Annotated in this window: 97 protein-coding genes, 2 tRNA genes and 1 riboswitch (2 of these 100 running past the window's edge); of the genes, 61 read left to right on the forward strand and 38 right to left on the reverse strand. The window is 66.1% G+C overall.

Going from position 1 to position 115,343, the window contains the following annotated elements:
- From sigE to CXQ91_RS01655, 3 genes are all read left to right on the forward strand, one after another.
- A protein-coding gene (sigE, locus tag CXQ91_RS01645) for an RNA polymerase sigma factor SigE (RefSeq protein ID WP_104172171.1) crosses the window boundary here: on the forward strand, positions 1-144 show its 3' end. 486 nt of this gene lie to the left of the window's left edge; only the last 144 of its 630 coding nucleotides appear in the window; its start codon lies off the left edge, out of view; the stop codon is at positions 142-144.
- 161 nt (positions 145-305) lie between these two features.
- Entirely contained in the window at positions 306-1,286 is a 981-nt protein-coding gene (locus CXQ91_RS01650; RefSeq protein ID WP_258073789.1) for an anti-sigma factor, read from the forward strand.
- An 81-nt stretch (positions 1,287-1,367) separates the two neighbouring features.
- On the forward strand, positions 1,368-1,769 hold the full coding sequence (locus CXQ91_RS01655; RefSeq protein ID WP_104172173.1) for a Sec-independent protein translocase TatB: 402 nt from the start codon (positions 1,368-1,370) through the stop codon (positions 1,767-1,769).
- Positions 1,770-1,806: 37 nt separating this feature from the next.
- Here CXQ91_RS01655 and CXQ91_RS01660 read toward each other — a convergent pair whose 3' ends face one another.
- Genes CXQ91_RS01660 through CXQ91_RS01670 form a run of 3 tightly spaced genes read right to left on the reverse strand, consistent with a single transcriptional unit; the run spans position 1,807 to position 4,932 of the window.
- Entirely contained in the window at positions 1,807-2,934 is a 1,128-nt protein-coding gene (locus CXQ91_RS01660) for an Mrp/NBP35 family ATP-binding protein (RefSeq protein WP_104172174.1), read from the reverse strand.
- Between the two features lie 11 nt (positions 2,935-2,945).
- Entirely contained in the window at positions 2,946-3,668 is a 723-nt protein-coding gene (locus tag CXQ91_RS01665; protein ID WP_104172175.1) for a DUF1003 domain-containing protein, read from the reverse strand.
- Complete coding sequence (locus CXQ91_RS01670; protein ID WP_104172176.1) at positions 3,649-4,932, reverse strand: magnesium transporter MgtE N-terminal domain-containing protein; 1,284 nt, start codon at positions 4,930-4,932, stop codon at positions 3,649-3,651. The genes CXQ91_RS01665 and CXQ91_RS01670 overlap by 20 nt, the downstream gene beginning before the upstream one ends.
- A gap of 76 nt (positions 4,933-5,008) precedes the next feature.
- On the opposite strand from CXQ91_RS01670, the gene CXQ91_RS01675 reads away from it, so the two are divergent.
- The gene (locus CXQ91_RS01675; protein ID WP_181038736.1) at positions 5,009-5,893 is read left to right on the forward strand and encodes a general stress protein; all 885 of its coding nucleotides are present in this window, start codon (positions 5,009-5,011) and stop codon (positions 5,891-5,893) included.
- A 61-nt stretch (positions 5,894-5,954) separates the two neighbouring features.
- On the opposite strand, the gene CXQ91_RS01680 is transcribed toward CXQ91_RS01675, so the two are convergent.
- A complete protein-coding gene (locus CXQ91_RS01680) occupies positions 5,955-7,547 on the reverse strand; it encodes an aminopeptidase P family protein (RefSeq protein ID WP_104172178.1) in 1,593 nt (530 codons plus the stop codon).
- 85 nt (positions 7,548-7,632) lie between these two features.
- Here CXQ91_RS01680 and CXQ91_RS01685 point away from each other — a divergent pair, with 85 nt between their 5' ends.
- Positions 7,633-8,481, forward strand: coding sequence for a PHP domain-containing protein (locus tag CXQ91_RS01685; RefSeq protein ID WP_104172179.1), 849 nt, complete (start codon positions 7,633-7,635; stop codon positions 8,479-8,481).
- A gap of 84 nt (positions 8,482-8,565) precedes the next feature.
- Here CXQ91_RS01685 and CXQ91_RS01690 read toward each other — a convergent pair whose 3' ends face one another.
- The 3 genes from CXQ91_RS01690 to CXQ91_RS01700 form a co-directional block, all read right to left on the reverse strand.
- A complete protein-coding gene (locus CXQ91_RS01690) occupies positions 8,566-9,438 on the reverse strand; it encodes a site-specific DNA-methyltransferase (RefSeq protein WP_104172180.1) in 873 nt (290 codons plus the stop codon).
- Positions 9,439-9,446: 8 nt separating this feature from the next.
- On the reverse strand, positions 9,447-11,177 hold the full coding sequence (locus CXQ91_RS01695) for a DEAD/DEAH box helicase (protein WP_104172181.1): 1,731 nt from the start codon (positions 11,175-11,177) through the stop codon (positions 9,447-9,449).
- A gap of 289 nt (positions 11,178-11,466) precedes the next feature.
- Complete coding sequence (locus tag CXQ91_RS01700) at positions 11,467-12,936, reverse strand: RNB domain-containing ribonuclease (protein ID WP_104172182.1); 1,470 nt, start codon at positions 12,934-12,936, stop codon at positions 11,467-11,469.
- Between the two features lie 41 nt (positions 12,937-12,977).
- Here CXQ91_RS01700 and CXQ91_RS01705 point away from each other — a divergent pair, with 41 nt between their 5' ends.
- Positions 12,978-13,652, forward strand: a complete 675-nt coding sequence (locus CXQ91_RS01705; protein ID WP_104172183.1) for a ferritin-like domain-containing protein — start codon at positions 12,978-12,980, stop codon at positions 13,650-13,652.
- On the opposite strand, the gene thiE is transcribed toward CXQ91_RS01705, so the two are convergent.
- On the reverse strand, positions 13,649-14,368 hold the full coding sequence (gene thiE / locus CXQ91_RS01710) for a thiamine phosphate synthase (protein ID WP_104172184.1): 720 nt from the start codon (positions 14,366-14,368) through the stop codon (positions 13,649-13,651). The two genes, CXQ91_RS01705 and thiE, sit on opposite strands and share 4 nt — an antisense overlap.
- Before the next feature lie 26 nt (positions 14,369-14,394).
- A riboswitch (TPP riboswitch) is annotated at positions 14,395-14,514 on the forward strand.
- Between thiE and thiO the strand changes: the two genes are divergently transcribed.
- The 4 genes from thiO to CXQ91_RS01730 all read left to right on the forward strand — a co-directional run bounded on the left by thiO (position 14,501) and on the right by CXQ91_RS01730 (position 17,571).
- On the forward strand, positions 14,501-15,823 hold the full coding sequence (gene thiO / locus CXQ91_RS01715) for a glycine oxidase ThiO (protein WP_104172185.1): 1,323 nt from the start codon (positions 14,501-14,503) through the stop codon (positions 15,821-15,823). Its footprint overlaps the riboswitch before it by 14 nt.
- Entirely contained in the window at positions 15,820-16,056 is a 237-nt protein-coding gene (gene thiS, locus CXQ91_RS01720; RefSeq protein WP_104172186.1) for a sulfur carrier protein ThiS, read from the forward strand. Before thiO ends, thiS begins: the two co-directional genes overlap by 4 nt.
- Before the next feature lie 5 nt (positions 16,057-16,061).
- Positions 16,062-16,877 (forward strand): thiazole synthase, encoded by an 816-nt coding sequence (locus CXQ91_RS01725; RefSeq protein WP_104172187.1) that lies wholly within the window; start codon positions 16,062-16,064, stop codon positions 16,875-16,877.
- Positions 16,878-16,905: 28 nt separating this feature from the next.
- Entirely contained in the window at positions 16,906-17,571 is a 666-nt protein-coding gene (locus tag CXQ91_RS01730) for a 4a-hydroxytetrahydrobiopterin dehydratase (protein WP_104172188.1), read from the forward strand.
- 32 nt (positions 17,572-17,603) lie between these two features.
- Here CXQ91_RS01730 and CXQ91_RS01735 read toward each other — a convergent pair whose 3' ends face one another.
- From CXQ91_RS01735 to CXQ91_RS01745, 3 genes are read right to left on the reverse strand one after another with little or no spacing between them, the layout of a single operon-like run.
- The gene (locus CXQ91_RS01735) at positions 17,604-17,906 is read right to left on the reverse strand and encodes a hypothetical protein (protein WP_104172189.1); all 303 of its coding nucleotides are present in this window, start codon (positions 17,904-17,906) and stop codon (positions 17,604-17,606) included.
- A gap of 49 nt (positions 17,907-17,955) precedes the next feature.
- Positions 17,956-18,180: a DUF3107 domain-containing protein gene (locus CXQ91_RS01740; RefSeq protein WP_104172190.1), complete on the reverse strand. Its 225-nt coding sequence runs from the start codon at positions 18,178-18,180 to the stop codon at positions 17,956-17,958.
- Between the two features lie 51 nt (positions 18,181-18,231).
- Complete coding sequence (locus CXQ91_RS01745; RefSeq protein WP_251042776.1) at positions 18,232-18,918, reverse strand: TetR/AcrR family transcriptional regulator; 687 nt, start codon at positions 18,916-18,918, stop codon at positions 18,232-18,234.
- 66 nt (positions 18,919-18,984) lie between these two features.
- Here CXQ91_RS01745 and moeB point away from each other — a divergent pair, with 66 nt between their 5' ends.
- A complete protein-coding gene (gene moeB / locus CXQ91_RS01750; RefSeq protein WP_104172192.1) occupies positions 18,985-20,184 on the forward strand; it encodes a molybdopterin-synthase adenylyltransferase MoeB in 1,200 nt (399 codons plus the stop codon).
- Positions 20,185-20,345: 161 nt separating this feature from the next.
- Here the strand turns inward: moeB and CXQ91_RS01755 are convergent, their stop codons facing one another.
- A complete protein-coding gene (locus CXQ91_RS01755) occupies positions 20,346-21,686 on the reverse strand; it encodes a glutamyl-tRNA reductase (RefSeq protein ID WP_104172193.1) in 1,341 nt (446 codons plus the stop codon).
- A gap of 158 nt (positions 21,687-21,844) precedes the next feature.
- Here CXQ91_RS01755 and hemE point away from each other — a divergent pair, with 158 nt between their 5' ends.
- From hemE to hemL, 10 genes are all read left to right on the forward strand, one after another.
- A complete protein-coding gene (gene hemE / locus CXQ91_RS01760; RefSeq protein ID WP_104172194.1) occupies positions 21,845-22,966 on the forward strand; it encodes a uroporphyrinogen decarboxylase in 1,122 nt (373 codons plus the stop codon).
- A 4-nt stretch (positions 22,967-22,970) separates the two neighbouring features.
- Positions 22,971-24,482: a protoporphyrinogen oxidase gene (gene hemG / locus CXQ91_RS01765; RefSeq protein ID WP_104172195.1), complete on the forward strand. Its 1,512-nt coding sequence runs from the start codon at positions 22,971-22,973 to the stop codon at positions 24,480-24,482.
- Between the two features lie 72 nt (positions 24,483-24,554).
- Positions 24,555-25,463, forward strand: a complete 909-nt coding sequence (locus CXQ91_RS01770; RefSeq protein ID WP_146072290.1) for a hypothetical protein — start codon at positions 24,555-24,557, stop codon at positions 25,461-25,463.
- A 128-nt stretch (positions 25,464-25,591) separates the two neighbouring features.
- Positions 25,592-26,293 (forward strand): hydrogen peroxide-dependent heme synthase, encoded by a 702-nt coding sequence (gene hemQ, locus CXQ91_RS01775; protein WP_104172197.1) that lies wholly within the window; start codon positions 25,592-25,594, stop codon positions 26,291-26,293.
- Positions 26,290-27,561, forward strand: a complete 1,272-nt coding sequence (locus CXQ91_RS01780; protein WP_104172198.1) for a ferrochelatase — start codon at positions 26,290-26,292, stop codon at positions 27,559-27,561. Before hemQ ends, CXQ91_RS01780 begins: the two co-directional genes overlap by 4 nt.
- Positions 27,558-28,556: a hydroxymethylbilane synthase gene (gene hemC, locus CXQ91_RS01785; RefSeq protein WP_104172199.1), complete on the forward strand. Its 999-nt coding sequence runs from the start codon at positions 27,558-27,560 to the stop codon at positions 28,554-28,556. Before CXQ91_RS01780 ends, hemC begins: the two co-directional genes overlap by 4 nt.
- An 18-nt stretch (positions 28,557-28,574) precedes the next feature.
- On the forward strand, positions 28,575-29,504 hold the full coding sequence (locus tag CXQ91_RS01790; protein WP_104172200.1) for a uroporphyrinogen-III synthase: 930 nt from the start codon (positions 28,575-28,577) through the stop codon (positions 29,502-29,504).
- Complete coding sequence (hemB, locus tag CXQ91_RS01795) at positions 29,501-30,481, forward strand: porphobilinogen synthase (protein WP_104172201.1); 981 nt, start codon at positions 29,501-29,503, stop codon at positions 30,479-30,481. The genes CXQ91_RS01790 and hemB overlap by 4 nt, the downstream gene beginning before the upstream one ends.
- On the forward strand, positions 30,481-31,638 hold the full coding sequence (locus CXQ91_RS01800; protein ID WP_104172202.1) for an LLM class flavin-dependent oxidoreductase: 1,158 nt from the start codon (positions 30,481-30,483) through the stop codon (positions 31,636-31,638). Before hemB ends, CXQ91_RS01800 begins: the two co-directional genes overlap by 1 nt.
- Positions 31,639-31,651: 13 nt before the next feature.
- Positions 31,652-32,995, forward strand: coding sequence for a glutamate-1-semialdehyde 2,1-aminomutase (hemL, locus tag CXQ91_RS01805; protein ID WP_104172203.1), 1,344 nt, complete (start codon positions 31,652-31,654; stop codon positions 32,993-32,995).
- A 110-nt stretch (positions 32,996-33,105) separates the two neighbouring features.
- Here the strand turns inward: hemL and CXQ91_RS01810 are convergent, their stop codons facing one another.
- The 4 genes from CXQ91_RS01810 to CXQ91_RS01825 form a co-directional block, all read right to left on the reverse strand.
- Positions 33,106-33,948: a MetQ/NlpA family ABC transporter substrate-binding protein gene (locus CXQ91_RS01810; protein WP_104172204.1), complete on the reverse strand. Its 843-nt coding sequence runs from the start codon at positions 33,946-33,948 to the stop codon at positions 33,106-33,108.
- Positions 33,949-34,092: 144 nt separating this feature from the next.
- Entirely contained in the window at positions 34,093-34,764 is a 672-nt protein-coding gene (locus CXQ91_RS01815; RefSeq protein ID WP_104172205.1) for a methionine ABC transporter permease, read from the reverse strand.
- Complete coding sequence (locus CXQ91_RS01820) at positions 34,761-35,810, reverse strand: methionine ABC transporter ATP-binding protein (protein WP_104172206.1); 1,050 nt, start codon at positions 35,808-35,810, stop codon at positions 34,761-34,763. Before CXQ91_RS01820 ends, CXQ91_RS01815 begins: the two co-directional genes overlap by 4 nt.
- 297 nt (positions 35,811-36,107) lie before the next feature.
- Positions 36,108-36,869 (reverse strand): 3'-5' exonuclease, encoded by a 762-nt coding sequence (locus tag CXQ91_RS01825; protein ID WP_181038737.1) that lies wholly within the window; start codon positions 36,867-36,869, stop codon positions 36,108-36,110.
- Positions 36,870-37,014: 145 nt separating this feature from the next.
- On the opposite strand from CXQ91_RS01825, the gene CXQ91_RS01830 reads away from it, so the two are divergent.
- The 3 genes from CXQ91_RS01830 to CXQ91_RS01840 all read left to right on the forward strand — a co-directional run bounded on the left by CXQ91_RS01830 (position 37,015) and on the right by CXQ91_RS01840 (position 44,536).
- The gene (locus CXQ91_RS01830) at positions 37,015-37,431 is read left to right on the forward strand and encodes an MGMT family protein (protein ID WP_104172207.1); all 417 of its coding nucleotides are present in this window, start codon (positions 37,015-37,017) and stop codon (positions 37,429-37,431) included.
- Positions 37,432-37,517: 86 nt separating this feature from the next.
- Positions 37,518-40,868 (forward strand): ATP-dependent DNA helicase, encoded by a 3,351-nt coding sequence (locus CXQ91_RS01835; protein ID WP_104172415.1) that lies wholly within the window; start codon positions 37,518-37,520, stop codon positions 40,866-40,868.
- Positions 40,865-44,536, forward strand: coding sequence for an ATP-dependent DNA helicase (locus CXQ91_RS01840; RefSeq protein WP_104172208.1), 3,672 nt, complete (start codon positions 40,865-40,867; stop codon positions 44,534-44,536). The genes CXQ91_RS01835 and CXQ91_RS01840 overlap by 4 nt, the downstream gene beginning before the upstream one ends.
- On the opposite strand, the gene CXQ91_RS01845 is transcribed toward CXQ91_RS01840, so the two are convergent.
- Positions 44,508-45,842: a macrolide 2'-phosphotransferase gene (locus tag CXQ91_RS01845; protein ID WP_104172209.1), complete on the reverse strand. Its 1,335-nt coding sequence runs from the start codon at positions 45,840-45,842 to the stop codon at positions 44,508-44,510. The genes CXQ91_RS01840 and CXQ91_RS01845 overlap by 29 nt on opposite strands.
- A 176-nt stretch (positions 45,843-46,018) precedes the next feature.
- Between CXQ91_RS01845 and nudC the strand changes: the two genes are divergently transcribed.
- From nudC to CXQ91_RS01860, 3 genes are read left to right on the forward strand one after another with little or no spacing between them, the layout of a single operon-like run.
- Positions 46,019-47,110 carry an NAD(+) diphosphatase gene (gene nudC / locus CXQ91_RS01850; RefSeq protein ID WP_104172210.1) on the forward strand — a complete coding sequence of 364 codons (1,092 nt, stop codon included), beginning with the start codon at positions 46,019-46,021 and terminating at the stop codon, positions 47,108-47,110.
- Between the two features lie 57 nt (positions 47,111-47,167).
- Positions 47,168-49,348, forward strand: a complete 2,181-nt coding sequence (locus CXQ91_RS01855; RefSeq protein ID WP_374953607.1) for an ATP-dependent DNA helicase UvrD2 — start codon at positions 47,168-47,170, stop codon at positions 49,346-49,348.
- Positions 49,348-50,034 (forward strand): M48 family metallopeptidase, encoded by a 687-nt coding sequence (locus CXQ91_RS01860; protein ID WP_258073790.1) that lies wholly within the window; start codon positions 49,348-49,350, stop codon positions 50,032-50,034. The genes CXQ91_RS01855 and CXQ91_RS01860 overlap by 1 nt, the downstream gene beginning before the upstream one ends.
- Positions 50,035-50,054: 20 nt before the next feature.
- Here the strand turns inward: CXQ91_RS01860 and CXQ91_RS01865 are convergent, their stop codons facing one another.
- Positions 50,055-51,485: a zinc-dependent metalloprotease gene (locus CXQ91_RS01865; protein ID WP_104172211.1), complete on the reverse strand. Its 1,431-nt coding sequence runs from the start codon at positions 51,483-51,485 to the stop codon at positions 50,055-50,057.
- A gap of 219 nt (positions 51,486-51,704) precedes the next feature.
- On the opposite strand from CXQ91_RS01865, the gene CXQ91_RS01870 reads away from it, so the two are divergent.
- From CXQ91_RS01870 to CXQ91_RS01890, 5 genes are all read left to right on the forward strand, one after another.
- Positions 51,705-52,868, forward strand: a complete 1,164-nt coding sequence (locus tag CXQ91_RS01870) for a PDZ domain-containing protein (RefSeq protein WP_104172212.1) — start codon at positions 51,705-51,707, stop codon at positions 52,866-52,868.
- A gap of 156 nt (positions 52,869-53,024) precedes the next feature.
- Positions 53,025-56,042, forward strand: a complete 3,018-nt coding sequence (locus tag CXQ91_RS01875) for a UPF0182 family protein (protein WP_181038738.1) — start codon at positions 53,025-53,027, stop codon at positions 56,040-56,042.
- 226 nt (positions 56,043-56,268) lie between these two features.
- Positions 56,269-56,342: transfer RNA gene (locus CXQ91_RS01880), tRNA-Met, on the forward strand.
- Positions 56,343-56,593: 251 nt separating this feature from the next.
- Positions 56,594-56,670 (forward strand) — tRNA-Met (locus tag CXQ91_RS01885).
- 345 nt (positions 56,671-57,015) lie between these two features.
- Positions 57,016-57,954, forward strand: coding sequence for a cytochrome b/b6 domain-containing protein (locus tag CXQ91_RS01890; protein WP_104172214.1), 939 nt, complete (start codon positions 57,016-57,018; stop codon positions 57,952-57,954).
- 49 nt (positions 57,955-58,003) lie between these two features.
- Here the strand turns inward: CXQ91_RS01890 and CXQ91_RS01895 are convergent, their stop codons facing one another.
- On the reverse strand, positions 58,004-59,428 hold the full coding sequence (locus CXQ91_RS01895; RefSeq protein ID WP_104172215.1) for a deoxyribodipyrimidine photo-lyase: 1,425 nt from the start codon (positions 59,426-59,428) through the stop codon (positions 58,004-58,006).
- Between the two features lie 212 nt (positions 59,429-59,640).
- Between CXQ91_RS01895 and CXQ91_RS01900 the strand changes: the two genes are divergently transcribed.
- On the forward strand, positions 59,641-60,882 hold the full coding sequence (locus CXQ91_RS01900) for a hypothetical protein (protein WP_104172216.1): 1,242 nt from the start codon (positions 59,641-59,643) through the stop codon (positions 60,880-60,882).
- Between the two features lie 90 nt (positions 60,883-60,972).
- On the opposite strand, the gene CXQ91_RS01905 is transcribed toward CXQ91_RS01900, so the two are convergent.
- Both CXQ91_RS01905 and CXQ91_RS01910 read right to left on the reverse strand, forming a co-directional pair.
- Positions 60,973-61,761 (reverse strand): PspA/IM30 family protein, encoded by a 789-nt coding sequence (locus tag CXQ91_RS01905; RefSeq protein WP_104172217.1) that lies wholly within the window; start codon positions 61,759-61,761, stop codon positions 60,973-60,975.
- 111 nt (positions 61,762-61,872) lie between these two features.
- On the reverse strand, positions 61,873-63,918 hold the full coding sequence (locus CXQ91_RS01910; protein WP_104172218.1) for a TPM domain-containing protein: 2,046 nt from the start codon (positions 63,916-63,918) through the stop codon (positions 61,873-61,875).
- Positions 63,919-64,217: 299 nt separating this feature from the next.
- On the opposite strand from CXQ91_RS01910, the gene CXQ91_RS01915 reads away from it, so the two are divergent.
- The 5 genes from CXQ91_RS01915 (at position 64,218) to CXQ91_RS01935 (ending at position 69,283) form a co-directional block, all read left to right on the forward strand.
- Positions 64,218-65,864, forward strand: coding sequence for a S1C family serine protease (locus CXQ91_RS01915; RefSeq protein ID WP_104172219.1), 1,647 nt, complete (start codon positions 64,218-64,220; stop codon positions 65,862-65,864).
- A gap of 263 nt (positions 65,865-66,127) precedes the next feature.
- A complete protein-coding gene (locus tag CXQ91_RS01920) occupies positions 66,128-66,928 on the forward strand; it encodes an electron transfer flavoprotein subunit beta/FixA family protein (RefSeq protein ID WP_104172220.1) in 801 nt (266 codons plus the stop codon).
- 13 nt (positions 66,929-66,941) lie between these two features.
- Entirely contained in the window at positions 66,942-67,895 is a 954-nt protein-coding gene (locus CXQ91_RS01925) for an electron transfer flavoprotein subunit alpha/FixB family protein (protein ID WP_104172221.1), read from the forward strand.
- Between the two features lie 4 nt (positions 67,896-67,899).
- Positions 67,900-68,676, forward strand: a complete 777-nt coding sequence (locus CXQ91_RS01930; protein WP_104172222.1) for a PIG-L deacetylase family protein — start codon at positions 67,900-67,902, stop codon at positions 68,674-68,676.
- Between the two features lie 73 nt (positions 68,677-68,749).
- Positions 68,750-69,283 (forward strand): gluconokinase, encoded by a 534-nt coding sequence (locus tag CXQ91_RS01935; RefSeq protein WP_104172223.1) that lies wholly within the window; start codon positions 68,750-68,752, stop codon positions 69,281-69,283.
- Between the two features lie 34 nt (positions 69,284-69,317).
- Here CXQ91_RS01935 and CXQ91_RS01940 read toward each other — a convergent pair whose 3' ends face one another.
- The 4 genes from CXQ91_RS01940 to CXQ91_RS01955 form a co-directional block, all read right to left on the reverse strand.
- Positions 69,318-70,208, reverse strand: a complete 891-nt coding sequence (locus tag CXQ91_RS01940) for an anti-sigma factor domain-containing protein (RefSeq protein ID WP_104172224.1) — start codon at positions 70,206-70,208, stop codon at positions 69,318-69,320.
- Between the two features lies 1 nt (position 70,209).
- Complete coding sequence (sigK, locus tag CXQ91_RS01945) at positions 70,210-70,815, reverse strand: ECF RNA polymerase sigma factor SigK (RefSeq protein ID WP_104172225.1); 606 nt, start codon at positions 70,813-70,815, stop codon at positions 70,210-70,212.
- 255 nt (positions 70,816-71,070) lie between these two features.
- A complete protein-coding gene (locus CXQ91_RS01950) occupies positions 71,071-71,538 on the reverse strand; it encodes a tRNA (cytidine(34)-2'-O)-methyltransferase (protein WP_104172226.1) in 468 nt (155 codons plus the stop codon).
- Between the two features lie 48 nt (positions 71,539-71,586).
- The gene (locus tag CXQ91_RS01955) at positions 71,587-72,534 is read right to left on the reverse strand and encodes a J domain-containing protein (RefSeq protein WP_104172227.1); all 948 of its coding nucleotides are present in this window, start codon (positions 72,532-72,534) and stop codon (positions 71,587-71,589) included.
- Positions 72,535-72,656: 122 nt separating this feature from the next.
- On the opposite strand from CXQ91_RS01955, the gene CXQ91_RS01960 reads away from it, so the two are divergent.
- Both CXQ91_RS01960 and CXQ91_RS01965 read left to right on the forward strand, forming a co-directional pair.
- Positions 72,657-73,559 carry a diacylglycerol kinase family protein gene (locus CXQ91_RS01960; RefSeq protein ID WP_104172228.1) on the forward strand — a complete coding sequence of 301 codons (903 nt, stop codon included), beginning with the start codon at positions 72,657-72,659 and terminating at the stop codon, positions 73,557-73,559.
- 160 nt (positions 73,560-73,719) lie between these two features.
- Positions 73,720-74,373, forward strand: a complete 654-nt coding sequence (locus CXQ91_RS01965) for a hypothetical protein (RefSeq protein ID WP_104172229.1) — start codon at positions 73,720-73,722, stop codon at positions 74,371-74,373.
- A 10-nt stretch (positions 74,374-74,383) separates the two neighbouring features.
- Here the strand turns inward: CXQ91_RS01965 and CXQ91_RS01970 are convergent, their stop codons facing one another.
- Positions 74,384-74,806, reverse strand: coding sequence for a hypothetical protein (locus CXQ91_RS01970; RefSeq protein WP_104172230.1), 423 nt, complete (start codon positions 74,804-74,806; stop codon positions 74,384-74,386).
- 89 nt (positions 74,807-74,895) lie between these two features.
- Here CXQ91_RS01970 and CXQ91_RS01975 point away from each other — a divergent pair, with 89 nt between their 5' ends.
- On the forward strand, positions 74,896-75,558 hold the full coding sequence (locus CXQ91_RS01975; RefSeq protein ID WP_104172231.1) for a metalloregulator ArsR/SmtB family transcription factor: 663 nt from the start codon (positions 74,896-74,898) through the stop codon (positions 75,556-75,558).
- On the opposite strand, the gene CXQ91_RS01980 is transcribed toward CXQ91_RS01975, so the two are convergent.
- On the reverse strand, positions 75,545-76,423 hold the full coding sequence (locus CXQ91_RS01980; protein WP_104172232.1) for a DMT family transporter: 879 nt from the start codon (positions 76,421-76,423) through the stop codon (positions 75,545-75,547). The genes CXQ91_RS01975 and CXQ91_RS01980 overlap by 14 nt on opposite strands.
- A gap of 57 nt (positions 76,424-76,480) precedes the next feature.
- On the opposite strand from CXQ91_RS01980, the gene CXQ91_RS01985 reads away from it, so the two are divergent.
- Positions 76,481-77,710 carry a cysteine desulfurase family protein gene (locus CXQ91_RS01985; RefSeq protein ID WP_104172233.1) on the forward strand — a complete coding sequence of 410 codons (1,230 nt, stop codon included), beginning with the start codon at positions 76,481-76,483 and terminating at the stop codon, positions 77,708-77,710.
- Here CXQ91_RS01985 and CXQ91_RS01990 read toward each other — a convergent pair.
- On the reverse strand, positions 77,689-78,939 hold the full coding sequence (locus tag CXQ91_RS01990) for an NAD(P)/FAD-dependent oxidoreductase (RefSeq protein WP_104172234.1): 1,251 nt from the start codon (positions 78,937-78,939) through the stop codon (positions 77,689-77,691). The genes CXQ91_RS01985 and CXQ91_RS01990 overlap by 22 nt on opposite strands.
- A gap of 242 nt (positions 78,940-79,181) precedes the next feature.
- Between CXQ91_RS01990 and mnmA the strand changes: the two genes are divergently transcribed.
- Positions 79,182-80,303: a tRNA 2-thiouridine(34) synthase MnmA gene (mnmA, locus tag CXQ91_RS01995; RefSeq protein WP_258073801.1), complete on the forward strand. Its 1,122-nt coding sequence runs from the start codon at positions 79,182-79,184 to the stop codon at positions 80,301-80,303.
- A gap of 137 nt (positions 80,304-80,440) precedes the next feature.
- Positions 80,441-82,081 (forward strand): hypothetical protein, encoded by a 1,641-nt coding sequence (locus CXQ91_RS02000; protein WP_104172236.1) that lies wholly within the window; start codon positions 80,441-80,443, stop codon positions 82,079-82,081.
- 7 nt (positions 82,082-82,088) lie between these two features.
- Here CXQ91_RS02000 and CXQ91_RS02005 read toward each other — a convergent pair whose 3' ends face one another.
- Positions 82,089-82,916, reverse strand: a complete 828-nt coding sequence (locus tag CXQ91_RS02005; RefSeq protein WP_104172237.1) for a caspase family protein — start codon at positions 82,914-82,916, stop codon at positions 82,089-82,091.
- Between the two features lie 315 nt (positions 82,917-83,231).
- On the opposite strand from CXQ91_RS02005, the gene CXQ91_RS02010 reads away from it, so the two are divergent.
- The 6 genes from CXQ91_RS02010 to CXQ91_RS02035 all read left to right on the forward strand — a co-directional run bounded on the left by CXQ91_RS02010 (position 83,232) and on the right by CXQ91_RS02035 (position 90,498).
- Positions 83,232-84,866 (forward strand): ABC transporter substrate-binding protein, encoded by a 1,635-nt coding sequence (locus CXQ91_RS02010; RefSeq protein WP_104172238.1) that lies wholly within the window; start codon positions 83,232-83,234, stop codon positions 84,864-84,866.
- A 132-nt stretch (positions 84,867-84,998) separates the two neighbouring features.
- A complete protein-coding gene (locus CXQ91_RS02015) occupies positions 84,999-86,090 on the forward strand; it encodes an ABC transporter permease (RefSeq protein WP_104172239.1) in 1,092 nt (363 codons plus the stop codon).
- A 1-nt stretch (position 86,091) separates the two neighbouring features.
- Positions 86,092-87,117, forward strand: coding sequence for an ABC transporter permease (locus CXQ91_RS02020; RefSeq protein ID WP_104172240.1), 1,026 nt, complete (start codon positions 86,092-86,094; stop codon positions 87,115-87,117).
- On the forward strand, positions 87,114-88,808 hold the full coding sequence (locus tag CXQ91_RS02025; RefSeq protein ID WP_104172241.1) for an ABC transporter ATP-binding protein: 1,695 nt from the start codon (positions 87,114-87,116) through the stop codon (positions 88,806-88,808). The genes CXQ91_RS02020 and CXQ91_RS02025 overlap by 4 nt, the downstream gene beginning before the upstream one ends.
- A gap of 124 nt (positions 88,809-88,932) precedes the next feature.
- Positions 88,933-89,376: a chorismate mutase gene (locus CXQ91_RS02030; protein ID WP_104172242.1), complete on the forward strand. Its 444-nt coding sequence runs from the start codon at positions 88,933-88,935 to the stop codon at positions 89,374-89,376.
- Between the two features lie 3 nt (positions 89,377-89,379).
- A complete protein-coding gene (locus tag CXQ91_RS02035) occupies positions 89,380-90,498 on the forward strand; it encodes a hypothetical protein (protein WP_146072291.1) in 1,119 nt (372 codons plus the stop codon).
- Here the strand turns inward: CXQ91_RS02035 and CXQ91_RS02040 are convergent.
- From CXQ91_RS02040 to CXQ91_RS02065, 6 genes are all read right to left on the reverse strand, one after another.
- Positions 90,495-91,208, reverse strand: a complete 714-nt coding sequence (locus CXQ91_RS02040) for a DUF4166 domain-containing protein (RefSeq protein ID WP_104172243.1) — start codon at positions 91,206-91,208, stop codon at positions 90,495-90,497. The two genes, CXQ91_RS02035 and CXQ91_RS02040, sit on opposite strands and share 4 nt — an antisense overlap.
- A 43-nt stretch (positions 91,209-91,251) precedes the next feature.
- Entirely contained in the window at positions 91,252-92,544 is a 1,293-nt protein-coding gene (locus CXQ91_RS02045) for a DUF58 domain-containing protein (RefSeq protein ID WP_104172244.1), read from the reverse strand.
- The gene (locus CXQ91_RS02050) at positions 92,544-93,572 is read right to left on the reverse strand and encodes a MoxR family ATPase (protein WP_104172245.1); all 1,029 of its coding nucleotides are present in this window, start codon (positions 93,570-93,572) and stop codon (positions 92,544-92,546) included. The genes CXQ91_RS02045 and CXQ91_RS02050 overlap by 1 nt, the downstream gene beginning before the upstream one ends.
- Complete coding sequence (locus tag CXQ91_RS02055; protein ID WP_104172246.1) at positions 93,569-94,822, reverse strand: DUF4350 domain-containing protein; 1,254 nt, start codon at positions 94,820-94,822, stop codon at positions 93,569-93,571. Before CXQ91_RS02055 ends, CXQ91_RS02050 begins: the two co-directional genes overlap by 4 nt.
- Entirely contained in the window at positions 94,819-95,454 is a 636-nt protein-coding gene (locus tag CXQ91_RS02060; protein WP_258073791.1) for a DUF4129 domain-containing protein, read from the reverse strand. The genes CXQ91_RS02055 and CXQ91_RS02060 overlap by 4 nt, the downstream gene beginning before the upstream one ends.
- Positions 95,455-95,537: 83 nt before the next feature.
- Complete coding sequence (locus tag CXQ91_RS02065; protein ID WP_181038739.1) at positions 95,538-96,614, reverse strand: hypothetical protein; 1,077 nt, start codon at positions 96,612-96,614, stop codon at positions 95,538-95,540.
- 588 nt (positions 96,615-97,202) lie between these two features.
- Here CXQ91_RS02065 and mtrA point away from each other — a divergent pair.
- From mtrA to secA, 7 genes are all read left to right on the forward strand, one after another.
- The gene (mtrA, locus tag CXQ91_RS02070; protein ID WP_104172248.1) at positions 97,203-97,877 is read left to right on the forward strand and encodes an MtrAB system response regulator MtrA; all 675 of its coding nucleotides are present in this window, start codon (positions 97,203-97,205) and stop codon (positions 97,875-97,877) included.
- 97 nt (positions 97,878-97,974) lie between these two features.
- A complete protein-coding gene (gene mtrB / locus CXQ91_RS02075) occupies positions 97,975-99,810 on the forward strand; it encodes an MtrAB system histidine kinase MtrB (RefSeq protein ID WP_258073802.1) in 1,836 nt (611 codons plus the stop codon).
- Positions 99,807-101,528 (forward strand): LpqB family beta-propeller domain-containing protein, encoded by a 1,722-nt coding sequence (locus CXQ91_RS02080; protein ID WP_104172249.1) that lies wholly within the window; start codon positions 99,807-99,809, stop codon positions 101,526-101,528. The genes mtrB and CXQ91_RS02080 overlap by 4 nt, the downstream gene beginning before the upstream one ends.
- A gap of 110 nt (positions 101,529-101,638) precedes the next feature.
- Complete coding sequence (locus CXQ91_RS02085; protein WP_104172250.1) at positions 101,639-102,559, forward strand: ComF family protein; 921 nt, start codon at positions 101,639-101,641, stop codon at positions 102,557-102,559.
- 177 nt (positions 102,560-102,736) lie between these two features.
- Positions 102,737-103,462 (forward strand): ribosome hibernation-promoting factor, HPF/YfiA family, encoded by a 726-nt coding sequence (gene hpf, locus CXQ91_RS02090; RefSeq protein ID WP_104172251.1) that lies wholly within the window; start codon positions 102,737-102,739, stop codon positions 103,460-103,462.
- A gap of 49 nt (positions 103,463-103,511) precedes the next feature.
- Positions 103,512-104,759, forward strand: coding sequence for a winged helix-turn-helix domain-containing protein (locus CXQ91_RS02095; RefSeq protein WP_104172252.1), 1,248 nt, complete (start codon positions 103,512-103,514; stop codon positions 104,757-104,759).
- Positions 104,760-104,829: 70 nt separating this feature from the next.
- Entirely contained in the window at positions 104,830-107,571 is a 2,742-nt protein-coding gene (secA, locus tag CXQ91_RS02100; RefSeq protein WP_104172253.1) for a preprotein translocase subunit SecA, read from the forward strand.
- Between the two features lie 141 nt (positions 107,572-107,712).
- Here secA and CXQ91_RS25185 read toward each other — a convergent pair whose 3' ends face one another.
- Both CXQ91_RS25185 and CXQ91_RS02110 read right to left on the reverse strand, forming a co-directional pair.
- Positions 107,713-108,066: an Rv3235 family protein gene (locus CXQ91_RS25185; protein WP_104172254.1), complete on the reverse strand. Its 354-nt coding sequence runs from the start codon at positions 108,064-108,066 to the stop codon at positions 107,713-107,715.
- A 254-nt stretch (positions 108,067-108,320) separates the two neighbouring features.
- Complete coding sequence (locus tag CXQ91_RS02110) at positions 108,321-109,175, reverse strand: LysM peptidoglycan-binding domain-containing protein (protein WP_104172255.1); 855 nt, start codon at positions 109,173-109,175, stop codon at positions 108,321-108,323.
- A 159-nt stretch (positions 109,176-109,334) separates the two neighbouring features.
- Between CXQ91_RS02110 and CXQ91_RS02115 the strand changes: the two genes are divergently transcribed.
- Positions 109,335-109,907 carry a hypothetical protein gene (locus CXQ91_RS02115; RefSeq protein WP_104172256.1) on the forward strand — a complete coding sequence of 191 codons (573 nt, stop codon included), beginning with the start codon at positions 109,335-109,337 and terminating at the stop codon, positions 109,905-109,907.
- A gap of 89 nt (positions 109,908-109,996) precedes the next feature.
- On the opposite strand, the gene CXQ91_RS02120 is transcribed toward CXQ91_RS02115, so the two are convergent.
- Positions 109,997-110,212 carry a helix-turn-helix domain-containing protein gene (locus CXQ91_RS02120; RefSeq protein ID WP_104172257.1) on the reverse strand — a complete coding sequence of 72 codons (216 nt, stop codon included), beginning with the start codon at positions 110,210-110,212 and terminating at the stop codon, positions 109,997-109,999.
- Positions 110,213-110,368: 156 nt separating this feature from the next.
- Here CXQ91_RS02120 and CXQ91_RS02125 point away from each other — a divergent pair, with 156 nt between their 5' ends.
- The 3 genes in view from CXQ91_RS02125 to CXQ91_RS02135 are tightly spaced (at most 57 nt apart) and all read left to right on the forward strand, a layout consistent with a single transcriptional unit that may run on beyond the window.
- Positions 110,369-111,013: an SAF domain-containing protein gene (locus tag CXQ91_RS02125; RefSeq protein WP_104172258.1), complete on the forward strand. Its 645-nt coding sequence runs from the start codon at positions 110,369-110,371 to the stop codon at positions 111,011-111,013.
- A complete protein-coding gene (locus CXQ91_RS02130; RefSeq protein ID WP_104172259.1) occupies positions 111,010-112,320 on the forward strand; it encodes a tyrosine-protein kinase family protein in 1,311 nt (436 codons plus the stop codon). The genes CXQ91_RS02125 and CXQ91_RS02130 overlap by 4 nt, the downstream gene beginning before the upstream one ends.
- A gap of 57 nt (positions 112,321-112,377) precedes the next feature.
- A protein-coding gene (locus CXQ91_RS02135) for an NAD-glutamate dehydrogenase (RefSeq protein WP_104172260.1) crosses the window boundary here: on the forward strand, positions 112,378-115,343 show its 5' portion. 1,888 nt of this gene lie beyond the right edge of the window; 2,966 of the gene's 4,854 nt are visible here — the first part of the coding sequence; the start codon lies at positions 112,378-112,380; the stop codon falls past the right edge of the window.

Genomic DNA, 115,343 nt, shown 5'->3' on the forward strand with positions numbered 1-115,343 from the left:
CTGGGTGTCAAACTCGGAACCGTGAGGTCCCGCATCCACCGCGGCCGCACCATGCTCCGGGAGAAGCTGGCCCACCGTGATCCCCGGACCAGGCAGTCCCTCAAGCCGCGGCTCAAGATGCCGCGCATCGCCGGCATCCTCTGATCGGCTCCATGGGTCAGCTGAGAAACCTGCTGCGTGGCCTTGGAGGCAACTGTTCGCGCGGATTCCTGCCACGGGGCAAGAGCGGACGCAGCGCGAAACACATGGAATCGTGCCCCGAATGCGCGTCCCTTCTGTGGCGTGAACGCCAATACCTTGAGCGCATGCGGCGTGCCGCAATCCCTGCCGCCAGCGACGACCTGACGGCCAGGCTGCTGGCCCGGACGCAGCACCTCGCCATGGCGCCTGCTTCCTCGGCTGCCCGGCCGCCCGTTCCTGCCTCTCCTGCCGTAAAGGTGCTGGGCCTCGCAGCAGGCGGAGCCATGGCGGCGGCAGGCGTGGTTGCCGGGGCCGCCTACTTCCTGGCCGGTGACCCCAGACCCGTGGCAGCCGGTGTTTCCGCAGAAGCGTTCCAGCAGCAGGCGGCCACTTTCGGGCTTCAGTCGTCGGATGGCGTCCTCCCGCCCGGCGGTGCCGCTTCTCCCGGCTCTGTTTCCCCGGACGACGTTTCCCCCGACACCGGTTCAGGTAGTGCCGGTTCTGGGAGTGCCGCGCCGCTGGGGACGGCAGGCATGCTGACGTCCGCGGAACTCCAAAGCCTCCGAACGCAGGGATGGTCCTGCCCGGAGCTCCAGGCAATGGGGTTCCATGTGCTCTGGGCGCGGCGTGAAGCCGTCTCAGGGCAGGGTGTCCTGGAGCTGAGGCTAACCGACGGCAAGCACTTTGCCACTGTGTTGGAACAGCACCCGCAGGTCCGCCCGGCGGGTGGTTTGCCGTCTGCGGCAGCAGCCTCCTCGCCGACGAACATCCTGACGGGCCGTCCTGCCGCCGAAGACGGGTTCGTGCCTGCGCCGGAAGGCGGCGTGCCTGCTGGCGGGCTGCTGTGGATCAACGCATCCGCCCCGTGGAAGGCCATCTACCAGACCTCCGATGTGACGTTCACCTACATTTCGGATCTCCCCGCGGAGGCGGCCGACGACGGCGTGGCGGAGCTGATCGGTTCGGTCTCCGTGACGGCCGCGCCCAGCGTGGACGACGGACCGGCAGGTTCCGGAACGGACAAGGTTGCCGCGCCTGCGCCCGAGGCACTGCCTGCGAGGCTGCAGCGCGGACTGGGGCGCATCATGGAGCTTTTCACGCCGTGAGCCGTCCGTCCTTTGCGGCGTGCGCCGTGCGGTCCGCGTCAGAATCGTCACCAGCGTGCCGGAGAGGGTAATCTTCCTAAAGTGTTTGGAATCAACGGCCCGGAGTTTCTCCTTCTGCTGATCATCGGCGTCCTGGTGATCGGCCCCAGCCGGCTGCCCGAATACACCCAGAAATTGGCGAACCTGGTGAAGGAAGTCCGCCGGATGGCGTCCGGCGCGCGGGAACAGATCAAGGACGAAGTCGGCATCGACATCGACGATGTTGACTGGAAGAAATACGACCCGCGCCAGTACGATCCCCGCCGGATCATCAAGGAAGCGCTGCTCGACGACGACACCAAGCCCGTCAGCGCCGGTGCCCCTGCAGCTGTTGCGGCAGTAGCCGCAGCCTCCGCCGCGTCTTACGCCGAAGAACGTCCGGCACGCGTCATCGAGCGGCTGGCCGACGGCGAGCGGGCTCCCTTCGACTCCGAGGCCACCTAAGCCCGGATTTGGACTGCCTCAGTCACCCGCGCAACAGTCACCGCGGCTGGAGGCCCAGTTTCATCCCCGTCAAACCGCGGGGCCTCGCCGCTAGCTTCCCTGCAATCCCCGCCAGTGCCTTCGCCGCCGGAGTCTCCGGCCGGCCGAGCACGATCGGTTCGCCCGCGTCGCCGCCCTCGCGCAGCAGGATGTCCAGGGGAATCTGGCCCAGCAGCGGGACGTCCGCGCCCACGGTCGTGCTCAGCCGCTCGGCGAGGACAGCCCCGCCGCCGCTGCCGAACAGTTCCATCCTGCCGCCGTCGGGCATTTCAAGGTAGGACATGTTCTCCACGATGCCGGCAACGGACTGACCCGTCTGGGTGGCAATGGCGCCGGCACGTTCGGCGACGTCAGCGGCCGCCGTCTGCGGGGTGGTCACCACCAGGATCTCGGCCTTCGGAAGCAGCTGCGCCACGGAGATGGCGATGTCCCCGGTTCCCGGAGGCAGGTCAAGGAACAGGGCGTCCAGGTCGCCGAAGTAGACGTCGGTGAGGAACTGCTCCAGCGCACGGTGCAGCATGGGCCCGCGCCAGGCCACCGGCTGATTGCCCTTGACGAACATTCCGATGGAAATGACCTTCACCCCGTAAGCTACCGGCGGCAGGATCATGTCGTCCACGCGGGTGGGGGACTGGTCGATGCCCATCAGTGCCGGCACCGAGAATCCGTACACGTCAGCGTCGATAATGCCGACGCGCAGGCCCTGGGCGGCCATGGCGCAGGCGAGGTTCACGGTGACCGAGGACTTGCCCACCCCGCCTTTGCCGCTGGCCACCGCGAACACCTTCGTGAGGGAGCCGGGCTGGTTGAACGGGATGCCCCGCTGTCCTCCGGGTCCGCGAAGCTGCTCCTTCAGTGCATCGCGCTGCTCCTGCGACATGACTTTCAGCTCGACGTCGACGCCCGTGACGCCCGGCACGGCCGACAGCGCCGCCTCGGAGTCCGAGGTGATGGTGCCGCGCAGCGGACAGCCGGCGATGGTGAGCAGCACCACGAGCCGGACCAGGCCGTCGTCGGCGATGTCCACGGACTCCACCATGCCGAGTTCGGTGATGGGGCGCCGCAGTTCGGGGTCGATAACAGTGGCCAGTGCAGCGTCCACTGCCTGGGCCAGGGGGGTGCTCATGCAGTCAGTACTCAGCTTTCGGGGGAATTGAGGTGCGCGGGATAACCCGGCTTGTCCGGTTTGACCTTGGGGATCTGCTGGGTGCGCGGGTTGCGCTGCTTGTCGCGGCGTTCCTTCAGCTTCTCTTTGACTTTGTCCTTGGGCGACTCGTGGCTACCGGCGCCGGACGGATCGTGGGTGCGGAGTTCCTCCTGCGCCTCCAGCATGTCCTCGAGGAGGCTGCGGAGCTCGGCGCGGACGTAGTCGCGCGTGGCGACCTCGCGGAGCGCGATGCGCAGGGAGGCCAGCTCCCTGGTGAGGTACTCGGTGTCGGAGAGGTTGCGTTCGGCGCGCTGCCGGTCCTGCTGGAGGGACACACGGTCGCGGTCGTCCTGGCGGTTCTGGGCGAGCAGCAGCAGCGGGGCAGCATAGGAGGCCTGGAGGGACAGCATCAGGGTAAGCAGCGTGTAGCCCAGGGCCTGCGAGTCGAACTGCCATTCCTCGGGCGCGAAGGTATTCCAGACCAGCCAGAAGACGCAGAAGATCGTCATGTAGACCAGGAAGGTCGGCGTGCCCATAAAACGGGCAAAGCCTTCCGTGGCGTGGCCGAACGCATCGGGATTGGGCGAGAACTTGGGAAGAATGCGCTGGCGTCCGCTCAGGGGCGTATCGAGACTGCCTTTGCCCGCGGCCTTGCTGCCCGGCCTGGTGTTGGAGCTTCGTGCGGAGGTGTTCTCAGCCAATGCGGCCTCCAAGCTTCCTTATCGGGGCGTCGTCCTCGTGGGCGCGCCAGTCATCGGGCAACAAGTGATCCAGCACGTCATCAACGGTCACCGCCCCCACAAGGCGTCCGTCGGCGTTGACCACGGGAAGTGAGTTCAGGTTGTAGGTGGCCAGGGTCCGGGCCACCTCGCTGATGTGTGCCTGGTCGGAGACAGGTTCGAGAGTCTTGTCGACGAGGTTGCCCAGTGGTTCGGGCGGAGGGTAGCGCAGCAGCTGCTGGATGTGGACCACCCCCAGGAACCGTCCGGTGGGCGTCTCCAGCGGGGGCCGGGCAATGAAGATCGACGACGCCAGGGCCGGCGAGAGTTCCTCGCGGCGGACGTGGGCCAGGGCTTCGGCCACGGTGGCCTCGGGCGGGAGGATCACCGGAACAGGCGTCATGAGGCCGCCGGCGGTGTCCTCGTCGTACTCGAGGAGGCGCCGGACATCCTCGGCACCTTCGGGCTCCATCAGCTGCAGCAGTTCCTCCGCCTGGGCCGAGGGAAGTTCGGCGAGGAGGTCGGCGGCGTCGTCCGGGTCCATCTCTTCAAGGACGTCGGCGGCGCGGTTAACATCGAGGGCGGAGAGGATCTCCACCTGGTCGCCTTCCGGCATCTCCTGAAGGACGTCGGCGAGCCGTTCGTCCTGGAGTTCGCTGGCCACCTCGAAGCGGCGCTTGTCGCTCATCTCCTGGAGGGCTTCGGCGAAGTCGGCCGGCTTCAGGCCCTCGTGTGTTGCGACGAACTGGGTGGCGGCCTGGGGCTCCGTCCTGGCACCCTGCTGCGCGTCAGCCCAGTCGATGATCATGGTCTCGTTGCGGCGGAGCCGGCTCAGCGGCGAGAGGGAGTGGCCGCGGCGGACGAACAGCTTGCTGACGAACCAGTCACCGGAACGGTGCCGGTCCATCGCGATGTCCTCGATGGTGGCGTCGCCGCTGCCGTCCGCGAGGGTCACACGGCGGTCGAACATTTCGGCCACCACCAGGGTTTCCGCGCCGCGCTGTTCAAAGCGGCGCAGGTTCACCAGGCCGGTGCAGATCACCTGGGTCTGGTCGATCGAGGTGATCCGGGTCATCGGGACGAATACCCGCTTCTTGCCGGGCACTTCCACCACGATGCCCACCACATGCGGTGCGCCCCGGGTGCCGCGGGAGAGCACGACAACGTCGCGCAGCCTGCCGAGCCGGTCGCCCAGGGGGTCGAAGACATCCAGTCCGAGAAGGCGCGCAACAAACACCCGCGAAAGATTTGTGCTCACGTGTACAGGCTACCGAGTCTGCTCTCTTTTAGCTGAATTTCAGCCTGCGTACAGCCGGATGGGCAAGAATGGATGTATGTCAAACATTTTTGGTGCTCCCAAGGCCGGTGTCCCGAACGGGCCGGACGAATTCCGCACGGTTCCGTCCGGGGACACCGTCGGTTCGTATACCTCCTACCTGGACGCCCAAAAGGCGGTGGATTACCTTGCGGACCAGCAGTTTCCCGTTCAGCTGGTATCCATCGTGGGCAACGACCTGAAGATGGTGGAGCGCGTCACCGGTCGCCTGAGCTACCCCCGGGTCGCTTTGTCCGGCGCACTGAGCGGCATGTGGTTCGGCCTGTTTGTCGGCGTAATGCTGTCCTTTTTCTCGCCGACCGGCGGTTACTTCTCGATTGTGACCTCGGTGCTCATGGGTGCGGCGTTCTTTATGCTCTTCGGCATCGTCACTTACGCAACGCAACGCGGGAAGCGCGACTTCACCTCAACGAGCCAGGTGGTGGCAACGAACTACGACGTCGTCGTCGCCGTTGAAGCGTCCCATGAGGCGCGGCGCATGCTGCAGCAGCTGCCCATGACCACGTCGGACGCATCCGCCGGGGCCGCAGCGTACGGCCAGCGGGACTACCAGAACCAGCCGTTCCAGCAGCCCGGACAACAGCATGGGCCGCAGCAGGGAACAGGGCCCCAGCGGCCCGCCGGCTGGAACGATCCTTACGGCCAGAGGACGCCGGAAGCCGGGAACCAGCCGGCCGCCGGTGCCCACGCGGCCGGAGCCCCGGGTGCCGGACCGCAGGCTGCTGCCGAGGAACACCCACAGCACCGCGCGGCTCCCACGCCCCCCGTCCGCTACCCGGACCTGCCCGATGGCAGGCCGCAGTACGGTGTCCGCGTAACCGATGCGCCCAAACAGGAGGAAAGCCCCAAGCAGGGGCCGTCCGAGGGCGACACGCAGCAGTAGCCCGGGGACACATAAGGCCTCCGTCCGGACAAGATCCGGGCGGAGGCCTTATGCGTAGGCCTTAGGGCTGCTGCTGGTCGATTTCCTGGTAGATGCCCGCCATCCAGGACTCGACGTCGTCGGCCTTGCGGGGGAGAGCCGCGCTGAGGTTGACCGGACCGTCTGCAGTCATCAGGATGTCGTCCTCGATCCGCACGCCGATGCCGCGGTACTCCGCGGGAATCGCGAGGTCTTCGTTCTTGAAGTACAAACCGGGCTCGATCGTGAACACCATGCCGGGGGTGAGGACACCGTCCAAGTAGAGCTCGCGCTTGGCCTGGGCGCAGTCGTGCACGTCGAGGCCGAGGTGGTGGCTGGTGCCGTGGGGCATCCAGCGTCGGTGCTGTTGGCCCTCGGGGCTGATGGCCTCCTCGACGGACACAGGCAGCAGGCCCCACTCGGCCAGGCGCTCAGCCAGGACGGTGGTGGCGGCCGTGTGGATGTCCCGGAACTTGGTGCCCGGCAGGGCCGCGGCGAAGCCGGCGTCCGCAGCGTCCAGAACAGCTTCGTAGACCTTCCGCTGGACGTCGGTGAAGGTCCCGTTGGCTGGCAGCGTACGGGTGACGTCGGCGGTGTAGAGGGAATCAGCTTCAACGCCCGCGTCCAGCAGCAGCAGTTCGCCGGCGTTGACCGTACCCGTGTTCCGGGTCCAGTGCAGCACCGTGGCGTTGTTGCCCGAGGCCGCGATGGTGTCATACCCCAGCTCGTTGCCTTCTTCCCGGGCACGGGCGAAGAAGGCGCCTTCGACCACGCGTTCCCCGCGCTGGTGCGTCAGGGCGCGCGGAAGCGCCTTGACCACTTCGGTGAACCCTTCCACCGTGGCAGCCACCGCGATCTGCATCTGCTCGACCTCCCACTGGTCCTTGAGCAGGCGGAGCTCGGAGAGGGCTTCCGTGAGCTTCTCGTCGAGGGCGTCGAGCACGCCCAGGTCCAGGTTGTCCGGGTCCTTGGCCGTGTTGTACCGGGCAGTGTCCACGAGGGCGTCGATGTTCTCGTCCACCTTGCGCACCAGCCGGATGGAGATGCCGCCGATTTCGGGGGCGCCCACATTCTTGGTGATGGCGAGTTCAAGTTCGTCGATGTGCGCCGTGGCGAGGCCCAGCCTCCGCTCGAATTCCGCGAGCGTGGGCCGCGGACCGATCCAGAATTCGCCGGAGCGGGAGTCTGCGTAGAACTGTTCGGTGTCCCGGCCGGCCAGGGGACGGAAGTAGAGCGTGGCGCGGTGGTTCCCGCCGTCGTCGCCCTTTCCTTCTTCAACCGGTTCCAGGATGAGTACAGCGTCCGGCTCGTGGTCCAGGCCCAGGCCGGTCAGGTGCGCGAAGCCGGAGTGGGGGCGGAAGCGGTAGTCGCAGTCGTTGGAGCGGACCTTCAGCGGCCCCGCGGGGACCACCAGGCGTTCGCCTTTGAACAGGTCCGAAATGGTGCGACGTCGATTGGCGGCGTGGTCGGCGACGGCGTCCCGATCGGGGAGCTCTTGTGCCGACGGCGCCCAATTGCTGGCCATAAAGGCCTTGAAGGCGTCGGAACTGGGCCGCTGCGAGCGGTTGTTGACGCGCTCTTCGAGGGGCTGGTTTGAGGTAGTTTCGCCGTTGTAGGCGTTATCTGCATCGTTCACCGTCCCATAGTCTCACCAGCGGCGTGGCCGGGGCCACCGAACACTGCACCGGCCATCCACACCGGGCATCTACTAGGCTGGGCAAGTGAGGATTGATCTGCATGCCCACTCGAATGTTTCCGACGGCACGGAGGCGCCCGCAACGGTGATGGCAGCCGCGGCAGCGGCGGGCCTTGACGTGGTGGCACTGACCGACCATGATTCCACCGACGGCTGGGCCGAGGCCTCCCTGGCGGCCCGCGCGGAAGGCGTCGCCCTCGTGCCGGGCATGGAGATTTCCTGCCGGACCGATGAGGGCATCAGCGTCCACCTCCTCAGCTACCTCCATGACCCCACGCATCCAGGCCTGCTGGAGGAGATCACCAAGGCCAAGGACGCGCGACTCACCCGGGCTGAACGCATGGTCACGCTTCTTGCCGAGGACTACCCGCTGAGCTGGGACGACGTTATCCACCACGTGGCACCGGGCGCAACGCTGGGCCGGCCGCATATTGCCGACGCCCTGGTGGCGGCCGGCGTGGTTGCGGACCGGACCGAGGCCTTCGCGTCCATCCTGACGTCCCATTCCCGGTACTTCGTTCAGCACTATGCTCCGGATCCGGCCGTGGCCGTGGCACTTGTCCGGGCGGCGGGCGGCGTGCCGGTGTTCGCCCACCCGGTGGCGTCCGCGCGCGGCCGTGTGGTGGGCAGGAGGACCTACCTGGAAATGATCGACGCCGGCCTGGCCGGCCTGGAGATCGAACACCGCGACAACCCTGAAGACGGACGGGCCTACCTGCGTGCGCTCGCCGAGGAGCACGGCCTGCTGGTGACGGGATCCTCGGACTACCACGGGACGGGCAAGCCGAACCTGCTGGGCGAAAACCTGACCTCCCCGGAGGTCCTGGCGAGGATCGAAGAGCAGGCCACCGGCACCGCCGTCGTGCGTCCGTGAACTCTGCCGTTACCTCGTGAACCGCGCCCCAACTGGCTGGCAGTTAACGCTCTGAAAACCGCGAATGACGACGTTAAATGCGAGTCAGTTGGGTGGGAAAGACGTGAAAGTCGCGTGCGCGGCGAGGCGGCCCGCCATGACGTCGATGGCCGGCTGGTTCTGGTCCACGCAGACGAATTTCCGGCCGAGCTTGGCGGCCACGGCTCCGAGCGTGCCGGATCCGGCGAAGAAGTCCAGGCACCAGTCCCCCGGACGGCTTGAGGCGGCCACCACGCGGCGGATCAGGCCCTCGGGCTTCTGCGTCGGGTAGCCAGTCTTCTCCTTGCCGGTGGGGGAGACGATGGTGTGCCACCAGACGTCCGTGGGCAGCTTGCCCAGTTCCCTTTTTTCGGGAGTCACCAGGCCGGGTGCCATATACGGTTCGCGGTCCACTTCGGCGCTGTCGAAGTGGTACTTGGCCGGGTTCTTGACGTATACGAGGATGTTGTCGTGCTTGGTGGGCCAGCGGAACTTGGCGCGGGCGCCGTAATCGTAGGCCCAGATGATTTCGTTCAGGAAGCACTCGCGGCCAAAGATGGCATCCAGCATCACCTTGGCGTAGTGCACTTCCCGGTAGTCCAGGTGCAGGTACAGGGTGCCGTCGTCGGCCAGCAGCCGCCAGGCTTCCACGAGCCTTGGTTCCAGGAAGGACCAGTAGTCGCTGAACGCGTCGTCGTAGCTGTGCAGGGCGCCCTTGATCGTGTCGTAGGAGCGGCCCTTGAAGCCCACGCGGTCGCCGTCGCCGTCCGCGTTGCGCACCATGGTTGTCTGCTGGCGGCGCTGGGAGCGGCCCGTGTTAAAGGGCGGGTCGACGTAAATGAGTGTGAAGGCGCCGTCCGGCAGCGTTGGCAGGTACTCCGCGTTGTCCGCGTGTACCACCAGGTTGCTGCCGTCCGGCGCCCAGACGGTGTCAATCATTGAAGGGTTTAGGCCTCGGTGTTGCCACGTTGCGCGCCGTCCTGCGCTGCGTTTCCGCCGGCCACCACTTCGCCGTTGCGGCGGCGGGTGCGCGTGCGGCGGCGGGCGCGGGTGGCGCGGTCCACCTCGGCCGGTGCGGAAGCCGACGCGACCGCGGGTGCTGCCTCGGCTGCCGGAGCGGCTGCAGTGCTGCTGTCGGAAGTACGACGACGGCGGTCCCCTGAGCGTCCGCCGGCCTCGCTGCCGCTGCGGCGGGTATCGCGTCCGCCTGTGCGTCCGCTGTCCCGTCCGGCTCCGCGGGCACCGTCCTTTGCGTTGTCGCGGCCGCTGTCCCTTGCGCCACCGCGCCCGGGCTTCTTGCCGGTCTCGCCCAGATCCTCAAGGACCTCGGCATCGACGCCGGCCAGCACCCGCTTGTCGCGGGGCAGCCGGCCCTTGGTGCCTTCGGGGATGTCCAGCTCTTCGAACAGGTGCGGCGAGGAGGAGTAGGTTTCCACCGGCTCGGGCACGCTCAGGCCAAGGGCCTTGTTGATCAGGCCCCAGCGCGGCATGTCGTCCCAGTCAACGAACGTGACGGCTGTGCCCTTGTTGCCGGCGCGTCCGGTGCGCCCAACGCGGTGCAGGTAGATCTTCTCGTCTTCGACGCACTGGTAGTTGATCACGTGCGTCACGTCGTCCACGTCGATGCCGCGGGCAGCGACGTCCGTGGCCACCAGGACATCAACCTTGTTGTTGCGGAAGGCCCGGAGGGCCTGCTCGCGGGCACCCTGGCCGAGGTCGCCGTGGATGGCGGCCGCAGCGAAGCCGCGATCCACCAGTTCCTCGGACACCTTGGCGGCGGTGCGCTTGGTCTTGGTGAAGATGATGGTGCGTCCGCGGCCGCGGGCCTGCAGGATGCGCGACACGACCTCGATCTTGTCCATGCTGTGCGCGCGGTAGATGAGCTGGCGGATGTCCCGCTTCGTGAGGCCCTCGTCGTCCGGGTCTGCCGCACGGATGTGGGTGGGCTGGGTCATGTAGCGTCGGGCCATGGCGATGACCGGGCCGGGCATCGTTGCGGAGAACAGCAGGGTCTGGCGGACGGCAGGGGTTCCGGCGATCAGCGTCTCGACGTCGGGCAGGAAGCCGAGGTCCAGCATTTCGTCGGCCTCATCGAGGATGACGATCTTGACGTTCTTCAGGCTCAGGTGCTTCTGCTTGTACAGGTCGATCAGGCGGCCGGGTGTACCGACAACAACTTCGACGCCCTTCTGCAGGGCATCCACCTGGGGCTCATAGGCGCGGCCGCCGTAAATCGTGGCGATGCGGGCGTTGCGCTTCTTGGCGGCGTTTTCCAGGTCCTTGGCCACCTGAACGGCCAGTTCACGGGTCGGCACAATCACGAGTGCCTGCGGTGCGCCCGGGACTGCCAGCTTGTCGAAGCCGGGGTCGTCGCGGCCCACGACGCGCTGCAGCGCGGGGATGCCGAAGCCCAGGGTCTTGCCGGTGCCGGTCTTGGCCTGGCCGATGATGTCGTGGCCGGCAAGGGCCACCGGCAGGGTCATCGCCTGGATGGGAAACGGGTGGGTGATCCCGGCATCGGCCAGGGATTCCACGATGTCGGCGCGGACGTTGAAGTCGGCAAAGGACTTCTCCTCGATCTCGTGAGGTTTTTCGTCCGAGATGATGGTCTCTTCAGGCTCGATCGATTCCGTTCCGGAGTCGTCGGTCAGAAGTTGGTGCGTGTGCAATTCACTCACAGGGGAGTTTCCTTATTCATTTGGGCATTGGCGCCGCCTGCTCAACGGGGCCGGCCGCAAGGCCGTTCCGGAGCACGCTCGAGCGCGCAAGCAAATCCAGTGGAAGCCGATCGCGGGCTATCTAAATGCTGGCACTGGGGACCAGCGGGTGTATCTCAAGATCGCGTAGGGGCGGGCTTGTTGAATTCGTAAATCAAGGAAATCAACGACCGGGCATCCATTACTACTCATTCAGTCTAGCCGTTGAGCGCAACCATCCCTGACTGACGCCCCGTGCACGCCGCGCAAGTCAGTCCACCAGCTCCAGCTTGATCTCCCGGGTGGCGATGTCCGAAGAGAGAAGCCTCACCCGCACGGTGGTGCCGGATTCGAGCTCGCCGGGGCACCTGGCCGTCACCGCTGGGTCGGCGATCTGGATGATGCCGGACGGTCCGTTGCCGTTCCCGTTGCCGTTCCCGTTCGGCTTGCCCGGTTTCGACCCCGAGATGACTACCGCGTCGAACTCCTGCCCGACGTGGTTGATGAGCAGGGCCGCCTCCACCGTGTCGAGGGCAAGGCGTTCCATCCGCGCTGCCAGCTGGTCCGAGGCGGCCATGATCTCCGGCAGGGAAGGGAGTGCCTCCCGGGCCCAGCCGGGAACAGCCGTGCGGTTGCTCAGCGCTTCACAGATCACCAGGACAAAACGGTCGATCAGCCGGCGCAGCGGGGCCGTGGTGTGCGCGTAGGCCGCCCCGATGGCCGACTGGATGGCAACCTCCGGAACCGTGCCGTCAAAGGGTGTGTAGCCTGCGCCCCGGAACAGCATGCCCGCGGAGTGCAGGATAGCCAGCTGCCGCGGGTCGGTGGGATCAAGGGACCTAAGGTACTCGCCGTAGCTGGCCTGGCCGTCCCAGGGCTTTCCCAGTGCGTGCGTTTGCCGCTTGAAATGCAGGAGGGAACGTTCATCCGGCGCCGGCATGGTGCGCAGGATGCCCACCTTGCCCTCGAGCATCAGGTCCGCGGCGGCCATGCCGGTCATCAGGGAAATCTGGGCGTTCCAGTCCTCCACAGGGAGGGGCGGCGCCGCGACGATGCGGTAGCCGCCGTCGGGCAGTTGCTGGATTTCCTGGTCCGGCATGTTCAGGCTGGCGCCGCCGCGCAGCCTCTCCAGTTCCACGCGTTTGAGCCCCACCTCCTTGAGGAGCTGCAGGACCGGGCCGGCGCCGCCCGAATCGAGGTCCTCCTGGACGTTCTTATAGCTGAGTTTGGCCCGGCTCCGGATCCTGGCCCGGCGTACCAGCACCGACTGCACGTGCGCTGCCTCATCCAGCTCGAACTCCCAGACAAACGCGGAGCACAATTGGCCGGAAAGCAGGCTGCCGGCGCTTTCGCTGATGACTTCCGGATGGAGCGGGATCCGCCCGTCGGGGGCGTAGAAGGTCTGCCCGCGGCGGCGGGTTTCGGCGTCGAGTGCCCCGCCGGGCTGCACGAAGGATGGCACATCGGCGATGGCGTAGAGCACCCTGTAGCCCCCGCCGGACCGTTCAATGAACAGGGCCTGGTCCAGGTCCGTGGAGGAAGGGGGATCGATGGTCACGAATTCCACGTCGGTGAGGTCGAAGTCAGGCATCTTGTGCTCCGCAATGGCCGCCAGCGCATCTTGAAGGGCATCATCAGGGAAGGGGCCGGGAAGCGCCAACTCCGTCCGGAGCGCGTTCAGCGCCTCGGCCAGACGGTTGGTCTGCTCGTGGACACTTGGAGTCAGGCGATGATGTGACACGAAAGTCAGATTAGCTCGATTTGCGCCATTAGTCTTGACTGATGAGCTCATCCCCGGCTGACACCGCTCGTTACAACCGCTTCGTGGCAGACCTGTTCGGAATGATGGCCTACGGGGAGCTGTCGGCCTTCGAGAGGTTCTCCGCGGACGCGCGGTATTCGCCCAACCTCCACGACCGTGCCGTGCTTGGCAGGATTGCCGTGGTGGAGTTCCGGCACTACGAGCTGGTGAGCTCCCGGCTGGCCAGTATGAACATCGACGCCGAGGACGCCATGCTGCCGTTCCAGGCTGCCGTGGATTACTTCCACTCGCGGACGCGCCCGGGGGACTGGTTCGAATCTCTGATGAAGGCCTACGTCATCGACACGGTCTCAGCCGACTTCTATCGGGCCATCTCGCAGTATGTGGATGCCGCCACGCGCGAACTCATCGAACAGATCCAGGACTCCGAAGAAACCACCGAGGTCCTCCGCGAACGGCTCAAAAGCGCACTGGCCGATGACCCCAGGCTCGCGTCAAGACTTGCGCTCTGGGGTAGGCGGCTGCTGGGCGAAGCATTGACCCAGGCACAGCGCGTCAGCTACGAGCACACCTTCCTGGCAAGCCTGATCGGCGGCGAGGACAACGCCGCAACGAAAGAGCTGGTCAGCGGGCTGATCTCCGGCCTGGCGGGGAACCATTCACGGCGTATGACGCAGCTCGGCCTGACCGGCTAGCTGTACTGCTGGCCGGCGTCGAGCGCCGCCAACAGTGACTTGGCCGCTGCGGCCGGGTCGTCGGCCTCGGTAATGGCGCGGACCACTACGATGCGCTGCGCTCCGGCAGCCACCACTTGTTCAACGTTGCCCAGGTCAATGCCGCCGATGGCGAACCACGGCAGCGGCGAACCGCCAAAGGTTCCTTCAGCCGCGCTGTCAGCTGTTTTGCCTGTTGTTTTGCCGCTGGCCCCGGCCGCGTAGCGGACCAGGTCGAGGCCGACGGCGGCCCGGCCCGGCTTGGTGGGAGTGGCCCACACCGGCCCCACGCAGAAGTAGTCCAGTCCGCCGGGACCGGTAAACGCAGCGATGGCGGCGTCGATCTGCTCCGGGCTGTGGGTTGACAGGCCGATCACTGCGTCATCGCCGAGGAATTTCCGGGCCGAAGCCAGGGGAAGGTCCTTCTGCCCGATGTGGAGTACCGGGGCGCCGGCGAGCGAGGCGATGTCGGCGCGGTCGTTGACCGACCAGAGCCGGCCGTGGCGGCGGGCAGCAGCCTCCAGCACTTCAAGCAGCTCGAGCTCTTCGGCGGCCTCCAGGTTCTTGTCCCGGAGCTGGATGATGTCAACGCCGCCGGCGTAGGCGGCATCGACGAAGTCTTCGAAATCGCCCCGGTCGGTGCGGGCATCGGTGCAGAGGTACAGGCGGGCGCTGGTGAGGACGGCGTGCTCGGTCATGGCACCAGCCTAGTTCCTCTAAACTGGGGTGGTACCGCGGGAGCCCGCTGCAGCTGTCACAAAGCTGCAGGGCTGAGAGGGCGTCAGAGCCGACCGCTTGACCTGATCCGGTTAGTACCGGCGTAGGGAAGGATGACAATGAACCCCCAACCCGCAGCAGGCCGCCCCGCCGCGCGCGCCCGGGAAATCAGCGCCGACGTCGCCGTCATAGGCGGAGGAGTCATCGGCCACGGCATCGCGTGGGAAGCCCGGCAGTCCGGCAGGTCCGTGGTGCTCATCGACGACGCACCGGGGACGGGCGCAAGTTGGGCCGCCGCCGGCATGCTGGCGCCAGTGAGCGAACTCCACTACCAGGAGGAACAGCTCCTGGAACTCATGCTCCACTCCTCGGGTCTGTGGCCCGCCTTCGCCGCGGGCCTCGAGGCACGGGATACCGGCGCAGGAGATACCGGCGCCGGCGCCACCGGCACCGGCTACCTCACGACGTCGACCCTGGCCGTAGGGGCCGACGCCGCCGACCGCCGGGCGCTCGCCGACCTGCGGGGAGTCCAGCAGGCAAGCGGCCTCACAGTGGAACCTCTTACAGTCAGGGAAGCACGGGCCCGCGAGCCGCTGCTGAGCCCCGGGATCTCCTGCGCCTACGACATTCCGGCCGACCACCAGGTGGATCCCCGCCGGTTCCTCGCCCTGATCGCGGAGTCCCTGGCCGGTTCCGCAGTGCATGAGCGGGCCGCCGGCCTGCTCTGGGAGGACGGGCGGGTCGGCGGGGTCAGCCTGGCCGGGGGAGGCACCGTGCACGCCGGGGAGACCATCGTTGCCAACGGGCTGGGGTCTGCGGCCCTGGGCGGGCTGCCAACCGGCCTGAGGCTGCCGCTCCGCCCGGTGTACGGCGACATCCTGCGCCTGCGTGTTCCCGCTTACCTGCAGCCGCTGGTGACATCAACTGTCCGCGGCATGGTCCACGGAATCCCCGTCTATATCGTTCCCCGGCAGGACGGAACGGTGGTGATCGGGGCGACGCAGCGCGAAGACGCCCTCGCCGCTGCGGGCGTTGAAGGCACCGGCACTGGACCGGCGGCACCTGCCGAGGCCGCCGTTTCAGCCGGCGGCGTCTACCAGCTGCTCCGCGACGCGCAGGTGCTGGTGCCGGCTGTCGCTGAACTGGAGCTCCTGGAAGCCACCGCGAGGGCCCGTCCGGGAACGCCGGACAACGCGCCGCTGCTGGGGCGGGTCGCGGACGCCCGCACCGGCCGGGACATTGCGGGGCTGATCATTGCCACCGGATTCTTCCGTCATGGCGTCCTGCTGACGCCCGCGGCCGCTGCCATCTGCAGGCAGCTGATGGACGGCAACGCCGACCCGCGCTGGGCGCCGTTCCGGCCCGACCGGTTCTCCCGTCTTCCCGCACCGTCCGCAACCACAGTCACAATTGACCCGAACAAGGAAACAGCATGAACATCAAACTGAACGGCACGGTCCACGCGGTCGACGACGGCGCGTCCGTCACCACCCTCATCAGCCAGGTCACCGGCAGGAACCTCGCCCCCAACGGGCAGGCTGCCGACGGCCAGAAACTGGGAGTGGCGGTTGCGAGGAACTCCGAGGTAGTGCCGCGCAGCCAGTGGTACGTCACGGCGCTCGCCGAGGGCGACGACGTCGAACTCGTTACAGCGGTACAGGGAGGTTGAGCATCATGGCAGGAACCACGGTTGCCGGCGCGACACAGGCACAGCAGGCGGCGGACCCCTTCATTGTGGACGGTGTTCCGCTGGGGTCGCGGCTGATCATGGGCACCGGCGGTGCGCCCAGCCTGGACGGGCTGGGGGCGGCGCTGATCGCGTCCGGCACGGAGCTGACCACCGTGGCCATGCGCCGCTACTCGCCGGCCGAGTCCGGTTCCCTCTTCCAGCTCCTGGTGGACCACAACATCCGGGTCCTGCCCAACACCGCCGGCTGCTTCACCGCCCGGGACGCCGTCATGACCGCGGAACTGGCGCGGGAGGCACTGGAAACGGACTGGGTCAAACTTGAAGTGATTGCCGACGAACACACGCTCCTGCCGGACGCCGTGGAGCTGGTGGACGCCACCGAGCAACTCGTCAACCGCGGGTTCAAGGTGTTCGCCTACACCAACGACGACCCCGTGCTGGCCCTACGGCTGGAGAACCTCGGAGCCACCGCGGTGATGCCGCTCGGCTCACCCATCGGTACCGGCCTGGGCATCCTGAACCCGCACAACATCGAACTCATAGTTTCCCGGGCATCCGTTCCCGTGGTGCTGGACGCCGGCATCGGCACCGCCTCCGATGCGGTGCTCGCCATGGAACTGGGCTGCGACGCCGTCCTGCTGGCCACAGCGGTGACCCGGGCGCAGAACCCGGCGATGATGGGGGAGGCCTTCAAACACGCGGTCATCGCCGGTAGGCTGGCGAAAGCGGCCGGCCGGATTCCGCGCCGCGAGCACGCTCTAGCGTCGTCGGCCATGGAAGGCCGGGCGGAGTTCCTCTAGTAGTCCCAGACCATCCAAGGGAGCAACGGTGACCGGCAAGGAAGACGTACTTACCCGACCCCGGATTGACGCCGCGCTGGCGGACCTTCCCGACTGGAGGTACCGGCTGGGCGGCCTCGTGACCGTCTACAAAACGCCGACGGCGGCCGGTGCGCTCGAGCTGATTGCCGCCGTCGGGCGCCTGGCCGAGGAACAGAACCACCACCCGGACCTGGACTGGCGCTACAACAGGGTCTTCATCCGCTTCACGTCCCATGACGCCGGCACCGAGGTGACGCAGCGTGACGTGGCCGCCGCGGCAGCGGTCAGCCAGGCGGCCGCTGCTGCCGGGGCCGCCGCGGAACCGGGGCTGTACCGGACAGTGGAGATCGTCATCGACACTGCCAACCCGGGCGAGATTTCGGAAGTCTGGCGGACCGCCCTTGGTTACCGGAAAGGCAGGTACGGGGACCTCGCTGACCCCTACGGCCGCGGGCCAGGGCTCTGGTTCCAGGAAACCGCTGCCCCAAACGAGAACCGCTTCCATCTGGACATCCACCGGAGCAAGGCGGAATCCGGCCCGGCATTGGAGAAAACCGCGGCGACCGGAGCATTAATGAACCGTGACCACGCACCCAACTGGGTGGTGGTCACGGATGCGCAGGGAAACCGGCTGTGCCTGTGCACCGAGGAAGGCCACGAACCGGACCTGTAGCCTGCACCGCCTCCGGACCGCGGACCCCGGCCCTAGAGCCTCAGTGCGGCCGTCAGCTGCTTCGTGTCGTGCAGGGCGCGCTTCCGGCCCAGGTACACCGCGGCGGCGAGTGCCGCCCCGGTGCCCAGGACCATGGGCAGCACCCATGGAATCCACGTCAGGCCGGGCTGGTAGCCAAGCCCTGCGGCAATGAAGATGATCCAGCTCAGCATCCCCACGGCGGTAGCCACTCCCGCCGGCAGTGCGATGCCGTACTTCGCGTGCCGCCGGTCGTTGGCCCAGACAACAAAGCCTGCGGCCACGGTGACCAAGGCCACGATTACCAGGGAAAGCATTCGGTGAACTCCTTGCTGCTGAGCGGGAGGGACAAAGTGAAGCGGCAGCCTAGAGCTGGCCGAAACCGACGCGGCGGGCTTCCTCTGCCCCGATTTCAACGTAGCCCAGGACGTTGGCGGGAATGATGACCACACGGCCCTTCTCGTCAGTCAGGCGAAGTTCGGCGCCCTTGGCGATGGATTCCCCGACGAGCTTTGCCACAGCGTCAGCATCCTGAGCCGATTCCAGCACAATTTCGCGGCCGATGTTCTGAATGCCGATCTTTACTTCCACAGCGAGGCCTCCCAGCCAATCAAAGTTCTAAAGGTGTTCTCTATTTGTAGTCTAGGTTTCCTTGGGGAAGCGCGAGATTCCGCGCCAAGCTAAACGATAGATCAGGTCACTGGCCACATCGAGGTCCAGGTTTCCGTCCGTTTCGAGCCAGTACCGGGCACTGACCTGCGCCATCCCCGCGAGTCCGCGCCCCAGCAGCTGGGCCTCCAAAGGAGGCAGTTTGGTGTCTTCGGCGATCACGCGGGCCACGGCGTCGGCAAATGTCTTGTTGAACGTTTCCAGGCGAGAACTGACGTCGGGATCGTTGATGAGGTCCGACTCGAACACCAGGCGGTGGGCCTGGTCGTCGCTGGCAATAAAGCGGTAGTAGGCCCGCATGACGGCCTGGACGCGCTCGTCATTGTCCGTGGTCGAGCTCAGGGCACCCAGCATCAGGTCTGTCAGTGAGCTCAGGTGGCTGTCCAGGAGGGCGAGGTAGAGCTCGCGCTTGGAAGGGAAATGCTGGTACAGCACAGGCTTGCTGACGTGGGCGGTCTCCGCGATCTCGTCCATGGCGGCGCCGTGGTAGCCGTTGGCGACGAACACTTCCTGGGCAGCCGCCAGCAGCTGGGCGCGGCGTTCGTCACGCGGGAGCCTCGCCGAACGCGCACCGCCGGCCCGCGTCTGTCCCGCGGCTGCCTTCCCGGCCGGTGTCCGATCAACCGGTGCCTGATGAACCACTGTTGGCCTTCTTTCCATTGCAGTTACCTACACTTTACGCGCGGGTAATATGACCTGGCGGCATCTTCGGGCATACATTGAAGTATGGCTTCCATGTTCACCGCAACTGCTGTCCCTGCAACCCTGGATCCGCTCGTGGAACCGGCCGACGCACTGACTGCCGAAGAGGTCGAGCGGTATTCCCGCCACCTCATCATTCCCGAAATCGGCACGCTGGGCCAACGCCGGCTCAAGAACGCCAAGGTCCTGGTCATCGGGGCCGGCGGCCTGGGCTCGCCCGCCCTCCTCTACCTTGCCGCCGCGGGAGTGGGAACCTTGGGAATCATCGACGACGACGCCGTCGACCTGAGCAATCTGCAGCGCCAGGTGATCCACGGGGTTGCGGACGTGGGCCGGTCCAAGATCGAGTCAGCCCGGGACTCCATTGCTGCACTGAACCCCTTGGTGGCCGTGCGGCTCCACAATGTCCGGCTCGACGCCTCCAACGCACTGGAGCTGTTCGCCGGCTATGACATCATCCTCGACGGCGCGGACAACTTCGCCACCCGCTACCTGGTGAACGACGCCGCGGCCATCCTCGGAAAGCCCTACGTGTGGGGCTCCATCTTCCGGTTCGACGGCCAAGTCAGCGTTTTCTGGGAAAAGCACGGCCCTACCTACCGCGACCTTTACCCAGAGGCTCCGCCGGCCGGGTCGGTGCCGTCCTGCGGCGAAGGCGGCGTGTTCGGGATGCTGTGCGCTGCCGTGGGCTCGCTCATGGTGACCGAGGCAGTCAAGCTGATCACCGGCGTCGGGCGTTCCCTCCTGGGCCGTGTGGCGCTCTTTGACGCCTTGGGCGGCAGCTGGCGCGAGATCAAGGTGGCGCGGGACCCGGAGGCTGAGCGCATCACTGAACTCACCGACTACGAGGCATTTTGCGGGATCGCTCCGGAGACTGCCACAGCCAAGGAAAACACCGTCACGGCCACGCAACTGGCCACTATGCTGGCCTCGCGCAAGGCCGGTCTGAAGGACTTCGACCTCGTGGACGTCCGGGAGGCCGGCGAGCACGATATCGTCAGCATCGACGGCTCCGTCCTCATTCCGCAGGGCAGGATCCTCGCGGGGGAGGCCTGGGCCGAGCTGCCGCAGGACAAGGACATCGTGTTCCACTGCAAGGCCGGCACGCGTTCCGCAGCCGTCCTGGCAGCAGCGCGCAAGGCGGGATACCAGCGGGTCAGCCATCTCGACGGCGGCATCCTCGCCTGGGTGCGGGAAGTGGAACCGGCGAAGCCGGTCTACTAGACGGTTGCCCCATCACGGCGCTCTCTCACTTTTCGCCCGCAATTCAACGACGCTCTCTCACTCTCTTGAACGAAGTGAGAGGGCGTCGTGTAGAAGCCTGCAATAAGTGAGAGAGCGTCGTGTAGAAGCCTGCAATAAGTGAGAGGGCGTCGCGCCGCGGGTCAGGCGGTTTCCCGCCGGGCATCGGCGGCCGCCGGACCTGCCTGGCCGTGGTCCACCGGGCATTCTGCCGCCGGCGCGGCGGCGGGCTGCTCAACGGTAATGCCGTACAGCGCTTCCAGCGCGGCAATGTAGTGTTCCTGCTGGCCGTTGGAGGCCAGTTCACGGGCCCGGACCGTCGGGACATGCAGGAGCTGCTTGACCATCCTGCGCAGTGCGAACTCGACTTCCTCGGCGGCGGCCGTGCAGCCGTGGCGTGCCCGGACCTTCTCCATTTCCGCGTCCAGGACGTTCATGGTGTGGCGGCGCAGCGCAACGATGGCCGAGTCCACGGACCGTGCTTCGCGCTCCTGCTCGAAGGCTGTGGCGGCGCCGGAGACGATGCCGCTGGCCTGGGCCAGTGATTCCGCCTGCTCCTGGGGAGCGGCGAGCCGCACGGATTCGAGCGTCAGCAGCTCGACGCCGTCGAGCTCGCCGACAGCCGGATCGAAATCGTGGGTGAGCGCCAGGTCGATGGCGATCAGCGTTTGCGGTGAGTCCGCCCGCACCCGGGCAAGCTCGTCCGCTTCGACGCGGGTATCGGAGCCGCTGCACCCGATCATGACATCCGCTGCGGCCACGGCGGCGGGGAGCGAATCGGCGTCGAGGGCCTTGCCGCCGCGGGTGGCCACAAAGCCTTCGGCCCGTCCGGAGGAGGAAAAAACGGAGATGTCTTTGCAGCCGCGTTCGCGGAGCAGCGACATGGTGGCGCCGGCGTAGGCGCCGGTGCCAAACACCACGGCCTTCTTGGTTGACCAGTCAGCGTTTTCGGATAGGTCCGTGGCGAGGTCCAGGGCCACCGAGACAATCGACAGTCCGCGTGAGCCGAGGGCCGTCTGAGCCCCGACATCCTTCGCAGTCTTGGATGCGGTCTGGAACAGCCGGATGAGGCCGGAGCTGGCAGTACCTTCGTGCTGGGCGGTGATGAGGGCGCGTCGCACCTGGCCGGCGATTTCGCGTTCGCCCACCACGGCCGAATCCAGGCCCGAGCTTACGGCGAAGAGGTGCTGGCTGACTTCGCCGCCGGTGCGGGTATTGAAGGACCGGGAGACGAGCTGTTCGTTGAGCCCGCTGCGTTCGCTGATCTGGGCGACGAGGGCGGCCCGTGCCGCTTCCACGTCGTCCGCATGGGACGCTTCACCGTAAATTTCGAAGCGGTTGCAGGTGGCAAGCACCACCGCACCCGTCACTGCCGGCGACCCGGAGAGTGCGGATGTAGCCAGCTCGGAAGCGCCGGTGCTCAGTTGAGCAACGGTCTCGAGGTCGATGTCGGCGTGTGTAGCCACCAATGAGAAAAGAACCACAGCATCACAATCATAGCTTTTTCGTCGCGGCGTAGAACAACTATGCGCCGTGGGAAAGACCACGGCGCCCTGTGATTCCCGCCACGGGCGGCACGGACGGGCTCCGGGTGACAGGCTGTCGTTATCTTTTGCAGGCGAATTTAGGGACAATCGGAGTCATGACTTCAAGCGCTGCAACCTCTGACGGCACGGTATCCACCGCCCCGTTCTCCGCTGGCACCCTGGATGCAGGGCACCCGCTGATGGACGGCCGCACGGCTGATTCGCCGCTCATCACGGCCTACCGCGGCGGCAAGCCGTCCCGCCGCCCCGTCTGGTTCATGCGCCAGGCCGGCCGTTCCCTGCCGGAGTACCTGAAGGTGCGCGAAGGCGTTGCCATGCTGGACTCGTGCCTGCGCCCCGAGCTTGCCTCGGAGATCACGCTGCAGCCCGTCCGCCGGCATGACGTGGACGCCGCCATCTTCTTCTCGGACATCGTCATTCCGCTGAAGCTCGCCGGTGTGGGCGTTGACATCGTTCCGGGCGTGGGCCCGGTCCTGGACAGGCCCGTCCGCACGGCCGGGGATGTCGCGGCGCTGCCGCAGCTGACCTGGGAAGCGCTGGAGCCCATCCGCGAAGCCGTCCGGCTCACCGTGGCCCAGCTTGGCAAGACGCCCCTGATCGGGTTCGCCGGAGCGCCGTTCACCCTGGCTGCTTACATGGTGGAAGGCAAGCCCTCCCGCGACCACCTCGGCCCGCGGACCATGATGCACGCCGATCCCGAAACCTGGAATGCCCTGGCCAACTGGGCTGCAGACGCCTCGGGCATGTTCCTGCGCGCCCAGCTGGAAGCCGGTGCCTCCGCCGGCCAGCTGTTCGATTCCTGGGCAGGCTCACTGGGGCTGGCCGACTACGAACACTTCGTGGCCCCCGCCTCCGCCCGCGCCCTGGACCACGTCCGGCACCTGGGTGCGCCGCTGATCCACTTTGGTACCGGCACGTCAGAGCTCCTGGTGGCAATGCGCGACGTCGGCGTCGACGTGGTTGGTGTTGACTACCGGCTTCCCCTCGACGAAGCCAACCGCCGGCTGGGCGGCACCGTCCCGCTGCAGGGCAACATCGATCCCGCGCTGCTGTCCGCCCCCTGGGCGGTTCTCGAAGCCCACGTCCGGGAGGTAATCAGGGCAGGGTCCTCTGCGCCCGGCCACGTCCTGAACCTTGGCCACGGCGTGCCGCCGGAAACCGACCCCGCCGTGCTGACGCGCGTCGTCGAGCTTATTCACTCGATTTCCCCGGAGTAATACGGTGAGCGCAGCCACGCCGGAACCGTCCGTACAAGCGGCCGTGGTGGTGGGCGGCGGCGTCTCGGGCCTGCTTGCGGCGCTGGAGCTTGCCAAGGCCGGCCGGGACGTCACGGTCCTGGAGGCCGGCGACGCCTGGGGCGGCTGCGTGGGCAGCCATGTGGTGGGGGGCCTGACACTGGACAGCGGGGCGGAGTCCTTCGCGACGCGCTCCAGCGCCGTCGCAGACCTGGCGGCCGAACTCGGCATCGCCGGCAACATCGTGGCGCCCCACCCTGGCGGCGCATGGGTCCAGCTCCCCGAAGGCGCCCGGGAGCTCCCCAAGACCGGCGTCCTGGGCATACCCGCCAACCCGTGGGACCCCGAAGTACGCCGGACCCTTGGGCTGGCAGGATCCCTCCGTGCTTCCCTGGACAGGTTCCTGCCCGCCGCCACGGGAACCCGTTCGGCGGTCATCAGCGTCTCCGACCTGGTCCGCGCCCGGATGGGCCGCCGCGTCCTGGAACGCCTCGTCGCACCGGTGGTGGGAGGCGTGCATTCGGCCGATCCCGCGTTGCTCGACGTGGACATGGTGGCGCCCGGGCTCCGCGCCGGAATCCGGACGCACGGCTCCCTCGCAGCGGCTGTCGCCGCCCAGCGGCGGGGCGGCCCGGCCCGGCAGGATCCCGCGGCCGGTGGGAGCAGGCCCGCAGCGCAACCCGCCAAAGCAGGATCCGCCGTCGCAGGCCTTCAGGGCGGCATGCACACGCTGATCACCGCCCTCGTGGCCGAACTGCGTCGGCGTGGCGTGAGGCTGCTGGACAGTACCCGCGCTGACGCGGTGGCCAGGACGGCCGGCGGCTGGCGGGTCTCAGCGGGGGAGCGGACGTATGACGCCGGCCTGATGGTGGTGGCTCTTGACGGCCCGTCCGCCGTGGGGCTGATGCAGGAGGCAGTGCCGGACTTGGCCGCGTACCGGCCGGGCGCCGGTCCGGATGTAAAGCTTGTGACACTTGTTGTTGACCTTCCCGAACTGGACCGCCGGCCACGAGGAACGGGCATCCTGGTGGCTCCGCAGACTCCCGGCGTGCAGGCCAAGGCACTGACCCATGCCACCGCCAAATGGGACTGGCTGGCGGCTGCGGCCGGGCCCGGCACCCATGTTGTCCGGTTGTCGTACGGCCGGGGTGAGGTCACGCGGGCCGGTAAACCCCACGCACGCCGGGCGGATGCCGGACTGTCAATCGGCGCCGAAGCAGGTGCCGGTGACCAGCAGCTCCTTGACGCCGCCTTACGGGATGCGTCGGCCCTCCTGACCGTACCTGTCACGGCCGATGACCTGCTCGACTGGGACGTCGTCAGCTGGGGCGGGGCGCTTCCCTTCGCCGCCGTGGGGCACCGCCAGCGGGTGGCCGATGTCCGCCGGGTCTGCGCCGGCGAAGGAACCCTGGTGATGGTGGGCGGCTGGCTGGCGGGCAACGGCCTGGCCGCCGTCGTGGCCGACACGAAAAGGCAGCTGGCGGACCTCCTTGATTAGCCCGCGAGTACCGCGTGGAAGGCTTCTTCGCAAGTTTCTAATGACGCGTAATTCTGGCTAGTGTCGATGACTATGGTCAATCAGAAGTCCGAAGAAACTCGAACGCTGACTGGTTTCCATGGGGGTCTTCGGCGCGGCACGGCAGCAGCGGCGCTCGGAGCGGTACTAGTCCTTTCCGCAGGTGTTCCTGCATCCAATGCTGTGTCCCTCGTTCCGGCACCGGACACCACAACCGACGGCGCAGGCGCCACCACCTCCGTGGAGGCGGGTGTTCCCTTGCTGGACGCCGTGGCGTCCGTGGTCCTGGGGCCGAAGCCTGAGCCTTCCGACTCGCCCGAACCCGGCACCGGCAAGCCGACGCGGCCCGGATACCGGACCCAGCCCGCCCCGTCACCCTCTCCGACGACCGAGCCGGCCTCACCCTCACCGTCACCCACCACCCCGACATCGCCTGCCCCGTCGCCGTCCGAGGGGACCCTGCCGCCGTCGGGAACTCCTTCACCGTCCCCCACGGGCGGTGCGGCAGCTCCGTCCACCGGGCCGACGCAAACGCCCGGCTCGCCCGCGCCCGCCACCGGAGCGGCTCCCGCCGCACCGTCTTCAGTGCTTCCCGGCACGGCGGCCCCGGCCGCCCCCGGAACAGGGGCAACTGCCCCCGGCACGGCCGCTGGCGCCCAGGGATCGGCCGGCGCATCACAGTTGCCAGCCGGCGGCAAGACCACCGGCCCCGCCTCGCCGGCTCCGGCGTCCGCCTGGAACACCACCAACATGTTCGGTCCGACCAACATGGCCACCCTGACGTCGGCAGGCGTCATACCGTTGTCCGGCCCCGGCTACGGGGTGTCCAGCGCGCCGGTCATGCGCTCTGCCGTGAGTGTTTCGCCCATGGGCGACGTGTCGCCGCAGGTGTGGTGGGGCGCCGGGCTCGTGGCACTGGCCTGCGCCGCGGGCGTTGCCTACGTCCGGATGCGCCGGGTCTGAGGTTATTGCCTGCCCATCACCGGGCGGGCACGGCGCAGTTTCGGTCGTAATGTGAAATTAAGCACTTCTACACGTTGTAGAAGTGCTCGGTTTCGACTTAGCTGCAATGAAGGGGCAAACTGGTAGCTATGAGCCACACATCTGCCGAATCTGTCACTAAAACCGAAGAATCAGCCGAGCAGTTCTTCACCCTCTGGACCGTGTTCAAGCGCTCCGCCGACGTCCTGCGCAGCGCCGATGCTGCCGAGGACTTTGACGCGCTGATCGCCCGCCTGGCAGAGGCCGGTGTGGTCCTCCGGGGAAGCTACGACGTCTCGGCCATGCGTGCGGATGCGGACATCATGGTGTGGCTCCACGGTCCCAAGCCCGAGGCCCTGCAGCAGGCGGTCCGCGACATCCGCCGCAGCAAGCTCTTTGCCGGCACGGAGATCGTCTGGTCCGCCATGGGTGTGCACCGCGAAGCGGAATTCGCGAAGAACCACACGCCTGCATTCTCCCGAGGCGTGGAACCCGCCGAATGGCTCTGCGTCTACCCGTTCGTGCGCTCGTACGAGTGGTACCTGCTGCCGGACGCCGAGCGCGGCGCCATGCTTCGCGACCACGGCATGCTGGGCCGCGAATTCCCGCAGGTCATCTCGAACACGGTGTCCTCATTCGCCCTGGGCGACTGGGAGTGGATCCTCGGCCTGGAGGCCCCCGAACTGGTGGACCTCGTAGACCTGATGCGCCACCTGCGCGCCACCGAGGCCCGCCACCACGTCCGTGAAGAAATCCCGTTCTACACCGGCCGCCGGGTGACCGCCGCCGAGATCGCGGAGGTCCTTGCATGAGTGCGCTTGAGTCCCGGGCCGCGGTGACTGCCGTCAACCCCGTCACCGAAGCCGGCCGGATGGCTCCGAAGGAGTACGACGCCGTCCTCCTCGCCTCCTTCGGCGGCCCCGAAGGCCAGGACGACGTCATCCCGTTCCTCCGCAACGTCACCCGCGGACGCGGAATTCCGGACGAACGGCTCGAAGAGGTCTCGCACCACTACCGCGCCAACGGCGGCATCAGCCCCATCAACCAGCAGAACCGCCACCTCAAGGCGGGAATCGAAGCGGAGCTCTCAGCCCGCGGCATCGATCTCCCCGTGTTCTGGGGCAACCGCAACTGGGATCCGTATATCCCGCAGACCCTGCAGGACGTGTACGACGCCGGCCACCGCAAGGTGCTGATGGTCACCACGAGTGCCTACTCCTGCTACTCCAGCTGCCGCCAGTACCGCGAAGACATCGGCATGGCACTGACCGAGACCGGCCTGGACGGGAAACTGGAAGTGGACAAGGTCCGCCAGTACTTCGACCACCCGGGCTTCGTGGAGCCCTTCGTGGACGGCACCGCCACCGGGCTTGCCGACGTCCGCGCCCAGCTGGCCGCAGCCGGCACGCCGGACGCGCCGGTCCACATCCTGTTCGCCACACACTCCATTCCGACGCGCGACGCCGAAGCCGCCGGACGTTCCGAGGGTGAGCCGCGCCAGTTCGCTGAAGATTCGGCCTACGTTGCCCAGCATCTGGCGACCGGCGCCGAGGTCATCCGCCGGGTCGAGGAAGAATCCGGGCTGACCGCACCGTGGTCGCTTGTGTACCAGTCGCGCTCCGGTGCGCCGCACGTACCGTGGCTCGAACCGGACATCAACGACGCCATCGAGGAACTCGCCGGCCAGGGCGTCAAAGGAATCGTGATCGTCCCCCTGGGCTTCGTGAGCGACCACATGGAGGTTGTCTGGGACCTGGACACCGAAGCGCTGGAGACCTGCCGGAACTTCGGCATCGCCGCAACCCGGGTCCCCACGCCCGGCACGCACAGTAAGTTCGTGGGCGGCATTGTGGACCTGATCTGTGAGCGCACTGCCGCGAACAACATCGCCGACCGGCCCCACGTGACCGGCCTGGGCCCCTGGTACGACGTTTGCCGTCCGGGCTGCTGCTCCAACTTCCGGGGCGAGAAGCCCACCATCGCGGGAGCCGACACCACCGTGGGCACCGGCCACGACGATTACGCCTCGGACTCGCCGGCCCGCCCGGCTGCACCGGCGGCGGGACAGGAAGCCCTGTGACCGTCCGTATCGGGACGCGTGCCAGCAAGCTGGCGCTCACCCAGACCCAGCAGACAGCGGACCAACTGGCCGCAATCGGCGGCTTCCCGGTGGAACTGGTCCACATCAGGACCGACGGCGACGTCCTGACAGGCTCGCTGTCGCAGATGGGCGGCACGGGCGTGTTCGTAGCGGCGTTGCGCGATGCCCTCCTGCGTGACCAGTGCGACGTTGCCGTGCACTCGCTGAAGGACCTGCCCACCGGAGCCGCGCCGGGACTGACCCTGGCTGCGACGCCGAAGCGCGTTGACGTCCGGGACGTGCTCTGCGCGCGCGACGGCTTCAAGCTCGCCGACCTCCCGCAGGGCGCCCGGGTGGGAACCGGCTCCCCGCGCCGTGCAGCGCAGCTTCGGGCTGCCCGCCCGGACCTGGACATCGTGGATATCCGCGGCAACGTGGACACCCGCCTCGGCCGCGTTCCCGGCCTGCCGGGCAACGCCACCGACGCAGTGGTGGCAGGAAAATCCTGCGACCTCGACGCCGTCGTTCTGGCGGCCGCCGGACTCGAACGCATCAGCCGGCTGGACGCCGTCAGCGAATACCTCGAAACAGACGTGATGCTTCCGGCCGCCGGCCAGGGGTCGCTCGCCATCGAGTGCCGGACCGCTGATGCTCCGCGGAAGACCGGATCCACCGAGGGTTCCCAGGGGCCGCTGGCCCAGGCCCTCGCGGCCCTGGATGACACGGACACCCGGCTGGCGGTAACAGCCGAGCGTGCGCTGCTGGCACGGCTCGAGGCCGGCTGCGCCGCCCCGGTGGGAGCCTACGCCTTCCGCAAGGGAAGCATGCTCTACCTGGAGGCCGTGGTCTGCGCCGTTGACGGCAAGGCCTCGGTCCGCGACAAACGGGCCACGGACGGCCTCACCGAGGTGGGCGCCACGCTTCTGGGCATCGAGTTGGCCGAGGTGCTGCTGGCGGCCGGAGCCGCCGACATCGCGGACCTTGCCGCGTCCTGAACCGGCGGACCCCGGCACATGATGGGACGGCGCATCGCCCGCCGCACGGAGGGCCAGCCAGGCCTGCGGGTGCTCGAGGGCGCCCGCGTCCTGGTCACGCGGAGCCCGGACCGGGCCGCGTCCCTGGTCGCCGCCCTGCGGGAAACCGGCGCCGAACCGCTGCTGCTTCCGCTCATCGACTTCGAACGCGCCCGCGACCAGCATTCCCTGGAAGTCGCCTTTGACGCCCTCGGCGCGGGCGCGTACAGCTGGCTCGTCATCAGCAGCGTCACCACCGTCCAGGCACTCGAAGAACTTGCCCGGGACCGGGGCGTCACACTGAGCCAGTGGCTGCCCGGAACGGTCCGGGTCGCCACGATCGGTCCTGCCACGCGCCATGAACTGGAAGCACGGGGAATCCCCGTCGACCTGGCCCCGGCCAGGCTCCAATCCGGTGCAGGCCTCCTCGACATCTGGCCGCAGGGCCACGGCAGCGTGTTCCTGCCGCAGGCGGACATCGCGGACGGCAGGCTGGCCGAAGGGCTGGAGTCACTGGGTGCCAGTGTTCAGGCCGTCACCGCGTACCACACCGTGGACTATCCGGCGGATCCGGCCCGCAGCTTCAGTCCGGACGGCGGCGCTGCCGTTGTGCCGCCGCGGGCTGAGGTGCTTACCCCGTCCGAAGCGAAAGCCGAGCTTGCCGCCGGGCGGCTCCACGCCGTCGTCGCCGCTTCACCCAGCGCCGCGCAGCGCATCCATGGGGGCCTCTCGCCGCTGGGCGACTGCCGGTTCGTGGCGATCGGGCGTTCAACGGCGGCGGAGGCGGAGCGGCTGGGACTGCCGGTTGCCGCCGTCGCCGAGCAACCCACCACGTCCGGCCTGGTGTCCGCCGTCATCGAGGCGCTGGCTCCAGGACACTCCGCATCAACACCGCCCGCCCCCGAGAACTACGTGAAGGACAGACCATGAGCTTCCCGACCCACCGCCCCCGCCGGCTCCGCACCACCCCGGCCATGCGCCGGATGACGGCCGAACACCGGCTGGCGGCTCCGGAGCTGATCCTTCCCGCCTTCATCCGCGAGGGGCTCACGGAACCCAATCCGATCGCTTCCATGCCCGGCGTGGTGCAGCACACCACTGATTCCCTCAAACGGGCGGCGGCGGAGGCCGTGGAGCTGGGCGTCGGCGGCATCATGCTCTTCGGCATTCCGGCCGAACGCGATGCACGCGGCACCGCTTCCCTGGACCCCGACGGTGTGCTCAACAAGGCCATCCGGGACGTCCGCGCCGAAGTGGGCGACGAACTCGTGGTCATGAGTGATGTCTGCCTGGACGAATTCACCGACCACGGGCACTGCGGCGTACTCGACGCCGACGGCTACGTGGACAACGACGCAACGCTGGAAATCTACGCCGCGATGGCCGTGGCACAGGCGGACGCGGGCGCGCACATGCTTGGACCGTCCGGCATGATGGACGGCCAGATCGGCGTGATCCGGCAGGCGCTGGAAGACGCGGGGCACACCAACACGGCCGTGGTGGCCTACGCCGCCAAATACGCGTCAGCGTTCTATGGCCCGTTCCGGGAAGCCGTGGATTCGCAGCTCAAGGGAGACCGCCGCACCTACCAGATGGACGCTGCCAACCGCCGCGAAGCCATCCTCGAGGTGGAGCTGGACCTGGCCGAAGGCGCGGACCTGGTGATGGTCAAACCCGCCATGAGCTACCTCGACATCCTCGCCGACGTCGCGGCTATGAGCACCGTTCCGGTTGCTGCCTACCAGATCTCGGGGGAGTACTCCATGATCGAAGCGGCTGCCGCCAACGGCTGGATCGACCGCCGCGCCGCCATCACCGAATCGGTCCTGGGCATCAAGCGCGCCGGCGCCAACATGGTGCTGACCTACTGGGCGTCCGAGCTTGCCGGCTGGCTGAAGGAGTCATGATGGGCAAGGCGTCCCTCCCGGGAACCGGGAGTTCGGCAGCCCCAGCGGCCGCAGCCGACACCGCCGCCGTGGCCACCCCGGGCGCCAGCCCCACAGCGCCCGTCGGGCCGAGGAGGGTTCTGCTGGGCCTGAACACCTTCGGCGACGTCGGCGTATACCCGGACGGGCACCCCGTGCCGCATGCGCAGGTGCTGCGGCAGCTGCTGGAGCAGGCAGAGCTGGCGGACGACGTCGGACTCCACGCCTTTGGCGTCGGGGAGCACCACCGCCGGGACTTCGCCGTCTCGGCCCCCGAGGTGTTCCTGGCCGCCGCCGCGGCCAGGACCAAGCACATCAGGCTCGGATCCGCCGTGACCGTGCTCAGCTCCGATGACCCCGTCCGCGTCTTCCAGCGCTTCTCCACCGTTGATGCCATATCTGAAGGCCGCGCCGAAGTCATGCTGGGGCGCGGCTCCTTCATTGAATCCTTCCCGCTGTTCGGCCTGGACCTGGCGGACTACGAGGTCCTGTTCGAGGAAAAACTGGAACTCTTCGACAAGGTCCGCACCCAGAAGCCGGTCCATTGGGAGGGGCGGACCCGCCCGCCCATCAGCGGGCTGAGCGTCTATCCGCCGCTGGAGCACCACCTGCTGCCGGCCTGGATCGGAGTCGGCGGCACCCCGGAATCCGTGCTCCGGTGCGCCGAGTACGGCTACCCGATCATCTTCGCCATCATCGGCGGCCAGCCCCGATCCTTCACGCCGCTCGTCAACCTGTACCGCGAGGCGATGGCGAAGTACGGCCATCCGATGCAGCAGATCGCCACGCATTCGCCGGGCCACATCGCCGACACGGACGAGGCCGCCCGCGAGGAGCTCTTCCCGCACTGGCTGGCGCAGCGCAACCGGATCGGAGCCGAGCGCGGCTGGGGTCCGGCCAGCAGGGCGGAGTTCGATGCCATGTGCGGACCGGAAGGTGCCCTCTATGTGGGGTCGCCCGAGACCGTGGCGCAGAAGATCGTCCTGCTGAAACGCAACCTGGGCGTCGACCGCTTCGACCTCAAATACGGCAACGGCACGCTTCCGCACGCCGCCATGATGCGCTGCATCGAACTCTTCGGCACCGTGGTGGCACCCCGGGTGGCAGAACTCCTGTCCGGGCACGATCCCGCAAACTGAAAGAATAGGAACCATGACTTCCAGCTCTCCTCGCAATGAGGAACTCTTCGACCGTGCACGTCAGCTCATGCCGGGCGGCGTCAACTCACCCGTCCGGGCCTTTGGCTCCGTGGGCGGGACCCCGCGGTTCATGGTGTCCGCCAAGGGCCCGTACCTGACGGATGCCGACGGCGCCGAGTATGTGGACCTGGTGTGCTCCTGGGGTCCCGCGCTGTTGGGCCACGCCCACCCGGCTGTGCTCGAAGCAGTCCACGCCGCCGTGGACCGCGGACTCTCCTTCGGCGCATCGACGCCGGACGAAGCCAACCTGGCCGCGATCGTCAAGGAACGCGTGCCTGCCGCCGAACGCGTCCGGATGGTGTCCACGGGCACCGAAGCCACCATGACCGCCATCCGCCTGGCCCGCGGCTTCACCGGACGAGACCTGGTCATCAAGTTTGCCGGCTGCTACCACGGCCACCTCGACGGACTCCTGGCCGCGGCCGGGTCAGGCGTGGCCACCCTGGCCCTGCCCGGCTCCGCCGGAGTCACCGCGGCCACCGCCGCCGAAACCCTGGTGCTGCCCTACAACGACCTCGCCGCCGTGGAAGCCGCGTTCGCCGCGCACGGCAGCAACATCGCCGCCGTCATTACGGAGGCGGCCCCGGCCAACATGGGTGTGGTCACGCCCGGCGAGGGGTTCAACGCCGGCCTTTCGCGGATCACCCGCGAACACGGCGCCCTGCTCATCGTGGACGAAGTCCTCACGGGCTTCCGCACCGGCTACTCGGGCTACTGGGGCCTCACCGGCGGCGCGGCAGACGCCGCCGAGCCGTGGACGCCGGACCTGCTGACTTTCGGCAAGGTGATCGGCGGCGGCATGCCGACGGCGGCCCTCGGCGGCCGGGCCGACATCATGGACTACCTGGCGCCGCTGGGCCCTGTTTACCAGGCGGGGACGCTGTCCGGAAACCCTGTGGCCATGGCTGCCGGCGTCGCCACCCTGACCCATGCCACTCCCGAGGTGTACTCGTTCATCGACGCCCGCTCGCTGGAGTTGTCGGCTGCGCTGTCCTCGGCGCTGGACGCAGCCGGCGTGGACCACTCCATCCAGCGGGCAGGCAACCTGTTCTCGGTGGCCTTCGGCACCTCGGCCCGCGGCGTCCACAATTATGAGGATGCCCAGGGCCAGGAAGTGTTCCGTTATGCGCCGTTCTTCCACTCCATGCTGGACTCCGGCGTCTACCTGCCGCCGTCGGTCTTTGAAGCCTGGTTCCTCTCGGCAGCACACGACGACGCCGCCATGAACCGGATCTTCGACGCGCTCCCGGCCGCCGCCAAGGCCGCCGCTACGGCAGCCGTGCCCGCCGCCCGCTAAAGCGCGCGCAGCCGTACGACGGCACTGCTGCTTAAACACTGATGGCACCCGCAGCGGCGGGTGCCATCAGTGTTTAAGGCGGGTCTGTTCACGCCCGGGGTGTAGCTGGCTTAGAAGGCCACCGTCACGTCACCGTTCGGCCATTCCTTTTCGATGAAGGCCTTGACCTCGGGGGAGTGCAGGAGTTCGTCGAGCTTCTTGATCCGGACGTCATCCTTGGAATCCTCGCGCCAGGCAAGGAAGTTCGCGTACGGGTTGTCTTCCACGGACTCCACAGCGAGGGCGTCCTTAGTGCTCAGGCCTGCCTTGAGGATGAAGTTGCCGTTGATCAGTGCAAGGTCCACCGAGGGGTCCTTGAGGTCGTTGATCAGCAGTTCGGGCTGGTTTTCGGAGAACTTGAGCTTCTTGGGGTTCTGCTCGTCGGTGAGGGTCAGCACGGAGGAATCTTCCTTGATGTCCTTCACGAGCCCGGCCACCTGGAGGACCTTGAGCGCCCGGACCTGATTGGACGGGTCGTTCGTGATGGCAACCTTGGCGCCGTCCTGAACGTCCTTGATGTCCTTGACCTTCTCGGAAAACGCCGCGTACGGCTCGATGTGGACGCCTTCGCCGTGGCCGAACTTGTAGCCCTTGGTCTTCACCTGGTCTTCGTACCAGGGAAGGTGCTGGTAGTAGTTCGTGTCCAGCGAGCCGTCGCTCAGTGCGGTGTTCGGCGTCTGGTAGTCCTCGATCTCCTTGATGTCCAGCTTCAGGCCGGCCTTCGGGGCGAGGTCCTGATTGATGAACTCCAGGATCTTTGCCTGCGGCACCGGGCTGGCACCGACGGACAGCGTCACGGGATTGGCAGGGTCAAGGGTCTTGACGTCGGCGCTGGGGCTGGACGAACCTCCGCAGGCCGTCAGTGCCAGTGCGGCGGCAATACCGGTGGCCAGAAGGGAGAGTGATTTACGCATCTGATGCGTTCCTTTCGAATTGCTGGGAGTTCGACGGCGGGCTTGCGCCCGGCGCCGTCTCCGGCATAGATGCAGCCGGCGGCTACCTGCTGCGGTGAAGATTGCCGTGGGCCGTTGGATGACGGCCTCTCGGTGGCGGTTGGCTTAGCGGTGGTCCAGGCTGCGGGAGATCCATTCGCCGACCAGTTGGATGACCTGCACAAGGACGATGATCAAGACGATGGTGACGATCATGACCGTGACATCGAATCGCTGGAAGCCGTAGTTGTACGCCAGCTTGCCGAGTCCTCCGCCGCCCACCAGGCCTGCCATGGCCGAGTAGCCGACCAGCGTGACCACGGTTGTGGTGGTGGCCGCAACGAGGGCGGGAAGCGATTCGCGCAGCATCACTTTGTTGATCACTTGCATTTTGGTGGAACCCATGACCTGGGCGGCGTCGATCTTCCCGTGATGGACGTCCCGGAGACAGGTTTCCACCAGGCGGGCGAAGAACGGGATGGTGCCGATGGACAGCGAGACCGACGCCGCGATAGGGCCGAGGCTCGTGCCGGTGAGCAGGCGGGCCAGCGGAATCAGCGCCACCATCAGGATTGCGAACGGGATGGATCGGGTGATGTTGACGATGACGTCGCTCATGATCCGGTTGGTGACGGGCATTGGACGGAGACCGCCCGGAGCCGTTACGTGCAGGAAGACGCCGAGGGGCAGGCCCACCAGCACCGTAAAGAAGGCCGAGATTCCGACCATCTGCAGGGTTTCAATGATTGCTTCGGGGAGGGCTTTGGCCAGGACGGGGTTGCTGAAGATGTCGTTCATGAGGTCCTTCCCGTCACGTCGTTCAGTTCAGCAGCATCGCCGGGTGCTGTTTTGGTCTCGGCCAGCTTCGCGCCTATTCCTCGCTGGTGGAGGTAGGCGAGGACGGCGTCGTAGTCCGCATTCTCGGCGAGCTGGACGCGCAGGTGCCCGAACTGCTGGCCGCCCAGTGTCTCGACGCTGCCTGCCAGGACATTGAGGTCGATGTCGAAGTGCCGCGCAACGCCGGTAAGGACAGGTTCCTTGGCGTTGTCTCCGGCGAACAGGATTTCCAGGACGGGTCCGCCTTGGAGTGCGCCATGCAAGGGCTCTGATGCCGGCAGCGGCAAGAGCGCCTTGGCCAGTTTGCTCTCCAGGTTGCCCGCCACGTCCTGCAGCGCCCCGTGCTCGATGATGCGGCCCTTGGCCAGCAGGGATACCGAGTCGCAGACACGCTTAACAACGTTCATCTCGTGCGTGATGATGAGCACGGTGAGCTGCAGGCGCCTGGTGAGGTCCTGGATGAGGTCGAGGATTTCGTCCGTGGTCGCCGGGTCCAGGGCAGAAGTGGGTTCGTCACACAGCAGGACGTCGGGGTCGGCGGCCAAGGCACGGGCAATGCCCACGCGCTGGCGCTGGCCACCGGAAAGCTGGGAAGGGTATGCGTTTTCGAACCCTTCGAGGCCCACGAGGGACAACAGTTCCGCAACCTTGGACCGGATCTTGTCCTTCGGCGTCTTGACGAGCTCCAGCGGGTGCGCCACATTGCCCGCGGCAGTGCGGGAATCCATGAGGTTGGCATGCTGGAAAACCATGCCAATGCGGCGTCGTGCCGCACGTATTTCCGAGTCCCTGACGGAGCTGAGTTCGGTGCCGTCAATGCTGACTGACCCGGCTGTCGGACGATCCAACAGCGTGAGGCAACGTACCAGGGTCGATTTCCCGGCGCCGGAATGGCCAATGATTCCGTGAATGGAACCTTTGGGAACGGAAAGGGTGACGCCGTCGAGGGCCACCACTTCCTTTTTCCCCTGGCGGTAGACCTTTCGAAGGTCAGTAACTGTGATCATTTATCCTCAGGAGGTTGGCCTCGGGCAGGGCATAGCACAAGCACGCTTTTGAACTTAATTATGTCAGCGAAGCCACTGGCGAGTCACTTCCGCATAATGTTCGGCGTCAGGCCTGAATGGCTGCACTAAATTGCCGCACGGCTCACCTGGGTTGTTGCTGGTGCGGTCTCCCGGCGACATGGAAAATTGCGCTGGCCAGCCTTGGAATCCTGCGAGCCCCATGACGCGTGTGATCCTCATCCCAGAGCGCCAAGCAATGGGGCCATTCCCGCTGAGGTCCTGTTGCGGGTTGTGCGGCTAGAAGTCGCCCCTGCTGGCGTCTTCAGGCGGGAGCACCGGCCAGTCGCCTTCGATCACCGCGGCGGGCTTGGTCTTACGGAGGTAGGTCTGGAAGTCCGCGGCCTGGGTTGCTGCCCAGCCGACCTGCAGCTGGTGCAGCTGGCCCGCAGGCATCCGGAGCTTGGGAAACTTTCCGGCCATGGCGTCCAGCATCCGGAGCGTGGCGAGGGCGTCCGCTGCGGACGTGTGGGCGTTATCGAGGTTGACGTTGTACTCCTCGCAAAGGGCGGTCAGCGTCCTTTTGCCCTTGCGGTACCGGTCCACCTGCTTGTTCATGATGTACGGATCCAGAACCGGGAAGCGGTTCAGCTGCGGAATGCCGTACCGGGCCGACTCGGCGGCCAGCACCGTGAAGTCATAGCTGGCATTGAAAGCGATCACGGGAACACCGTCGTCGAACAGGCCCTGCAGCACCGCGGCCAGTTCGCGGGTGACCTCCGCGGCCGGACGGCCCTCCTGCCTTGCCTTTTCGGTGGTCACGCCATGGACTTCGCTGGCTTCCGCAGGGATCTCGACTCCGGGATCCGCGAGCCACTCGTGCTCCTTGACGACACTGCCCTCGGCATCCACCACAGTGACAGATGCGGTGACGATCCGGGCGGCACGCGAGTTGCGGCCGGTGGTTTCCAGATCGAAGGCTGCCCGGGGCCGTTTGTCCCAAGTGGCCGTGGTGTTAGAGATGCTGGTGTTCGAGATGGTGCTGGTGATCGAGGAGCTCATGTTTCCAAACTACCTGCTGCCACAGACAGTTTTGCGCCAGGCCGCTGGCGTGCCGCCCGCCTCCCACAGGGACTGCGGCCCAGCGTGCGATCGGGCCCCGGCGCCCAGAGGCCCGGGCATCTGGGGGAACCGTTAAGCTGGATTCATGCGCACGGAGTATGTCGAGGCGGTGCTCGCCCTGGTTGAGCTCGTCCCTCCGGGAGCCGCGGTTGCCTACGGGGATGTCGCCGAGCTCCTCGGCTCCGGCGGTGCACGGCAGGTCGGGTCCGTGATGAGCCACCATGGCAGCGGCGTTGCGTGGTGGCGCGTTTTGAGGGCGAACGGCGAGGCACCCCAGGGGCTCGAAGCCGAGGCCCTGCAGTTCTATGTCCGCGAAGGGACCCCGCTCCTTGGCCGCTACCAGGACTTCCTCCGGACCGGCGAAGGACATTGGCGCGTGGACCTTATGGCAGCCCGCTGGGCCCCCGAAGACGGTGACTTTGACCTCATCGACGCAATCGCCGAGAGGCTGGAGCGGCGGCTCCATAAAATGTCGGCGCCGGATGATGAAATGACTGTGTGACAGTTACCTTCGACTCTTCCGGAATCCGGGCAGGCCAGCCACCAGCCCGGCAGCCGGCCAAACATCCACTCCAGCAAACAGCTCAGCTGACGGCGGCACGGCACGCGGGATCAGCCGCCGGCCTGAGGCTCCTGCCTCCCCGGCAGGTCCATAGCGTGGTGCCGGTACTGTCACCGGACCAGCAGGCGGCCGTGGATGTGCCGCATGGATCCGGCCCCGTCCTGGTTCCCGGAGCCCCGGGGACAGGGAAGTCCACCGTGCTCATTGAAGCTGCCGTACGCAGGGCCGAGCGCGACGGCGTGGACCCGGAACGGATGCTGGTCCTGGCGCCAAGCCGGCTTGCCGCCGATTCCCTCCGGGACCGCTTCACCGCCCGGCTCAACAGGAGCCTCAGCACCACGCCGGCCCGCACCTGGGCCTCCTACGCCTTCGATCTGATCCGGCGAGCCAAAGCCGAAGGCATCCTCCCGCTGCCACGGCCGCCGCGGCTTCTCTCCGGACCCGAGCAGGACCTCATTATCAAGGAACTTCTCGAAGGCCACGCCCTGCCGGGCCTGGAGTTGCCATGGCCGGACGATCTGGGGGCCGCGCTGGAAACCCGCGGTTTTCGCCAGGAGGTACGCCAGCTCTTTGACCGGATCATCGAGGCCGGCCGGACACCTGATGACCTTGTGGCCTTGGCGCAGCAGTGCAGCCGCCCGGACTGGATTGCGGCCGCCGCGCTGTATGCCGAGTACCGGGACGTGCTGGACCTGCGGATGCCGGAGGCTTTCGACCCAGCAGGGATCATCACGGCGGCCCGTCAGATTTTCCAGGACGCCCCGGAATTCCTGGCCGCCGAGCGGGACCGCCTGCAGCTGATCCTCGTTGACGACATCCAGGAAGCCAACCCGGCCGTATTCGAGCTGCTGGCGGACATTGCGGCGGGCAAGGACGTGTACGTGACGTCGTCGCCTGACACAGTGGTCCAGGGGTTCCGCGGAGCCAGGCCCGATCTCACGGCTGAGTTGCCGCACCTCCTTGCCCCTGCTGGCATCGCCGACGCCGGCCCGGGGGACGGGGACGGCAAGGACGCAGTCCTGGAGCGGCCGCTCTGGGTGACCCACCGCCATCGTCCCGCCGTTGCCGAGGCGTGGCTGTCCGTTGCAGGACGAATCTCGCAGCGGGCAGGCGGCCAGTCAGCCCGCCGGCTGGAAAGTGCAGGCTCAGCGGAAGGGGGACAGGCTCGGGCCCATGCCGCCGAAGACGGCATTGTTGAGGGCCACATCCTTCCATCCCCGGTCCACGAACTGCGGTATGTGGCGCAGCGCATTCTGGATGCGCACCTGAACCACGGTCGGGAGCTTGGCGACATCGCCGTGATCGTTCGGAACGGCGGGCAGCTGAATCAGCTGCAGCGGCACCTGGCCGGCCACGGCATCCCCGTGCGCGTTCCCGTGGCCGAATCGGCCGTCCGCGACGAAGTGGCAGTCCGGCCCTTGCTGGACGCCTATGCCGTGGCATTGGATCCTGCGGTCCTGACGCCGGAATCCGCAGTCTCGCTGTTGACCTCCCGAATCGGCGGAGCTACGTCCATCGAGTTGCGCAGGCTACGGCAGTCGCTGCGCCGCGAGGAGATCCTCGGCGGCGGAGGCCGCACCAGCGATGCCCTGCTCGTCGAATCGCTGCTCGAGCCGGGCGCCCTGGCCACCATGGGGATCGAGGGCCACTCTGCCCGCCGTGTCGCCCGGATGATCCAGGCCGGGCAGGCGGCTGCGCGCGAACCGGGCGGAAACGCAGAAACCGTGCTGTGGGCGCTCTGGAACTCCACGGGGCTGGCCGGACGGTGGACTGAAGCGGCGTTGGCAGGTGGAGCGTCAGGGGCCAGGGCAGACCGCGACCTGGACGCCATGATGGCCCTGTTCCACACGGCCGAACGCTATGTGGACCAGTTGCCGGGTTCAGGGCCGGACCAGTTCCTTGAGTATTTGCTCAGCCAGGAGCTGCCCATGGACACCCTGGCGGCCCGGGCACAGCTGGAGGACGCCGTGGAACTCATGACGCCCGCGAGTGCAGCAGGACGCGAATGGCCCGTTGTCATTGTTGCGGGGTTGCAGGAAGGAGTCTGGCCCAACACCAGGCTCCGGGGGGAGCTCCTCGGCAGCACGCTGTTCGCCGACGCCGTGGAGCACGGCGTGGACCACGCCCTGCAGCTTGGACCCATCAGCAGGTTGCGCGAGATCCGCTATGACGAACTCCGCAGCTTTTCCACGGCCGTCTCCCGGGCCCGTGAAGTGCTGATCTGCACCGCCGTCTCATCAGAGGACGAGCAGCCCTCCTCTTTCCTCGACTACGTTGCACCGCTGCATCCCGGGCAGGACCGTCGGACGTTCACCCCCGTGGAACGGCCGCTGACCCTCCGCGCCCTCGTGGCCGAACTCCGTCAGTACGCCCAGCTGGACGGCAGGTACGCTGCCGAATCGGTCGAAGCCGCCAGGGTGCTTGCCGGCCTTGCCGCAGTCGAACCGTCCGTGCCCGGTGCCCATCCCGATTCATGGTGGGGGCTTGCGCCGCTCTCTTCCGGGGAGCGGATTGTGCCGCCCGGAGGGACCGTGTTCGTCTCACCGTCCAAGGTGGAAACCGTCCAAAAGTCGCCCCTTGACTGGTTCATCCAGGCTGCCGGCGGGGAAGCCGCCACCGACTTCGCGAGGAGCCTGGGGACCCTGGTCCACGCCATTGCCCAGGACCTGCCGGATGCTTCGGGGGCCGAATACGTGGCAGAACTCGTCCGGCGGTGGCCGACGCTCGGCATGAAGGACAACTGGGAAGGGAGGCTGGATTTCCAGCGGGCCGAAGCCATGGTCCGGAAGCTGGCCCAATACATCCTCGTCATGCGCAGTGAAGGCAGGAGCCTTGTCGGCGTCGAACGGGACTTCGAAGTGAAGCTGCCGGACATCGTCGATGACCCGCAGCCCGGCACGGAAGCGCCGGCAGGAGCAGACGCTGAACCCGTAGTGAGGTTTTCGGTACTCCGCGGACAGGTTGACCGGCTGGAGATCGATTCCGAAGGACGCCTGGTGATCGTGGACCTCAAAACGGGCAAGCGCCAGCCGTCCAAGGCCGAGCTGTCCCGCCATCCCCAGCTGGGCGCCTATCAGGCCGCGGTGCTGGCCGGAGGCTTCACTGAGCCGGGCACACCGGCCGGCAGTGTTAAGCCGGGAGGGGCTGTATTGGCCCAGCTTGGCACCAGCAACAAGAGCCCCGGCATCCAGGTCCAGGAGCCGTTGGACGGCACCGGCAACTGGGCGCTCGATATGGTGGACGAGGCCGCGCAGCTCATGTCCGGCAGCCATTTCGAGGCGCGCCATGATCCGGCAAAGTCAGGCCACGGCGGCCATGGCTGCCGGCTGCCCGAGGTCTGTCCCCTTTGTCCGCGTGGAAAGCAGGTAACCGAATGACGACGCCCCACGACGTCCAGGCCCCCCGTTTTTCCCCGGAAGAACTGACTGCCATGCTGGGCGAACGCAACAGTCCCACCGCTGAGCAGTCCGCCATTATTTCCTCGCCACTTACTCCGCGGCTGGTCATTGCCGGGGCAGGATCCGGCAAGACCGCCACGATGGCGGACCGTGTTGTGTGGCTCGTTGCCAACGGTTGGGTCCGGCCGGAAGAAGTCCTGGGTGTCACGTTCACGCGGAAGGCTGCCGGTGAGCTGGCCAGCCGGATCCGGGCCAAACTGGCGGCCCTCCAACGCATTGCCGCGGAGGACACGGACCAAACGATATTTCCGGCAGGCCTGCTCAGCGAGGATGCCTTGGAACCCAAGGTTTCCACGTATCACTCCTACGCCAGCGGCATCGTGTCTGACTACGGGCTCCGTCTGGGCGTCGAACGTGATGTTGTGCTCCTGGGCGGAGCGCAGGCGTGGCAGCTGGCCAGCGAAGTCGTGGAGGCCTTCGACGGCGAGTACGAGCACTTCCGTGCCGCCAAATCCACCCTCGTGAAAGCAGTCATCCAGCTCGCGGGCGAGTGCGCTGAACACCTGCGGGATCCCCGCGAGGTTCAGGGCTGGCTGATGCACCGCGTCGCCGAATTTGAAGCCCTGCCCTACATGGCCGAAGCAAAAAAGAACCCGACACAGGCCGCCGGGGAACTTGGCGCGATGCTGCGCACGCGGGCCAGCGTCGCCGAAATGGTGGGCCGGTACGCGGAAGCCAAACGGTTCCGCGGCGCGTTGGACTTCGGCGACCTCGTGGCCCTCGCCGCGCGGGTCGCCAGCGAGATCCCGTTGGCCGCCGAAGTGGAACGCCAGCGGTTCAAGGTGGTGCTCCTGGACGAATTCCAGGACACGTCGCATGCCCAGCTCGTCCTGTTCTCCAGGCTCTTCGGCGGCGGCCACGCCGTGACGGCCGTGGGAGATCCCAATCAGTCGATCTACGGCTTCCGGGGTGCCTCAGCCGGCCAGCTCTTCCACTTTGTCCGGGAATTCCCGGTCCTGGTGGGCGAAACAGGGAACGGAGCCGACGCCGCGGATGCCGGTCCGGCGGGAACCGGGCACGGTGAAGGGCTGTCCCGCGGTCCTTTCGCGGTGGCGCCAACGTCATACCTGACAACTGCCTGGCGCAACGGGCGGAACATCCTGTCCGCGGCCAACGTCATCTCAGCGCCGCTGAGCGCCGCTGCCGCCCGGACCGGTCCGGCGGGGGAGCGCGAGTCTGGTGATTCTGTGGAGGTCCCGCCGCTGCAGCCAAGCCCCGCAGCGGCCCAGGGGAAGGTCGTCATCGGGCGCTTCGCGACGGACGAGGACGAAGCCAAAGCCATCGCGGCGGACGTTTTGCGCTACCGCGTCACGGACTTCGAGGACACCGCCGGCGAGGACCGGATTCCTCCGGCCATGGCAGTCCTCTGCCGCCGGCGTGCACAGATGGAATGCATCCGGCGTGAGTTCGAGGTACGCGGTATCCCCTACGAGATTGTGGGCCTAGGCGGGCTCCTGGACACCCCCGAGATCGTGGATCTCGTTGCGACCCTGCGGGTCCTGGCGGATCCGGGCCGTTCGGACTCCCTCATGCGGCTGCTGGCCGGGGCACGCTGGCGAATAGGTCCCTCCGACCTCATGGCCTTCCGGGACTGGTCTTCATTCCTCGCGCGGCGCCGCGGCCGCCCGGATGCAGACGGGGATGAAGCCGACGACGCCGATACTGCCGTGATCGAGAGCGACATCACCGATTCGCCGAGCCTCGTGGAAGCGCTGGACTGGCTGCCGCGGCAAGGCTGGACGTCGGCCCATGGCCGGGCGCTGAGCACGGAGGCGCTGGACCGGCTGCACGCCCTCTCTTCAGAACTCCGGCAGCTCCGGGGTTTTATGGGTGACGACCTCACCACACTGCTGGGCGAAGTGGAGCGGGCCATGCTCCTTGACATCGAAGTGGCGGCCCGTCCCGGCATCAGCATCCATCAGGCCCGACGGAACCTGGATGCATTCCAGGATGCCGCGGCAGGGTTCCTCCACACCTCGCACCGTGTTGACGTCCTGGCTTTCCTGGCCTGGCTGGAGGCCGCGGCTGCGGAGGAGGGCGGCCTGGACGTTGCCGCCCCGGACGTCAACCATGAAGCCGTCCAGCTGCTGACCGTGCACGCGTCCAAGGGCCTGGAGTGGGATGTCGTGTTCGTTCCGGGGCTCAACGCCGGCGCGTTTCCCAGCAGCCGGGATTCGCGCTGGAGCAGCGGCAGCGCCGCCCTGCCCTGGCCGCTGCGCGGGGACCACGCCGATCTGCCGCAGTGGGACCTGGACCAGCCGGATCAAAAAGGCTGGCTGGACGCGGAGAAGGACTTCAAAGCGGACGTCCAGGCTCACGGCGAGGCAGAGGAACGCCGGCTCGCCTATGTTGCCTACACGCGGGCGAAATTCGTGCTGTGGGTCTCCAGCGCGGCCTGGGTCGGATCCCGGGCCGGAATGGCGGACATGTCGCCGTTCCTGTCCGAGCTGGCGCCCCTCGCCGGGGTCGGCCACCCGGGTGCAGGCTCAACAGGCCCCGGAGAAGCTTTGCCCGCCGAAAGGCTGGCGGAAGAACCGCAGGAGCTCGCCGCCGTCGTGCATGCCGCCTCAGTGGAGGAGGCGTCGCTGCCGGCCGAAAGTCCTTTGACCCAGGACCTCGAAGTGGCGGTATGGCCGTATGACCCGCTGGAGGGGCCTGCCGATCCACGCACCGGGACTAGGCTCAGGCTGGTCCCGGGGCGGCGGGCAGCCATGGAACTGGCTGCCGCGCGGGTCCGCGGAACCCTGGCCGCCGGTGCCGCGGAAGCCGCGGGTGACACCGAAGGAACGGGTGACGCGGAAGCAGCGGGTGACGCCAAAGCGGCGGCCCCCGGGCCGGAAACCCGGCAGCTTCGCAACGTCGCCGCCAATTGGGCCCACGAAGCCGCCCTGTTGCTGGAACGCCGCTTCCGGCGGGCCACCGTGCAGGATGTCCACCTGCCCGGCCACATTTCCGCGTCAACCTTTGTGGATCTGGGCGACGATCCCGGATCCGTGCTGGCGCGGCTGCGCCGGCCTGTTCCCAGGGAGCCGGGGATGTCGGCACGCAAAGGCACGGCATTCCACGCCTGGGTGGAGGAATACTTCGGCACCGCAGGCATGCTGGAGCTGGAGGAGGCCCCCGGTTCGGACAACCACATTGATGAGGCCTACGGGCTGGACTCGATGGTGGAAACATTCCGGAACTCGGAGTGGGCGCACCGCGCACCGGCCCATGTCGAGGTTCCGGTCGAGACACGCATCGGTGACGTCGTGGTGCGCGGCCGGATCGATGCCGTGTTCCGGGACGCCGACGGCGGCTGGGACCTGGTGGACTGGAAAACCGGCCGCCGCCCGGCCGCGGGACAGCTGAAGGTGAAGGCCGTCCAGCTGGCGGTCTACCGTCTTGCCTGGGCCAGGCTTAAGGGAGTCCCGCTCGACAACGTCCGGGCAGCGTTCTACTACGTCGGTGAAAACCAGGTGGTCCGACCCCACGACCTTGGCACGGCGGAGCAGCTGGAGGACATCGTGACAGCGGCCCTTGCGGGAACCACCGCCATGGCCAAGGCAGCCGCTTCGGCTAGTGGGACTTTGCGTCCACAATCTTGAGGGCCGCCGTGGACGTGTCATCCGCTGAAAGCGCGGCCGGGGGAGTGATCCGGTTTCCTCCGTCGGCCGCGTGGGCGGTTCCGCTGTCCCCGCCTGCTTCCTGGGCCGCATCGTGTTCGCCGGACGTTTCGGCCGGGGCGCCGCGGTCAGCGTTCCCGGGAGCCCCTGACTCTCGGCTCGGCGGGGCCGGGACGGCATCGACCGGGATCGGTGTCACGTGCACCGACGGCATGGCATCCGCCGACGGGGCGCCGGACAATCCCGAAACCTGCTCTGCGGCAAGCGCTGCAGAGGGCACACCGGTGGCACCCGCGTTTTCATCCTGCGGGACCGGTTCCACGTGCACGGCCGGGACAGTTTGCGGCAAAGGTTCCACGCTGATGGGCTGTCCGCCGTGCTCCGTGATGTCTTCAGCCAGCGAGGCGAGCATTTCTTCAGCCTCGGCGATCATTGCCTGGTCCCCGGCAGCCAGGCCCTTCACCAGGTACTGGGCCAGCGCAAATTCGGCGGAGAGGGCTGCGCGGCGCAGCAGATGGGCGTCCGGTGCGTCCCTGCGGCTCGACGTGTAGTGGCGGAGTACCGAGTCGACGAAGCTTTGCTCGTTGGAGGCGACCAGCCAGGCCATGTCGTCGGCCGGATCCCCGATGCGCAAATCGGTCCACCCGGTCACGGCTGTCACGCGTTCGCCCTCCACCAGGAGGTTGTCCTCGTGCAGGTCGCCGTGGACCACGCAGGGATTGAAGCGCCACAGCGAGACGTCTTCCAGGGCATGTTCCCACCGGCGCAGCAGCACAGGGGGGATCTTTCCGGTGGTCGCGGCCTGGTCGAGTTCGTTGAGCCTTCGCTGCCGGAACTCATTGGGGGTGTAGCTGGGGAGGTCGGCATTGCTGACGAGGGCCTGGGGGAGGTCGTGAATGGCAGCCAGAGCGGCGCCAATCTCCTTCGCCAGTCCTTCCGAACCGGCTGTCAGCTCTTCGACGCTGCGCGTAGTTCCGGCCAGGTGTGAGTACACGAACGTGCTGAGTGCACCCTGCCGCACCGTGCCTGCCACTGTGGGCATGAGGAAGGGCAGCTCGGCCCTGACTGCCGGGGCAAAGGCACGAAGGACCATAAACTCCGTTTCCAGGCGGGCGCTTGCCTCGGCGTGGCGGGGCGAACGGACCCGCCACTGCTTGCCCTCGGAGTCCAGGAGAAGTGCCGAATCGAAGTCCGCCGGATCGTCGGGAGCCGAGCTCACGGCGGTGGGCGTCAGTCCGGGGACTGCCGCAGTTGCTACAGCTGCCAGTTCGATCGGTTTTCTTCTCACGCATCCACGGTAGATTGACTGGCGCCCAAGACGGCGATGTACTACGGCGAGTCTCCAGATCAGGACGATTTACCTTGCAATTTCCGGTGCCGGCGACGCCGGAGAGCGGCTTCCCGGGGCTTCAGCGGCGGCCGGAGCAAATGTCAATTGTCTGCCGGAGTCAGTACGGTGGGTACATGAGTCTTGCGGAGTCCCCGGCAGCCCAAAATAAGGCAGAACAAAATAAGGCGGCAGAAAATGCGGCACCGGGCAGTGCGGCCCCGTTGAAGCGGCTCCCGGCAAACCACCTGATGGACACCGTCCTTCCCGTTCGACCCGCGCTGATTGACCGCGGGTCCGGCGCCCGGATGAAGCCGGGCATGGTCGAAGCCGTTGTCAGCTCCGGACGGGCGCTGGCCGTGGTCCTGTCGCACCGGCAGGCCCTCGTACGCGGCGACAGCCTGCTGCTGACGGAAGCCGCAGGCCTCGCGGAGAACCTTGGCGAGGCCGGACTGCCGCCGGCAATGATCATCTACCTCGGTTCCGCGCTGGGCAGTTCGGACGTGGAGGAAGGTACGGACATCGTCCTCTTTGTCCTTGAGGAACCTTTTGAGGTCCGGGCGGAGCAGTTTGAACGCGGCATCGCCGGAATTCCCGCGGACGCCGTCTGGACGGGGTTCCGCGACGTTGCTGCACGCCTGAATGCCACCGACACGGCCCTCTTTGTCGAGGCCAGCGCGATCGCCAACTGGCATGCCACCCACGTGCACTGTCCTCGGTGCGGAGCGGCGACGCTCGTTGAGGCCGGCGGGTGGGTCCGCAGGTGTCCTGCGGACAACTCCGAACACTATCCCCGGACCGACCCCGCTATCATCGTGACGGTCGTCGGCCCCGATGACCGGCTGCTGCTGGGCGGCGGCGGACCAATCGATGCAAAGAACTACTCCACGCTGGCCGGTTTCGTGGAACCGGGCGAGTCGCTTGAGCAGGCCGTCGTCCGCGAGATCCAGGAGGAAGTGGGCGTCCGGATTACGGCAACCCAGTACCTTGGTTCGCAGTCATGGCCGTTTCCCGCCTCCCTGATGCTCGGGTTCACGGCGAGGACACCCGATACCGAGGCAACGCCCGACGGCGTGGAGGTCACCCGGGCGCGATGGTTCAGCCGAGCGGAACTCCAGGACGCCGTGCTGAGCGGGGAAATCGTCATCTCCAGCCGGCTCTCCATTGCCCGGTCACTGATTGAGCACTGGTACGGCGGCGTCATCCAGGACCGGCCCGCCGACGAATGACCTCCCCGCGCACAGCGGACCCCCACCACCTGACCCCACCGATCGACTGAGCAGCAAGTGACAACTGACAATTTTGAACGCACCGCCCCCGGTGACAGTGCCCCCGCCGATTCCGCTTCGCCGGACAACCGGTCCCTGGAAGACCGCATTCTTGGCGGGCTGGACGACGAACAGCGGGAAGTCGCGAGCACGCTGAACGGGCCCCTGTGCGTGCTTGCCGGTGCAGGCACGGGCAAGACGCGCGCCATCACCCACCGGATCGCCTACGGCGTTCACTCAGGCGTTTACAGTCCGCAGCGGCTGCTGGCCGTGACTTTCACCTCCCGCGCCGCCGCCGAGATGCGGAGCCGGCTCCGTGACCTCGGCGTGGGCAATGTCCAGGCGCGGACCTTCCATGCCGCGGCCCTGCGGCAGCTTCAGTTCTTCTGGCCCCAGGCCGTCGGCGGCGCCCTGCCGAACCTCCTCGACCACAAGGCGCAGATGATCGCCGAAGCTGCCCGGCGCCTGAGGCTCAGCACGGACCGCGCGTCCATCAGGGACCTCGCCTCGGAGATCGAGTGGGCCAAGGTGTCCATGCTGACGCCCGCGAACTACCTCGAGAACGCGCAGGACCGCGGCAACCCCGGCGGATTCGACCTCACGGCCGTGGCCCGGGTGTTCCAGTCCTATGAGGACGTGAAGACCGACCGCAACGTCATCGACTTCGAGGACGTCCTGCTGATCACCGTGGGGATCCTGCAGGAGGACCCGAAAGTGGCGGCCACTGTCCGCGAACAGTACCGGCACTTTGTGGTGGACGAATACCAGGACGTTTCGCCGCTGCAGCAGCGGCTCCTGGAGCTCTGGCTCGGCGGGCGTGATGAACTCTGCGTCGTGGGTGACGCCAGCCAGACGATTTACTCGTTCACCGGTGCATCGCCGAAGCACCTGCTGGGTTTCAAGGCCATGTACCCCGGCGCCAACGTCGTCAAGCTGATCCGGGACTACCGCTCCACGCCGCAGGTGGTCAAGCTCGCGAATGACCTCCTCGCCGGACGGCGCAGCGGAGGGCCGGTCGCGGACGCGGCATGGGCGGCGCCGCTCAAACTGGTCGCACAACGGCAGCCCGGACCGCAGCCGCAGTTCACCGAATGCGCCGACGATGAGGCCGAGGCAGCCACCGTGGCGATCAAGATCCGGGAACTGCTCGACGCCGGAACACCGGCCAGCGAGATCGCCGTGCTGTTCCGCACCAACGGACAGTCCGAGGCGTATGAACAGGCACTGGCCTCGGCCGGGATCGGCTATCAGCTGCGCGGAGGAGAGCGGTTCTTCGCCCGCAAGGAAGTCCGTGATGCAATCCTCCAGCTCCGGGCAGCCACCCGGGCCGCCGCCGAAACCTCGGCTCCCGATCCCCTCGGGCAGCTGGTCCGGGACATCGTGGCATCCCTTGGCTACACGGAATCCGCCCCGCATAGCGGCGGGGCGCTGCGCGAGCGCTGGGAATCGCTGGCCGCGCTGGTTGCGCTGGCTGATGAGCTGGTGCTGAGCCGCGGGCCACAGTTCACCCTCTCGGACTTTGTCAATGAACTGCAGGAACGTTCCCTGGCCCAGCACGCCCCCACCGTCCAGGGCGTTACCCTGGCGTCGCTGCATGCTGCCAAGGGCCTTGAATGGGATGCCGTCTTCCTCGTGGGGCTCTGCGAGGGCCTCATGCCGATCTCGTTCGCGGACTCCCCGGAAGACGTGGACGAGGAACGCCGGCTGCTCTACGTGGGCATCACCAGGGCGCGCGAGCACCTCTCATTGTCCTGGTCCTTGGCCCGGACCCCCGGCGGGAGGGCCAACCGGAAGCCCTCGCGTTTCCTGGACGGCCTACGGCCGGACTCTGTGGCCAGCTCGACGGCGCGCGGCAAGGGCCCCGCCCCGCGGCGGAAGGCGGCCGCCCCTGCGATGTGCCGGGTCTGCGGAAGCATGCTGTCCACCGGTGCCGAACGGAAGGTAGGCCGCTGCAGCCAATGCCCGCCGAGCTACGAGGAACAGACGTTCGAGGCACTGCGCCAGTGGCGGAAGGACGTGGCCCTGGCCGCCGAAGTGCCGGCGTTCGTGGTGTTTACCGATGCGACGCTGACGGCGATTGCGGAGGCGCGGCCCGCAACCCTCGAAGAGCTGGCCCAGCTGGCCGGAATTGGCCCGTCCAAGCTGGAAAAGTATGGCGAAGCCGTGCTTGAAGTACTCATTGAAAGCACCAGCGCCTGATGGCCGGGGGAGCGAAACCCCAAGCGATTCCGCTGACCACTCCCGATGGAGCACCCGTCGTTGTGCGGCGTTCCGCACGCCGCCGCCGGACCGTGGCAGCGTTCTGGGAGAACGGCACAGCCGTGGTCGCCATCCCGGCGCATTTCAGCAAGGCGCAGGAAAGTGAATGGGTGCACCGGATGCTGGAGAAACTCCGGCTGCAGGGGGTCCGGCGCTCGCGCGGGGCGGGACGTCGCCGCCCGGCCTCGGATGCAGCCCTCGCGTCGCATGCAGCCGGGCTTTCGGCGAAGTACCTTGGTGGGCGGTCCGCGCCGTCGTCCGTGCGCTGGGTCAGCAACCAGAATTCCCGCTGGGGTTCGGCTACTCCGGCAGACGGAACCATCAGGCTCTCGGACAAGCTGCGGACCATGCCGCAGTGGGTCATCGACTACGTGCTGCTCCACGAGCTGGCGCATTTGCTGGTCGCCGGGCACAACGCCGCGTTCTGGCGTCTCCTGGAGGCCTACCCCGAGACGCAACGGGCAAAGGCCTTCCTCGAAGGCGTTGCGTTCGCCACCTCGCGGGGCATGGCACCGGACTCCGACTCGCCAGGCGGCGATGCGGACATGACGTGCGAACCGGACGCGACGCCCGATACAGAAGAGCCAGGCACCGACGAAACCGTGGTTTCGTCAATGCCTGGCTAGTTCGCAGGTTAGCCGGCGCGTCAGGCCTTCGGCGTCCCGCCGTCGTCGTCCTCGCCGGACGCTTCTTCGTCTTTGCCCGCCGCGTCGTCGTCCTTGGCCGGTTCGTCGAATCCGCCGTTCAGCAGCTTCTGCAGGGCGTCGTCCACCTCGGTGTCACTCGCTTCGGCGAGCTTGCGGCGTGCACTGAACCCCTGCGGATCGTCCAGATCCTCGCCGGTGGGCAGCAGGTCCGGGTGGTGCCAGATGGCGTCCCGGCCTTCGGTGCCACGCTCCTCCTTGAGGGAGGCCCACAAGGTGGCAGCTTCGCGCAGGCGCCGGGGACGCAGCTCCAGTCCCACCAGGGACGAAAAAGCATGTTCGGCCGGGCCGCCGGTGGCGCGGCGCCGCCGGACCGTCTCGCGCAGCGCAGACGCGGACGGCAGGAACTTCTCCGTGGCCGCCGCGGTCAGTTCGTCCACCCAGCCTTCCACGAGGGCCAGCGCGGTTTCGAGTTTTTCCAGTGCCTGGTCCTGCGCCGGGGTCCGCTGGGGCATGAACACGCCTTGGGACAGCGCCTCCTGGATGCCTTCCGGGTTGCTGGGATCGATCTCCCTGGCGAGTTCCTCGATCTTGGAGGTGTCGATGTGGATGCCCCGGGCATAGGCCTCGATGGCACCCAGGAGGTGCCCGCGGAGCCAGGGCACCTGGACGAAGAGCCGTGCGTGGGCAGCTTCCCGGACAGCCAGGAAAAGCCGGATGTCGTTCTCGGGCAGGCTCAGGCCTTCACCGAATTTGGCCACGTTGGCCGGCAGGAGGGCCATCTCCAGGTCCGCCAGCGGCACTCCGATGTCTGTTGAGCTGACCACTTCGGCGGAGAGGGCGCCAATGGCCTGGCCAAGCTGCATGCCGAAGATGGCCCCGCCCATGTTCTGCAGCATGGAGGACGCCCCGCCCATCATGGACTTCATTTCCTCGGGCATCTGCTCGGTCATGGCGGTGGACAGCGCATTGGCAATGCTGTTGGCCACCGGCTCGGTGAGCCGCTTCCACGTCCCGAGCGTTTCCTCGACCCATTCCGCGCGGGACCAGGCCCGGCCGATCAGGCCGGTGGCGGGAAGCTCAGTCACCTGGTCCAGCCACAGCTCGGCGAGGCGCAGTGCTTCATCGATTTCCCGTGACTGCTGTGACGTGACCGAGGGGTCGGAGCCGCTGGCAGCCACCCGGCGGGCGTTCTCGTGGGCAAGCTGCCAGTTGACGGGCCCCTCGGAGGATGCGCTCATCATGGCCTGGACCTGCGAGAACATCTGGGCCAGGAGGTTCGGATCGTCGGGAAGACCGGCGGCCTTGGCCAGTTCGGCGGGGTCGATGTTGCCCATGCCCTTGCCACCCATGAGGTTTTGAAGCATTTCCGCAAGCGGATCCTTGGGGGTGTCGTCGTCGCCATTGGACGGATTGAGTGGGTTGGAGGTCATGATCCCGCCGATCGTCGGTGTGACTGTTGATCACCTTCACGGTACCCCGGGGCGTCGGCGGCTGTCTGCCGAATCCGGCCCCGTTCGCTGTGGGCAAAGAGCGTACGGGCCGGCTCAAACGCGTAGTGTTAGTAATCGGAATATTTGCAGGCTGCCGGCATTCTGATCGGTGCAGCCACAGTGCCGCGTCCACGGGCGCAGGTGCGGAGAGGTCCTTCATTGACAATTACTCAGGGTGGCCAGGTTCCCGGGGATCCCGCGGATTCGGGACACGACGGCGGGACCACTCACGGCACGCTTTCCCGCCGGCCGAAATCCCGTCGTGCCAAAGCACGCGACAATCGCTACCCGGCGATGGTGGCCTCCGGGTTGTTGGCACTCGCACTGGGTATCACCGCCGCCAGCCTCCCCGTGCCGTATGTTGTGGAATCGCCTGGCCCCACTTTTAATACCCTGGCCAATGACAACGGCAAGCCGGTCATCAGCGTGACGGGCCGCGAGACGTTTCCGGCCAAGGGGAACCTTGACCTCACCACCGTCTATGTCGACGGCGGACCCAACGGTCCGGTCAGCGTGTTCGAGGCCTTTTCAGCATGGCTGGACAAGTCAAAGGCCGTCTATCCGGAGGAGCTCATCTTCCCCACGGGGGTGACGAAGGAGGAGTCCCAGCAGGAGAGCGCGGTGGCGATGACGACATCCCAGGAGAACGCCACAGCCTCCGCCCTGAAGGAACTCGGCATTCCCTTTGAACAAAAGCTGTTGGTGGCGGACCTTGCGGACCAGTCGGCCTCGGCCGGCAAGCTGCAGGCCGGCGATGTGTTTTCCACCGTGAACGGCAAACCCGTGACGTCGCTTCGCGTCGTCCAGGAGGAACTGGCCGCCGGAAACGGAAAGCCCGCCACCGTCGTCGTCACTCGCGACGGCGCTCCCGTCACGGAGACCATCACCCCCACCGAGAACGCCGCCGGCAAGTTCATCCTCGGAGTGCTGCTGCAGTACGACTTCAATTTCCCCTTTGAGGTGCAGATTTCCCTCGACAAGGTGGGCGGCCCCAGCGCGGGCATGATGTTCGCCCTCGGCATCGTCGACACCGTGACGCCGGGGGACCTGACCGGCGGCAAGCACATTGCCGGGACCGGCACCATCACGCCCGACGGCGTCGTGGGATCCATCGGCGGGATCGGACAGAAGATGTACGGAGCAAGGGAGGACGGCGCGACGGTGTTCCTGGCCCCGGCTGCCAACTGCGCGGAAGTGGTGGGACACATCCCGGACGGGCTTCAGGTGGTGAAAGTCGAGAACCTGGCTGAGGCCCGGGAAGCCGTCAACGTGATCGGTTCAGGCGGCGACACATCCGGTCTTCCCACGTGCGCCAGCAACTAGACTAATTGCAGGAACTAAGCACCACCGCCACTCGTGGCATTAATGACTGATGCTGACCCTCCCCTCCGAGGTGCAGCGGCGGTCCGAGCAACACCACCACACGCGCTCTGATTTTGACAAGACCAGTCACTGACAACCAGCTATGAGGTACCGAGTTTGTCCCGTCCTGCCAGCCCCACACCGCCCGGAAGACCCCAGCCAAGGCGAGGTGCCTTGACGCCGACATTGATCGTCGTAGCACTTGTTGTGGTCGGATTCATCTTCTTCGCCAATGTTTGGACCGATGTCCTCTGGTACCAGCAGCTTGGTTTCTTTGAAGTTTTCCTCACGGAAAACGTGGCCCGGATTGTCATCTTCCTGACCGGCTTCGCCCTCATGTTCCTGGCCATGTTCTACGCCATCCGGATCGCCTATCACGCCCGCCCCGTTTACGCCCCGGATTCGGAGATCAGGGACAACCTGAACCGCTATCAGGCGCAATTGGAACCTGTTCGCCGGGTGGTCATGGTGGGCCTGCCGGTGCTGTTCGGTCTCTTCGCCGGAAGTGCCGCGGCCAGCCAGTGGCAGAAAGTGCTGCTGTTCCTGAACCAGGAGTCCTTCGGCCAGAACGATCCGCAGTTCAACCTGGATATCAGCTTCTACCTGATGACCTTGCCGTTCCTCGGATTCGTGACAGGCTTCCTCATCAGCGTTGTTGTGGTCGCAGGCATCGCGGGAATTCTCACGCATTACCTGTACGGCAGCATCCGGATCATGGAGCGCGGCATCTTCACCAGCCGGGCCGCCCAGATCCACCTCGCCGTGACGGGCGCGGCCTTCCTGCTGCTGCTCGGCGTGAACTTCTGGCTGGACCGCTATTCCGCCGTGCAGAACAGCGGCGGACGCTGGGCCGGTGCGCTGTACACCGACGTCAACGCGGTGATCCCCACGAAGTCCATTCTGGCCGTGGCTGCCGCACTGGTCGCAATCCTCTTCATCGTTGCCGCCGTGATCGGCAAATGGCGCCTGCCTGTCATAGGCACGGCAATGCTGGTCATTACCTCCATCCTTGCCGGTGGTGTCTACCCGTGGGTCATCCAGCAGTTCCAGGTGCGCCCGTCGGAACAGACGCTTGAGAAGCCATTCATAGAGCGGAACATCAGCATGACCCGTGCTGCCTACGGCCTCGATAAGATCCAGGAGAAGCGGTATAACGCCACCACCACCGCTACCACTGGCGCACTGGCGCCGGATGCACAAACCACTGCCAATATCCGGCTCCTGGACCCGAACCTGATTTCGGACGCGTTCTCCCAGCTGGAGCAGTACCGGCCGTACTACCAGTTCCCGAAAGCGCTCAACGTTGACCGGTACGAAGTGGACGGCAAAGTCCAGGACACCGTGATCGCGGTCCGTGAGCTGAACCCGGACGGCCTGAGCGCCAACCAGCAGTCCTGGCTGAACCGGCATGTGGTCTACACCCACGGCTACGGTGTGGTGGCCGCCAAGGGCAACAAGTTCACCGCCGACGGCAAGCCGGAGTTCCTTCAGGCCGGCATTCCGTCAACCGGGGTCCTCGGCAACGATACGACCTATCAGCCCCGGATCTACTTCGGCGAGAACTCTCCTGAATACTCGATCGTCGGAGCCCCGGACGGTTCACCCCACCGCGAGCAGGACCGTCCCGCCGGCAAGGAAGGTGATGGCGAAACCCAGTACACCTTTACCGGCAACGGCGGCCCGAACGTCGGCAGCTTCTTCAACAAGGTCCTCTACGCGATCAAGTTCCAGTCCTCCGATCTCCTGCTTTCCGACGGTGTGAACGCCGAATCGCAGATCCTTTACGACCGTAACCCGCGGGACCGCGTCGAAAAGGTCGCCCCGTACCTCACGGTCGACGGCAACGCCTACCCGGCAGTCGTTGATGGCCGCGTGAAATGGATTGTGGACGGCTACACCACCAGCCAGTATTACCCCTACTCGCAGCAGGAACAGTTGTCGTCTGCCACCGCGGATTCACAGACGACGGCGGGGCGCAGCGTTGCCCTGCCCAACAGCTCGGTGAACTACATCCGTAACTCCGTCAAGGCAACTGTTGACGCCTACGACGGCTCCGTAACGCTGTACGCGTGGGACGACCAGGATCCGGTGCTGAAGGCCTGGCAGAAGGTCTTCCCGACCTCCCTGAAGCCGTTCTCGGAGATGTCCGGCGAGCTCATGAGCCACGTCCGCTACCCCGAGGACCTGTTCAAGGTCCAGCGCGAACTGCTGGGCCGCTACCACGTCACCCAGGCGGACAACTTCTACACGAACAATGACGCCTGGTCCGTGCCGAACGATCCCACAGTCACTGAGCCGGTCAAGCAGCCGCCGTTCTACATGTCGCTGAAGATGCCGGACCAGGACCAGCCTGCCTTCCAGCTCACGTCTTCGTTCATTCCGCAGGTGGTCAACGGAACCGCCCGAAACGTGCTCTACGGGTTCCTCGCTGCGGATTCCGACGCCGGTAACCAGAAGGGCGTCAAGGCCGAAAGCTATGGCCAGCTCAGGCTCCTGCAGATTCCACCGGAAGCGCAGGTTCCCGGCCCCGGCCAGGCCCAGAACAAGTTCAACTCGGATCCCACGGTGTCCCAGGCTTTGAACCTGCTCCGGCAGGGAGCGTCCGACGTGCTCAACGGCAACCTCCTGACGCTCCCGGCGGGTGGCGGCCTGCTGTACGTGCAACCCGTCTATCTGCGCTCCACGGGCGAAACGTCCTACCCCACCCTGCAGCGCGTACTGGTGGCCTTCGGTGACAAGATCGGGTTCGCACCGACCTTGGACCAGGCATTGAACCAGCTGTTCGGCGGCGACTCGGGCGCGTCAGCCGGGGACTCGGACAACAATGGCCAGACGCCACCCCCCGCGACCGGCGGCACTCCTCCGGCCACCGGCGGCACGGATGCGAAGGCTGAACTGAAGGCCGCGCTGGAAGAGGCGAACGCAGCCATTAGGGCCGGTCAGGAAGCCCTCGCCAAGGGCGACTTTGCAGCCTACGGAGAGCAGCAAAAGAAACTGAATGCCGCTCTGCAAAAGGCGATCGACGCCGAAGCCAAGCTTGGTGCCGAAAGCGCAACACCGACGCAGGGAGCCACCCCGGCGCCCACGGCTGACCCGTCGGCTGCCGCGACGCCGTCGCCCACTCCGAACAACTGATCACGCAGCGAGGCTGGCGCTAGCCCGCTCAGCCCGCCTAGGCCGGCTTCCCCTTCCGGAAGGACAGGGGGCCGGCCTTTGCCGTTGCCGCAGCAACCGGGACGCCCGCGCCGGCCTGTGCCCGCAGGTCCACATGTGTATTTGGCGGCCCCGGCGCTGCAGAGACACAGATCACGTCCCCTCGATTTGGCCTGAAGTTCACTGGCGGGTAGTGTTGTTCTTGCGACGCGGGGTGGAGCAGTTCGGTAGCTCGCTGGGCTCATAACCCAGAGGTCACAGGTTCAAATCCTGTCCCCGCAACTGAAGGAAAGGCCCGGAATTCTCGAAAGAGACTTCCGGGCCTTTTGCTTGTCGTTTTTGGGGTCGCCCGGCGGTCCGTTGGCAGTCGGTTGGCAGTCGGCGGTGCGTGTGGTGGTGGGGTCCGGTCGGTTTGCGTCCGCAGCAGGACTCGTCACCGGACCCTCCAATTGCCCTTCCTGCAGGCATTCCAGCGGCCCGGAAAGGGCTGTGGTCAGGATGGCCGCGAAAGTACGGTAGTGTTGATCTTGCGACGCGGGGTGGAGCAGTTCGGTAGCTCGCTGGGCTCATAACCCAGAGGTCACAGGTTCAAATCCTGTCCCCGCAACCAATGAGAGGCCCTGACCGGGAAATAAGCCGGTCAGGGCCTCTTTCTTTGTCTGCAGGCCCCCAACTACTAGCATTTCCTAGTATTCTCATTCGCGGAGGCAACGTCCTACCGTGCCACGTGGCTGTTCAATGACGATCACCGCATTGGCAGGCCGTCGCCTCCAAGGGAACGGATCTTTATGTTGCGGGGCATGACCGCCGCCGCGCACGGGTTCGCTCTTCCGCTGTTCATGATTCAAGCTATTAAGGCGCACTTCACCCAGCCGCCGCTCCTGCCGGTGCAGCCCGGCCGGGGGCGGAGCCGCCCACGTCACTGGTCGATCATTCTCGAGAGGAATGCTGTTCGATGTCACTACCAACCAAGAAGAAGTCCGGAACTGCGAAGAGCAAGTGGGCCAAACTGTATTGGGCAGTACCGGCTGTGCTCGTCGCCTTGCTTCTCGTAGTGCTGCTCGCGAAGTGGGCCACAGGGCTGGCCGGCGTGAAAGACTTCGTGGCGGAGTACCCGGGTCACTCAGAGCTTCCCGAGGGTGCTCCCGTCGGCTTCCCCGCGTGGCTGGGTTGGCAGCATTTCCTCAACGGCTTCTTCTTGTTGCTGATCATCCGTTCCGGCTGGCAGGTGCGCACGCAGACCCGCCCTGCTGCCTACTGGACGCGGAACAACAAGGGCCTGATCCGGACCAGGAATGCGCCGACGAAGATCAGCCTGGCGCTGTGGTTCCACCTCGTCCTGGACGCACTATGGATCCTCAACGGCATTGTGTTCGCCGTCCTGCTGTTCGCCACCGGCCAGTGGGTACGGATCGTGCCTACCAGCTGGGATGTCTTTCCCAATGCGCTCTCGGCAGCGCTGCAGTACGCGTCGCTGAACTGGCCCACGGAGAACGGCTGGGTCAACTACAACGCCCTCCAGCTGCTGACCTATTTCGTCACCGTCTTCATCGCGGCGCCCCTGGCATTCATCACGGGCCTGCGGATGTCGTCGGCGTGGCCCAAGAACGCCAAGGCGCTGAACAAGGCTTACCCGATCGAGGCCGCCCGCGCTGTGCACTTCCCCGTGATGATCTACTTTGTTGCGTTCGTCGTCGTCCACGTGTTCCTGGTCCTGGCCACTGGTGCGCTGCGGAACCTCAACCACATGTACGGCGGTAGCGACGACGTCAGCTGGGTGGGCTTCGGTATCTTCGCAGCATCGGTCGCGGCGATGGTCGCGGCGTGGTTCCTGGCCCGGCCGCTCTTCCTGAGCCCCGTTGCCTCCCTGATGGGCAAGGTCAGCAGCCGCTGACCGGCCCGCTGACGCACGCGGCAGTCCCGGCTGCGGTTCGGGCCACAGGTCAGCTGTCCTTGAGCCTTTGGTAGGTCTCCAGGGCCCGCTCACGCGACTCGGGCAGGCCCACCACTGGCTCCGGATAACCGGCGTCCAGTTCCGGCGCCTTCCACGGTTCGTGGATCTCTTTGTCACTCAGGTCCGCGAGTTCCGGGATGAACTCCCGCAGGTACCGGCCCGCTGCATCGAACTTCTTGCTTTGCGTCACGGGGTTGAAGATCCGGAAGTAGGGGGAGGCGTCCGCCCCGGATCCGGCCACCCATTGCCAGTTGGCCGGATTGCTGGCTGCGTCGGCGTCCACCAGCGTGTCCCAGAACCAGGCTTCCCCCAGCCTCCAGTCAGCGAGCAGGTTCTTCACCAGGAACGACGCGGCCGCCATCCGGACACGGTTGTGCATCCAGCCCGTCTGCCACAGCTGACGCATTCCGGCGTCCACCAGCGGATAGCCTGTCCGGCCCTGCTGCCAGGCCTCCAGCTCAGCGTCCGACGGCGTTTGCCACTCGAAGCGGTCGAAGTCGGGACGGTAGTTGCGGGTGGCCAGCGCCGGGTTCTCGTACAGCAGTTGCCAGCAGAACTCCCGCCAGCCCAGTTCGGACCGGAAGATCCCGACGTCGGCAGGGGCCTGGCGCGGGAACCGCTCACGGATCGCCTGCCAGACGCGGAAGGGACTGATCTCACCGAAGCGAAGGTGGGGTGAGAGGCGGCTGGTGCCCTCGAGTCCTGGTCTGTCCCGACCGGTCCCATAGTCCTCGACGGGGCCGTCCACGAAGTCCTGCAGGCGTGCGTGCGCGCCTGATTCACCGGGGGTCCACGCTGCCGCGAGGCCTGCGCTCCAGTCGGGGGTGCGGGGGAGCAGCCCCAAGGTCTCCAGGTCATCGCTGCCCGGCAGCGCACCGCGGGTGTCGCGGGCCGGGGCCGGAAGCCTGTCCGGGGCGTCTGAGGGCATGCGCGGCTCGCCGCTCTCCAGGCAGGCGCGCCAGAAGGGCGTGAATACCTTGTAAGGTCCGCCCGCTCCGGTGCGCACGGTCCACGGCTCGAACATGAGGCTGGCCTGGAAGCTCGCCGCATCCAGGCCATGATCTGCGGCCCAGCCCTTGACCCCTGCATCGATGGTGCGTTCGGGTCCGCCGTACCTGCGGTTCAACCGGAGATGCGTGGCCCCGGTTTCGGCTGCCAGCTCCCGGATGATCCCGGCGGCGCTCCCTCGTCGCAGCACCAGCCGGGAGCCTACGGCTTCCAGGTCACGAGCCAGAGAGGCAAGGGAATGGTGGAGCCACCACTTGGCGGCGCCGCCCAAGGGGCGCACGCCGGCCGACTCCTCATCCAGGACATAGACGACAGTCATGGTGTGGCCCAGGGCTGCCGCGTCGGCCAGGGCCGGGTTGTCATCCAGGCGGAGGTCGTCACGAAGCCAGACGATGGTGGAAGGCATGCTTCCACGGTACAGGTCGGGCAGGTCTATTTACTGGCCGGTAACTTCGTCGTAGACTCGCTCCACGCCGTCCGCTGCGCAGTTTCTCCGCGCGGACGGTTCCGTTCGCATCAGGCTTTTTCCTGTTGATAACGGCATTCCGGCTGGAGGCGGCCGGACGCCGGCAACCTGTTCGCCGCAATGTTGCCGCGGACAGGAAAAAAGGATGACCAATGAAGCTATTCCTTGCACCGGCGGGACAGCCCCGGATGGCGGTCCCCAGGCACCCGGCCAGGCGGGTGCTCTTCGCCGCCCTGGCTGTCGCAATCACCGTTTCCGCCCTGACCGCCCCTGCTGTGCACGCGGCTCCTCCTCCCGGTGACGGGTGGGTGGTAAGCGTAGGGGATTCCTATATTTCGGGGGAGGCGGGGCGCTGGGCGGGCAATTCGAGTGACCCCTCCCAAACTGATGCGCTGGGCGACGCCGCCTATCTTGACGCCGGCCAGTCGGAGAGCACTGTCGGCTGCCACCGTTCTTCCTCTGCTGAGATTGGGATCGGGCAGGCCCAGGCACTCAATCTGTCCTGTTCCGGTGCCAAGACGGCCACGTCCTGGAACTCATACGGGTACTTCAAACCGGGGCTGGACTTCTACAGCGACGCTGCCGGCAACATGGGCCAGGCGCTGGCGCTGCAAAACTTCGCGTCGGCCAACCGCGTGGGGATGGTTGTGGTGTCGGTCGGCGGCAACGATCTCGGGTTTGCGGGCATCATCGCCACCTGTGTTTCCAAGTTCATGACCAGCCCGTGGTGGGCCCCGAGCTACTGCAAGGACTCGGCAACGGTGGCCACGAACTTTTCGGCCACGAACCGCGCAGCCGTGGCATCGCGGATTGGCACCTCGCTCGCGAATGTAGCCAAGGCCATGACTGCCGCCGGATACGCGCCCGATGAATACAGCATGGTGGTACAAAACTACGTCTCACCCCTGCCGCGGAGCGCCGACATTTCCTATTCCGAGACCGGATTCAGCCGGCAAAGCACCTACGGCTGCGGATTCTGGAACGCAGACCTGGACTGGGCTTCGGGAACCGCTGTCCCCGCCATCAACGCCACCATTTCGGCCGGTATCGCCGCTTCCGGCGTGGACGGCATCCACACCCTGGATGTGGCCTCACTGTTCAGTGGCCATGAACTGTGCGCGGCCACGACGCAGAAGCTGGACAGCACCGCCCTGGCGGACTGGCGAAGCACGGGCGCCGCGGACATCAGCGAGTGGATCAACGAGGTCCGGACTGCCAGTACCGCCTTCAGCGACTACTACATCCAGGAATCCCTGCATCCCAACTATTGGGGCCAGCTGGCCCTCCGTAACTGCCTGCGCCAGGTCTACAACGACGGCGCCGTCCGTTCCGGGAGCTGCACCGCAGGGACCGGTCTGACTGCAGCCGGCGAGCCAGCCGTCACCGTGCGGTAGCACTCATCCGACGGTCCGGCGCCAAAAAGGCCGGAGTCCCATGCGGGACCCCGGCCTTTTTCCGTCCGGATCATGAGCCGGAGCAGCAGCCTACAGCTTGTCGAAATCAGCTTCTTCAACGGTGGAAGCGGCGGCCGAGGAATTGGCCGACGATCCGATCGCAGGCTTCGCGCCGCCGGACTTCAGGGCAGCGAGCCGCGCTTCGATCTCCGTCTGTTCGCCGAGGTCTTCAAGCTGGTTGAACTGGGCGTCCAGGCTGGAAGCAGCAAGCTCCTGCTGGCCGCGGACCTTGGCCTCTTCGCGGCGGATCTTCTCTTCGAACCGGCCAACCTCACTGGTGGGGTCCATGAAGTCAATGCTCTTGAGCGCATCGTGCACCTGGGACTGGGCAGCGGCGGTCTTGGAGCGCGCCACGAGTTCGTTGCGCTTGCTGGTCAGCTCGTTGAGCTTGCCCTTCATCTGGTCCAGGCCGGACTTGAGCTTGTCCACAACCTCGCTCTGCGAAGCGATGCTCGGCTCGGCAGCCTTGGCCTCGCTCTCGGCAGCCATCTGGCGCTGAATGGCGACCTTGGCCAGGTTGTCGAACTTCTGGGCGTCGACTGCATCGCCGCTGCTTCGGTACTCGTCAGCCTTGCGGGACGCTGCCAGGGCCTTGTTGCCCCAGTCGTGGGCATTCTTGATGTCCTCGTTGTAGTCGTCCTGGAGCATCCGCAGGTTACCGATGGTCTGCGCCACTGCGGACTCTGCTTCGGCAATGTTGTTGGTGTAGTCCCGGACCATCTGGTCCAGCATCTTCTGCGGGTCTTCGGCCTGGTCCAGCAGGGAGTTGATGTTCGCCTTCGCGAGCTGCGCCATGCGGCCGAAAATGGACTGCTTCATGGTGTTACCTTTCGTCCTGCTCAGTGGTCGCCACTGAATTCAGTGAACAGTTGATGTACCGCTTCTACCCGGCGGCCGGTCGGAACCGGCCCCCGCGAGTCTTTGGATCAGCTAGAAGTCTCCGCCGCCTCCGGAGTCGCCGCCCCAGCCGCCGCCCGAGTCTCCGCCGCCGCCGAAGTCACCGCCGCCCCAGCCGCCGCCGTCGCTGTGGCCGCCGCCCCAGCCGCCGCCGCTGCCGCCGTTCAGGATCGAGTTGATGAGGATGCCGCCCAGGATGGCGCCGCCGAGGCCGCCGCCCCCGCCGCCGCCGAACATGCCGCCGCCGCGGCCATAGCCCTGGTTGGCGTAGCCGAAGCTGTCCACGTCCCCTTGGGCGAGCTGCGCTGCCTGGGCCGCGAGGGCGTGGGCCTGCTGGGCGTACGTGAGCGCCGTGACCGGATCATTGCGGGATATGGACAAGGCATAGTCCAGGTTCCGCTGGGCTTCGGCCAGCCGGGTCCTCGCCTCGGTCCCAACCCCGCCGCGGCGTGCGGTGATGTAGTCGGACGTGGCACTGATCTGCGCCTGGGCCGACATAATGGTCTGCTGCAGCGACGCCTGTGCGCGGCGGGCCTGTTCCTGCTGGTCGCGGATTCCGGATAGGGACTGGTCCAGCGCCTGATGGGCTGTCTCAACCCGCTCCAGGGTGGCGATCGGATCGATCTTTCCGCCCTGGATCTCCGCCTTCACCTGCGCCAGGGCAGCCTCCACGCCGGCCACGGGTCCTGCCAGCTCCGGATGGGCGCCGGACTGGATGATGGCCTTGGCCTGTGCCAGGTCCTGGGAGGTGTCAACCACTGCTGCTTCGAGGCTGTTGCGGGCCTCATCCAGGCTTCCGGAGACCTTCGCAATGGCGTCGATCAGCACCTTGGTCTGGTGCAGGCTTTCTTCGGCAGCACGGACGGCTACGGCAGCCAGGCTGCTTTCTCCGGATGCCAGCTTGTCCTGGGCCGTTGAAGTGGCGTTTTGCACGAAGGCGAGCCGCTCCTTGGCCTGGCCGATGTTGTCCGAGACCTGGACCAGGGCACTGTCCGCGTACTTGGCCCGCAGCGTCGTGAGGGTCTGTTCCGCAGTCGCGATCCGGGCGTCAGCATCCCGGGCGCCGGCGTTCACCGCGGCCAGGGCCTGGGGTGCGTTCTTTTCGAGCTCACGGAGCGAATCGAAGTCGGCCTTTTGCTCCTGGAGCGAGGCAAGGGCAGCTTCCGAACGGCGGATGATCTCGCCAAGCCAGCTCCGCTGTTGTTCCTCGGTGTCAGGAATGTGGTCGTCAAGCTGCTGCTGCAGTTTGAAGGACTCGGACATGTGGCCCTTGGCTTCCTGCAGCGCTTTGGTGAAGTTTCCGACGGCGGCATCGCCGTACTGTGCCTGGGCGAAGCCGAGTTCCTGCTCGCTCGAGTTGATGGCGTTATCGGCCTCAATAAGCAGCGAGCCGCTCTTCTTACGGAGGTCGTCCACACTCAGCGAAGCCAGCGGGTCAAGCTCTGCGCCTTGCGGGCCGTAGCTGGCACTCGAGGCGACTGCGGCCTTCTTCCGGCGGTTCCGGAAGTAGAGGTAGGCGCCTACACCGCCCGCTGCGACCACTCCCGTGCCCACAAGGACTGCAGCGCCGGCGCCGTTGTCGGAGGAAAGTTTGCCACTGCCGCCGCCCGCTGCGTCGCCGATGGCCGTCGCCGCGTTTATTGCCGCTTGGGCGTAGTTTTTGTTAGCCAGTTCCGGGCCGATGGCGGTGCTCTTGATGTTTTCGAGCTGGGCCGCGGTGATCTTGCTTCCACCTTTATTCAGGATGTATTGCTGGGTGTCGGTAGCAACCGCAAGAATCAAAGCGTTCGGTCCAAGACCGGCTTTTTCAGCTACCTCGTCCGTCCAGGCTTCCCGATCAGTCGGGTTTTCGAACTTCTTGACGGTGACGACGTGGAGTACCGTGGCGTGATCCGCGCCGAGCTTCTTGATGGCAGCTTCGACGTCAGCCTTCTTGCCGCCCAGCACACCGGCGGAGTCGACAATCTTGGATGCCGGGTCGAGAGTCACCGGTGGCTCTGCCCAGGCCGCGCCAGCGGGAACCGCCAACAACCCGGCAAGGCCGATCACGGCGAGGAGACGTTTGAACTTAGACCGCATGTGCAACCCTTCAGCACTTCTGCGACTGATTCGGGCCGAGCCAGTCGTCACAGAATGCAGCAGCGCCCCCACGCATGTGTAAAGCCGCAGGTCGCTGTGGCAATTCCATTTGATTCTATGGTGCACCTATTTGCCCGTCCACAACTGGGAATATGCCACCAGCGAAAAGCGCTACATCCGTGAATCGGGCCCTCGAAAAGGGGATTCCGATGGCGTTCAGGAACCTCCCAGCCAACGTCCGCTTTAGCTTCAGTCAGAGGGTCCATAGTTAAAGGCAGACAAGGATGAAAGGAAGTCTAATGACTGAGAACCCAGCACAGGGTGCGTCGCCTGAGAATAGGGATCCGGAAAAGCCTCGGGAAGGCTGGCCGGCACAGCCTCCTCAGGCGGACACGCAGCCGCTGGATGCGGGGCATCGGGAGCCCCAGTCAGCGGCGCGGCCAGCCGGGGACTCAGCCCAGGACAACCCGACCATCCGGATTGACCAGCCGCAGCCCGGTTCGGCGCACGCCAGCGAGGGACAGCCGCACCCGGAAGCCGACGGCGCACCGCGGCCCGTCTATCCCCATCACCAGCCGTTCTACGGCCAGCAGGCCGGACCTGCCGCCCAGCACGGATCCGCACAGCACGGATCCCACCAGCACAATGGGCCGTACCCGGGCGGCGGCTCCTACCCCGGACCGGGCAGCCAGCATCAGCAGGGCAGCATGTACGCCTCCGACCCCGCCAGCACGCCCAAGCGCAAAGCCGCCTTCGGTGTGGGAACACTGGTGGCCAGCATCCTGGCTGCCGGCCTCGTGGGCGGCGGAGTAGTGGCTGCCAGTGATGCCTTCCTGAACAACGGTTCCACGTCAGCCGTCAGCAGCGCCGGCAGCCAGCCCGGTACCGTGATCGTCAACAACAAGGACGACGTAAACGTCATCACCGCAGCCTCGCTGAAGGCGTCACCAAGCGTTGTGACCATAAAAGCGACCAGCGGAAGCGACGGCGGCACCGGATCGGGAATCATCCTCGACGACGCTGGCCACATCCTGACAAACACGCACGTCGTGACCCTCGACGGAAAAACGGCCAACGCCGCCATCGAAATCCGGACCAGCGACGGCAGGGTGCTCACCGCAAAAATCGTCGGCACCGACCCCCTGAGCGACCTGGCCGTCATCAAGGTGGACAATCCTTCCGGACTGACGCCGGCAACACTTGGTGACTCCGGCAAACTCAACGTGGGGGACACCGCCATCGCCATCGGATCACCGCTGGGCCTCACTGGAACAGTCACCGACGGAATTGTCTCTACGCTGAACCGGACCATCAGCGTTGCGTCATCGGCAGCGCCGAAGGAAGGCGCGGATGACTCCCAAAGCGACGACGAAGGCGGCTTCCAGTTCGCACCACCGGACGGCGGGCAGAGCCAGAGCAAGTCGAACCAGGGATCCATCTCGCTCAACGTGATCCAGACCGATGCAGCCATCAACCCCGGCAACTCCGGCGGCGCACTGGTCAACAGCAAGGGTGAGGTCATCGGTGTCAACGTGGCCATTGCTTCAGCCGGTGGTGAATCCAGCACCAGCGGCAACATCGGCGTCGGTTTCAGCGTCCCCATCAACCTCGCCAAGCGCGTGGCCCAGGAGATCATTGACACCGGAAAGGCAACGCACGGCCAGTTTGGAGTCAGCGTCAAGCCGAAGTCATCCACGTCTTCAAACTCGTCGTTCTCGGTGGGTGCCGAAGTGGCTACCGTCGAGTCCGGTTCCGCTGCCGCCAAGGCCGGCCTCAAGGTGGGCGACGTCGTCACGAAGTTCAACGACCTTGCCATCAGTGATCCCAACCAGCTGACGGCGGCGGTTCGGGAGCAGCCGGCGGGCGCCTCGGTGAAAGTCACGATCCTGCGCGGCGGCAAGGAACAGCAAATGGATGTGACGCTCGGGGCGGCAGCCGAGCAGTAAATGCCGGGGACCAGTTCCGGCAAGGGTACAAGCAAGCATTGACCGCAGGGCTGAGGCGGGGACACCGGTATGGTGCCCCGCCTCAGCTGTGCAAGCGGCAGCCTGCGCCCTGCCTGACACAGGCGTTAACGGGGCGGCGCGGGCGCCCCGCTATATGGTTAGCTTGGTTCTACCCGCACCCCGGGGGAGATCCGCGGCCATAACCTCACCCGGCTGGCTATCCACAAGCATGGAAGGCTGCTGTACAGAAAGTGGAAGAGACATTGAAGATCATCGTTCTGGTCAAGCATGTACCAGACGCGCAATTGGACCGTCACCTCAGCGGCGAGGACAACACCACGGACCGCGCCGATAGCATCCTGTCCGAGCTGGACGAATACGCCCTGGAGGCTGCCCTGCAGCTGATAGAGGCCCGCGGCGGAGCAAAGGCCGGCAACCAGGTCATCGCCTTGAGTATGGGCCCCGCAGGCGCCGTCAACGCCATCAAGAAGTCCCTCCAGATCGGCGCCACTGAAGGAGTCCACCTCCGCGACGACGCGCTGGCCGGATCTGATGCGGCCGCGACGTCCTTTGCGCTGGCAGCAGCGGTCCGCCATCTTGGCGCGGACAGCCCCGTGGACCTGGTCCTCACCGGCATGGCGTCCACCGACGGCGAGACCTCCCTCGTGCCCGCGCAGCTGGCAGAGCGGCTGGACCTTCCGCAGGTCACGTTCGCCTCCGAGCTGGAAGTGGACGGCGGCCGCGTCATTGCCCGCCGCGACAGTGACACGCACTACGACACGATCGAGGCAACGCTCCCGGCCGTCGTGTCCGTCACCGACCAGATCAACGAGCCGCGCTTCCCCAACTTCAAGGGAATCATCGCGGCAAAGCGCAAGACCATCACCACCCTCACGCTCGCGGAGATCGGCGTCGACCCCACACAGGTGGGCAAGGCAGGTTCCTGGACCACAGTGCAGACGGCCGCCGCCCGCCCGCCGCGCACCGCCGGCACCATCATCACCGACGAAGGCGACGCCGGCATCAAGCTGGTCGAGTTCCTGGCCGCCCAGAAGCTGCTCTAAGAGGATTCCAGACATGGCAAAAGTACTTGTATTCATTGACAACCCCGGCCAGGCCCTGAAAAAGAGCAGCCTGGAATTGCTGACGATCGCCCGTTCGCTCGGTGACACGGCTGTCGCGGTCAACGGCCCGCTGAACGACGACGTCGCCGGCGCCTTCGGTGCCAACGGCGCCACGACCATCTTCCGGCCGTCGTCGGACGACCTGGACGCGTACCTGGTCGGCCCCAAAGCCGCCTACCTTGCCGGGGCAGTTGCGGCCTCTGGTGCCACCACCGTGCTCCTCGAGAATTCGTTCGACGGCAAGGAGATCGCAGCCCGGCTGGGCATCAAGCTCGGCGCGGGCGTCATCACCGACGTCGTGGCGGTGGACCCGGACGGCACGGCCCACAAATCGGTGCTCGCGGGCTCCTACACCACCACGGCCAAGGCCACCACAGCCGTCTCCGTGCTGACGGTCAAGCCGAACAGCGTCACTCCGGAGCCCGCGGCCGCAGCAGCGAGCCCGGAGGTCCTCACTGTTGAGGTTCCTGAATCCGCCTCAGCCGGCGCCGCCCGCATTACAGGCCGCAAGGACAAGCCGGCCAGCGGCCGTCCGGACCTCGCCGAGGCCCGGATTGTCGTGGCAGGCGGCCGCGGCGTCGACGGCGACTTCGGTCCCGTGGAGGAACTCGCCGACGCCCTCGGTGCCGCCGTCGGTGCGTCCCGCGCCGCGACCGACGCCGGCTGGATCGGCCACGATGCGCAGGTGGGCCAGACCGGCAAGACGGTTTCCCCACAGCTGTACATTTCGGCCGGCATCTCCGGCGCCATCCAGCAGAAAGCCGGCATGCAGACCGCCAAGGTCATTGTCGCCGTCAACAAGGACGCCGAATCACCGGTCTTCGAGATCGCCGACTTCGGCATTATCGGAGACCTCTTCCAGGTCCTTCCGCAGGCGACCGAAGAGATCAAGAAACGCAAAGGCTGATTAGTTGAGCACCAACGCTACGGCGCAGAGCCCGTTCAACCCGGACCACCACCGGGTTGAGCGGGTCCTTTGTTTTACCGCCCACCCGGACGACATCGACTTCGGCGCCGCCGGAACGATCGCTGCCTGGACCTCGGCAGGGGTTGAAGTCAGCTACTGCATCATGACCGACGGCGACGCCGGCGGCTTCGACCCGGCGCAGCGCGACGAGATCGTGGCGATGCGGGCAGAGGAACAGCGCCGCGCCGCCGCGCTGGTCGGGGTCACCGATATCCACTATCTCCATGAGCGGGACGGCTACCTGGAGCCGACGCACGAAGTGATGAGGGGAGTGGTGAAGCTGATCCGGGAGATCCGTCCCGACGTCGTACTTTCCATGCATCCCGAGCGCAACTGGAACCGCATCCAGAAGAGCCACCCGGACCACCTCGCCGTGGGCGAGGCCGTCACCCGGGCGGTCTACCCGGCGCTGGAAAACCCCTTCGCCTATCCGGAACTGGCCGAAGCAGGCCTCGAGGCCTACAAGCTGCCGTGGCTATGGCTGTTTGCCGGGCCTGAGGAGCGGGAAAACCATTTTGTGGACGTCACGGGGCACGTGGCGGAAAAGCTGGCGGCGATCCATGTGCACGCCAGCCAGCACCCGGACCTGGACGCCATGGACCGCACAGTCCGCTCCTTCATGCTGGCGACCGGATCACGGGCGGGGCTGGCCGACGGGCGCAGTGCCGAGGCATTTCACGTCGTCACAATCAACGGTTCGGGGACCATCGCCGGGTTCTAGGGTTGCCCGGGTGTAACCCGTGTCATATGCTGGCCTCTCTTTAAATCATATTTATTGAGGAAGGCAGACTTTGATGGCGAAGACTGCGCAGCAGCCGGTACTGGTGATAATGGGCGTCTCAGGATCCGGCAAGTCAACTGTGGCCGGCCTCGTGGCCGGCAAGCTCGGATGGGACCTGGCGGAAGGCGACGACCTGCACCCGGCGTCGAACGTCGCCAAGATGCAGGCCGGTGAGCCTCTGACCGATGAGGACAGGTGGCCGTGGCTCGAAACCATCGCCGAATGGATCCGGGCTCACACCCAGGACGGAACGCCGGGTGTGATCACCTGCTCTGCACTGAAGAGGGTGTACCGCGATGTTCTCCGCGGCGAAGGCGTGGTGTTCGTCTTCCTGCAGGGAAGCAGGGACAAGATCTCCGACCGCCTGGCGTCGCGGCACGGGCACTTCATGCCTCCCGCACTGCTCGAATCGCAGTTTGACGCGCTGGAAGAACCGACCGCCGACGAAGACCACATCTCCCTGTGCGTTTCCGCCACGCCATCGGAAGAGGTCCAGGAAATCATCGAGCGGCTCAACCTGGAAGCCGCAGGCGCCGCGACCCCGTAGACCCAGCAGGCCGGTGATGATGCTGGAAGTCGCGCTACGCTCCGAGAGGGGCCGCGGCCACTGTCGGCAATGTGGGTGAAGCGGAGCCGCCCACAGGTTCAACGGTGATGCCCAGCGACGCTGCCGAACCAATGCCCTTGACCACAGCTGGTTTGGACAGTGCTTCGGCATCCATGAGCCCCTGCGAAACCGGAGCGGAACCGTCCTTGGGGATCAGCCACATCTGGTACACCTTGCCGGCTGGAGGGGCCGGGACACCGTTCATCTTGACCACAACAGCGTCTTTGGACGAGGAAATGGAGACAGTGGCCGTACCGCCGCCGCTCACTTCAACGGTTGCTTGCCGGACATCCTGGGCCTGGAGGACCTGGTTGAGCGGATCGTTCTGGTTGGCCACATAGGCGCCGACTCCCACGCCGCCAAGCGCGATAACAGCCGCGGCGGCCACGCCCACCAGCCAGTTGCGGAGCCCGGGTGCCCGGCGCAGTTCTTCACGGCGCTGGCGGGCGGCACCGAGTTCATCGGTTGCCGGAGTCCTACCCGGTTCAAGGGGTAGCTCATGGCTGGCGGGAGCAGGAGCGGGAACCGTCCCCGGCTGGTCCGTTTCCGACGTAGGCGTTTCCGGTTGGGCCGGGAGCTGGGCCACGATGCGGTCGAACAGCCCTGCCGGCGGTTCCTCCTCCGCAGTAAAGGTGGCGGCCAGCGTTTCCTGTGCCTGGCGGACGCGTTCATTAAACGCGGTCCGTTCCGGCCCGGGCGCGGCTGAGATGTATTCCTCAATGGCTGCCCGCTCTGCGGGGCCCACGGCGTCCAGGGCATACAGTTCGGCCAGCTCCACTGCCCGGCCGGAGGCCAGGTCCGTGGCGATATCGCGGGCAAACATCCCGGCGGAGCGGCTGCTGTTCGGCTGGTTCATGTCGGTCATCTCAACTCACCCCCAGACAGGTCTTCAAGCGGATCAGTCCATCGCGGATGCGGGACTTGATGGTGGGCACGGCGGCGTTCAGTTTCTCCGCGACTTCGCGGTACGTTAGCCCGCCGTAATATGCCAGCCGGACGGATTGCTGCTGCGTCTCGGTGAGCGTGTCCAGGCATCTGACGACGGCCTCGGCTTCCAGCCTGCTTCCGACTTCGTCTGAGACGGAGTCATGATCAATTTCCTGGCTGCTCGCGCCGTATTTCGCCTCGCGGTCGGTTGATGACTGCGAGGAGCGGACCTTGTCCACTGCCCGCCGATGCGAAATGGTCATGAGCCATGCCAGCGGGCTGCCGGCCTCCGGATTGAACTTCGCCGCGTTCTGCCAGACCTGGAGAAAGACTTCCTGGGTGGCGTCCTCGCTGAGCTCGGGGTCGATCAGGACGCGTCGGGCCATCCCGAAGACACGCCGGGAAGTCAGTTCGTAAAACTCCGCGAAGGCACCCTGGTCCCCGGTGGCGATTTGTGCCAGCAGGTCACCGAGCCGACGGTTCACGTCGGCGGCGGTGCCAGGGGACGCGGTAGCCTCTGGGTTCGGGGCGTTGGGGGTTTCCATTACTCTCAAGCATAAGTCGGCGGGGGATGATCCATTGGCATCGGCACCGCTCGGAGGCTCACTGTGAGCGGCAGCATCCCTCGCAGGGGACCTGCGGACCTGCAACGTGGTCACCTGCCGCTCCTCGCGATCCTGTAGGGGCCCGGATTAGCCTCTACAGGTAGTTCGGAATGCATAGCGGGACGGATGGGCGGGAAAGTCCATTAATTGCGCCCCGGTCACGGTCACCCGGGAAGCCTTCGGGCGTGGCGGCCCTTAGATTTTGGCGCCGGCGAAGCCGTTCTGGCGCCAGGCTTCAAAGACCGCGATGGAGGCAGCGTTGGCAAGATTCAGGGACCGCAGGGACGGCAGCATTGGCAGCCGCACGCGGGACGTCACATGCGGGTCATGCTTGACGTCCTCGGGAAGTCCGACCGATTCCTGGCCGAAGAGGAGGACATCGCCGGGGAGGTAACTGATGTCCGCGTAGGAGGTTTCGCCGTCGGACGTGAAGGCATAGACGCGCTCGGGCTGCAGGGCCTCCCAGGCAGCCTCGATGCTCTTGTGCACCGTCACCACGGCGAGGTCGTGGTAGTCCAGCCCTGCACGGCGGAGCTTGGCGTCGGAAAAATCAAAGCCCAATGGCTCCACCAGATGCAGTTCGGCGCCGGTGATGGCAGCGAGCCGGATGGCGTTGCCTGTATTGCCCGGAATTTCAGGGGCGTGGAAGAGGATGCGGAACACCGTCCCATCCTAGCCAAGGCCGGTGCACTCCTGCGCGCGGCCGGGCCGTCAGTGCATTCCGCGGATCAGTCTTGCCAGTGCCGGGACGTTCACCGTATTGGGCGCAGGCCCGGAACTCAGGAATTCCTTGAGCCCGCGGACCAGCCCGGCTCCGTTCACCACCTGGACGGTTTCGTGCCCGCGGGGTGAGCGGCGGTGGTGGTCGATCACCGGTTCATGGAGATTGCCATCAGGGCTATGGATGACGGTCCAGCCCGTCACGTTGAGTTCCGGGAAGATATCCTGCATGCGCCGCACGATATGCGCCAGCTGCGGCGGCGCAATGGACCGGCCTCCGTGCGTCAGGGTGCTTCCGTTCCAGGCGTAGGCACCCTTGGGCAACAGCATGGATCCAATCAGCGCCAGCCGGTAGCCGGACAGCAGCACGTGGTCGATATGGCTGTTGTCTGCGGGCGACTGCAGCCCGTTGATCAGGCGGGCCGCAGGGATGGCCGGGAGGACCTGCCGGCTGATCAGCTGGACTGTCCGCATCTCCCGCTGGATGCGGGCTTCCGCCCCGAAGATTCCGCGTTTCCGCGGCATTCCATGGACCTGGCGGCTGGCCAGTTCCTCCGGAATCAGCGGGACGCTGCCGGACTCAGGGTGTTCGAACGGCGGAACGTACACCGGCGGGTCGCCAGCCGTGTTCCGCGGGGTGTTGGGCCGGTGGACGGTTGCCGAGGCGCGGCTCCCGGCTGCGGGCGCATCGAAATGTGCGCCGTCAGCGGTTGGCGCTCCCGTGGACCCGTGCGCATACGAGCGGTCATAGGCGGCCCGACGCTTCGGATCGATCAGGGTCTCATAGGCCAGCGTCACCTGCCGGAAGACGGCGGCGTCTCCGCCGTGGTCGGGGTGCGCCCGCCGGGCAGCCTTGCGGTAGGCCACCTTGATCTCTTTGTCGGTCGCCGTCACGGGAAGGCGAAGAACCTGGTAATGGGAGCTGCTGCCCTGGGTCAAGCACTGATCCTTTTCTTGTTGATTCCAGTCCACTCAGGCAGTCCGGTCCGCCCAGTTTAACCGTCTGAAGACTCAACGTCCGTGCCCGCGGTCTTGGTTCCCCCGCTGGCATAATTCAGCGCATGATCATCGCCGTTGCTATCAACCCCCGGGCTTCTTTCGGCGGCGCGCAGCACACCGGCGCCGTTGTGGTGGATTTCTTCCGTGCCGCGGGGGCCTCGGTCATCGTGCTCAGAAGGGACAGCTATGACGGGCTGGCCGAGTCTGTGGGCGAGGCGCTGGCCGCCGGCTGCGACGCCCTGGTTGTTGTGGGCGGTGACGGCATGGTCCATCTGGGCATCAACGCACTCGCCGGGCCCGGTGCCCCTTACGGGAGGATTCCGCTGGGCATTGTTCCCTGCGGAACGGGCAACGACATGGCCCGCGCGCTGGGCCTTCCCCTGAAGGATGCACGTGCCGCCTGCGAACGGATATTGGTGGCATTGAAAGCGGGCGGGCGCCTTATCGACGCGGGCCGCATTGCGGGCAACGGCACAACCCGCTGGTTTGCCGGAGTGGTTTCCGCTGGATTCGATGCCGCCGTGAACGAACGCGCCAACGCCTGGCGCTGGCCGCGCGGCAAGGGCAGGTACAACCTTGCCATGCTCCGTGAACTCGCCACGTTCAAGGCCATCGATTACACGGTAACGGCCGACGGCGACACCTGGCGGCAGGGAGCCATGCTCATTTCGGTGGCGAACGGGCAGTCCATCGGCGGCGGCATGAAGGTGACCCCCGACGCCCTGCTCGACGACGGATTCCTGGATCTGTTCATTGTCGAACCGCTGTCCCGCGTACAGTTCCTGGCCGTTTTCCCCAAGGTCTTTTCCGGCCGCCACACCGGGCACCGTGCGGTGCACGTCCGGCAGGTACGCCGTGTGGACATCGCTGCCGCGAACGTTGTTGCATATGCCGACGGCGAACGGGTCGGGCCGCTGCCGCTGACAGTTGAGGTGGTGCCCGGCGCCATCCGGGTGCTGGCGTAGATGCCTGATGTCACTGCGCGGCGCGCGGAGCGTCTAGACTCTTGCGGAGGACCGGCCGGGGGAGTGCCGCCGGCAGAAGGTATGTGGGGGCAATGTGACAGCGCTTGGCAGGGGACCCGCTGCAAACCGGAGGCAACCCGTTTTCGCGGTGCGGCGGCGGATGGCCCTGCCCGTCACCCTGGCGCTGGCGCTTGCCGGCTTGGCCGGATGCAGCGTGGGAGTCCCGGATCCGGCTGCCCCGCGTGATATCCAGACCACCCCGACGCTGGCAACGCCCACCATCACCCCGGGCCACGATGCGGCAGCAGTAGCGGCCAAGGACCTTCCCTTCACCGCGGGTGACTCGCTGGCCGCGGGGATCGCCGTCGGCCTCTCCGACGGACTCCGCGAGGCGCCGGGATGGAAGCCGGTGAAGGAGAACGTGGCGGGGGAGAACCGTTACCTCAAAGCCGACGGCTGCGTGGCGTCGGCCCGCGTGCGTTCCAACCAGGGGTCCCTTGCCGTTCCCGGAGATGACCTGGCCTCCACCGTCGAGCTGTTTAAATATCTGGATCCCACGATTCTCCCCAGCTACCTGAAAACCGACACCCTGCGCTGGGGCGGTGAACCGGACAAGCCGGGCCCCAAGGCCGAGGTGCTGGCCTTCGAAAGCGGTTCCGCGCCCGGCGCAAAGCCGGTCGCAGTCCTGGCGAGGGTCTTTGGCAAGGCGGGTTCGTCCATCTACATTTCGCTCTCGTGCCCGGACCGGGCCGCGCTCGCCGCGGCCCGGGCGGACGTGTCGGAACGGCTTGTTGTTGTTCCGCCGACGAACTGAACCGACCGCGCTATCTTGGCTGGCGGGAATTCCGCGGTGACAGCCGGTTGAGGGCCAGCGCACCCACGAGCAGGCCAAAATCGCGAAGGGCAATGTCGAAGAAACTGCCGAGCAGCAAAAGGTTGATGATGATGCCCAGCAGCCACACGGCCACCAGCATCGAGCCGAAGCGCGGCCGGACTGCCACCGCGATGCCGGCGATCACTTCAACAACGCCCACGATGTACATGATGGTCTGGGCCGGGAGCGGAACCACTGACGTTGCGACCGGGGCCAAATAGATGGTCCAGTCGGCGAGCAGATTGGTGAACTTGTCGAGGCCAAAAATGATCGGCGCGACCGTGAAGACCGTGCGCAGCAGCAGGAAGGCCTGGCGGCCCGGGTCACCAGCAAGCGTGCGGCCGGGCGAACTCAGCACCGAGGTGGATTTCATGACGGACTCCTTCTAAAAGTAGGTATCATAATTTTAGAAAGCATTGCGCAATTAAGCAATGAATCTTGTTTTTAGAGTTAGGGTGTTCCATGCGCAGACTTCCCTGGGCCCGCCGGATCGCAGCCGTGGCATCCCTGGGCGATGAGAACCGCCGGAACCTGTTCGGCGTCGTCTCGTCATCGCCCCGCCCGGTGGGGCGCGACGATGCTGCCGGCGCGCTTGGAATCCCGCGAAGCACGGCGTCGTTCCATTTGGACAGGATGGTCCAGGACGGGGTCCTCACCGTTGAGTTCCGCAAGCTCGGCGGCAAGGCCGGGCCCGGCTCGGGGCGGCCGGCAAAAATGTACCGGACGGCGCAGCCCGAAGTGGGCGCCTCCGTGCCGGACCGCAACTACGATCTCGCCGGCGAACTGATGGCAACGGCCATCGAACAGTCCAGTGCTGCCGGAGAGCCCGTCCGGGACGCACTCCTGGCCACTTCCTACGCGAAGGGCCTGGCAATGGCGGAAGGGAGCGGGAGTCTCGAGGAATTCCTCTCGGCGGAAGGCTATGTGCCGGAGCCCGACGGCGCCGGCGGCTACGCACTCCGCAACTGTCCGTTCCACCGGCTCGCGGACAGCCACTCGGAAGTGGTCTGCGCCATGAACGGGGCCTTCCTGAGCGGCGCCGCTGCCGGCTGCGGCCTGGCGGAAGGCCGCATAGCGGGCAACAACGTCCCTGGTGAGTGCTGCGCCAGGGTTACGCCGCCCTGACATCCTGCGGCTTTTTGGGCCGGCTCGCCATCAGGACACCCGCTATGACCAGCGCGCCGCCGATGACCTGGGGCAGGCTGACCGGAATCCCCATGATGACGGTGATGGCCGCGGTGAAGACGACCATGAGGTTCAGGTAGTTTCCGGCCGTCGCCGGTGCCGTTGTCTTGAGCGCGAGGTTCCAGAAAAGGTACGCCCCCAAGGACGGGAACACGGCGATGTACGCGAGCGACCATCCTTCTGCCGCCGTCGCAGGGAACTCTGCTCCCGCGCCGAGGGCGAACGGAGCGAGGATGGCAGTGGCCATCACCACCTGCACCGCAGTGGCGGCAATGGCGGGAAGCCCCAGCCTGCGGGCAGTGATGGTGTAGAAGCCCCACACCACAATCGCGCCGATCATCAGCAGCTCGCCGGCATTGAAGGTGATGCTGAAGGCGCGATGCAGCTCGCCCCGGGTCAGGACCAGGACCACGCCGGCCAGACCCAGGGCAATGCCCAGCCAGCCGTATGCGCCGGGCTTTTCACCGAGGAAGAAGATCGCCATCACCACGATGAGCGCCGGATTGGCGGCAGTGATCAGTGAAGCGTTCAGCGCCGAGGTGTGCTGGAGGGCAGTGTAGAGGAGCAGGGTGTAGCCGCCCATGCCAAGCACGCTCAGGAGCAGCAGCACGCGCCAGCGGCCCAGGACGGCACGCCAGTCCGGACGTTCCACGAAGTGCGCCAGCGCCACGAGCGGCAGGGCGGCGAGCGCCCATCTCCAGAAGGTGAGTTCCAGCGGCGTCATGGTGTTCACGGCAGCCTGCCCCACCACAAAGTTGCCGGACCAGAACAGCGTGGCCAGCACCAGGTAAATCGAGGCTTTCACCGCTCGAATCTACACCGGCACCGGAGCCTCCTGGGCGGCCGCGGCTAGAATTGGCTTGTGTCCGTTTACCTCGATCATGCCGCCACCACGCCCATCGCCGCCGAGGCTCTGGCGGCACTCACCCGCGAGCTCGCCAGGACCGGAAACCCTTCATCGCTGCACGGCTCAGGACGCCGCGCCCGGCGATCCGTGGAGGACGCCCGCGAGGCAATTGCCGCCGCTGCCGGTGCCCACCCGTCAGAGGTCATCTTCACCTCGGGCGGCACGGAGGCCGACAACCTGGCTGTGAAAGGGCTGTACTGGGCCCGCCGCGCCGAAAACCCGGCACGCACCCGGATCCTCTGCTCCGCCGTCGAACATCATGCTGTCCTGGACACCGTTGAATGGCTGGAACGGCACGAGCAGGCGGACGTTACCTGGCTGCCCGTCGATTCCAGCGGCGTTGTGGACCTGGGCGCGCTGCGGTCCGAGCTTGGCCGGAATCCGGAGTCCATCGCCCTCGTGTCGGTGATGTGGGCCAACAATGAGGTGGGCACCATCCAGCCGGTGCGGGAAGTGGTTGAGGCGGCCCATGCCGTCGGCGTTCCCGTGCATTCAGACGCCGTCCAGGCCTTTGGGTCTGTTCCCGTGGACTTCCGGGCGAGCGGACTGGATGCCATGGCCATCTCCGGCCACAAGATCGGCGGCCCGGTGGGTGTGGGTGCCCTGCTGCTGGGCCGCTCCGTGAAACTGACACCGGTGCAGCACGGCGGAGGCCAGGAACGCGACGTCAGGTCCGGAACCCTGGACACGGCATCGATTGCCGCCTTCGCCGCGGCGGCCGAAGCCGTGACGAAGGACCTGCCGGGGGAGGCGGCCCGCATTGCGGGGCTGAGGGACAGGCTGATCGCCGGTGTGCAGGAATGCGTCCCGCAGGCGGTCCTCCGCGGCGCGCCCGGGGTTGGCCGCCTGCCCGGTAACGCGCACTTCACCTTTCCGGGCTGCGAGGGCGATTCCCTGCTGTTCCTGCTGGACCTTGCCGGGGTGGAATCGTCCACGGGTTCCGCCTGCACGGCCGGTGTTCCGCGGCCCTCGCACGTCCTGCTGGCCATGGGGCTGGACGAGGCGACCGCGCGGGGTGCGCAGCGCTTCTCGCTGGGCCACGCATCCACGGAAGCCGACGTCGATGCCCTCCTGGCAGCGCTCCCGGGCGCCTATCAGCGTGCCAGCCAGGCAGGGATGGCGGGCCACGAATCGACCATCCAGACGGCCGCCACCGTGGCCCGTCAGTCGTCCGCCAGGAGCTGATCCAGCGCGACCGCGGGGTCCGCCAAACGGCTTGCCTGGATGGGCGCCCGGCTGGAGATCAGGGCCTTGAGGGCTTTCTGCGTGCGGGGAACGTTGACGTTCATGCCTGCGACCACCTGGCCCTCGTGCTGCCAGAATGCGATGAATTCCTTGCTGGCCAGTGATCCGCGGATGACCGGTTCGGCGCCCGTCGCCAGGGTGGGAAATCCCGAGTACTCCATGCTGACATCGAACTGGTCGGTGTAGAAATACGGGATGGTGTCCAGCGCGGCGTCCCGGCCCAGCATCGACTTTGCCGCGACTTTCCCGCCGTTCAGCGCATTTGACCAGTGCTCGCTACGGTGGTGCTGGCCGGTGAAGGGGTGCAGGGCGTTTGCCACGTCCCCGGCCGCAAAGATGTCCGGTCCGCTGGTCCGCAGGGCGGCGTCGGTCAGTATTCCGTTGTCCAGGGCCAGTCCGGCCTGCTCCGCGAGCGTGGTTTCGGGGGCCACTCCCACGGCAATGACCACCACGTCGGCCGGCAGTGCCTCACCCGATCCGGTGACCACTGCGGTGACGCGGCCGGAATCGCCCAGGAGTCCGGCGGCAGTGGCCCCGAGCCGGAACTGCACGCCGTTGGCTTCATGGAGCGAGCGGAAGAACCGCCCCAGTTCGGGCCCGATGGCGGCTGCCAGCGGAATGTCCTCGAGTCCGAGGAGGGTCACGCGGTTGCCGTAGCTGGAGGCCGCGGCCGCAAGTTCCATCCCGATCCAGCCGGAGCCGATCATTACGACGTCCCGCCCGCCCGGCGACAGCTTTTCCCGGAGGCGGCGGCTGTCGTCCAGGGTCCTGAACATGGTGACGCCGTCCAGCGTGCTCCCGGGCAGCGGGATGTTCCGGGGGAGGGCGCCGGTAGCCAGCAGCAGGGCGCCGTAGCCCAGGGTTTCGCCGCTGCTGAGCCGTACCGTGTGGGGGCCGGGATTGATGCCGGTGACCTGCACGCCCAGGCGGAGGTCGACGTCGTTCTCTGCGTACCAGGCCTCGGGCGCCACGGGGACGGCTTCCTCGCCGGCTTTGCCAAGCAGGTACTCCTTGGACAGTGGCGGCCGAAGGTACGGGTGGTGCAGTTCGGCGCCAATGAGGGTGATCCGGCCGGAGAATCCCTCGGCGCGCAGGGTGCGGGCAGCGGTGGCGCCGGCCAGGCCCGCCCCGGCGATCACGATGGTTTCGATGGTGCGTTCGACAGGCATGGAGCCCCTCGGTTCCTGGCAAGCCGGCGCGTCCGGCCGGGCATTCTAAAAATAGTAATCCTGACGATAGAAGTCGGAGGGATGGCCGTCAAGGGCCGGCGGGCACGTTTTAATCGCCCCTTTTCCGAGGCAGTAGAATGGACGGGCATGCAGTGTGTCCGGCCGGACCGGCCAGGGACGCGCTGCAGCCCCACAATCAAACCCTTCCCCTAAAGAAAGACAGCATGCGAGTTCTTGCAGCCATGAGCGGCGGAGTCGATTCCGCCGTTGCCGCCGCCCGCGCCGTCGAGGCCGGACACGACGTGGTCGGTGTCCACCTGGCGCTGTCCAGGATGCCCGGAACGCTCCGTACCGGCAGCCGCGGGTGCTGCACCATCGAGGACTCCCGTGATGCCTGGCGTGCCTGCGATGTCCTGGGCATCCCGTACTACGTCTGGGACTTCTCCGAGCGGTTCAAGGAGGACGTGGTCCAGGACTTCATCGACGAATACGCCGCCGGACGAACGCCGAACCCCTGCATGCGCTGCAATGAACGCATCAAGTTTGCAGCGCTGCTGGAGAAGGCAATCGCCCTGGGATTCGACGCCGTCTGCACCGGCCACTACGCCAAGGTCATCACCGACGCCGACGGAAATCCTGAACTTCACCGTGCGGCCGACTGGGCCAAGGACCAGAGCTATGTGCTCGGCGTCCTCACCCACGAACAGCTCAAGCACTCCATGTTCCCGCTGGCGGACACGCCGTCCAAGGCTGAAGTCCGTGCGGAAGCCGAGCGCCGCGGGCTGTCCGTGGCCAACAAGCCGGACAGCCACGACATCTGCTTCATTCCGGACGGCGACACCGCCGGCTGGCTGGCGGAAAAGATCGACATGACCACGGGCGACATCGTGGACGAATCCGGTGCGAAGGTGGGCGAGCACCCCGGCGCCAACGCGTTCACCGTTGGCCAGCGCCGCGGCCTCAAGCTGGGCACCCCCGCCGCCGACGGCAAGCCGCGGTTCGTGCTGGAGATCCGGCCCAAGGAAAACAAAGTGGTGGTGGGACCGGAGGCTCTCCTGGCCATCGACGAGATCCGCGGCATCAAAGTTTCCTGGGCCGGCCTGCCGATTGCGGAAATCGCCACCGGCGAAGAGTTCGACTGCCACGCCCAGGTCCGCGCCCACGGCGATCCCGTCCCTGCCACGGCCCACACCGAACTGCTGAAGGACGACGACGGCGGGGAGCGGACCAACCTTGTGGTCACGCTTACCACGCCGCTGCGTGGTGTGGCCCCCGGACAGACCGTGGTGCTCTACCAGGGAAGCCGGGTCCTGGGGCAGGCCACCATCGACGCAGCGCGCTCGCTGCAGCGCGCGGCACTCTAGCGGGATAACGACGTCCGCGGCGGGTTGCCGTAGGCAATCAGTCCCGCGACCGCAATAATTGAGGCCTGGGGAACCAGGCTTCATGCAGACCATCGATCCATGGGGTGGGCTGCAAAGTTGAGGAAAGCGGGCCCGCTATGGTCTCTGCAGCGCTTGGCATCGGGCATGGCCTTGAGATGGTCGCGCTTACCGCCCTCGCCGAGGGCCCCTTCACCCGCAAATCGGGAAAACCGCTTACCACCAGCATTCGGGTGCCCGTGGAGAGAATGATCAACGGCCCGGTGGGATCACGGTTCGCATTGCGGGTGCGGTCGCCCGGTGCTGACGGGCCCCGCCCCGTTTCCCTCTCTGTGGACCGCAACGAGTGGTGCATCGACGACCAGGACGCTCCCTCCGGGCTTGAGGACCTGCTGGCCGATAGCCGGTTCCTTGCCCAGCACGTTTATGCGGTGGCGACCGCGACACTCCATGCCTTCGAGGTAACGCTGGGCCGTCGAATGGGATGGGCCTCGGGGCACCGGCTGGTCATCAGTGTTTACGATAAGATCCCTTACACTTCCACGGGCTACAACCGCGAGCGCGGCCTGATCCGATTTGGGCACAGAACCGATGACCGCTCGAAGCGTTCCGTTCCATTGGGCCTGTATCACGATCTCGTGGCCCACGAGGTGACGCACGCGATCCTGGACGGATATCGACGGCAGTGGACAGATAGCGACGCCTTGCTGGACGGCTATGCCCTGCACGAGTGCATAGCCGATCTCGTGGCAATGCTGAGCGTTTTTTCATCGCCCGAACGCGTGGAACAGCAGTTATCAGTGGCTGTCCCTGGCCCGAACGGCCGCCCGGGCACCGTGCCCGCCCGGAACATGGAAAAGGAAGTCCTTGCCTCCGGGCTCTTTGGGCTGGCTGACGGACTGTTTTCACGGGGCGCGGCCAGGCGGCCCCTCGACAAGGACGTGCCGTTCGAGTGGCAGCTGGATCCCGAGCCCCACCGGCGGGGTGAGATTGCCGTGAAGGCCGTGCTGGACGCCGTCGTCAAACTCTGGCTGCAGCGGCTGGAAAGGCCAGGGGGCCGGTCGAGCCGTTACCAGGTGGCGGAAGCCGGAGCGAACCTCGGGCATCAGATGCTGGGGATGGTGCTGCGCGGGCTCGCCTACATGCCGCCGGTGGACCCGGGCTGGGAGGATCTGCTGCGAGGGATCCTCGCAGCAGACGCCGTCCTGGTGCCGACAGACATGATGGGATACCGGCAAGCCGTACGCGACGCTTTCTGGGACATTGACCTTTCCACGGAACCTGATGAACTCCTGGACGGGCTGAAGCATCTGCGCGATCTGCGCTATCCTGTCCGGTTATCTGCACTGGCCGCCGACCCTGAGGAGGTCAACCGGTTCATTTGGGAGAATCCGCGGTTGATCGAGGCAGGCGGCATCGATCAGGACACGAGCATCATGGTGAACCGGGTGCGCCCCAGCACCCGTGTTGGGCCGGACGGTTTCGTGGTCTCCGAAATAGGCGCTTCCTTCGTGCAGTCAGTCACCTTGTCCAAATCCGAAGCGAGGAACAGGCTGGGCCTCCGGGTGGACAGCGACTATTACACGGTCCGTGGCGGGGGCCTTCTGCGGTTCGATGAGGGTGGAAGGCTGTGTTTCGCCGCGCTCAAGCCGGTCATGGACGCGGAGTGGCAGCAGGAAAAGCTCGAAACCATCAAAAGGGAAGCTGGCACAAGCATGCCGGCGGCAACCTTCCACCCGGAGGAGGAACGCCGGGAGTGAGTCTCCATCAGCTTCCCCAGGGAGCCTTCCGCGCCGCCGTCGTGCCTTCCAGCTGCGCGACCTGGTCGAATCCGCCGGCCCTGAGGCCCTTGCTGACCAGCTTCAGGATGTCTGCCCGGCCCAGGGTGCCGTCGCCCCTGACGGCCTTGATGAAGTTATATGTGAAGGCGCCGTTGTAACGGCCCTCCAGGTACGCATCGGCTGCCGTCTGGTCGGCGCGGCAGGCCGCCAGCAGCACGGGTTTGACGCCCCTGCCGGCCTTGACCAGATCGCGAAGCGCCCTGGTCTCGTTGAACTCGGTGGCCGCGACGCCGCGGGCTGTCGGTGCTGGCAGAAAGCGGGGCCGCCGCCCGGGCAGGAGGTCCAGTGACTTCAGGCCGGTGCCGCTGTGGCAGGTGTCCAGCACCACGTCCATGAGCACGCCGTCAGGCAGCCGTGCAAAAAGGGTGAACAGCTCGTCATCCGAAATGACGGTGGCAGGATCCCACGAGTCGCCCGAGTTGTTGATGTCGTAGCAGGCGAAGGCTTCATCCAGGCGGTCCGCCTCGTCGTCGCTGCTGTCCGGGATCTGCGTTCCATGGCTGGAGAACGTGAAGACGATGTGCTGGAGCTCGCCCGACGCGGCGCGGTCCAGCAGCGCATTGAGCTGCGCCACGACCTGCTCCTTCGTGGCTTGGGAGTCCAGCAGGATCGAGATGTCGGAGCCGGGAAATCCGTAGCCTGCCTGCAGCAGCCCGGCAAGGTCACGGGCGTCGTTGACGCAGCCCTGCAGCCAGCTGGATTTTGGCAGATGTTCGAATTCGTTGATTCCCACACAGAGGGCGGCTTTGCTCATGACGTGTTTCCTTCAGCCAGGTAATGACAGGAATCCGGTGATGCGGTCAACGCAATCCCACTCTATTCCGGGGGCTGGGGTCCTTCAATGGCAGCGCGCAATCGTTCCGGCGGACGTTGATCCGGCCGGAACGCAGAAGAAAACGATAGTTTTGCCCCAATCAGGTAAATTTTGTGTCTCAACTCACACGATGAAACGATTCACCGGTCTGCGTTCTGATTGAATCGTGTGATCAGGACAACGTTCCGCCCACCGAGTCCAACTGATCCAGTTGCCGGGCGGCGCGCGTGTACTCATCGAACAGAAAGTCCACAGATGGCAATGAACAAAAAAGCCCTGCACAGCGCCATCGCGCTTGCGGGTGTTTCCGCGTTTGCACTGACAGCCTGCACGGGCCCGTCCGGCGGCGGCGGAACTTCCACCGGCGGCGCCGGAGGCGGAACCATTACCTACGGCACCACGGATAAGGTCGTTACCCTCGATCCCGCAGGCTCCTACGATGCCGGTTCGTTCATGGTGATGAACCAGATCTACCCGTTCCTCCTGAACGCCAAGCCCGGTACGGCAGATGCCACTCCGGACATCGCGGAGTCCGCGGAATTCACGAGCCCCACGGAGTACACCGTGAAGCTCAAGTCGGACCTCAAATTTGCCAATGGCCACGCCCTCACCTCCTCCGATGTGAAGTTCTCCATTGACCGCGTTGTCAGCATTGCGGATCCGAATGGTCCGGCCTCCCTCCTGGGCAACCTTGACTCCGTGGCTGCCAAGGATGACACCACGGTGGTCTTCACCCTCAAGGCCGGCAACGACCAGGTATTCCCCGGTGTCCTCGCAGCCAACTCCGGACCGATCATCGATGAAGAGGTCTTCCCGGCGGACAAGCTCATGACCGACGACGAGATCGTCAAGGGCAAGCCCTTCGCAGGCCCGTACACCATCGAGAGCTACAAGAAGAACGAGCTGGTCAGCCTCAAGGTCAACCCGGACTACAAGGGCCTGCTCGGCAAGCCCGCGAATGACGGCGCCACCATCAAGTACTACGCCGACTCGAACAACCTCAAGCTGGACATCCAGCAGGGCAACATCGACGTCGCCGGCCGCAGTCTCACTGCAACTGACGCCGCCGACCTTGAGAAGGACTCCAAGGTCAAGGTCCACAAGGGCCCCGGCGGCGAGCTGCGCTACATCGTGTTCAACTTCGACACCATGCCGTTCGGTGCCAAGACTGCCGACGCCGATCCCGCCAAGGCCCTGGCCGTCCGCCAGGCGATGGCCAACGTCGTGGACCGCGACGCCATCGCCACCCAGGTTTACAAGGGCACGTACCTGCCGGCGTACTCCGTGGTTCCCGACGGATTCGTCGGCGCCATCCAGCCGCTCAAGGAAATGTACGGCGACGGCAACGGCAAGCCCAGCCTCGACAAGGCCAAGAAGGCCTTCGCCGATGCAGGAGTCACCGCTCCGGTGAACATCAAGCTGCAGTACAACCCGGACCACTACGGCAAGTCCTCCGGCGACGAATACGCCATGATCAAGGAGCAGCTCGAGAAGTCCGGCCTGTTCAAGGTTGACCTGCAGTCCACCGAGTGGGTCACCTACTCCAAGGACCGCACGGCCGATGCCTACCCGGTGTACCAGCTGGGCTGGTTCCCCGACTACTCGGACGCGGACAACTACCTGACCCCGTTCTTTGTTCCGGGCAACTTCCTCAAGAACCACTACGAGAATGCATCCGTCACCGAGCTGATCAAGGAACAGCTCACCACGGTTGACAAGGCAGAGCGCGAAAAGGTGCTGGGCGAGGCCCAGACGGCCGTCGCCAAGGACCTGTCCACACTGCCGCTGCTGCAGGGCGCCCAGCTCATGGTCGCCGGAAAGGATGTCAAGGGTGTCGATCAGACCCTGGACGCATCCTTCAAGACCCGGCTTGGCGTAATTTCCAAGTAGGTCCAGTTCTCCATCCGGTCCTGACCAGCCAAGGAGGCGGGGCGCCTGCGCGGCGTCCCGCCTTTCGTGCGGGAGCAAGGGCAACAGATTCCGGGGCTCACAAGGCCGCCGGAAGCACACATTTAGGTACCAATGACAACACTGATTGAGGCGCCGCCAACCGACGCCGACGGCCTGCTGCCGTCAAAGAAGAAGTCGTCCGGCGGGGGACTGGGCCAATACATCCTGATCAGGTTCCTGCTGATCTTCCCTACAATTTTCATCCTTGTGACGATGGTGTTCTTCCTGATGCGCATCACGGGCGATCCCATTACAGCGGCCATGGGCGGCAGGCTGCCTCCTGAGCAGCTGGCGGAACGGATCGCCGCGGCAGGCTATGACCGTCCGATCCTGGTGCAGTACTTCGAGTACCTCGGACAGCTCGTGACCGGCAATTTCGGCACCACCCTTTCGGACAACCGGCAGGTCACGGAAATGCTGACCACCTACGGGTCGGCCACCCTGGAACTGACCATCAACGCGTTGCTCGTCGCCCTGCTGGTAGGTATCCCGTTGGGCATGATCGCGGCCTACCGGAGGGACCACGCCCCCGACGCCGTGCTGCGCGTCTTCGCCATCGTCTGCTATGGCACGCCGGTGTTCTTCGCCGGCATGCTGCTGAAACTTACGTTCGCCGTCTGGCTCGGCTGGCTGCCCGTGGCAGGCCGCGCAAAGACCTCCAGCGAGCTGGAGCTCACCTCCCTGCAGTCGCCAACGGGCATCTACTGGCTGGATGCCATCCGCAGCGGCAACATGGCAGCACTGGGTGACGTCATGGCGCACGCGGTCCTGCCGGCCGTTGCCCTTGGACTGCTGACCGCAGGCATTTTCCTCCGCCTGGTCCGCACCAACGTGATCGGCACACTGGGCAGGGACTACGTCGAGGCCGGCCGCTCGCGCGGCGTCAGCGAATTCCGGCTGGTCACCAAGCACGCCTACAAGCCTGCGCTGATCCCCATCATCACGGTGATGGGCCTGCAGATCGCAGTGCTGCTCGGAGGGGCCGTGTTGACGGAAACAACCTTCGAATGGAAGGGGCTGGGATTCCAGCTGGCGACCTACCTCACGGCGCGCGACTTCGTCGCAGTCCAGGGCATCGTGGTCCTTCTTGCCGTGATTGTGGCCGTGACCAACTTCATCGTGGACATTGTCGCCGCGCTGATCGACCCCCGCGTGAGGTACTGACATGAGCACCCCTACAACTGTTGAACCCACGGCGGATCCGCGCGCTTCGCTGTTCCGCCGGTTGCCGGTCATCTCGCACTTCAACAAGAGCGTGGGCCTGCAGCGCGGCATGCTGGTGGCGGGCCTCATCCTGACCGGCGCCTTCGTGCTGACGGCCATTTTCGCCCCGCTGCTTGCCCCCTACGGGTACTCCCAGCTCTCTGACGCCGATGGCAACTTCCCTGCCCAGCAGGAACCCGGCGGAAAGCACCTTCTCGGGACCACGGTGGGCGGCTACGACGTACTTTCCAGGGTTATCTGGGGAACGCAGACGGCCATCATGGTCATCGTTGTGGCCGTCCTGATGTCGATCTTCATCGGGGTCATCCTGGGACTGGTCAGCGGCTACATCGGCGGCTGGCTGGACCGGATCCTCGTTGTCATCGCGGACGCCATCTATGCCTTTCCCTCCCTGCTCGTCGCAATTGTCATGGCCATCGTCATCAGCGGCGGGCAGTCAAGCCTGCTGGGCGGCGTCACCGCCGCGGCAATCTCCATCACGGTGGTCTTCATCCCGCAGTACTTCCGGGTGATCAGGGCCGAAACAATCCGCCTGAAAGCCGAACCCTTCGTGGAATCGGCCAAGGTGGTCGGGGCGTCCAACATCCGGATCATGACCCGGCACATCTACAAGAACGCCACACGCACCCTGCCGCTGATCTTCACGCTCAATGCTTCGGAAGCAATCCTCACCCTTGCGGGCCTGGGTTTCCTGGGCTTTGGCATCGAACCCAGTTCTGCCGCCGAGTGGGGCTTCGACCTTAAGCAGGCACTGGCCGACACCACGTCCGGCATCTGGTGGACGGGCGTGTTTCCGGGCCTTGCCATGGTGCTGACCGTCGTCGGCCTCACCCTGATGGGTGAGAGCATCAACGACCTCAACGATCCGCGGCTGCGCGGACGCAAGAAGGCCGCCTCCGGCAAGGGCGGGCCTGATTCCCCCGCAGGCGCTCAGGCTGCGCTCGAAACAGAAGCGAGACTTCCATGACCATCAACATCGACAAACACGGCACCGGTCCGGTCCTGGATATTGAGCACCTGAAGGTCACTTTCGCCACCGATGCCGGGGACGTCTATGCGGTCAAGGACGTCAGCCTGGAGGTCAACCCGGGCGAAGTGGTGGCGATCGTCGGCGAGTCGGGCTCCGGCAAGACCGTGACGGCGAAAACCATCCTTGGCCTCCTCCCGGAGACCGCCATCAGCTCCGGCGCGGTGCTGATCAACGGGAACAACGTCATCAGCGTCAGTCCCTCCAAGCTGCGGCAGATCCGCGGCCGGGACGTTGCCATGGTGTTCCAGGAGCCCTCCACGGCACTGAACCCCGTCTTCACCGTGGGGTGGCAGATAGCCGAAGGAATCCGCGCGCATGCGGGCGGCACGGGCAAACGCGTATCGGCCAAGGAAGCCAAGGTCCGGGCAATCGAAGCTCTCCGCAAGGTGGGCATCCCGGACCCTGAAAACCGCGTGGACTACTATCCCCACCAGTTTTCCGGCGGCCAGAAACAGCGTGTGGTCATCGCCGCGGCGCTCGCGCTCAATCCGGGGCTGATTGTGGCCGACGAACCCACGACCGCCCTGGACGTCACCGTCCAGGCGGAGATCCTCCAGCTGCTGCGGGACCTGCGGGACAAATACGGCACGTCGATCGTCCTGATCACCCACAACATGGGTGTGGTGGCCGACCTCGCCGACCGGGTGGTGGTGATGTACCAGGGCGACGTCGTCGAAGAGGCACCTGCCAAGGTGCTGTTTGCGGAGCCGAAGCAGGAATACACCCGGAAGTTGCTGGCAGCCGTGCCGCACCTGGGCCGGAACTCCGCCTCCCAGGGAATGACCACGCGGGCACACCAGGACCGGAAGGTCCTCGTTGAAGCCAAGGGCCTGACCATTGAATACCCGGGCAGGCTGGGAAGTCCAAGCTTCAAGGCCGTGGACGGCGTCAGCTTCACGCTGTCCGAGGGCGAAGTGTTCGGGCTGGTGGGTGAATCAGGGTCCGGCAAGACCACCATCGGTCGTGCCATCGCGGGCCTGAACCGCACCACCGGCGGCAGCCTTAAAGTGCTGGGCTACGAGATGCTGAACCTCAAGGAGCGGACGTTCAAACCCCTCCGCAAGGACATCGGGTTCGTGTTCCAGGACCCGGCGGCTTCGTTCAACCCGCAGCTGACCATCGGTGACTGCGTTGCCGAGCCGCTGATCATCCATAGCAATCCGACGCCTGCCCAGGCGCGGAAACGCGTTGGCGAGCTGCTCGAGTCGGTGCAGTTGCCGGCGTCGTACGCTGACCGCTTCCCGCATGAACTCTCCGGCGGGCAGCGGCAGCGCGCATCACTGGCCCGTGCCCTGATCCTGAACCCCAAACTGCTGATTGCCGACGAGCCCACCTCGGCCCTGGACGTGTCTGTTCAGGCGGTGGTGCTGGAACTGTTCAAGGACATCCAGCAGGAGTTCGGGTTCGCCGCACTGTTCATCAGCCACGACCTGGCGGTCGTGGACATCCTGTCCCATTGGGTTGGTGTGCTCTACAAGGGCAAGCTCGTGGAGCAGGGACTTGGCACCCAGGTCATGGGCGCCCCGCAACATGACTACACACGGAAGCTCATCGCGTCGCTGCCGGTGCCCGATCCGGACGAACAGGCGAAACGCCGGGAAGCGAACCGCTCGCTGCTTGCCGGTTAGTTCCAGTCCCGGGTGAAGATGCCCGCCGTCCACTGTGGGCGGCGGGCATTTCCGTCCCTCCGACAACGTTTCGCGGACGCTTAACAGCCACGGGCATTTAGCGCGGTGCCCATAGACTGGAGCCATGACCGAGCAGAACCAAGATCTTTCAGACGCCGAATCCTACGACCCCTCAGCCAGCTCATTGGCCGGACAGGTGGACCAATCGGTGATGGCGGAACTGCTGTCCATCCGGTCCAGCATCGACAACATCGACGCCACCCTTGTCTTCCTCCTGGCCGAGCGGTTCAAGGCCACCCAGAAGGTCGGATTCCTCAAAGCGGCGCACAAGCTCCCGGCAGGGGACCCCGGCCGGGAGACCGCCCAGATCGCACGGCTGCGCCGCCTCGCCGAGGAAGCGCACCTGGACCCGGCCTTTGCGGAAAAGTTCCTGAACTTCATCATCGGCGAGGTCATCAGGCACCACGAAGCCATCGCCGAGGACCACCAGGCCGCGGAGAACAATGGAGCCGCCGCCAGCCAGCCGCGGCTTTCGCAGGCCGCCCCATCCACCGCCGTCGACGCCTAGGCCATGCCGGAATCGAACCGCTCAAGGGCTGGCGGACAGGACCCCCGGAACCAGCACCCCCGGAACCCTGATTCCCGCAGCGCGGAAGCCGGCGTCATCGAAACCCGCCAAGTCACGGCCACCGCCTTGGGGCCGTGGCCGGGAGAAGACCCGCTGGAGTCAACCCGGATCGTTCGCGGTGAGCTCGGCAGCCCGCATCTGCCGTTCCTTGTGGAGCTCCCGGACCGCGGCGTCGGTTCGGATGCGCTCGGCAGGACGGCCTCGCTCCTGGTTGACCTTTCGGTCGACGTCCAGCCCTACGGGTGGCGGATCGTGGACCGTCCCGGGCGGGACCTGATGAAGGCGAAGTCGGCGCTCTCCACGGACGTCAACGTCCTCGCCGATGTCGCTGGGATGGAAGAGAGCCCGGCGCGGGACTTCAAGGTCCAACTGCGCGGACCGCTCAGCCTGGCCGCGGGCCTGCACCTCCACAACGGTGAACGGGCTTTGATCGACTACGGCGCCCGACGCGACATCGCCGAATCGCTGGCAGCCGGCGTCGGTGATTTCCTGGCCCGGGTGGGCACGGCTGTTCCCGGGGCACGATTGGTTGTCCAGATCGATGAACCTGACATCGCCGCCGTCCTGGCCGGAACGATTCCCACTTCCAGCGGATACCGGACCTTGCGGTCGGTGCCGGGCCAGGAAGTGACAGAATCGTGGCGGCTGGTGATCGACGCGATCAGGGCCGCCGGCGCTGTGGAAACGGTCATTGCGGTTGCCGAAATCGAGGCGCCCTTTGAGCGAATTTTCTCTTCTGGGGCGGACGGGATCGCCGTCCCGCTGAAGGCGCTCACCTCCCGGCAATGGGAAGAGCTCGCCGGTGCAGTCGAGGCGGGGAAGAGCCTATGGGCCGGTGTGCTGCCGGTGAACGACGCGTCAGCTGCCCTGCCACGTGTCCAGGATGCAGTGGAGAACGTGTGGCGGCCCTGGCGCCAGCTGGGTCTTCCCGCCTCCGCGCTCGACTCCATCCGCGTGACGCCGTCCGCGGGGCTGGCGGGGCACACGCCGTCGTCCGCCACCGCTGTCCTGACCCGACTGACCCAAGTGGCGGACGGGCTCAACCAGCTGGCGCTCGGCTAGACGCGGCTCTCCCACCTGTCCGGCCGGGCGTAGCCCGGGAGATGGCCGGGCGCCGTGGCGGCGCCCGGGTAGGAACGGAGCCGGTAATCGAAGCTCCCCGCGTAGACCAGGACGAGGCCCAGTTGCGGCTGGATCACCTTGACCTGGATCCGGTGCTTTCCGTGGCTGCCCTCCGACGGTTCCCACCACTGCTCCGCGTACGCCTTGGCGTCCACGGCGGCCGGTAGCGGGATCCGCAAGGCACCCAGGAAAAGCCGGGAGGCCTCGGAAACACCCCGGAGCCGCCCGTCGGCGGTCACGCTGAGATGCAGGTCGGTGACGAGGCGGCGGTAGCGGCCCACGTAATCGACCAGTCCCGGGTTGCTTCGGGACTCATCGAAGCTGGTGGTGTCATGGAACAGCCGCGTCCGTCCGGGAAACTGGATCTCACGTCTGGCAGTGAGGCTCGACCGGCCGAACGGATCGAGGTGCGCGTGGTTTTCGATCCGGAACGGAATACGCTCACCGTACTCCGGGAAGAACGCTTCCTCCCCGCTGGTGAGCCGCAACAACGGCCGCAACCACTGCTGCCGGCACCCGACGACGTCGAACACCCCCTCACCCACACCGTAGCGTCCCGACCCGGGAGCCAGGGAAAAGTACTCCTGCAGCTCGGGCTGGAGCCGGGCGAAATCGCTGCCCAGGGCACGTTCATAGATAGGCGTGTTCAAGGTAGCCTCCTGCTTTCCGACAGAACAGTTTTCGACAGATCAGTCACAGTCGTCCCGCAGCCTTGAGCCGGATGTAGGCGTCCGCGAGGGCCGGCGGCAGTTGGTGCGGTTCGGCGTCGACCACTTCGACGCCCATTTGGCGGAGCTGGATGGCTACAGCCTCGCGTTCCAGCAGCGCGCGTTCGGCTGCTGCCGCGCGGAACACCTGTGTCGCCGTCCCGCGTTCTTTTTGCATAGTGCCCAGCATGGGGTCCCGCACCGAGGCAACCACCACAACATGCTGCTGCGCCAGTTGCGCCGCCATCGGGAGCAGTCCCTCCTCGGGCGCGCCGCCGTCCAGCGGGGTCAGCAGCACCACGAGGGAGCGGTGCGCGGAGATCTGCCGGATCTGGCCCGGGACCTGGCTCCAGTCCAGCTCGATGAGCTCCGGTTCCAGCGGCGCCATGGCCTGCACGAGCTGTCCCAGCAGGTTGCCTTTTGACGCAGAGCCCGCCCGCCCGCGGGTCCGCCGGTCGAAGGCGAAGAAATCCACTCGGTCGCCGCCACGTTCCGCGAGGACGGCTAGCAGCAGGGCCGCCTCGATTCCGGTGTCAAGGCGCGGCTCGTCGTCGATCCTCGCAGCAGCCGTCCGGGACGTGTCCAGCATGATCACCACGCGCCGGTCCCGTTCAGGCCGCCAGGTACGGACGACGACGGCGGACCGCCGCGCTGTGGCGCGCCAGTCTATGGAACGCACGTCATCGCCGCGGACGTAGTCGCGGAGCGAATCGAATTCGGTGCCGGCGCCCCTGATCTGGACCGCGGCCCTTCCATCGAGCTCACGCAGCTTACGGAGCTTGGACGGAAGGTGGCGCCGCGAATGGAACGGCGGGAGCACCCGGATTGCGCCGGGACAGGGGAGGGTCCGCTGCCGCGCGGCCAGCCGCAGCGGACCGAAGGCGCGGAGGGTCACATGCGGAGCCTTGAGGTCGCCCCGGCGGGCAGGCCGGAGCGTCACCGTCATGCGCCGCCGCTCGCCGGCCGGAACGTCCACCCGCTGGCGCGGATTCTGTGCACCCGCCGATGGCTGCCACGCGTCGCGCACCAGGGCACGGAGCGTTCGGTTCCCGGTGTTCCCGATCGTCAGGACGGATTCGGTGCTTGCGCTGAGCGTGACATTGCCCGGCAAAGTGCGGTCCAGGGTGACCTTCCGGAGCGATGCCGCAATGGAGAGGTCCAGGAGCAGCAAGGCGCAGAGGGCGAGGCAGACCAGCAGAACCGTGCCCCAGCCGGGGAACAGCATCACCGGCACCAGCCCCGCCAGTGCCAGAAGTACGAACCGTCCTGAAATGGCCATCAGCGCGGAACGGGCACGGATGCCAGGATGCTGGCGAGGACGCCGTCCACGTGCACGCCGTCCATCTGCGCTTCGGGCTGCAGCGCCACCCGGTGGCGCAGGCAGGGGAGCGCCAGTGCCTTGACGTCGTCCGGTGTCACGAAATGCCGTCCGGACAGCCACGCCCACGCGCGGGCGGCGCTCAGCAGGGCCGTTGCGCCGCGCGGGGACACGCCCAGCTGGAAGGAGGGTGCGGCACGGGTGGCCCTGGCAATGTCCACGATGTAAGCCGCGACTTCCGGCGCCACCTCCACCGCAGCCACTGCCTGGCGAGCCTGCTCCAGTTCGGCAGCGCCTGCCACCGCGCGGACACCGGCCGCAGCCAGGTTCCTGGAATCGAAGCCGGCCGCATGCCTGCGGATGACCTCAATTTCGTCCGCCCGCCCCGGCAGCGGCATGGCGAGCTTGAGCAGGAAACGGTCCAGCTGGGCTTCGGGCAGGGGATAGGTGCCCTCGTACTCCACCGGGTTCTGGGTGGCAGCGACGATGAACGGCACGGGAAGCGGCCGAGAGACACCGTCCGCCGATACCTGGCGTTCCTCCATGGCTTCCAGCAGGGACGCCTGCGTCTTCGGCGGCGTCCTGTTGATTTCATCTGCCAGCAGGATGTTGGTGAAAACCGGGCCTTCCCGGAAGCTAAATTCGGAGGTCCGGGAGTCGAAGACCAGCGAGCCGGTGATGTCGCCGGGCATCAGGTCCGGGGTGAACTGGACGCGCTTGGTGTCCAGGCTCAGGGCCGCGGACAGCGTGCGGACCAGCAAGGTCTTGGCCACACCGGGAACCCCTTCGAGCAGCACGTGCCCGCGGCACAGCAGGGCGATCAGCAGCCCCGTGACGGTGGCGTCCTGGCCAACCACTGCCTTTGCGACCTCGTGACGCACATCGAGCAGGGCCTGTCGGACGGGATCCGTGCCGGTGGTGGCCTCCGCCGTTGCAAGGGCAGGGCCGCCGGGGCCGCCCTGAATGAATCCGTTGGTCTGCTCACTCATCGGGCGGTTACCTCTTTCTCTAGGGTGTCCAGCTGCTGGGCCCAACGGACCAGCTCGCTTTCAGTTCGGGGACGGGCCTCCAGCACGCGGGCCGTCTGTTCAGCCGGGCGCCCAAGGTGCCGGGCTGCGGCGTCGACGATGGCCGTAGACTCAGCGTCCGGTCCCAGCCGGAGGACCCGCGCGAGCCGGACCAGCGTGCCCGCCCTGAGGTTGTCGGCCGCCCGGTCCACGGCGTGGGAGTCATGGTATAGCCGGGCGCGGCCCTCGGCGGTCTCAACGGCCTTGACCACGACCGGCAGCGGCTCGAAGACCAGTGGCCCCAGCCGGCGACCCCGCCAGACCATCGCCAGCACCGCCACCAGGGCAAGCCACGGGCCGAGGAAGGCCACCCACGGCGGGGCCAGCTCATCCAGGGTCTTCGGCGCGTCCGCAGTGGTGACATCCGCAATGCCGGGGAGATACCAGACAAGATGGTCCGAGCCCCCGAGGGTCCGCAGCACAAGCGCGGCGTTGCCTTGTTCATCGAGCCGGCCGTTACTGATGATCTGCGTACTGCCCAGCACCACCAGCCGGCCGTCGTCGCTGGTTGCATACAGCCCGCCAAGGCCTTCCGAGGGCTCATAGCAAGGGCGGTCGGCCTGGTAGAGGTACGCGGACTCCGCAGTGACCGCTCCGGCGGTGGCGGGATCATCCGTCCCGCAGCCGGGATCCAGCGTGGCAACCCCCGCCGGGACAACTCCGGCGGGGCGGATGTCACCGCCGAGGGCGCTGAGCGCGTTCAGCCTGGGAGTCACCACGACCAGCCTGTCCGTGGCCTGCTGCAAATCCTGAAGCTGTTCGCGGTCCAGGTAGCCGTTTCGGTCGTAGAGGAGCAAAGTTGTTCCGCTGCTGTCCCCACTGTCCTCGGACGTGTCCCCGAACGCACTGTGCTCGGACGTACTGTCCAGGGCGGACATCGTTGCCGCGAAGTTGTCGGTCTGGCGGACCTCCACGCCCTGGTTTCCCAGTATTTCGGCTACGGCCCTCGCCCCGTCCGGGGCTGCGTTTCGCGTGGACAGGGCAACGGTGTCGCCGCGGGGCGAAAGCTGGGCAAAAATTGTCAGCGCCACACCCAGCGCGAAGACCATGCCGATGAAGGTCCACGTACGGTGCCGGCGGATCCATGCCCTGATGGTTTGGCCGGCGAGGCCATTTCCAGCGGCAGGCCCCGGCGATGCAGGCCGGCTCTCCGACTCAAGTACGGGCCTCATAACGGCAGCGCCAGGCGGTCCGCGGCCGGCCGGCCAAAGTCGGGCTTTGCGGATTCGAGAAGCTGATCCAGCCCCACCATGTCGGCGTGATCCCTGGCGGTGGCGTCCTCGCTGCCGTACCGAACAGCGTCGAATTGATCGGCGGCCCGGCGCAGCTGCGCGGCACAGCCGCCGAAGGCGCCGGCCAGCTGGCCGGCCACCTCGTCCGCCGTCCGGCCCGGCAGCGGGTCGATCACCGTTCGCTCCTCAGCGGACCGGACGATGGCCCTGAACTGTTCGACGACGGCGGTTCGCCAGTCGGAGCGTGCTGCCGCGGCTGCCGCGAGCCGCCGGTATTCCGCCGGGCTGATGGAGGGATCGGCGTCGACGACGTCTCCGGCCGGGCGGCGGCGGGCGTTCAGCCGGGGGCGCGCGAGGAGGATGGCCACTGCAATGAGGATCACGATGGTCACCCCGATGGCCGGTACGGCGACGCCGCTGTCAATTGCGGGGTCGCCGCTATTGAGCGATCGGAGCCAGTCCGTGAATTGCCGCCACAGATCGGTCAGCCAGTCCGGTTGTGCGTCCCGGTACACGGGCTTGGACAGTTCTTCGGCGGCCCACCTGCTGGCCTCCTGCCTGTCGGGCTCCACTGGAGGTTCAGCTGGCGTCCGGCCGGCGGCCGAATGCAGGACCGTACCCACCGCGGATGCCGCCTCGGAAAGGGCCGGCCGGCTCATCCGGAGCCCGGAGGTGGGCCGGAGCCCGGTGGTGGGCCGTAGCCCGATGGTGGGCCGGAGCCCGGTGGTGGGCCGTAGGGGGCGTGGGACCAGCCGCCGGGAGCAGGGCGGCCCGCGTTCCCCTCCGGGGCGATGCCGCGTCCGGGGACGCCGTTGGCGTCCGTGCTTGATTCCAGCAGCCGGAGAAGGGCGAGGTCGAGTCCTTCCTTGCGCATCCGAAGGTCCATGTACAACAGGCCCATCACGGAGGTTTGGAAGGCGTACGCCACTGCCCCTACGAGAGCCGAGACGATGAGTGACGCGATTCCGACGCCCACTGCAAGGGCACGTTGCGCGTCGTCGCCGCCATGGGGCGCGACGACGGAGGAAAATCCGCCGGAAACGAGGCTGATGGGGATCAGGACAATCTGGCTGATAATGCCGATGAGGAGTGAAACGACCAGCGTGATGCCGAAGATCCGCCACCAGTTGTGCCGAGTCAGCTGCCAGGACCTTCGGAGGCCGTCAAGTACGTCCAGTTCCTCGACGACAATCGCAGCCGGCGTCACGAGGAACCGGATGGAGAGCAACAGCACGGTCACTATGGTGCCGAGGAACAGGGGGACGATGATGAGCGCAGACATTCCGCCCATGGAATCTGCCAGGAGCCAGGTCCCGCCCACCAGTACGGCGACGACGGCGACACTGGCCAGGATCATGAGCCCGCCAAGCCCGAGCAATGAGCCGATCCTGGACCGCGACAGTGACCACATCTCCTTAAAACCGGTGCGCCAATTAAGAACGGACCGGGCCACGGGAACCACCATCACGCCCTGAAGCACAAGCGAGATAAAGACGGACACCAGTCCGAGAATGACGGCACCGGCCAGGACGCCGAGGCCCAGGCCGACCATTTCCGTTGGGCTCAGGCTTTCCAGCCACAGCCCGAGGGACTCGCCGTCCGATCCGGCTTGTGCCGCCGCGAGCGCACCGGCAAAGGTTCCCAGGGCCTGTGCCAGGAGGCCCGCCCCCAGCATCGCTGCGGCGTTGCGCCTGATGGTCTGAAACGAGCCGTCCAGGATTTCGCCGAACATCAGCGGTCGCAGCGGAACTATCCCGGGCTTCGGCGGGGCGACATACCCCGGCTGAATGTACCCCGGCTGATTGAAGGAAGGCTGTGGCCCCGGGTAGGGGGAACCCCACTGCGGCTGTCCGCCGTGACCGGGCTGCTGCGTGTTCCATTGCGGCGCCCCCCACTGCGGCTGGTTTCCGCCGGAGTTACCCTGCGGCGGGTTCCACTGCGATTGGCTTCCCTGGTGGGGCGGCTGCGGTGCGGGCCACTGCTGCGGTGCGCCCCCTGCGGGTGGCTCCACCGGCTGCGGCTGCCCCTCCCGGGGCCGCGCGTTCGGATCCTGCTCTGACAACCTGTTCCTCCCCAAAAGATGCTGTCCGCGAGCAGCCCGGCCGAAACTCCGGCCCGACGCTCCGGACCGGCGGTGTCCTGCACCGTCCGGCCCGCTCCCAGCCTATAGTTTTGCCCGCATGCCTCATAGCCTCGGGCTGATTCTTCGCGGTGTGGCGCCGGTCCGGCCACCGTTCCGCGTCCGGCCCGGCAGGTGACCGCGCCATGCCGTGTCGGCCCTCAACGGGACAAAGCCCATTCAATAGGCGAATATATAACTATGAAGGCACGCATTCTGGTAGTGGACGATGACGAGGCGCTGGCCGAGATGATCGGAATTGTTTTGCGCAACGACGGCTTCGAGCCGGTCTTTTGCGCAGACGGGGCACAGGCGCTGGAAGTCTTTCGTTCCTCGAAGCCGGACCTCGTGCTGTTGGACCTGATGCTTCCTGGCATGGACGGCATTGAAGTGTGCCGGCAGATCCGCGCTGAGTCGGATTCGCCCATCGTCATGCTGACCGCGAAGTCGGATACCTCGGATGTGGTCCGCGGCCTGGAATCCGGCGCCGACGACTACGTGCCCAAACCGTTCAAGCCGGCCGAATTGGTTGCGCGGGTTAGGGCGAGACTCCGTCCGGGTGACCAAAAGGCCCCTGAAACACTGCGGATTGCTGACATCACCATTGACGTGGCCGGGCACTTGGTGAGCCGCAACGACGAACGCATCTCGCTGACGCCCCTGGAGTTTGACCTGCTCGTTGCACTCGCCCGCAAACCGTGGCAGGTCTTCACCCGCGAACTGCTGCTGGAGCAGGTCTGGGGATACCGGCACGCGGCAGACACGCGCCTTGTGAACGTCCATGTCCAGCGGCTGAGGTCAAAGATCGAACGCGACCCTGAAGCCCCCGAAGTTGTCTTGACGGTCCGTGGTGTCGGCTACAAAGCAGGTTCCTGACCCGTCCAGCGGCGAAGCCGGCGGCGAGCCGGAGGTAGCCCGCCCGCCAAAAACGGACTACGCCCACGTCCACGGTGCTCCGGAGCATACCGATGCAATGGCCGGTGTGCTCTCCGGACTGCCGTTCCGAACCCGCATCTGGGTACGCCGTGCCCGGATCGTTGGACTCCGGGTCTCGCGGCTCGTCCGAACCGGGCTGATCCGGCTCTTGCCCGGTGTCCGGTTCCTGCTGCGGGCGTTGCACCGGCGTTGGCGCAGGTCCCTGCAGTTCCGGACAGTCCTCACCACGCTGCTGCTCTCGATTGGTTCGTTCGCCGTGGTGGGCGCGTACTTGTCGAACCAGATCGCCAACAACTTGTTCCAGGAACGGTTGACCCAGGCGGAATCGGAGACGCTGTACAACGTCAAACAGGTCCAGGACACGTTTGATGGCGCCCAGGTCACCGACCAGTCGAGCGTTATTACACTCGTCTACGACACGCTAAACGCCGTTGAGGGGCGCGGGAACGTGATCCAGCGTCGATATGTCTTTGAAGCGATGCCGGAACAGACCAAACCTCGCAACCGCTGGGTGGAATCACGGGCATCGGACCAGCTCACCGTCAGCGTCATCCCGCCCGAATTGCGGAAAGCCGTTCAGGAATCCGGCAAGGACCAGTTCTGGGCATCCACCGAGTTCCCGGTAGGCACTGAGGACCGGCCGGGCATTGCCGTGGGCAACAAAGTCACGTTCAACGGCACCGTGTATGAGCTGTACCTTATCTACGACCTGAACACCGCGCAGAAAACGCTCAACGAAATACAGAACGTCCTGCTGGCCGGCGGGGCGGTGTTGGTCCTGATCATTGGGGCCATTGCCTGGTATGTGACCCGGAACGTGGTCAGCCCGGTCAGCCATGCAGCCGTCGTCTCCGAGAAACTGGCGGCCGGCCAACTGCAGGAGCGGATGGTGGTCAAGGGCGAGGACGAGGTGGCCCGGCTGGGCGCATCGTTCAACCACATGGCCGCCAGCCTGCAGGAACAGATCACGCAGCTGGCCACGCTCTCGCAAATGCAGCAGCGCTTCGTCTCCGATGTGTCCCACGAGCTTCGCACGCCACTCACCACCGTGCGGATGGCCGCCGAAGTGCTGTACGACGCACGCCATGATTTCGACCCGATCAACAAGCGCTCGGCCGAGCTCCTGTACAACCAGGTGGAACGCTTCCAGTCCCTTCTGGCTGACCTCCTGGAGATTTCCCGGTTCGACGCGGGCGTGGCCGTGCTCGACGCCGAGCCCACCGATATCCTGCAGCTCATCGCGAATGTCGTGGAGGACGCCGGACCCGTCGCCGCCGAATACGGTTCGGACGTCACCATCAATTCCCGGGAAAAGAGCATCGTGGTGGAGATGGACGACCGGCGGATCGAGCGAATCCTTCGCAACCTGGTGCTCAACGCGCTTGAACACAGCGAAGGCAACCCGGTCAATATCTCCGTCGCTGCGAACGATACCGCCGTGGCCGTCGCAGTCCGCGACCACGGGATCGGCATGACACAGTCCGAGGCCGCTCGGGTCTTTGACCGGTTCTGGCGGGCGGACCCTGCACGGGCGCGCACCACCGGCGGCAGCGGTTTGGGCCTTTCCATTGCCGCGGAAGACACAAAACTCCACAACGGATGGCTTCAGGCCTGGGGCAGCAAAGGAACAGGATCAAATTTCAGGCTGACACTGCCGCTGAAGCAGGGCGAGGCCATCTCCAAGTCGCCGCTCCAGCTGGAACCTGCCGACGTCGCACTCCCTGGCACCGGCCAGGGCACCATGCTGATCCTTGGAACCGTCGCGGCGCCGGACTCCGAAGGCGCCGTCCAGGCTGCGGAGCCGGGGCCGGTCAAGCCATCGGCTGCCTCGCCGGTCGCGACGCACGACACGGGCGGGGACGAAGCGGAATGAACGCCACATCACGAAGGCCAGGCACCGGTGCCGCCGCTCTCTTGGCGGTGCTGCTCCTGCTGCTGACCTCCTGCGCCCAGATTCCGCGCTCCGGACCCGTCGGGAAAAGCACGGATGAGAGCGCGGGCAAGCCCAACAACGCACCCGTTTTCTTTCCGGTGGCTCCGCGGGAAGGCGCCGCTCCCGAATCCATCATCGATGACTTCTATCTGGCGGGGAGTGGCTACGAAGACGACTATGCGGTGGCGCGGGAGTACCTGACCCAGGCCGAGTCCGTGGCCTGGAAGCCGGACCAGAGGACACTGGTTTTCCGCTCAACCAAGGTAATCCGGACCGGCGTCGAGAACGTGTACAACTACGAGCTTGATGTGGCGTACTCCGTCGATGCAGACGGCATCGCCACGCAGTTTCCCGAGGGCACCAAAGAAACTGTCCAGGTCACCCTGACGCAGGTGGACGGCGAGTGGCGGATCTCCGGAATCCCGGACGGGACCGCCATTCCCGAACAGACGTTCAAGGTGATTTACGGTGCCTACCCCATCTACTTCTATGATCCGAGCTTCACCTACGCGGTACCGGACGTCAGATGGTTCATCAAGAAGAAAACCGTCAAGGCGATGACCAGTGCACTGCTCAGCGGACCAGCCCCGTATCTCAAGGGAGCCGTAGTCAGCGCCTTCCCCTCGGGGATGAAACTGGCGCGCGAGTCAGTTCCGGTGGTCTCCGGCGCGGCCCAGGTGGATCTGAGTGCCAAGGAGCTGGTGGAAGCTTCCAGCGAAGACAGGCTGCGGATGCAGACACAACTGGCGCTGACCTTCCGCGGCCAACCCGACGTTGTCAACGTAGAGCTCAGGGCGAACCAGGACCTGGTCCGCGTCGAGGACAACGGGTCCGTGCTGCCTCCCGTCCGTGACAAGAACGTCCCGGCCCGCCAGATTGCCGTGAATGAGGGCCAGCTGGTCCGCTACGAGAACAACAGGATTTCACCGCTTCCGGATATCCAGTCCGTGGGAGCACTCGATCCGGTTTCCCCGGCCGAGTCCCCGGCATCACAGTCCATAGCGTTCCTCAACAGCACCAGGACAACGCTGTACTCGATTGTGCCGGGGCAGCCCGCGAGGGCGCTGACTACGCGTTCCACCCTCACCCACCCGTCGTTCGGCCAGGAGGACTGGGTCTGGACTGCCGGCCCCGGGGCCAACGGTGCTACCGAAGTCCTCGCCTACCGCCCCACCGGCGTCGTCGAGGGTGCCGGTATGCCAACTGTGACGCTGGCACCCGCGTGGCTCGCAGGACGCACCGTCAAGGAGTTCCGAATATCCCGGGAGGGGGTGCGTGCCCTCGTGATTTCCGAGCAAAACGGGAAAACCCGCGTGCAGGTGACGGGAATCGTCCGCAACGCTGACGGCACGCCCCGGGACCTCACTGCCCCGACGACCCTCCTGACCGATCGCCAACCCGACCAGGGTGTCTGGGTAAGCGACACCACTGTCGCGGTCATGAAGGGATCGGCCACCGACAACGTCACGCCGGAATTGCTCTCCCTGGCTGCTTCACAGCCCCAGCAGCTGGCCCCCTGGCCAGGGCTCACCGCGATTAGCGCCGGCAACGGACCGGAGGAAATCTTCGGGCAGTCCGCTGACGGTATTTTCCAGCGCCTCGGAAACGGTTGGTCACCCCAGCTGAAGGGACCAGTGGACCCGTCGTTCCCGGGCTGACGCAGCGGACCTTCCAGGCACGCCGCAGGGCGTGCCGGCCCGAGGCGCGATGTCCACATAGGCACCTTGCAGGCTTCCTGGCCGGGCGTCCAGTCATGCAGCCTTAGCAGGTGATTCGACTACCCGATCCCGATCTGGCGCCGCCTGCCGCGACGCCGGCAAAGCACCGCAGCGACTACTCACAGTGGTTTCCGAGGGCTGCGGACCGGGCAGCAAGTGCGGGCCGCGAACTCCTGGCGTTGGCCGCCCCGGTGGAATGTGTCTGTTGCGGAACGGAAGATTTCTCGCTTTGCGGCCCCTGCGAACGGGCGGTGCGGACCCTCACCAAGGCGCCTTTCCGGGCTGAGGGGCAGGCGCCTGCCCTCATGGATGTCAACGGTTCGGTCATCCTTCCGGTCGTGGCTGCCGGGGTTTATCGTGAGGAACTCGCCCAGGCCCTGCTGTCGTTCAAGAAACACGGCCAGGGCCAGCTCGCGTCGGTGTTGTCCAAAGCACTGGGAAGAGCCATCCAGCGGGCCGCCGGGACAATGCGGGGATTCTGCCTTATTCCGGTTCCCACCACCAACAGCGCATTCCGGAAACGCGGTTTCAGCCCGGTGCACCTCATGCTGCGCAACCTGGCCCGCAGCGGCGGCCTGGGTGCGGGATCCCTTGCCTGCGCCCTCCGCAAGCGGAGGGCAACCGCCCAAGGACCACGGGCTGCCGTTGATCTCCCGGAACGAATCCGTGCACTGGTGTCTTCTCCCGCGATGGCCGGAGGGCAAAAGGGACTGGGGCGAGGGGCGCGCGTCAAGCGCGTCCGCGGCTCGATGCGTGCGGGACCGGCCCTCTTCGAGCCGGACATCCGGGGGCGACCCTGCATCATCGTGGATGATGTCCTCACCACGGGCGCCACGCTGGCAGAGGCTGCGCGGGCAGTCCACCAGGCGGGAGGCATTGTCGTTGGTGCCGTTGTGCTGGCGGCGACACGCCCGCCCGACTCCGCCGATCCAGCCGCCGCTCCCGGCGCCACCGCGCGGAAGGACGCGTGACTCCGAAAAAATAAAACGAAGAAAAGGTGAATAACGGGTAGCGATGAACTAACGTCGGTTGTGGGTACCAAGATCAGTTGTACCTGTCGATAGCGGCTCGGAAAGGGGCTCGACTGTCAGTCAGATCGGCCCCGGGAAGTGCCGCCGTCGTGTCACCGAAGTCATTTGGAGGGCACCATGGAGTTCATGATCAGCGGACGGAATTTGACGGTTTCGGACCGCTTCCGCGAATACGCCGACGAGAAGATCTCAAAGATCGCATCGCTGGGCGACAAGGTCCAAAGGGTGGACGCGAAGGTGTCCAAGGAGACCAAGGCCCGCCAGACCGCAGACTTGCTTACGGTTGAGCTGACTGTCCTGGGCCGTGGCCCCGTAATCCGTGCGGAAGCCAGCGCCGCCGACAAGTTCGCCGCGTTCGATCTCGCTTACAACAAGCTCCTCGAGCGCCTGCGCCGTGCCAAGGACCGCAAAAAGGTCCACCACGGGCGGCACACCCCGAAAGCCGTCCGCGAGGCGACAGCCAGCCTCGAACCGGCAAGCACCACCGAGCCTCTGTACGTTGAGGCCAGCAACCACCAGGAGCCACAGCCGGCGCCGGTGGAAAAGTCGCCGTACGACGTCGACAATGACATCCCGGCAGGCGACTCACCGGTCCTGATCCGCCGCAAGGTTTTCCCTGCGGCATCCCTCACGCTCGACGACGCCGTCGACAACATGGAACTTGTGGGCCACTCCTTCTACCTGTTTGTGGACAAGGAGACCAAAGCGCCGTCCGTGGTGTACCGCCGCGACGGATGGACCTACGGCGTCATTAGCCTGGACCAGACCTGCGAACCGGGCGAAGCGCCCTTGGAAGAGAAGATCCTCGCCTACCGCTCGGAGGATGAACCTGCACGCGCCTAAGCAGCGTGTTCGCCTAAGCTGGTGTTGACCAGCCAAAGGAAGGACTGACATGAGCGCATCGCTGAGCCTCAACCAGGCACGGCGAATCGCTTTGGCAGCCCAGGGATTGGACAAAGGACGGCCCGCCGGACCCGTGACTGCACGGGCGGTGGGCCGTACCTTTGACCGGCTGCACCTGGTCCAGATTGACTCCGTCAACGTCCTTGCCCGCAGCCACTATCTGCCCTTCTTCTCCAGGCTCGGAAATTACGACCGTGCCATTCTGCACCGGATGGCGTCCAAGCATCCGCGCAGGATGATGGAGTATTGGGCGCACGAAGCCAGCTTCATCCGGCCGGACCACTTCCCGGACCTTTTGCTGTGGCAGAGCCGGAAGTGGGTCGGGGCATCGGCTATGGACCCCGAACTGCGCTCCGGTGTGGCCGTGAAGGTCCTCGAGGAACTTGCCAAGGGCAAACCACTGACCGCCGCCGAACTCACTGTCCGGATCGGACATGTCGAGGACCGGCGGACGGACAACTGGGGCTGGAATTGGAACGCGGTCAAACGCGTCCTGGAACACCTTTTCGAGGAAGGGCTCGTCTCGGCGTCCTCGCGGACCGAGCAGTTCGAACGCCGCTACACACTCACGGGGAAGGTCTTTTCCCCGCTCGACGGCGGGGGAGACGCCGACGCCGATCCCGCGGCCGCGATGGACCGGCTCATCGCTGCCGCGGCGAGGGCCCACGGCATCGGAACCGTGCGCTGCTTCGCTGACTACTTTCGGAGCCCTCTGCGTGCGGCCGCCATTTCCGTGCAGCATCTTGTGGAGCTCGGCACACTGGAGCCCGTCGCTGTCCGCGGCTGGAACAGGCCGGTCTACCGGCACGTCGACTCCAAATTGCCCCGGGCGGCAACGGGACGGGCCCTTCTCAGCCCGTTTGACTCGCTCGTCTTTGAGCGGCGGCGGCTGGAGGAGCTCTTCGGCTTCCACTACAGGATTGAGATCTACACCCCGGAGGCCAAACGGCGTTTCGGATACTACGTCCTTCCGTTCCTGCTGAGGGACGGCATCGTGGCGCGGGTCGACCTGAAGGCTGACAGGGCGGCCGGCCACCTCCTGGCGAGGGCAGCGCACGCCGAACCGGATGCGCCGGCGGATACCGCCGTCGAACTGGCCGCAGAACTCCAACTGATGGCCGAATGGCTCGAGCTTGACCATGTGGTGGTCTCGCCGGCCGGCGACTTGGGGCCGGCACTCGCCGAGGCAGTCGCTGCAACCGGAACGGGTGCATCCGCTCTCAGGGAACAGGCGTAACGCACCGTGCGTCTCTCCCGTAGACTGAACACGCCAGAATTCGGCAGCTTGAGACTGGGAGCAACTTCACGTGGCATCACTAATCGAAAAACTTCTCCGTACGGGTGACAAAAAAACCCTAAGGCAATTGAGGAATTACGCCGATTCCATCAATGCCCTGGAGAGCTCCCTCAAGACCTTCACGGACGCCGAACTGCGTGAAGAAACCGACCGGCTCCGGGAACGCCACCAGGACGGCGAGAAGCTGGATGATCTCCTGCCGGAGGCTTTCGCTGCGGTGCGCGAAGCCTCGTCACGAACGCTGGGAATGCGCCACTTCGACGTCCAGATGATGGGCGGCGCCGCCCTGCACCTGGGCAACATCGCCGAAATGAAGACCGGTGAAGGCAAGACCCTGGTGGCCACCGCTCCGGCCTACCTCAATGCCCTCGCCGGCAAGGGTGTCCACGTCATCACGGTGAACGACTACCTCGCCGAATACCAGTCCGACCTTATGGGCCGCGTTTACCGGTTCCTCGGCCTGAGCAGCGGCTGCATCCTCTCCAACCAGGACCCCGCCGTGCGCCGCGAGCAGTACGCCGCGGACATCACCTACGGCACCAACAACGAATTCGGCTTTGACTACCTGCGCGACAACATGGCCTGGGACAAGTCAGAACTGGTCCAGCGCGGCCACCACTTCGCCATCGTTGACGAAGTCGACTCCATCCTCATCGACGAGGCCCGTACCCCGCTCATCATTTCCGGTCCTGCCCAGGGCGACACGAACCGCTGGTACAGCGAATTCGCCAAGGTGGTCCAGCGGCTCAAGGCCGACACCGACTACGAGGTCGACGAGAAGAAGCGCACCGTAGGTGTCCTCGAAGCGGGCATCGAAAAGGTCGAGGACTACCTCGGCATCCACAACCTCTACGAGTCGGCCAACACGCCGCTGATCGGCTTCCTGAACAACGCCATCAAGGCCAAGGAACTCTTCAAGCGGGACAAGGACTACGTTATCCTCGACGGCGAGGTCCTGATCGTCGATGAGCACACCGGCCGCATCCTGGCCGGACGGCGTTACAACGAGGGAATGCACCAGGCAATCGAGGCCAAGGAAGCCGTCGAGATCAAGGCGGAAAACCAGACCTTGGCGACCGTCACGCTGCAGAACTACTTCCGCATGTACGACAAGCTTTCGGGCATGACCGGCACCGCCGAGACCGAAGCCGCGGAGTTCATGGGCACCTACAAGCTCGGAGTGGTGGCCATCCCCACCAACCGGGACATGCAGCGCCTCGACCAGTCGGACCTGGTGTACAAGAACGAGGCGGTCAAGTTTGACGCAGTCGTCAAGGACATCGCCGAGCGCCACGAAAAAGGCCAGCCGGTGCTGGTGGGAACCACCAGCGTGGAGAAGAGCGAATACCTTTCCCGGCTGCTGGCCAAGGAAGGCATCCGGCACGAGGTCCTGAACGCGAAGAACCACGCCCGTGAAGCCGCGATCGTCGCGCAGGCCGGCCGCAAGGGCGCCGTGACCGTCGCCACGAACATGGCCGGTCGCGGTACCGACATCATGCTGGGCGGAAACGCCGAATTCACCGCAGTCGCCGAACTGGCCGCCAAGGGCCTGGATCCGGAAGAAAACTCGGACGAGTACGAGGCCGCCTGGCCTGCGGCGCTCGAAGCAGCCAAACAGGCCGTCAAGGATGAGCACGAGGAAGTTCTGGACCTCGGCGGGCTCTACGTCCTGGGCACCGAACGCCACGAGTCGCGCCGCATCGACAACCAGCTCCGCGGCCGCTCCGGACGCCAGGGCGACCCCGGCGAGTCCCGGTTCTACCTGTCCCTGACGGATGACCTGATGCGTTTGTTCAATTCGGGCGCAGCCGAGCGGCTTATGAACAGTTCGGTGCCGGACGATGTCGCCCTGGAATCGAAGCTGGTGTCCCGTGCCATTGCATCGGCACAGGGCCAGGTCGAAGGCCGCAACGCGGAACAGCGCAAGAACGTCCTGAAGTACGACGACGTCCTGAACCGCCAGCGTGAAGCCATCTACGGGGACCGCCGCCGCATCCTCGAGGGCGATGACCTGCACGAGAAGGTGCAGTTCTTCCTTGAGGACACGATCACCGCCCTCATCGACGAAGCCACTGCCGAAGGCACCGGGGACGACTGGGACTTCAACCAGCTGTGGACCAACCTCAAGACGCTGTACCCCGTCAGCATCACGTCCCACGACGTCATTGACGAAGCTGGCGGCAAGTCCCGCATCACCGTGGACTTCCTGAAGGAAGAGATCCTTTCCGATGCACGCCTGGTCTACCAGGCCAGGGAAGAGGCCATCGGATCCGAGAGCATGCGCGAACTGGAACGCCGCGTAGTGCTGTCCGTGATCGGCCGGAAGTGGCAGGAACATCTCTACGAGATGGACTACCTCAAGGAAGGCATCGGCCTCCGTGCCATGGCCCAGCGCGACCCGCTCGTTGAATACCAGCGCGAGGGATTCATCATGTTCCAAGCCATGATGGAGGCCATCAGGGAGGAAAGCGTCGGCTTCCTGTTCAACCTGGAGGTCGAGGTGACTCCCGCGGAGGACGTCGTGGTTGCCGACACCGTCGGGGAACACACGGAGCACCACGAGCCGCAGATCCGCGCAGCAGGCCTGGAAGCCCCGGAAAAGCCCGCCCAGCTGCAGTACACCGCACCGGGCGAAGACGGCGCCAGCCAGACCCGTATCGAGGGTAGGCCCTCGGGCCGTTCGGGAAATCCGGCGAAGGCTGCGGCCCAGGACGGTGCCCGGAAACAGGCGCCGAAAAAGAAGAAGCGCTAGGAACTGATGACTGCCGAAACCGCAGCCAGCTGAGATACAGGTAAGGGCCGGAACAATTGTTCCGGCCCTTACCTGTATCCACTCTTGTCCGGACAGTTTGGATTGGCGGAGGGCGGCGCGAGTCGGCTCAAAGCTGATGAGTCAGCCGATTTCCAGCGCCGTTACCCGCCATACCTGGTTGCTGCGCTCAAGTCTCACTGCCACCGCGCGGACCCTCAGTTCGTCCACCACGACGGCGCTTGCCTCGTAGATTCCGTCCGCGACTTCGCAGGCGCGGACCGACCGGACAGCCGGATTACGGTGCAGGCGGCCTGCCGTCGGTGAGGACCCGGACGCGAGCCGGCGGGTAAGCGCGGCCCGGTGCTGCAGCGAGGCCAGGCAGCGTTGGTCCAGGCGCCGCGAGAGCTGCTGGATCGGACGCGTTCCGGCCAATACTTCGATGGCGGCCTGCACGGTACCGCGGGCGATCGCGCAAACCTCCCTGCTCTCACCCACAGCCTTGAGGGTCCGCAGGTTGCCGGCCGATCGAGCCGGGCCGGCCGGGCCCGGCGCAGGAGGAGCGCCAGCAGGGCGCGGACCCGCAGGCGGGATGCTGACCGGTTCAGGGACCGCCGCCAGCCTGCGGACCGGCGGGACTCCCGGAACGGACCGGCCCGTCGCAGGAGATGAGGGGACCAAATGCAATGCGCTCATGACGTTTCCTCTGATTGATGACGGATATCTGAAGACTGCTCGAAGTCGGCCGCGGATTAGGAGCTGGACGGTGGCCGGAGAACCTGGCCCGGGAGAAGAACATCGGGATTGTCTCCCACGACGGCCCTGTTGGCCTGATACCAACGTGGCCATTCCAGGGCGACGTCTACGTCAGAAGCGGGGGAGCCACCCAGACCCCTGGCTGCGATACTCCACAGCGAGTCCCCGGCCACGACTGTGACGGAGCCGGCTTCCGAGGCTGGTTGCTGCCGGGCGGACCTCACGGGTTGAGCCGCGAGCGGACCTGGATCCACGACGGGAGCGCTTGGTTTCCACCGCGGATCCAGGCTGTCACCGGACGCTGAGGTTGCCGGCAAAACGGAAATGGATGCTGCACCGCCTACCCCGCCAACCACTGCGGTGGTGAGTGCGGCCGGCTCTGGCGGAAACGCACTGGCTCCTCCAGCTGCCTTTTCCGTTGGCGCCCATACCGCAGCAATAGCCGCGCCGGATGTTGGACTCGGCGGCGGCACCCCGGGGTCCGTGGCGCCATGGGCAAGCGGTGCGCCCAGCAGCTGCAAACCGACTGCGGCGAGGGCGAGCCGGCGCATGAAAGCCGGGCTGAATTTGCCGGTGATTGCCGCGGCCCGGCCGTTGCCGGTGCGCTCGAGCGCGGCGGAGGCAAGAGCGATCAGCATCGACAAGAACCACCAGGCCACGATGATGAGTCCCATCGTGTTGACGGCAATTCCCAGCAGGTCTTCAAAGGCCAGCGACTGGCCCCTTTCCGCTGACCGCTGCCACCGCTCCATCAGCGACACGCCGGTCCCCGCCAGGAGAGTACCCAGAAGAAGAATCGCTGCTGCCAATGCCGCGTCCGAGCCGAGTGGTCTGCGCTGCGAACCCTCCATGATCCTACTCCTCGAAGCTTTTTGATGCAGTTTGATGTTGTTTGATGTATCTAAGTAGAGTTTGAACTCACTCGCCGGTTTTTGTCCAGTGATTTGTTTTTTTCGTCCCGGGTCCGGCATTGAATTGACCCCGGCCCCGAGCGGGCCTAGATTTGCGGCATGCGTTGGGATGCCCTGTTTGATGACATGGAGGCGCAGCTGGCATCAGTTGACCGGCTGGAGGTCGAAGCGGAAATTGCTGAGCGGTCGCGGGCGGACGTGGCAGGTGTGGAACTGGCCGACAGGTTGCGCGGATCCTTCGGGCTCAGGGTTGGTGTCCATCTGGCGTCCGGGTCAGTGTTCGACGGAACGCTGAGCCACGTGGGCGCAGAGAGCCTGGTGCTCAGCGATCCGTATCACCAGGTGCTGATTCCGTACGCTGCGGTCTCGCGGTACCAGGGCCTGGGGAGGCTCGCTGTCGCGGAGCCATCCTCTGTCCGGCGAAAACTGGGCCTGGCCAGCGCACTTCGTGGTCTGGCGCGCGACAGAACTGGTCTGTCAGTTTTCCTGATCGGCGGTGCGGAGGGCGTGGCCGGACTCAGCGGTGTCATCGACCGCGTGGGGCGGGACTATTTCGACCTGGCTGTAACCCGGCCAGGGGAGGCCCGCCGCGCGGCCAACGTCAGCCAATTGGCCACGGTTCCATTTGCCTCGCTCGGTGCGTTGCGGTCCTTGCGCGGCGCGGAGCTCTGAACGCACACCCCAGTTGCCGGGCTGCAGGCCGAATTGGCGGCAGGGCGGGATGCGCGCGCCTGCGTCCGTGCCTCAGGCGTACTTAGGTCTCAGGAGGACTTGGACTTCGCTTGCTGGATCATGCGGTCCGCCTCCGCATAACGCTCTTCGATGTACTGCTCCAGCATCTTTTCCTCCACTCGCCACTGCCCGCGTCCGCCCACCTGGATGGCCTTGAGTTCGCCGCTGCGGACCAACGCATAGGCTGCCGGGGAATTGATCTGCAGCTGTTCGGCTACGTCTGCGAGGGTTAGGAATCGGGGCATGCTTCTATTTTGCCACCAGTGGCGTCAAGTGGTGCGGTTATCCACAGTTTGGCGTTGTTTGATCCTATGACTTTCGATCCGGCTGTTTTGCCGTAACAATGAGGGAGTCCGGCGCATGAAGCAGTCCGGTCAGCACCGATGGGGGGAGCAACACGGATGAGTGCAAGCACAACAGCCGCAGGGGTCCGGCTGAAGAAGCCGTCCTGGAAGGATCCCCGGCTTCTGCTCGGATTCCTGCTGGTCCTGGCCTCAGTGGCGGGTGTTGTGTCCCTGGTAGGTGCCGCCGACCAAACCACTGAGGTGTACGCGGCGAAAGGGCCGATAGCAGTTGGGGAGAAGCTAACGGCTGAGAACGTCAACCGGGTGAAGGTCAGGCTTGGCGACGTGGAATCGCACTACATCACCGCTGAAGCAGGACTGCCCGAGGGCATGGTCGCCGTGCAGCGCATTGGCCCGGACCAGCTGGTGCCACGGGCAAGCCTGGGCAAGCCCGACGCTCTGAACCGCAAGCCGGTTGCGATCACCATAGACGAAGCCCTGCCGGAGCAGGCCGCCGCCGGTTCGCGCGTGGACGCCTGGGTCGCCCTGCCTGATGCCCGCAACGGATTCAGCGAGCCGAAGCTGCTCCTTCCCGGCGCAGAAATTGCTGAAGTCACGCCGGGAACAACCACGCTCGGATCTTCCCGGTCCACAGTAGTGCTGGTGCTCGTCACTGATGAGCAGATGCCGAAGCTGCTGGGCGCCCAGGCGAACAAAGCCAAGATTTCCGTCGTCTGGAACCCTGGCGGTGGGACTCCATGAGCATCCCGGTGGTCACGGTCGGACAGTCACGAGAAGACCTGGTGGGCGGCCTGGAACGACTGCACGGACCGGTCACTGTCGTCAGGAGGTGCTCGGAACTGACGGAGTTGCTGGCCGCCTGCCAAAGCGGCCTCGCCCGGGCGGCCGTCGTCGCAGAAGGCAGCGACGAACTGACTGCTTCGCTGGTGGACCGGCTCGCCGCGGTCGGCGTCGTGATCGTTGCCCTGACGGACAGCGCATCGGAAACCGCGAGGCTGACGGCGATCGGCGTCACGGCAGCGCCGGCGGGAGTGGACTCAGCGGCGCTGGCCGGAAGGATCTCCGGCGCGGTGGACCAGTGGTCCCGTCCCAGGCCATTTCAGGCGGGTGACAGCGGATTTGCGGACACAGGGGCGGCCATCCGGACTCAGCCCGGTGCGGAAAGCGACGTTTCAGCAGAGCCGTCCGGCGCCGGCCAGCTTATTGCCGTCTGGGGTCCGGCAGGGTCGCCCGGCCGGACGCTCGTGGCGGCGAACATGGCAGGCGAGTTGGCTGCAGCGGGCAATTCAGTCTTCCTGATCGACGCTGACAGCTATGGGGCGAGTGTGGCGGGCATGCTGGGACTCCTGGACGAGTCCGCGGGGCTGGCGCAGGCCTGCAGGCTGGCTGACCTGGGGCAACTGGATGCCGACGCGCTGCTAAGGGTTGCCACGCCTGTCGCCCTGAAATCCGGGACGCTCCGGATCCTGACCGGCATCACGCGCGCGGACCGCTGGACGGAACTGCGCGCGTCTGCCCTTGGTGTCGTGTTTGAGAAAGCCCGGGAAATTGCGGACTACGTCGTTGTGGACACCGGATTCTGCCTTGAGGCAGACGAGGAACTCAGTTTTGACACCATGGCGCCGCGCAGGAACGCCGCCACCCTCCGGAGCCTCGAACTGGCAGATACCGTCTATGCCGTCGGGGCGGCTGACTCCATCGGGGTGCCGCGGCTCGTCCGCGGCCTTTCCGAGCTTGAGGCCGCGGTCCCGCAGGCGGTTCCCCGGGTAGTCCTGAATAAGGTCCGAGCCTCGGCCGCCGGGAGGTCACCGGAACGCCAGCTCAGGGACGCCTGGGAAAGGTACGGGCCGGCGGCGGCAATCGCCGCGTTCCTGCCATCGGACAGCGCAGCAAGCGACTCGGCACTTTTGTCCGGGTGCCTCCTGCTTGAGGCTGCACCCCAATCAGGACTACGTCTGGCAATCGCGGAATTGGTTTGTGCACCTGTCCAGCGAAAACGCCGATCCTCTGTCTTTACTTCCACAGCGAAGCGTCGCCTAAAGGGCTAGGCTCGCCATAAGGGCTGCAAAGAGGCAGCTATGAACTTTTGATGGAGGCGTTTGTCGATGTCGTCTGGGTCCAGCGTGGAGGATCAGTCCGTTTTACTCGGAGCCCGTGAAGGGTACCTCGGAGACTACTACGAGCACCTTGCGGAGGAGGACGGCCGGGCCTATTCGCCTGACCTCCTGGCCGCCCGCGCTGAAACCCACCGCGAAGTGGCCGCTGTCCGCGTTCCGGGCACGGCCAACATCAGAATCGTGGACGAAGCCGACCGAAGCGTCGTGTACATCGTCACGGACGATATGCCCTTCCTGGTGGACTCAGTCAACGCTGAGCTCGTTCGCCAGAACTCTGCAATCCACCTTGTCCTCCACCCGTTGTTTGTTGTGACCCGCAACCGGGAAAGCGCTCAACTGACCAAGGTGGACCGGGTCCCGTCCAGCATCGGCATTTCCAGCGGCGATACCGCCGCCATGCCGAGCCTGTCACACCTGATAGCCCAGGGCGACAACGCCTCCCACATGGAGTCCTGGATCGCTGTCGAGATCGACCTTGCCAGCGAGGAACTGCATGGACGGCTGATCGAAGGCATTGAACGCGTGCTTGGGGACGTACGGGCAGCAGTCGAAGACTGGCCGAAGATGCGTAACAAGGCGCTGCAGATCGCCAAAGACCTGGACAACGTAGCCAATCCTGCACAGATCGAGGAGTTGCGCCAGGCCCAGGACCTGCTCCGCTGGCTCGACGAAGGCAACTTCACCTTCCTTGGATACCGCGAATACGACCTGGTGAACGAGTCCGGGGAAGATGTCCTGGAACTCCGTGAGGAAAGCGGCCTCGGCCTGCTGCGCAGCGGTGCGGACGGACACCACGTCCAGCACCTCACCGTTGCCGGCCGCAAGAAGGCACGTGAAAAGCGCGCTTTGGTCATTACCAAAGCCAACTCCCGCTCCACCGTCCACCGCCCGGCCTACCTCGACTACATCGGGGTCAAGAGCTTCGACGCCGCCGGAAACGTCAATGGCGAGCAGCGGTTCATCGGCCTGTTCGCCACCAGCGCCTACGCCGGCTCCGTCCGGAACATCCCGATCGTTCGCGAGAAGGTTGAAGCCGTCCTGCGCAAGGCTGGATTCCCGCCGCACTCCCACTCCGGCAAAGACCTGTTGGGCATCCTTGAGACCTACCCCCGCGATGAGCTGTTCCAGATCGAGGTTTCCGACCTCGCAGCGACGGCAACCGGAATCCAGCGGCTGCAGGAACGGCGTCGCACCCGGCTGTTCCTGAGGCCTGATATCTACGGCCGGTTCATGTCCGCACTCGTCTACCTTCCCCGTGACCGGTACACAACAAACGTTCGCCTCCGCATCGAGCAGGAACTGCGCGAGACCTTCCACGCCGTCTCCATCGACTACGAAGCCAGGATGACCGAATCCGCGCTGGCCAGGCTGTTCTTCCGGATCCGGCTGCCCAAGGACGCCGACGTCAGCGACGTCAACGCCGAAGAGCTGGAGAAACGGCTTGTCCGGGCTGCGCGATCATGGAGCGAGGGCATCGCGGAAGTCCTGCGGGCCAGCGGTCCGGAAGATGACAACAAGGGCCTTGCTTCGGCCTGGGCCGAAGCTTTTCCGGCCAGCTACCGCGTGGACTACGAGGTGGAAGACGCCCTGACGGACATTGCCCGCTTCGAGAAGTACGGATCAGCTGCCGAGCTGGCCGAAAAGGGCCGGCCGGAGCGGCCCGGCGTCCACGTCTACCTTCCCGAAGGGGCCGGAGCCACCCTTGAAGAGGACGCCCGTGTCAAGCTCTACATGCTGGAGCCCAAGAGCCTCAGCCAGATCCTGCCGTACTTCCATAACCTTGGCCTTGAAGTGCTCGATGAACGGCCGTTCGAAATCGAGACGTCGGACAAGCGGGACTTCTTCCTCTACGACCTGGGCCTGAAGTACCCCGCCGGTGTGGCCCCGCTGGCAACGGGCCAGCTGCTTGCGGAAGCCTTTGGCGCCGCCGTTTCCGGTGCCGTCGAGTCTGACAGCTTTGACCGTCTGGTCCTGCGCGAGGGCATGCACTGGAGCCAGATCGTGGTCCTGCGCGCCTATGCCAAATACATGCGCCAGATGGGCAACACGAATTCGTTTGGCTTCATTGCGGACACGCTGCTGGCCAACCCCGACGTGACACGTGCGCTCAGTGCCCTGTTCGCGGCCCGCTTTGACCCCGCCCTCGGGGACGATGTCCGGACCGAGCGCCAGGCATCGGTCCGTGCAGAGTTGGCTGCCGCCATCGAACAGGTCGCCACCCTGGACGCTGACCGTGTGCTCCGGACCTTCGCGAACCTCATCGAGGCCACGTTGCGGACCAACTTCTATCAGCAAAAGCCGTACCTGAGCTTCAAACTGAATCCGGCCGCCATCGACGGTCTGCCGTTCCCGCGCCCGATGTTTGAAATTTGGGTCTACTCGCCCCGTGTGGAGGGCGTGCACCTGCGCTTCGGCAAGGTGGCCCGAGGCGGGCTGCGCTGGTCCGACCGGCGTGAGGACTTCCGGACCGAAATCCTGGGCCTTGTTAAGGCACAGACAGTCAAGAACGCCGTCATTGTGCCCACCGGCGCCAAGGGCGGATTCTTCGCCAAGCAACTCCCTGACCCCGCCGCCGACCGGGCGGCCTGGATGGCGGAGGGCGTTGAGAGCTACAAGACGTTCATCCGCGGTCTGCTGGACCTGACGGACAACCTGATCACAACTCCCGACGGGGAAGCCGTGGTTCCGCCGGCCGACGTCGTCCGCCACGACGACAACGACTCTTACCTCGTCGTCGCTGCCGATAAGGGAACGGCAACGTTCTCGGACATCGCAAACGGCCTATCGGACGAATACGGATTCTGGCTGGGGGACGCCTTCGCCTCCGGCGGCTCGGTGGGCTACGACCACAAGGCCATGGGGATCACCGCCCGGGGTGCGTGGGAATCGGTCAAGCGCCACTTCAGCGAACTGGATCTCGACACGCAGTCGGAGCCGTTCACCGTGGTGGGCGT

The organism is Arthrobacter sp. Y81 (genome assembly GCF_002929335.1).
In the GTDB taxonomy this organism is placed as follows: Bacteria; Actinomycetota; Actinomycetes; order Actinomycetales; family Micrococcaceae; genus Arthrobacter.

What these genes read in the sequence shown, in the direction of transcription:
- CXQ91_RS02110 (WP_104172255.1), bottom strand. Translation starts at nt 109,175, where the DNA reads ATGGAGGGTTCGCAGCGCAGACCACTCGGCTCGGACGCGGCATTGGCA.
- CXQ91_RS01825 (WP_181038737.1), bottom strand. Translation starts at nt 36,869, where the DNA reads ATGAGCTCCTCGATCACCAGCACCATCTCGAACACCAGCATCTCTAAC.
- CXQ91_RS02125 (WP_104172258.1), top strand. Translation starts at nt 110,369, where the DNA reads ATGAGTGCAAGCACAACAGCCGCAGGGGTCCGGCTGAAGAAGCCGTCC.
- CXQ91_RS02120 (WP_104172257.1), bottom strand. Translation starts at nt 110,212, where the DNA reads ATGCCCCGATTCCTAACCCTCGCAGACGTAGCCGAACAGCTGCAGATC.
- CXQ91_RS01725 (WP_104172187.1), top strand. Translation starts at nt 16,062, where the DNA reads ATGGCAGGAACCACGGTTGCCGGCGCGACACAGGCACAGCAGGCGGCG.
- CXQ91_RS01865 (WP_104172211.1), bottom strand. Translation starts at nt 51,485, where the DNA reads ATGACCTCCAACCCACTCAATCCGTCCAATGGCGACGACGACACCCCC.
- mnmA (WP_258073801.1), top strand. Translation starts at nt 79,182, where the DNA reads ATGAGCGGCGGAGTCGATTCCGCCGTTGCCGCCGCCCGCGCCGTCGAG.
- CXQ91_RS02065 (WP_181038739.1), bottom strand. Translation starts at nt 96,614, where the DNA reads ATGTTCGGCGAAATCCTGGACGGCTCGTTTCAGACCATCAGGCGCAAC.
- CXQ91_RS01660 (WP_104172174.1), bottom strand. Translation starts at nt 2,934, where the DNA reads ATGAGCACCCCCCTGGCCCAGGCAGTGGACGCTGCACTGGCCACTGTT.
- hemQ (WP_104172197.1), top strand. Translation starts at nt 25,592, where the DNA reads ATGAGCCACACATCTGCCGAATCTGTCACTAAAACCGAAGAATCAGCC.
- CXQ91_RS02055 (WP_104172246.1), bottom strand. Translation starts at nt 94,822, where the DNA reads ATGAGGCCCGTACTTGAGTCGGAGAGCCGGCCTGCATCGCCGGGGCCT.
- CXQ91_RS01940 (WP_104172224.1), bottom strand. Translation starts at nt 70,208, where the DNA reads ATGACCGACATGAACCAGCCGAACAGCAGCCGCTCCGCCGGGATGTTT.
- CXQ91_RS01990 (WP_104172234.1), bottom strand. Translation starts at nt 78,939, where the DNA reads ATGCCTGTCGAACGCACCATCGAAACCATCGTGATCGCCGGGGCGGGC.
- CXQ91_RS01970 (WP_104172230.1), bottom strand. Translation starts at nt 74,806, where the DNA reads ATGAAATCCACCTCGGTGCTGAGTTCGCCCGGCCGCACGCTTGCTGGT.
- CXQ91_RS02010 (WP_104172238.1), top strand. Translation starts at nt 83,232, where the DNA reads ATGGCAATGAACAAAAAAGCCCTGCACAGCGCCATCGCGCTTGCGGGT.
- hemE (WP_104172194.1), top strand. Translation starts at nt 21,845, where the DNA reads ATGACTTCAAGCGCTGCAACCTCTGACGGCACGGTATCCACCGCCCCG.
- CXQ91_RS01960 (WP_104172228.1), top strand. Translation starts at nt 72,657, where the DNA reads ATGATCATCGCCGTTGCTATCAACCCCCGGGCTTCTTTCGGCGGCGCG.
- mtrA (WP_104172248.1), top strand. Translation starts at nt 97,203, where the DNA reads ATGAAGGCACGCATTCTGGTAGTGGACGATGACGAGGCGCTGGCCGAG.
- CXQ91_RS01975 (WP_104172231.1), top strand. Translation starts at nt 74,896, where the DNA reads ATGCGCAGACTTCCCTGGGCCCGCCGGATCGCAGCCGTGGCATCCCTG.
- CXQ91_RS01900 (WP_104172216.1), top strand. Translation starts at nt 59,641, where the DNA reads ATGAAGCTATTCCTTGCACCGGCGGGACAGCCCCGGATGGCGGTCCCC.
- CXQ91_RS02025 (WP_104172241.1), top strand. Translation starts at nt 87,114, where the DNA reads ATGACCATCAACATCGACAAACACGGCACCGGTCCGGTCCTGGATATT.
- CXQ91_RS02115 (WP_104172256.1), top strand. Translation starts at nt 109,335, where the DNA reads ATGCGTTGGGATGCCCTGTTTGATGACATGGAGGCGCAGCTGGCATCA.
- CXQ91_RS01830 (WP_104172207.1), top strand. Translation starts at nt 37,015, where the DNA reads ATGCGCACGGAGTATGTCGAGGCGGTGCTCGCCCTGGTTGAGCTCGTC.
- CXQ91_RS02005 (WP_104172237.1), bottom strand. Translation starts at nt 82,916, where the DNA reads ATGAGCAAAGCCGCCCTCTGTGTGGGAATCAACGAATTCGAACATCTG.
- CXQ91_RS01735 (WP_104172189.1), bottom strand. Translation starts at nt 17,906, where the DNA reads ATGCTTTCCCTGGTAATCGTGGCCTTGGTCACCGTGGCCGCAGGCTTT.
- CXQ91_RS02095 (WP_104172252.1), top strand. Translation starts at nt 103,512, where the DNA reads ATGAGCGCATCGCTGAGCCTCAACCAGGCACGGCGAATCGCTTTGGCA.
- thiO (WP_104172185.1), top strand. Translation starts at nt 14,501, where the DNA reads ATGACAATGAACCCCCAACCCGCAGCAGGCCGCCCCGCCGCGCGCGCC.
- CXQ91_RS01770 (WP_146072290.1), top strand. Translation starts at nt 24,555, where the DNA reads ATGGTCAATCAGAAGTCCGAAGAAACTCGAACGCTGACTGGTTTCCAT.
- CXQ91_RS01675 (WP_181038736.1), top strand. Translation starts at nt 5,009, where the DNA reads ATGTCAAACATTTTTGGTGCTCCCAAGGCCGGTGTCCCGAACGGGCCG.
- CXQ91_RS01890 (WP_104172214.1), top strand. Translation starts at nt 57,016, where the DNA reads ATGTCACTACCAACCAAGAAGAAGTCCGGAACTGCGAAGAGCAAGTGG.
- CXQ91_RS01690 (WP_104172180.1), bottom strand. Translation starts at nt 9,438, where the DNA reads ATGATTGACACCGTCTGGGCGCCGGACGGCAGCAACCTGGTGGTACAC.
- CXQ91_RS01895 (WP_104172215.1), bottom strand. Translation starts at nt 59,428, where the DNA reads ATGCCTTCCACCATCGTCTGGCTTCGTGACGACCTCCGCCTGGATGAC.
- CXQ91_RS01935 (WP_104172223.1), top strand. Translation starts at nt 68,750, where the DNA reads ATGGCGAAGACTGCGCAGCAGCCGGTACTGGTGATAATGGGCGTCTCA.
- CXQ91_RS01965 (WP_104172229.1), top strand. Translation starts at nt 73,720, where the DNA reads ATGGCCCTGCCCGTCACCCTGGCGCTGGCGCTTGCCGGCTTGGCCGGA.
- CXQ91_RS02050 (WP_104172245.1), bottom strand. Translation starts at nt 93,572, where the DNA reads ATGAGTGAGCAGACCAACGGATTCATTCAGGGCGGCCCCGGCGGCCCT.
- CXQ91_RS01650 (WP_258073789.1), top strand. Translation starts at nt 306, where the DNA reads ATGCGGCGTGCCGCAATCCCTGCCGCCAGCGACGACCTGACGGCCAGG.
- CXQ91_RS01705 (WP_104172183.1), top strand. Translation starts at nt 12,978, where the DNA reads ATGAGCTCATCCCCGGCTGACACCGCTCGTTACAACCGCTTCGTGGCA.
- thiS (WP_104172186.1), top strand. Translation starts at nt 15,820, where the DNA reads ATGAACATCAAACTGAACGGCACGGTCCACGCGGTCGACGACGGCGCG.
- CXQ91_RS01820 (WP_104172206.1), bottom strand. Translation starts at nt 35,810, where the DNA reads ATGATCACAGTTACTGACCTTCGAAAGGTCTACCGCCAGGGGAAAAAG.
- CXQ91_RS01810 (WP_104172204.1), bottom strand. Translation starts at nt 33,948, where the DNA reads ATGCGTAAATCACTCTCCCTTCTGGCCACCGGTATTGCCGCCGCACTG.
- sigK (WP_104172225.1), bottom strand. Translation starts at nt 70,815, where the DNA reads ATGGAAACCCCCAACGCCCCGAACCCAGAGGCTACCGCGTCCCCTGGC.
- hemB (WP_104172201.1), top strand. Translation starts at nt 29,501, where the DNA reads ATGAGCTTCCCGACCCACCGCCCCCGCCGGCTCCGCACCACCCCGGCC.
- CXQ91_RS01915 (WP_104172219.1), top strand. Translation starts at nt 64,218, where the DNA reads ATGACTGAGAACCCAGCACAGGGTGCGTCGCCTGAGAATAGGGATCCG.
- CXQ91_RS02035 (WP_146072291.1), top strand. Translation starts at nt 89,380, where the DNA reads ATGCCGGAATCGAACCGCTCAAGGGCTGGCGGACAGGACCCCCGGAAC.
- CXQ91_RS02020 (WP_104172240.1), top strand. Translation starts at nt 86,092, where the DNA reads ATGAGCACCCCTACAACTGTTGAACCCACGGCGGATCCGCGCGCTTCG.
- CXQ91_RS02130 (WP_104172259.1), top strand. Translation starts at nt 111,010, where the DNA reads ATGAGCATCCCGGTGGTCACGGTCGGACAGTCACGAGAAGACCTGGTG.
- CXQ91_RS01815 (WP_104172205.1), bottom strand. Translation starts at nt 34,764, where the DNA reads ATGAACGACATCTTCAGCAACCCCGTCCTGGCCAAAGCCCTCCCCGAA.
- CXQ91_RS01860 (WP_258073790.1), top strand. Translation starts at nt 49,348, where the DNA reads ATGGCCGGGGGAGCGAAACCCCAAGCGATTCCGCTGACCACTCCCGAT.
- CXQ91_RS01840 (WP_104172208.1), top strand. Translation starts at nt 40,865, where the DNA reads ATGACGACGCCCCACGACGTCCAGGCCCCCCGTTTTTCCCCGGAAGAA.
- CXQ91_RS02030 (WP_104172242.1), top strand. Translation starts at nt 88,933, where the DNA reads ATGACCGAGCAGAACCAAGATCTTTCAGACGCCGAATCCTACGACCCC.
- thiE (WP_104172184.1), bottom strand. Translation starts at nt 14,368, where the DNA reads ATGACCGAGCACGCCGTCCTCACCAGCGCCCGCCTGTACCTCTGCACC.
- CXQ91_RS01925 (WP_104172221.1), top strand. Translation starts at nt 66,942, where the DNA reads ATGGCAAAAGTACTTGTATTCATTGACAACCCCGGCCAGGCCCTGAAA.
- CXQ91_RS01780 (WP_104172198.1), top strand. Translation starts at nt 26,290, where the DNA reads ATGAGTGCGCTTGAGTCCCGGGCCGCGGTGACTGCCGTCAACCCCGTC.
- CXQ91_RS02000 (WP_104172236.1), top strand. Translation starts at nt 80,441, where the DNA reads ATGGTCTCTGCAGCGCTTGGCATCGGGCATGGCCTTGAGATGGTCGCG.
- moeB (WP_104172192.1), top strand. Translation starts at nt 18,985, where the DNA reads ATGGCTTCCATGTTCACCGCAACTGCTGTCCCTGCAACCCTGGATCCG.
- CXQ91_RS01745 (WP_251042776.1), bottom strand. Translation starts at nt 18,918, where the DNA reads ATGGAAAGAAGGCCAACAGTGGTTCATCAGGCACCGGTTGATCGGACA.
- hpf (WP_104172251.1), top strand. Translation starts at nt 102,737, where the DNA reads ATGGAGTTCATGATCAGCGGACGGAATTTGACGGTTTCGGACCGCTTC.
- hemL (WP_104172203.1), top strand. Translation starts at nt 31,652, where the DNA reads ATGACTTCCAGCTCTCCTCGCAATGAGGAACTCTTCGACCGTGCACGT.
- CXQ91_RS02045 (WP_104172244.1), bottom strand. Translation starts at nt 92,544, where the DNA reads ATGGCCATTTCAGGACGGTTCGTACTTCTGGCACTGGCGGGGCTGGTG.
- CXQ91_RS01800 (WP_104172202.1), top strand. Translation starts at nt 30,481, where the DNA reads ATGGGCAAGGCGTCCCTCCCGGGAACCGGGAGTTCGGCAGCCCCAGCG.
- CXQ91_RS01790 (WP_104172200.1), top strand. Translation starts at nt 28,575, where the DNA reads ATGATGGGACGGCGCATCGCCCGCCGCACGGAGGGCCAGCCAGGCCTG.
- CXQ91_RS01905 (WP_104172217.1), bottom strand. Translation starts at nt 61,761, where the DNA reads ATGAAGCAGTCCATTTTCGGCCGCATGGCGCAGCTCGCGAAGGCGAAC.
- CXQ91_RS02015 (WP_104172239.1), top strand. Translation starts at nt 84,999, where the DNA reads ATGACAACACTGATTGAGGCGCCGCCAACCGACGCCGACGGCCTGCTG.
- nudC (WP_104172210.1), top strand. Translation starts at nt 46,019, where the DNA reads ATGAGTCTTGCGGAGTCCCCGGCAGCCCAAAATAAGGCAGAACAAAAT.
- mtrB (WP_258073802.1), top strand. Translation starts at nt 97,975, where the DNA reads ATGGCCGGTGTGCTCTCCGGACTGCCGTTCCGAACCCGCATCTGGGTA.
- CXQ91_RS01910 (WP_104172218.1), bottom strand. Translation starts at nt 63,918, where the DNA reads ATGCGGTCTAAGTTCAAACGTCTCCTCGCCGTGATCGGCCTTGCCGGG.
- CXQ91_RS02080 (WP_104172249.1), top strand. Translation starts at nt 99,807, where the DNA reads ATGAACGCCACATCACGAAGGCCAGGCACCGGTGCCGCCGCTCTCTTG.